This is a genomic window from Paenibacillus pabuli (genome assembly GCF_039831995.1).
Lineage (GTDB): Bacteria > Bacillota > Bacilli > Paenibacillales > Paenibacillaceae > Paenibacillus > Paenibacillus pabuli_C.
Map to the genome: position 1 here is coordinate 1 of NZ_JBDOIO010000005.1, position 115,343 is coordinate 115,343.

Genomic DNA, 115,343 nt, shown 5'->3' on the forward strand with positions numbered 1-115,343 from the left:
TGAAGGGCTCGAACCTTCGACACCCTGATTAAAAGTCAGGTGCTCTACCAACTGAGCTAATGGCTCGTAATAAATGGCTGGGGATATAGGATTTGAACCTATGCATGACGGAGTCAAAGTCCGTTGCCTTACCGCTTGGCTAATCCCCAATAATAAAGATGGTGGAGGCTGAGGGGCTCGAACCCCCGACCCTCTGCTTGTAAGGCAGATGCTCTCCCAGCTGAGCTAAGCCTCCATCCTATGACCCGTAGGGGATTCGAACCCCTGTTACCTCCGTGAAAGGGAGGTGTCTTAACCCCTTGACCAACGGGCCCCATTTCCAAAGCTCTCAACCGGGATCGAACCGGTGACCTCATCCTTACCATGGATGCACTCTACCTACTGAGCTATGAGAGCAAATGGCTCCCCGAACAGGACTCGAACCTGTGACAACTCGATTAACAGTCGAGTGCTCTACCAACTGAGCTATCAGGGAATAATATGCATTTGCAGGGCAAATGCAATTCATCGTACAACGCTAACATGCAGAGCCTGTTTTCTATGTATGATGAAAGAGTTCGCTTGGCAGCGTCCTACTCTCCCAGGACCCTTCGGTCCAAGTACCATCGGCGCTAGAGGGCTTAACGGTCGTGTTCGGGATGGGTACGTGTGGAACCCCTCCGCTATCGCCACCAAACGAGCATTTGTGGAACAAATGCGTTCAGAGTTCATTCTCTGAAAACTAGATCCGAAACGAAACTTGCGACTAGAACCTGCAATTTGGATAAGCCCTCGACCGATTAGTACTGGTCAGCTCCATGCATTACTGCACTTCCACCCCCAGCCTATCTACCTCGTCGTCTTCAAGGGGTCTTACATACTGGGAAATCTCATCTTGAGGGGGGCTTCACGCTTAGATGCTTTCAGCGCTTATCCCGTCCGTACATAGCTACCCAGCGGTGCTCCTGGCGGAACAACTGGTACACCAGCGGTACGTCCATCCCGGTCCTCTCGTACTAAGGACAGCTCCTCTCAAATTTCCTACGCCCACGACAGATAGGGACCGAACTGTCTCACGACGTTCTGAACCCAGCTCGCGTACCGCTTTAATGGGCGAACAGCCCAACCCTTGGGACCTACTTCAGCCCCAGGATGCGATGAGCCGACATCGAGGTGCCAAACCTCCCCGTCGATGTGGACTCTTGGGGGAGATAAGCCTGTTATCCCCAGGGTAGCTTTTATCCGTTGAGCGATGGCCCTTCCATGCGGTACCACCGGATCACTAAGCCCGACTTTCGTCCCTGCTCGACTTGTAGGTCTCGCAGTCAAGCTCCCTTATGCCTTTGCACTCTTCGAATGATTTCCAACCATTCTGAGGGAACCTTTGGGCGCCTCCGTTACTCTTTAGGAGGCGACCGCCCCAGTCAAACTGCCCACCTGACACTGTCCCCGTACCGGTTTACGGTACCAGGTTAGAACCTAGATACGATCAGGGTGGTATCCCAACGGTGCCTCCACACAAGCTGGCGCTCATGCTTCAAAGGCTCCCACCTATCCTGTACAGATCGTACCCAAATTCAATATCAAGCTGCAGTAAAGCTCCATGGGGTCTTTCCGTCTTGTCGCGGGTAACCTGCATCTTCACAGGTATTAAAATTTCACCGGATCTCTCGTTGAGACAGCGCCCAAGTCGTTACGCCATTCGTGCGGGTCAGAATTTACCTGACAAGGAATTTCGCTACCTTAGGACCGTTATAGTTACGGCCGCCGTTTACTGGGGCTTCGGTTCACAGCTTCGGATTGCTCCTAACCGCTCCCCTTAACCTTCCAGCACCGGGCAGGCGTCAGCCCGTATACTTCGCCTTACGGCTTCGCACAGACCTGTGTTTTTGCTAAACAGTCGCTTGGGCCTTTTCACTGCGGCCCCCTCGTGCTATTCACACTACCGGGGCACCCCTTCTCCCGAAGTTACGGGGTCATTTTGCCGAGTTCCTTAACGAGAGTTCTTCCGCGCGCCTTAGAATTCTCTTCTCGCCTACCTGTGTCGGTTTGCGGTACGGGCACCTTCATCTGGCTAGAGGCTTTTCTTGGCAGTGTGAGATCATGACCTTCGCTACTGTAATTTTCACTCCCCATCACAGCTCAGCCTTACGGTTAGCGGATTTGCCTACTAACCAGCCTTACTGCTTGGACAGGCATCCATCAGCCTGCGTCACTACCCTACTGCGTCCCCCCATCGCTCGTAACGATTTACGGTGGTACAGGAATTTCGACCTGTTGTCCTTCGACTACGCCTTTCGGCCTCGCCTTAGGTCCCGACTTACCCTGAGCGGACGAGCCTTCCTCAGGAACCCTTAGGCTTTCGGCGGATCAGATTCTCACTGATCTTTTCGTTACTCATACCGGCATTCTCACTTGTATAATGTCCAGCGCTCCTTACGGTACACCTTCAACCCTTATACAACGCTCCCCTACCCCTGATGCAAAGCATCAAGCCATAGCTTCGGTGGTGTGTTTAGCCCCGTTACATTTTCGGCGCAGAGTCACTCGACCAGTGAGCTATTACGCACTCTTTCAATGGTGGCTGCTTCTAAGCCAACATCCTGGTTGTCTGTGCAACTCCACATCCTTTCCCACTTAACACACACTTGGGGACCTTAGCTGATGGTCTGGGCTGTTTCCCTTTTGACAATGGATCTTAGCACTCACTGTCTGACTCCCGGAAGTAAGTCTATGGCATTCGGAGTTTGACTGAGCTTGGTAACCCTTGCGGGCCCCGCACCCAATCAGTGCTCTACCTCCACGACTCTGTTTTCCGAGGCTAGCCCTAAAGCTATTTCGGGGAGAACCAGCTATCTCCGAGTTCGATTGGAATTTCTCCGCTACCCCCACCTCATCCCCGCACTTTTCAACGTGCGTGGGTTCGGGCCTCCAGTGCGTGTTACCGCACCTTCACCCTGGACAGGGGTAGATCACCCGGTTTCGGGTCTACGTCCACGTACTAACTCGCCCTATTCAGACTCGCTTTCGCTGCGGCTCCGGCTCTTCACCTTAACCTTGCACGGGAACGTAACTCGCCGGTTCATTCTACAAAAGGCACGCCATCACCCCTAAAACGGGCTCTGACTTCTTGTAAGCACACGGTTTCAGGTTCTATTTCACTCCCCTTCCGGGGTGCTTTTCACCTTTCCCTCACGGTACTGCTTCACTATCGGTCGCTAGGAAGTATTTAGCCTTGGCAGATGGTCCTGCCGGATTCATACGGGGTTTCACGTGCCCCGCACTACTCGGGATCCGTCTCGGAGGGAACAGACTTTCAATTACAGGGCTTTTACCTTCTTTGGCGGGCCTTTCCAGACCTCTTCGTTTAACCGGTTCCTTTGTAACTCCATGTGAGACGTCCCACAACCCCAGAGAGCAAGCTCTCTGGTTTGGGCTGTTCCGCGTTCGCTCGCCGCTACTGACGGAATCACTATTGTTTTCTCTTCCTCAAGGTACTTAGATGTTTCAGTTCCCCTGGTATGCCTCTACACAACCTATGTATTCAGTTGTGAGTAACTGGATATTACCCCAGCTGGGTTTCCCCATTCGGACATCCCCGGATCAAAGCTTGCTTACAGCTCCCCGAGGCAGTTTCGTTGTTCGCCACGTCCTTCATCGGCTCCTAGCGCCTAGGCATCCTCCGTGTGCTCTTAGTAGCTTAACCAGTTGCTCCGGTTTCGACTGCTCACTTCCCTTGTTTTGCTTACGCAAAGCCAAAAGTCGCTCCCATTCGATACCATCGCAAAGCAGTTTTCGCTATTATTTGAAACTTGTTTAACACAAGTTCAGCTAAAAGGAATGTTCTAATTCGCATTTTTCGTTTCGATATCTAGTTTTCAAAGAACAAGCTTGAAATCTTGTTGGTGGAGCCAAGCGGGATCGAACCGCTGACCTCCTGCTTGCAAGGCAGGCGCTCTCCCAGCTGAGCTATGGCCCCATATAAAATTTATAAAAATGTAAATGGTGGGCCCTGGTGGACTCGAACCACCGACCTCACCCTTATCAGAGGTGCGCTCTAACCAACTGAGCTAAGGGCCCATATATTAACATTGAAACCCAATAGGGTTTACGCTTGGCGGCGTTCTACTCTCCCAGGACCCTGCGGTCCAAGTACCATCGACGCTGAAGGGCTTAACGGTCGTGTTCGGGATGGGAACGTGTGGAACCCCTTCGCTATCGCCACCAAACGTTTGAGAGTTTGAGCTCTCAAAACTGAGCAACGAGTGAGTAATTTCGCTCTTCATTTCATCCACACCTAAAGTGATGGACCGAAATGAATCGCTGTCGCAGGTTCAATGAACCTGCTTATTTGAATGTTTCCGCTACGGGAAACGATTCTCCATAGAAAGGAGGTGATCCAGCCGCACCTTCCGATACGGCTACCTTGTTACGACTTCACCCCAATCATCTATCCCACCTTCGGCGGCTGGCTCCTTGCGGTTACCCCACCGACTTCGGGTGTTATAAACTCTCGTGGTGTGACGGGCGGTGTGTACAAGACCCGGGAACGTATTCACCGCGGCATGCTGATCCGCGATTACTAGCAATTCCGACTTCATGCAGGCGAGTTGCAGCCTGCAATCCGAACTGAGACCGGCTTTTTAGGATTCGTTCCACCTCGCGGCTTCACTGCCCGTTGTACCGGCCATTGTAGTACGTGTGTAGCCCAGGTCATAAGGGGCATGATGATTTGACGTCATCCCCACCTTCCTCCGGTTTGTCACCGGCAGTCACCTTAGAGTGCCCACCCGAAGTGCTGGCAACTAAGATCAAGGGTTGCGCTCGTTGCGGGACTTAACCCAACATCTCACGACACGAGCTGACGACAACCATGCACCACCTGTCTCCTCTGTCCCGAAGGAAAGGTACATCTCTGTACCGGTCAGAGGGATGTCAAGACCTGGTAAGGTTCTTCGCGTTGCTTCGAATTAAACCACATACTCCACTGCTTGTGCGGGTCCCCGTCAATTCCTTTGAGTTTCAGTCTTGCGACCGTACTCCCCAGGCGGAGTGCTTAATGTGTTAACTTCGGCACCAAGGGTATCGAAACCCCTAACACCTAGCACTCATCGTTTACGGCGTGGACTACCAGGGTATCTAATCCTGTTTGCTCCCCACGCTTTCGCGCCTCAGCGTCAGTTACAGCCCAGAGAGTCGCCTTCGCCACTGGTGTTCCTCCACATCTCTACGCATTTCACCGCTACACGTGGAATTCCACTCTCCTCTTCTGCACTCAAGTCACCCAGTTTCCAGTGCGATCCGGGGTTGAGCCCCGGGATTAAACACCAGACTTAAATGACCGCCTGCGCGCGCTTTACGCCCAATAATTCCGGACAACGCTTGCCCCCTACGTATTACCGCGGCTGCTGGCACGTAGTTAGCCGGGGCTTTCTTCTCAGGTACCGTCACTCCTTGAGCAGTTACTCTCAAGGACGTTCTTCCCTGGCAACAGAGCTTTACGATCCGAAAACCTTCATCACTCACGCGGCATTGCTCCGTCAGGCTTTCGCCCATTGCGGAAGATTCCCTACTGCTGCCTCCCGTAGGAGTCTGGGCCGTGTCTCAGTCCCAGTGTGGCCGATCACCCTCTCAGGTCGGCTACGCATCGTCGCCTTGGTGAGCCGTTACCTCACCAACTAGCTAATGCGCCGCAGGCCCATCCTCAAGTGACAGATTGCTCCGTCTTTCCAGCTTCCTTCAGGCGAAGAAAGCAAGTATTCGGTATTAGCTACCGTTTCCGGTAGTTGTCCCAAGCTTGAGGGCAGGTTGCCTACGTGTTACTCACCCGTCCGCCGCTAACCATCAGAGAAGCAAGCTTCTCTTCAAGTCCGCTCGACTTGCATGTATTAGGCATGCCGCCAGCGTTCGTCCTGAGCCAGGATCAAACTCTCCAATAAAGTATTGAAAAGAGCGATTAGCTCATTTTGAATCTGACGAGATTAAAATCTCATTTTTGCTTTGAAATCATACAGTCAGATGACTTGTACCGTTTCCTCAGCGTCGATCTTGCAAGCAAGATCGTTACTCACTCGTTGTTCAGTTTTCAAAGATCAAACATTCAGTTTGTTGCCGTTTTTCATATTGTCGTCGTTTTCAGCGGCGACTTTTATAATATATCATGTTCGACGTCACTTTGCAAGCACTTTTTTTCAAAATGTTTTTCATTCATTTTTGCTGGAAGTACTTGTTCCAGTGGTTTGTCCTAAAAAGGAACGAAAATTAATTTATCATACCTAATCTAATAGGTCAACCCTTTTCCGACAATTTGTTTCATCCATTACTCTAACCATAGATCGTAGTAGTAAAGAGGTACAGCGCTGGCTGTAAGGGCCGCACCTCGCTCATCAATCAAATTGCATGTATAGGCTCTATATCAGCTATCTTACGGTTTAGATTTTTTGAGTTTGCCGCTTCTTGCGTATTTGGACAACTCCTTAGGTGGAGCGAATCGTGCATACATGCGGAATACTGTTTTGTATCTACTCGCTATGGCGTATTTGATCTCTTGATCGAGGCGGTTGTCACTTAGGTCAAACAACATTTCATCCAGCTCTTTACGTAATACATAATCGAGTTCCTTACATTCCTTCTCGTTAAACAGCATACCCAGCATTAAGAGTTCTCCTTTTTCTGCATATGGATAATGGCGCGCCTTTATAGTTTGTGTATTAAAATCCCCACTCTTTAAAGTCGAGACTATATATGACGCGCCGGTTCCAGCCCCCTTGTGATCTATAAAACTCGCTTACCTAGTGGAGTGCTGAAACCCGTTTTATTGTTATGGTCAACTTTCTGAAAATTTATGAATGTCAATCCATACAAATTTATCCACGCACAATGCTGAAGGTAATCGTACTTTCGATAATGGCTGCAATGAACAGCAAAATGACAACCCAGCACGATGCGGTTAATGTCCTCCGCAAAAAAGTTCCCCACTGTTTTCCTATCATGTGCCGCTTGGCGCTTCCGAGTTCAATCAGACTTCTGGATGCCAGTCCCCCAAACTTGAGACCAAAAGCACAGGCAATGATGATAACGGGAATTTCTATGATTCCGTGCGGTAAAAGTCCCTTTACTACAATATCAAAAAGGCTGGCTCCATTATCCGTAGTGATATGCACTAGAAAACCGATAACCATTCCGTTAATCACTAAAAATATAACAGGCAAAATTCCAAAGAAAATACCTGCATAGATCACGAGCACACTTTTGATGGCATTATTAAAAAAGATAAAGATAAAGAAATTCCATTGCACATTTCCGCTCTGTTCGAGCTGTCTGCTTACCTCTTGAAGTCCGCCGATCTGGTTCAATAGTAACTCTTGCAGCGGTCCCGTACTTACCCATCCAGCCCCTATACCTGCAACAAACAAAATGACAGACCAGATCAATGCATTACGAATGGATCCCAGATCCCTTAAAAATGTACTGAACTTTAACATGATAACCTCCTGTTAAGTGAAGATGATGGACAAACAAATTTCTTATGCGAATAACTGCGCTGTACGAGCATACATTGGAGAGTAAACAAGCATTTCTTATGGGAGAGGGGCGCTTATTGAAATGAACTCGTTCTATGTATTCAGTGGCAAAAAGATTAAACGTTTCCTGATTGTGCTGGCTGCTGCCGTCTTTGCTATCGGGATTATTTATCTGGAAAGTGGCAATGTTTCTGTATTCTCGGAGGATGCACCGTCGGCTGTGTACAACGTACCAACAGAGAAAAAAGTAATTGCACTTACGTTTGATATTAGCTGGGGCGATAAGCGCACGGAACCAATCCTGAAAGTGCTGCAGGATAATAAAGTAGAGAAAGCCACCTTCTTCTTATCCTCCCCCTGGAGCAAGACACACCCCGAGATCGTAACCTCCATCAAGGAAGCAGGATACGAAATTGGCAGCCATGGGCATAAGCACGATAATTACAGCAGCATGACCGAAGAAGAAATTCGCAAGGAAATTTCAACAGCTCATAGCATTTTAACCGATTTAACGGGAAAAGAACCGAATCTGCTTCGTCTGCCTAATGGGGATTTTGACAAACGCGTACTTCAGGTAGCCAGCAGTCTGAACTACCAGGTCGTTCAATGGGATACCGACTCACAGGATTGGAAGAATCCAGGAGTACAGACCATCGTAGATCGGGTAGTCAGCAAAGCGCACCCTGGAGATATCGTACTGCTGCATGCCAGCGATTCCTCCAAACAAACTCATGAAGCACTGCCTGTCATTATCGATAAACTAAGAAACCAAGGATATGAATTTGTGACAGTCTCCGAATTGCTGAATCATTCCAGTGCAAAAGGCACCGAAGTTCGGGATCAAGCCAGTGCCCAATAACACTCACAAGATTTACTGTTAAAATCCAGGCGGTACAACCAACATTAAAGGTTCGGCAGCACAAATGAAAAGAGCTAACCATGTTAGCTCTTTTTTGCGTTTTATTAAAAAATCCTCAATAGCACTTATTACGCTTGCTCTGTTCTCCCGCTCACTGCTTGTTCAGCAGAACCATCCACCAGCTTATGTAATATAAGCATTTGGTATGCATTACATGCCAGCAATGGGACCACAATAAAGGTGGTAGCTGCATTTACATCGATTCGGAGCACGCCAATCGTCTCCACCACGGTCACTGCAATCATAAAAAAGAGCGTTGGCACCATTGCCGAGATATGTGTCTGTTTCACCTTCACGTAAGCGGTAACAATTGCAGCTGCCAAAATAATGATTCCAAGTACGATATCGGACAAACGCTCTCGTCCGCCTCCGACGAATAAACGCAAGAACATGACGTCAAGCAAAGCGAGCACAGTTAAAACAAGCTGTACGATCTGCCATCCGCGTTTCGGAAATACACCTTTGCCCATATAATTCAGTATCAAGTAAGCGAAAAATCCCATCTGAGAGTACACACTAATCATCACACCTGATCCAAATAAAATCAGGAGATACAGCAGAAAATCGGTAATGCCGTTCGTTTTCTCCCCGTTCACCAGCATCATAATGAGGCCTGTTACAAGCGTTCCAGCTGCTCCGATAAGTAAGGCTGTCCAAAATAGGAAAAACCATTTACGTAAATTCAAATGTTTTCCACCCCCGAGAGTTTATTTTACCAACCTTCTCAGCAAAAAACCATCATCATTCAACATATTTAGTGCTTGGCCATCACATACTACATGCAGTATCTAATCAAGGAGGGGTTATGCACATGAAACGGCCTTTGTGGCAGCTAAGCTGCGTTGTATTGGGGCTATCCGTCATGCTCGCCGGCTGCGGTTCAGATCAGAATTCTTCGCCTCCTCAGGGCAGTTATAAAGAGATGAAAACGATGGTCGTCGATATTCTGAAAAGTGATGAAGGCAAAAAAGCTGTAGAAGAAGCTCTTACAGGCCAAAGTTCCTCCGGGGGTGGCGGTGAAAGTGGAGATTCCGAACAAAGTGGCGGCGGATCGGGTGGCGGGTCTGGAACCATTGGTATGAAAATGTTAATGCCTATGCAATCTTCAGAACAAATACGTATTGCTGTTAAAGATACCATCACGGCTCCCGAGTACCAAAAAGAATTCGAAAAAATCATGACAGATCCGCAATTTGCAAGTGAATTCGCCAAAGCCATTAACTCGCAGAGCAAACAGCTGCATATGCAGCTAATCAAAGATCCCACCTATCAAAAATCGGTTGGGGATATCATGAAATCTCCTGAAGTATCCAAAATGTTTATGGACATGACCAAAACACCTGAGTATCGCAAACAGACAATGACCGTAATGCAAGAAGTCATGCAGAACCCGCTATTCCGAATGGAAGTGCTCACGCTGCTCAAAAAAGTAGTGCAGGACGAACTTCAGCCCAAAGTTGAATCGGGCGGGCAGGAACAAGGCGGACAGCAAGAAGGCGGCGGTGGTCAAGAAGGTGAAAGTGGCGGCGGCGACAGCGGAGATGGCGGAAGTGGTGGTGACTCCGGAAGTGGCGCAGGATCATAAAACCTGTTGAAGAATACGGTTACCCTGAATAAAGGAAAGCAAACCCGTTACAAGCTATAAAAGCCCGCATCCGATGGATGCAGGCTTTTTGATTTTTAGGTAATTGATCTTCAATATGCTAAAACTTAGCCTCAATTGACTGGGCTACTTCATCGTATATGGCACCGATGCGTGTTTCAGCCTTATATACAGATGGCGAGAAATCAGGTTCTGATGGATGATTGTCCGGTGAACCGAGGGGAATCTGTGCGAGCAGCTCTGTATGCAGGCTCTCCGCAAGACGCCCACCGCCCCCACGACCAAAGACGTAGTCCTTCTCTCCACATTTGCCACACTCATAATAAGCCATGTTCTCTACCACACCTAGCAGCTCATGCTCAGTCTGAATCGCCATTGCACCCGCCCTAGCGGCTACAAAAGCTGCCGTGGCATGCGGCGTTGTAACGATGATCTCCTTACTGTGGGGCAGCATTTGATGCACATCCAGGGCAACGTCACCTGTCCCTGGAGGCAAATCAAGCAGCATGTAGTCCAGTTCTCCCCAATTCACATCCGTGAAGAACTGACGCAGCATACGGCCCAGCATTGGACCACGCCAGATTACAGGGTTATTTTCTCGTATGAAAAATCCCATCGACATCACTTTCACACCGAAACGCTCTACAGGCTGAATTACACCATCCTCTACAACGGGGTATTCTTCAATCCCCATCATATCAGGCACACTGAAACCGTAGATGTCCGCATCAATTAATCCAACCTTCTTACCTTGCCGGGCGAGGGCAGCAGCCAAATTTACTGTCACTGTAGACTTCCCTACCCCGCCTTTGCCACTCGCTACTGCAATATACCGGACACCCGAATCAGGACTTAATAACTCATGACCATCCAGACCTGCTGCGTGGCCTTTTACAAGTACTTCTTCGTCATTCTGCTCATTCCCGGGTTGTCCTGCATTCAAGCTCTCTCGTTCATGTTCTGATGCTGCACGCAGACGTATATGTACATCATGAATACCATGTTGAGACATTAGGTTACGTGCGGCATCACTAAGAGCAGTTGTATCCTCAGTCTGATTGTCCAGTGTAACAATGGTCAGTGCCACATGGTTTTCTTTTACCATGACATCTCGGATCCATTGAAGCTCAGTCAGACTTACTCCCAATTGTGGTTCCTGTAAAGGTTGCAATAGTTCAAGTATCTGTTCTTTTGATATCATCAGACAGCACCTCAGCTTTATCTATTGGCATGTAATTAGGTATGCTGTGTTAATTATAACATTCTACTTCTCTTTGTAACTAACTTTTGGGACGCTCACCGGAGGAATACCTCAAGATTCCATTATAAATGGAAGCGGCTACTTTACGCTGATATGCTTCATCTGCAAGAAGACGTGCCTCTTCCGGATGGGATAAGAAACCGACCTCTACGAGAGCAGACGGAATTTTCAATGCCTGCAGCAGATAAACGGTGTTTACCGTTTTAGCAATACGGTCTGTATTTTCAAGATTGCGTATCATTTCTTGCTGCAACAAATTGGCCAATCCTTCATTATCAGGGTGATTGGGTGTATAAAAGACCTGTGCTCCACTCCAGCGGTTCGAAGGGACACTGTTCATGTGAATGCTGATAAACAGATCTGCCTGCTTGTCTTCAATGCGTCTTACTCTTTGTTTGAGATCTTCTGTCTTCCGTTTGGAATATCCTCTCGTATCTGACTCCGCTAGATCTGTGTCGATCTCCCGCGTCATGACAACCAGGGCTCCAGCTTGCTGCAGATAGTCCCGCACATACAAGGCGATCGATAAATTGATATCTTTCTCAATGACCCCCTGCTTGCTCACAGCTCCCCCGTCCGGTCCACCATGCCCTGCATCAATTGCGATAACTTTGCCTGCTAGCGGCAGCCCCCAATATCCGGACGTCTTGGATGAAGGAAGCTCATACGTCACCACAGCCACCAGCATCGCCAGTAGACAGAGGCTTAACAGCACACGCTTTACTGTACGCAAACGGATCCAAACCACAAAATGCTTCCCCATATTTTTACGCATAAAAAAAACCACCTCGTCCCTATAAATGACTCTAATCATCTATATGGGACAAGGTGGACAAATATACCGTTAGGAGCGGACTTGCTCCGCCAATCCTTCGATCAGCACTTCAGCTACCTCAGGACGAGTAAACTCTGGTAGAGGACACTCTCCTTCACGAAGCAAACCACGCACTTTTGTACCGGATAACGTCATATGATGCTCTTTACCGTGCGGGCAAGTTTTGCTTGATGCCATGTTGCCACATTTGGTGCAGAAGAAATATTCTCCGTGTCTCTGCAGGGTCAAAATAAAACTGTTCAAATTTGACCGGCTTGGGGCGATTCAAGACTTGAATTGGTCCTCCCACATACGTTGCAGGTCGTCCCAAAAGCTTTTTGACACCTTGATGCTCTGGGTCATCTGTTTTAAATACACGACGCGCTTCTTCCCCCTGATCCACTGTGTACACACTCTGTACCTCCAGCAGGCCGTAGGTTACGCCATCCTCTTCCCCAATAAGTGCAACTTTCTCTCCCACCTTAAGTGAAGCAGCCTGCTGCTCGTCTACAGCAAGTGTGATAGGAATACTCCATATCGTTCCATCCGAAAGACGCATCCGCGAGACCACCGAAAAAAGATAGTCTTCTTCATTCAAGAAACCTGTAAGGGTTGAGAATGCGCCTAATCCAATCAGATCCAAGTCAGAAGTGGTCCAGCTTTTAATACGCAGCGGGGATAACTTCTCACTATCGCGCCATAATTGTTCCCGTTCTTCTCCTTGTACGACACGCTGCACCAGCGTACCTCCAATGAGGCAGAATCGATGTTATTTTGTCAGCTCCCTAATTCTTCATAGTAATGGTTCAATAGAAAAATGTTCAAAGCCGAGTCGAGAAGTCTAATCGTTGTTCCCAGCTATATTGATTTAATTATTTATGGAGTCCGCATTCTGTTTTGTCATTTCCAGACCATCGTCCTGCACGCGGATCTTCACCAGGCATAACTTGACGTGTGCAATACTCACAACCGATACTCGGATAGTTCTGGTCATGCAGAGGGTTATATACAACGTTATTGGCACGTATATATTCCCAGACATCCTCGGAAGTCCAGTGAGCGATCGGGTTAAATTTCATAAGTCCAAACTTCGTATCGTATTCTACCTTTTTCGCATTGGCACGTGTCGGTGCCTGATCTCTGCGAATCCCCGTGATCCAGGCATCATACTGTGAAAGAATACGTGTCAGCGGCTCAACCTTGCGAATATTGCAGCAAGCATTAGGGTCCGATTTCCACAATTCCTCTCCATGTTGAGCCGCCTGTTCTTCAGGGGTAATTTTGGGAGAGACCCGCACAAAATCAAGATTGTATTTCTCCTTCATGGCATCACGAGTCTCATACGTTTCCTTGAAATGAAAATCAGTGTCGAGATAAAAAACATCCGTAGATGGACTGATCTTCTGAAGTATATCTACAAGTACAACATCTTCCGCACCAAAGCTGCATGCAAAAGTGATATTAGGAAACGTTTCTACAGCATAACGGATAATATCCTCAGGGCTTGCGTTTTCCAATTCCTCTGCTTTTGTCCGAGCAAGATCTTCCTTTTCCAACAAGTTCATTTCTGAATTTCCCCCATTCTGCTTTTCCCCATAAATTCAATGCCGACTAATCTAATATGAATTATGTATAGTATAAATCTTTCAGGTGGGATGTCAATGCCTGCCAGATGGTAAAATGATTCATTTGCAGCCCATTTTTAGGTATGGATTACACATAAATGTGAGAAAGCACCTTGGATATTATCATGCGAATTCATTACAACTTTACCAAACAAGCTAAATCGACTTAGAAACTCTTTTCGGCACCCTAACCATGAAATCCTTTGTCCCTACTGGGTTATTGGGATTAAATTATACTAAAATGCGTAATGATTTACGCACTTGTTATTCCCAAATATGATATGTATAAAGACTGATCATATATGAAAACACCCTAAATCCCCTGTGTTCACTTGTAAGTGACTTTTATTGAATACAAAAGAAAAACTGATGACTGTTTCCACGTACGAAATGTCCTGAAGTCTTTTGTTTCAGCATTATTCAAGATGAGAAACACCCCTGTTAGCTAAACTCATATCCCAAGCAGTCGATGGAAAGCTCTTGAACCGACTTGTTCTACAAGTTTAAAAGACAAAAAAAGCCTCTGGCCGAGGCCAAAGGCTTGTAAAACATATTAACGTTTGGAGAACTGAGGAGCGCGACGAGCGGCTTTGAGACCGTATTTTTTACGTTCTTTCATCCGTGGGTCACGAGTCAGGAATCCTGCTTTTTTCAGGGAAGCACGGTATTCCGGATCTGCTTTCAGCAGAGCGCGGGAGATACCATGACGGATAGCTCCAGCTTGACCGGAGATTCCGCCACCATGAGCGATAACCAAAACGTCATAGTTGCTGAGCGTTTCTGTCAAAGTCAGTGGTTGTTTTACGATCAGTTTGAGTGTTTCCAAACCGAAGTATTCATTAATATCACGTTTATTGATGACAATGCGTCCTTCACCCGGTACAAGGCGAACACGAGCTACCGAATGTTTACGACGACCTGTCCCATAGTATTGTACTTGTGCCATGAAACTGTCCTCCTTTTAATTAACCGCGAAGTTCGTAAACTTCTGGTTTTTGTGCTGCATGTGGATGCTCAGTGCCTCTGTACGCTTTAAGTCTCAGCTTCATTTTTTCGCCCATGCGAGTTTTAGGAAGCATACCGCGAACAGCCAATTCCAACATACGTTCCGGTTTGTTTTTAACCATATCTTCTGCAGTAGTTACTTTCAAACCACCTGGGTGCATCGAGTGACGGTAGTATTTTTTATCTTGCATTTTTTTACCAGTCAATACGATTTTCTCCGCATTGATGATAACTACGAAATCGCCAGTGTCCACATGTGGAGTGAATTGTGGCTTATGTTTGCCGCGGATCAAAGCAGCTGCTTCGCTCGCCAAACGTCCGAGCGTTTTGCCTTCGGCATCAATGATGTGCCATTGGCGCTCAACTTCGTTAGGCTTCGCCATGTACGTGGTACGCATGAAAAGTTCCTCCTTAAAATGTTCAAAATCTCATTTTCATTTATCTTCGTTCATTAAGTGATAACTTTAGGTGTTGATGGATAGTTGTTGCGATGTGAACCTCTTAATTGGGGCTGTGGGAAAGCCATTAAGAAAACACAACTTTTATATTACATGATAGGAGCTTAAACCGCAAGTGTTAATTAAGCTTTTCACTCAGCAAATTTAATCTTTTATATATTCAAGATCCCAGAGCATTAAACCGCAACTTACCGCAGTTGGTCCTGCAGCAGAGCGATTACATGCGGCAATCATATTCGGTACATCAGAGGCTTTCCGTTTGCCCTCCCCGATCTCCAGCAGTGTACCTACAATAATGCGAACCATATGCTGCAAAAAGCCGTTGCCGCTCACATAAATATGAATGACTCCCTGATCGCGCGGATGATCTCTGCACATTGAACGGTCAACCTCTATCCATGCGTCGTATACCGAACGTACATGATTCTCTTTCTGAGACTTGCGAGAAGCAAAGGAGGTGAAATCATACGTACCAATAAAATGACGGAGCCCCTCCTGCATTGCAGTTATGTCCAACCTGGCATGATGATGATATTGCTGCCTTCTGTTGAATACATCCGGAAACTGATTCGCATTGATCGTATAGCGGTACGTCTTCGTTTTCGCTGCATAGCGAGAATGAAACTCGAGCGGTACTTCTATCGCGTCAATAACGACAATATCAGAAGGTAATCTAGAATTAAGCGCAATACACCAACGTTCAACCGGGATTTGAGATTCGGTGGAAAAGTTAAAGATCTGCCTGCGAGCATGAACACCCGCGTCGGTTCTACCTGACCCCGTTATCTTTACCGTCTCACCTGTCAATGCACGAATGGCATCTTCGAGATGATCCTGAATGGTATTCCCCCCCGGCTGTACCTGGAAGCCATAATAAGCAGTGCCATCATAAGTTAGCGTCATACACAAGTTGCGCATCATTACCACACCTTTGTTCCATACTATACATACCCTACCCCGAACAGCAAAAGAAGCTCCTTCCGGAGCTTCTATTACAGCACGAATTCCGAAATGAAGTGAAAAAAAGGGTTAATCCAGAATCAACGACTCTGTCCCCTTTCCTCATCTCATCTGTTTTACGCGCGGTCAACCAGTTCCAAGTAAACCATAGGCGCAGCGTCACCACGACGAGGTCCCAGTTTCAGGATACGAGTGTATCCGCCTGGACGCTCAGCGTAACGACCGGACAATTCGCTAAACAGTTTTTGGATTGCATCTTGCTCACCATCGATAGTTTCGCGGCGAACATAAGCTGCCACTTGGCGACGGGCATGAAGATCTCCCTTTTTCGCTTTAGTGATCAGTTTTTCAGCAATAGAGCGAACCTCTTTTGCTTTCGCTTCAGTTGTCTGAATGCGTTCGTATAAGAACAGGTCGGTTACCAGGTCACGGAACAAAGCTTTACGCGCGCTGGAATTACGGCCCAACTTTTGGTATGCCATTGTTTTCCCTCCTTCACTTCAAGCACTCGGCTGTCTATTCTTCTGTACGGAGTCCCAAACCCAATTCTTCAAGCTTCTCTTGAACTTCTTCCAAAGACTTACGTCCGAGGTTACGGACTTTCATCATGTCTTCTTCTGTTTTCGTAGTCAGCTCTTGCACAGTGTTAATACCGGCACGTTTCAGGCAGTTGTAGGAACGAACAGAGAGATCCAGCTCTTCGATCGTCATTTCGAGTACTTTTTCTTTTTTGTCTTCTTCTTTTTCGACCATGATCTCAGCGTCTTTCGCTTCGTCTGTAAGACCCACGAAGAGCATCAAATGCTCGGTCAAAATTTTAGCGCCAAGGCTTACAGCCTCTTCAGGACGAATACTTCCGTCAGTCCAAACTTCCAACGTGAGCTTGTCATAGTTGGTTACTTGGCCAACACGCGTATTTTCCACAGCGTAGTTAACGCGGCTGATCGGGGTGAAGATGGAATCGACTGGGATGACGCCGATCGGCTGGTCATCGCGTTTATTCCGATCTGCCTGGACGTAGCCGCGACCGCGATTGGCAAAAATACGCATGTGAAGTCTCGAACCTGGTCCGAGCGTAGCGATGTGCAGATCCGGGTTAAGGATTTCCACATCGGAATCAGCACGGATATCTCCAGCCGTGATTGCTCCTTCGCCTTCAGCATCAATCTCGAGCACTTTCTCCTCATCAGAATGAATTTTAAGCGACAAAGCTTTCAGGTTAAGAATAATCTCCGTTACATCTTCCATTACGCCAGGAACTGTAGCAAATTCATGCAGAACGCCATCGATTTGAACCGAAGACACTGCCGCACCCGGCAGTGACGAGAGCAAGATTCGGCGAAGCGAGTTTCCAAGCGTCGTTCCATATCCGCGCTCTAGCGGTTCTACTACGAATTTCCCATAGGTGCCATCATCGTTGACGTCTACCGTCTCAATTTTCGGCTTTTCGATTTCAATCACTGCAATACCCCTCCTTCAAAACGTCGGTCCTCTATGAAACATTTACCTTCTCTTGCGAAAACATGTAGTAGTATGCCTAAACAACCATTATTAGCAGATTGTGCTGGATTTATACCACACGCAGGGGCAAATCTCATTAGACACGACGACGTTTTGGAGGACGGCATCCGTTATGTGGGACTGGAGTTACGTCTTTGATCAGGTTAACTTCCAGACCTGCAGCTTGCAAAGAGCGAATCGCTGCTTCACGGCCTGCGCCTGGTCCTTTAACCATAACCTCAACGGCTTTCATCCCATGTTCCATTGCAGCTTTGGCAGCAGTCTCAGCAGCCATTTGTGCAGCAAACGGAGTCGATTTACGGGAACCTCTGAATCCGAGGCCGCCGGAGCTTGCCCACGAAATTGCGTTTCCGTGAGGATCCGTAATGGTAACGATAGTGTTATTGAAAGTGGAACGGATATGTGCCACGCCAGATTCAATATTTTTACGGTCACGACGTTTAGTACGTACGACTTTTTTCGGTTTAGCCATTTTCTCTTATCCCCCCTTATTATTTCTTCTTGTTCGCTACTGTACGACGAGGACCTTTACGAGTACGAGCATTCGTTTTCGTACGTTGTCCACGAACAGGCAGACCACGACGATGACGAACTCCACGGTAACAACCGATCTCCGTCAAACGTTTAATATTCAAAGAGATTTCACGACGCAGGTCACCTTCTACTTTGACCTCTTTGTCGATACTTTCACGCAATTTGCTGACTTCATCTTCCGTCAAATCACGAACACGAGTGTCCGGATTGATGCCTGTAGAGCTCAGAATTTTCTGGGAAGTCGTTTTACCGATTCCGAAAATATAAGTCAAGGCGATCTCAACGCGCTTATCACGTGGCAAATCCACACCAGCTATACGTGCCATTTTACGCTACACCCCCTTCATTAACCTTGTTTTTGTTTGTGTTTCGGATTTTCACAGATAACCATAACATTCCCTTTGCGGCGAATGACTTTGCATTTTTCGCAAATCGGTTTGACCGAAGGTCTTACCTTCATGTGAATTACCTCCTCAAAGTTCTGCTTAGCAAAACCCTCTTCGTAAGCATTGACCTCGTTTTACCATTGTAAAACCGGCTTCGAAGCTTTCGCAAGTTTTGCCGGGCAAAACCCGCTTCAAGCTTCACAGTTCATTGCAACTGTCTACTACTATTTACGGTAAGTTATACGTCCTTTTGTCAAATCATAAGGCGATAACTGAACAACTACTTTGTCACCAGTCAGGATACGGATGAAGTGCATCCGCAGCTTGCCGGAAACGTGAGCGAGAATTTGATGACCGTTCTCAAGCTCAACCTTGAATGTTGCATTCGGCAGCGGTTCAAGAACCGTACCTTCCACTTCAATGACATCTTCCTTGGCCATTAGTCAGTCTCCTTTCTCTTCAGCTTGAATGTTGGTGGATTCCAGAAACGAATGAACCGCATAGCGGAGCTTTCCGTTTGTCACCCGACCACTCTCGTTTAAACTGTTTACAACCTCGCTGCTGATCATCGGCTGGAGCTCCAGATGAAGAATATTCTTCTTCTTGGGTTGATCAAACTTACGTTTGTCTCCATCCGCTATATACACGAACCTACTGTCCGCTATAGCAACAATTACCGCGGCTTGGTCCGCATTGCGGCCTTTACGGATCTTCACAAGTTGACCGAGCTGCGGATTAGACTGACTATTCATGCCTCATCACCTACGCATTCAGTTTTGTGAAAATTTCCATGCCATCTGGTGTAACTGCTACGGTGTGTTCAAAGTGGGCACATAACGATCCGTCAACAGTTACGACAGTCCAGTTATCTTCCAACGTTTTCACATACCGTCTGCCTGCGTTAACCATCGGCTCTATGGCCAGCACCATGCCCGCTTTAAGCCGTGGTCCCCGATCAGGAAGACCATAGTTCGGAATTTGGGGTTCTTCGTGCAGATCCGCTCCTATGCCGTGACCGACATATTCCCGAACCACCGAAAAACCGGCATCCTCAATATATTTCTGAATCGCATGAGATATAGTAAACAAGCGAACGTCCGGTTTAACCAGCGCCAGACCTGCGTATAACGAAGCCTCGGTAACGTCCAGAAGACGACGTGCTTCCTCGGAAATACGGCCGACCGGATAAGTCCAGGCAGAATCTCCATGATACCCCTGGTACTGCGCGCCAATGTCAAACGTAACGATATCGCCCTCGTTCAACTTGCGTTTGCCGGGAAATCCATGCACCAACTCTTCATTTACTGAAGCGCACACACTGGCAGGAAAACCGTTATAACCTTTGAAAGACGGCACAGCTCCTTGACTGCGGATATATTGATCGGCCATATGGTCAAGTTCTCCAGTCGTAATACCGGGAGCGATATGCTCTGCTAAGAGACGATGCGTTTCCGCAACAATTCTCCCTGCTTCCCTCATCAAGCCCAGTTCCGTTTCGGACTTACCAATGATCATTCAATTAACCTCGCAATAAGGACACGATCTCTTGAGAGACTTGATCAATATCCTGTTCTCCGTTCATTTGACGAAGAAGACCTTTGTTCTCATAAAACGTGAGGAGTGGTGCTGTTTTGTTGATATATTCGTCAAGACGGGTTCCTACGCTCTCTTCGTTATCATCCGAACGTTGGTACAACTCGCCGCCGCATTTATCACAAATACCTTCCTGCTTAGGCGGATTGAATACGACATGATAAGTGGCGCCACAGTTTTTGCAAATGCGACGACCCGTCAAACGAGCCAGCAATTTGTCGCGGTCCACTTTCAGGTTAATTACATGATCGAGACCTGAGTTCAGTCGGTCCAGGATGCCACCCAGCGCTTCTGCTTGAGACAGGGTTCTTGGAAAACCGTCCAAGAGGAATCCTTCTCTGCAGTCAGGCTGCTGCAATCGTTCTTCAACGATGCCGATGGTTACATCATCTGGTACAAGCAATCCTTGATCCATATATTCCTTGGCTTTCAGGCCAATGGGAGTTCCCTGCTTAATCGCCAGACGAAATGCATCGCCTGTTGAAATGTGGGGAATACCGAACTCTTTCACGATGACGTCTGCTTGCGTTCCTTTTCCTGCCCCCGGAGGGCCCATGAATAGGATGTTCACGTTATGTCACTCCCTCCAAGACTACCCTACATCAACAAACAGCACAATAGGTGCCGGCAAGTAAATCTTAGCTTGACCGGTACCTATTGCCTATTTATTGATAAAACCTTTGTAGTGGCGTTTGATCAATTGGCTTTCGATTTGCTTCATGGTATCGAGCGCAACACCGATAACGATCAGGAGAGATGTTCCTCCAATTTGCGCCGATTGAGGCAAACCAGAAAGTGCCCCTAAGAATACAGGCAGAACGGAAATGACTGCCAAGAAGATGGCTCCGGCCATTGTCAAACGAGTCATGACACGGGTCAGATATTTCTCGGTTGCTTTACCCGGACGAATGCCTGGGATGTAACCGCCGTTCTTTTTCATATTATCAGCCATCTGCTGTGGATTCATCTGTACGAAAGTATAGAAAAAAGTGAAACCGAAGATCATCACGACATACAATAACATACCCAGAGGTTTGTGAGTAGTCAGATTTTGTCCGATCCACTGTGCCCATAAACGATCAGCCCAGAAGTTGGCGATAATCGTTGGGAACATCAACAGAGATGAAGCAAAGATGACAGGGATAACACCTGCTGCGTTAATCTTCAGCGGGATATGTGTATTCTGTCCACCGTACATTTTGTTACCTACGACGCGTTTTGCGTACTGTACAGGAATTTTCCGAATCGCCTGTTGGATGTAAATGACACCAATGATAATCAACACAATAACAATCGCGACGATTACACCTTTAAGGATGTTCATGAACAACTGATCAGGTTGAATGAAGTCGGATTCGATCGTTTGTTTGATAATGTTAGGCACCGTTGATAGGATACCCGCAAAGATCAAAATCGAAATCCCGTTTCCTATGCCCTTCTCGGTGATCTGCTCACCAAGCCACATCAGGAATGAAGTACCGGCCGTAAGTACAATCGCGATCAAGATATAATCAGCAAACGTGGCGTTAGGCACCATCTCTGTATTGTACAAGCGGTTGAATCCGATCGACGTACCAAACGCTTGAATCAATGCCAGACCGATCGTTAAATAACGAGTCAGCTGAGCTGATTTCTTCTTACCTTGCTCACCTTGCTTAGCCCATTCCGCTAACTTAGGGATAACGTCCATGGAAAGCAACTGTACTATGATAGACGCAGTGATGTAAGGTACGATCCCGAGTGCAAAGATAGAGAACTGGAACAGCGCTCCACCCGAGAACGTATTGAGAAGTCCAAAAACTTCTTTACCCGCAGAATTTGTCGCTTCGAAAACCTCTTTGTTAACTCCAGGTACTGGAACGAAGGATCCGATGCGGTAAATGATCAGTACAAAAAGGGTAAATAATACCCTTTTGCGCAGATCTTCAACCCGCCAGATATTCTTTAGGGTCTTGAACATTAAATCACCTCGGTTGTACCGCCGGCAGCTTCAATTTTCTCCACCGCAGATTGAGAAAACTTGTTAGCTTTAACAGTCAGCTTCACAGTGACTTCACCGTTACCCAGGATCTTGATTCCGGATTTAGCGTTTTTAACTACGCCGTTCGTCATCAAGAATTCTGGAGTTACTTCAGTACCCGCAGCAAAACTGTTCAGGTCTTCAATATTCACAACCGCATATTCCTTGCGAGTTGGGTTTACGAAACCACGTTTTGGCAAGCGACGATACAATGGATTTTGTCCACCTTCGAAGCCCGGACGTACACCACCGCCGGAACGAGCGTTTTGTCCTTTGTGACCGCGACCTGATGTTTTACCCGTACCACTACTTGGACCGCGACCAAGACGTTTACGCTCTTTGCGGGATCCAGGAGCTGGGGAAAGCTCATGTAACTTCATCGTTCGTTGCACCTCCTTAAAGATTTATGGGAATATCCCGTATTAAGCTTCTACTTCTTTGACAGCAACCAAGTGACTTACTTTGTTAATCATACCACGAATGGCTGGATTATCATTTTGAACCACTTTGCTGTTGATTTTGCGCAAGCCCAATGTTTTCACAGTTGTTCTTTGCGTCTCCGGACGTCCGATCAAACTGCGGACGAGGGTAATTTCCAATTTAGCCATGAGATTCCCTCCTTAACCCAGAAGCTCTTCGACGGATTTTCCGCGCAGTTTAGCCACGTCTTCAGCACGCTTCAAACGGGACAAACCTTCCAAAGTCGCATTGACCATGTTCATGGAATTCGAAGAACCCAGAGATTTTGTCAAAATGTCACCTACACCAGCAAGTTCGAGAACCGCACGTACAGGACCACCCGCGATAACACCAGTACCTTCAGATGCTGGTTTCAACAGAACGCGTCCTGCGCCGAACTTACCTGTTACCAAGTGAGGAATCGATGTTCCTACGAGTGGAACGTGTACAAGGTTTTTCTTAGCGTCTTCAATACCTTTGCGAATTGCATCAGGTACTTCGCCCGCTTTACCGATACCAGCTCCAACCCAGCCGTTGCCGTCGCCGACTACAACCAGTGCGCTAAAGCTGAAACGGCGTCCGCCTTTTACTACTTTAGCTACGCGATTAATATTTACAACTCTTTCAGTCAGTTCCAAAGTATTCGGATCTACACGCAAGTCGTTAACCTCCTTTTGAAAAATATCTTAAAACTCAAGTCCTGCTTCACGAGCCGCTTCAGCCAATGCTGCGATACGACCATGGTACAGATATCCGCTACGGTCAAATACGATATTGGAAACGCCTTTGTCTTTCGCACGTTTTGCAACGAGTTCGCCAACTTTACGAGCTGACTCAACAGAAGCGCCGTTTTTGATGTCACTGCTCAGTTCTTTGTCTACAGTAGACGCGGAAGCGATCGTTACACCAGCTACGTCATCGATAATTTGAGCGTACATATGTTTACCAGAACGGAAAACGTTCAAACGAGGACGTGCTGCCGTTCCTTGGATTTTCTTACGAACACGCAGGTGTCTTTTCAGACGAGCCTTGTTTTTATCTTGTTTCGTAATCATCTCAGGGATTCACTCCTTTCAGGTTACCTCGCTGGCTTCAAACCGGAAGCCACGGGGTATATTAGAAACACACGAAGCAAGCAAGCCGAAAGCCGCGCAAAGGCGGTAAGAGAAATCTTATTTCTTCTTACCGGCTTTACCTTCCTTACGGATGATACGCTCGCCTTCATATTTAATACCTTTACCTTTGTACGGCTCAGGTTCACGAACGGAACGGATTTTAGCTGCGTAAGCACCTACGCGCTCTTTGTCGATCCCGCGAACGATGATTTTCGTATTCGAAGGAACTTCGAATTCGATTCCCGCTTCCGGTGTAATTTCAACCGGGTGAGAGTATCCAACGTTCAGAACGATTTTATCTCCGGATTTGCTTGCACGATATCCGACCCCAACCAGCTCCAGAGATTTTGCGAATCCTTCAGTAACGCCGCTCACCATGTTGTTTACAACGCTGCGCGTTGTGCCGTGCAAAGAACGGTGAGTTTTGTTATCGGAAGGACGCACAACTGTAATTTCGTTGTTCTCAACTGTAACCTTCATGTCTTTATGAAGTTCACGAGTCAGAGTTCCTTTTGGTCCTTTTACCGTAATAACGGTGTTGTCCAGTGTGATGTCCACACCACTTGGTACTGTAATTGGTTTGCGACCAATACGAGACATATGTTGCACCTCCTATCTTGTGACGTTATATTACCAAACGTAGCAAACGACTTCTCCGCCGGATTTCGATTGACGAGCTTCTTTGTCCGTCATAACACCTTTGGATGTCGAGATGATCGCGATACCCAGGCCGCCAAGTACACGAGGTACTTCGTTGCTTTTCGTGTAAACACGAAGACCAGGTTTACTGATTCTTTTCAGACCAGTGATAACGCGCTCGTTATTTTGACCGTATTTCAGGAAAACACGGATAATCCCTTGTTTGTTATCATCGATAACTTCAGCGTCACGGATGAAACCTTCACGCTTCAGGATATCGGCGATTTGTTTTTTCATTGTTGAAGCAGGCATTTCTACTGTTTCGTGACGAACAGTGTTCGCGTTACGAATACGAGTAAGCATATCTGCAATTGGATCAGACATAGTCATTGTGAGTTAACCTCCTTCCCGTTCAGGACTTTTTACCAGCTTGCTTTTTTCACGCCAGGAATCTGGCCTTTATAAGCTAATTCACGGAAGCAAATTCTGCAAATTTTGAACTTTTGCAGCACCGAATGTGGACGTCCGCAACGCTCACAGCGTGTATAAGAACGCACTTTAAACTTTGGTGTACGTTGTTGTTTAACTTTCATCGAAGTTTTTGCCACTTTAGCCTGACACCTCCTAAATAATTTCGGAGAAAAGGGAGTCCTTCCAGACACCCGGAAACGTTATGCCAACTTTATTTTACGAAAGGCATTCCCAGTTGCGTGAGCAACTCACGGGACTCTTCGTCTGTTTTCGCCGTTGTTACAATAACAATGTCCATACCGCGGACTTTGTCTACTTTATCGTACTCGATCTCTGGGAAGATCAGTTGTTCTTTCAGACCCAGTGTGTAGTTACCACGTCCGTCGAAAGCTTTGCTCGATACACCGCGGAAGTCGCGGACACGAGGCAATGTAACGTTGAACAATTTATCGAGGAAGTAGTACATACGCTCACCGCGCAATGTAACTTTCACACCGATAGGCATGTTCTCACGCAGTTTGAAACCTGCGATAGATTTTTTAGCACGAGTGATTACAGGTTTTTGACCTGCGATCAGTTGCAAATCGTTTACTGCGGAATCCAACACTTTGGAGTTTTGGACTGCGTCGCCCACACCCATGTTGATAACGATTTTCTCGATTTTCGGCACTTGCATTACCGTTGTATAGTTAAACTTCTGCATCAAACCAGGAGCGATTTCTTGCAGGTAACGTTCTTTCATTCTTGATGCCATGAATCATAGCCCTCCTTTCTCATTCGGTTCAATTAGTCGATAATTTCTCCGGAACGTTTAGCAACGCGCACTTTCTTACCGTTATCCAACACTTTGTAACCTACACGGGTTACTTTTCCGCTCTTTGGATCGATGTGCATCACGTTGGAAACGTGAATCGGAGCTTCCTTCTCGATAATGCCGCCTTGCGGGTTTTGCTGGTTAGGCTTCTGGTGTTTTTTCACCATGTTAACACCTTCCACAAGGACGCGGTTTTCACGAGGATAAGCAGCGATGACACGGCCTTTTTTGCCTTTGTCTTTACCACTGATCACCATAACCGTATCTTCCTTTTTAACGTGAAGTTTGTTGTTATGGGATTCCAGAACTTTTTTCACTCTTGGCATTTCGTACACCTCCTGTTTCTAAACATCACGAGCTTAATCTATTAGATAACCTCTGGGGCCAAGGAAACGATTTTCATGAAGTCTTTCTCGCGAAGTTCACGAGCAACAGGTCCGAAAATACGTGTTCCACGTGGGCTTCTGTCGTCTTTTACAACAACAGCTGCATTTTCATCAAAACCGATGTAGGAACCGTCTTTACGACGTACAGAACGTTTCGTACGAACGACAACCGCTCTAACTACATCACCTTTTTTGACAACGCCGCCTGGTGTTGCTTGTTTTACAGAACAAACGATCAGATCACCGATTTGTGCTGTACGACGTCCCGTACCGCCGAGTACGCGGATACACATCAGTTCCTTCGCACCGGAGTTGTCGGCTACAGCCAAACGTGTAAATGGTTGAATCATTTAGTATTCCTCCTTCCAGCTATGCTGATAATGCATTAGATGATAACCGCTTTTTCTACAACTTCAGTAAGTCTCCAGCGTTTATCTTTCGAAAGCGGACGAGTCTCCATGATTTTCACCGTGTCACCGATTTTCGCAGTGTTTTCTTCGTCATGCGCTTTGAATTTTTTAGTAACCTTGATGCGTTTATGGTACAATTTATGGTTTTTGTAAGTTTCTACAGCAACAACAATCGTTTTATCCATTTTATCGCTAACAACTTTACCAGTTTGCACTTTACGTGCGTTACGTTCTTCGCTCATTGTTGGCCTCCTTCCTGATTACGGACGGAATGTATATCCGACCTCTAATTAACCGATACCCAGTTCTCTTTCACGGATGATGGTTTTAGCACGAGCTATTTCTTTCCGCACATCACGGATTCGAGTCGGGTTATCCAGCTGACCGGTAGCGAGTTGAAAGCGGAGGTTAAAGAGTTCTTCTTTAAATCCGGCAATCTTTTGCTCGATTTCAGCAGAGGTTAGGTTGCGAAATTCACTAGCTTTCATTTGCTTCACCACCCAATTCTTCACGTTTCACGAACTTCGTTTTGATTGGCAGTTTGTGAGCAGCAAGACGCATCGCTTCGCGTGCGATCTCCTCAGGAACACCAGCAAGTTCAAACATGATCTTACCTGGTTTCACAACTGCAACCCATTTTTCTACGTTACCTTTACCGCTACCCATCCGAACCTCGAGAGGCTTTTGAGTGATTGGTTTGTCAGGGAAAATTTTGATCCAGACTTTACCACCACGTTTGATGTAACGAGTCATCGCAATACGAGCCGCTTCGATCTGACGGTTCGTAATCCAAGCCGGTTCCGTAGCTTGCAGACCGTATTCGCCAAAGTTCAGCGTAGTTCCGCCTTTTGCTTGGCCTTTCATATGTCCGCGTTGTTGCTTACGGTGTTTTACACGTTTTGGTACCAACATGATTAGTTGCCTCCTTCCTTAGCAGCTTGTTTCTTAGCCGTAGGAAGAACCTCTCCACGATAGATCCATACTTTTACGCCGATACGGCCGTAAGTTGTATGAGCCTCTGCTGTACCGTAGTCGATGTCGGCACGAAGCGTGTGCAGTGGAACAGTTCCTTCGCTGTAGCCTTCCGAACGTGCGATCTCAGCTCCGCCAAGACGCCCGCCCACTTGAGTTTTAATACCTTTTGCACCAGAGCGCATAGTTCTTTGAATAGCTTGTTTCAGAGCACGACGGAAAGAAACGCGACGTTCCAGTTGTTGTGCAATGCTTTCTGCTACCAGGATTGCGTCCAGGTCTTGGTTCTTAATTTCAGAGATGTTGATGTGTACTTTTTTACCGCCAGCAATTTTCGTAATTTGGTTACGAAGATTCTCAACTTCAGATCCACCTTTACCGATTACCATACCTGGTTTCGCTGTGTGAATCGTTACGTTCACGCGGTTAGCCGCTCTCTCGATTTCAACACGAGACATAGCGGAGTCTTTCAATTTATTTTTCAGGAATTCACGAATTTTCACGTCTTCCATCAAAAGATCACCGAAGTCTTTGCCTGCATACCATTTAGATTCCCAGTCACGGATAACTCCGACACGGAGTCCGACCGGATTTACCTTTTGGCCCACACGTTTTCCCTCCTTCTACTTTTCAGATACCACCAAAGTGATGTGGCTAGTACGTTTGTTAATACGACTTGCACGTCCCATTGCACGAGGGCGGAAACGTTTCATTGTCGGTCCTTGGTTCACGTAAGCTTGCGAAATGACCAAGTTATTAACATCCATAGAATAGTTATGTTCCGCATTCGCAATAGCGGAGTTAAGCAACTTCTCAACGATTGGAGAAGCGGATTTCGGAGTGTGACGGAGAATGGCAACCGCCTCACCAACTTGCTTGCCGCGAATCAAGTCAACAACGAGTTGAACTTTACGAGGAGCAATCCGGATAAACTTAGCATGTGCTTTTGCTTCCATTGTGTAACCTCCTCTCAAACATTAAAGATGTTCATTTATCTTCTTGTTTTCTTGTCATCATCAGTATGGCCTTTGTACGTACGGGTTGGAGCGAACTCACCCAATTTGTGTCCGACCATGTCCTCAGTCACGTATACTGGCACGTGTTTACGTCCGTCATATACGCCGAATGTGTGTCCGATGAATTGTGGGAAAATTGTAGAGCGACGGGACCAGGTTTTGATAACGTTCTTTTTACCGGAAGCGTCCATCTCTTCTACCTTTTTCAGCATGTAGCCATCAATGAATGGCCCTTTTTTCAAACTGCGACCCATGTGGAGATCCTCCCTTCAAACATAGCTTTTATGCATCCGCAGATGCCTCACGAAGTTATGCACAATGTGTATTACTTCGTGCGGCGGCGAATGATGTATTTATCAGAAGCTTTATTTTTCTTACGCGTTTTGTAACCAAGAGTAGGTTTACCCCATGGTGACATTGGCGATTTACGTCCGATTGGAGCACGACCTTCACCACCACCGTGAGGGTGATCGTTAGGGTTCATTACTACACCACGAACTTCAGGACGTTGTCCCAACCAACGGCTACGACCGGCTTTACCGATTTTGATGAGCTCGTGGTCTTGGTTACCAACAGAACCGATTGTTGCGCGGCAAACTTTCAGAATACGACGAACTTCTCCGGAAGAGAGACGAACGGAAACGTATTTTTCTTCTTTACCAAGCAATTGAGCTTCTGTACCAGCAGCACGAACCAATTGTCCGCCTTTACCTGGTTTCAACTCGATGTTGTGGATAACGGTACCCACTGGAATGTTTTCAAGTGGCAGTGCGTTACCAATTTTGATGTCGGATTCAGGACCGGAGAAGATTTGATCTCCAACTTTCAATCCTTTAGGAGCGATGATGTAACGTTTCTCACCATCAGCATAGTGGATCAGGGCGATGTTCGATGTACGGTTCGGGTCATACTCGATCGTAGCAACGCGGCCCGGTATTCCATCTTTAGTACGTTTGAAGTCAATGATACGGTATTTACGTTTGTGTCCACCACCGTGGTGACGAACTGTAATTTTACCTTGGTTGTTGCGGCCTGCTTTTTTGCTCAGTGGGGCCAACAACGATTTCTCCGGCTGATCTGTGGTGATTTCCTCAAATGTAGATACGGACATATTCCGTCTTGCCGGGGATGTCGGTTTATACTTTTTGATTGGCACTGGGTTTCCCTCCTTACTTCAACAATTTCAATTATACAGTTTCAAAGAACTCAAGCGTTTTGCTGTCTTGTGTCAGTGTAACAAACGCTTTTTTCCATTCGCTAGTATATCCGGAATAACGTCCGTACCGTTTAGGCTTAGCTGGAACACGAAGTGTGTTCACGTTTTTCACTTTTACATTGAAAATAGCTTCCACGGCTTTTTTGATCTCGGTTTTGTTTGCACGGATATCGACTTCAAATACATATTTCAAGTCATTCATCATGTCAGCAGTACGTTCCGTAATAATCGGACGTTTAACAATATCACGAGGATCCTTCATTACGCGAGCACCTCCTCTACCTTCTGAACTGCTTCTTTCGTAATGATCAGTTTGTCGTGCGCAAGCACGTCAAGAACATTAATGCCGTCAGCTGCTACGAATTTCACGCCAGGAATATTCCGTGCGGAAAGAGCCACATTATCATCATAGCTAGGAGCTACGATCAAAGCTTTGCGTCCAACTTTCAAGTTGTTCAAGATGGCTGCAAATTCTTTTGTTTTAGGCGTGCTCAGCGAAAGAGCGTCCAAAACGATAATGTCATTGTCGAGCACTTTGGATGAAAGAGCTGATTTGATCGCCAAACGGCGAACTTTCTTAGGCAGTTTGTACGCATAGCTCCGTGGTGTCGGACCAAATACGATACCGCCGCCTTTCCATTGTGGAGAACGAATCGAACCTTGACGAGCGCGACCTGTACCTTTTTGTTTCCAAGGCTTACGTCCACCGCCACGTACTTCAGAACGTCCTTTTACTTTGTGGGTACCTTGACGAAGGGAAGCGCGTTGCATAAGCACTGCATCGTACAGAACGGAAGTGTTCGGCTCTACTCCGAATACTGCATCGTTCAGTTCAACTTCGCCCACTTGGCTACCATCTACATTGTAAACTGATACTTTTGGCATTTTGTGTTCCTCCTTTCTTCAGTGGTTATTTTTTCACCGTTTCTTTAACTTTTACAAGACTGTTTTTCGGTCCAGGAATGGAACCCTTCACGAGCAACACGTTACGCTCAGCGTCTACTTTAACAACTTCAAGACGTTGGATAGTAACAGTCTCATGTCCCATGTGTCCTGGCAAGTGTTTGCCTTTAGGAACGCGGTTAGCTTGGATCGAACCCATCGAACCCGGGCCACGGTGATAACGAGAACCGTGAGACATAGGTCCAGTGCTTTGTCCCCAACGTTTGATTACGCCGGCAAAACCTTTACCTTTAGAAATACCCGTTACGTCAACGAATTCGCCTTCTGCGAAAATGTCAGCTTTCAACTCTTGGCCAACTTCATATTCCGCGATGTTGATGCCGCGAAGTTCACGAACGTAGCGCTTAGGGGCAGTATTCGCTTTTTTAGCGTGTCCTGCTTCTGGCTTATTGGCATTTTTCTCTTTCTTATCGGAATAACCGATTTGAACTGCTTCGTAGCCATCGTTCTCAAGATCTTTCTTTTGTAAAACAACACAAGGTCCTGCTTCGATAACTGTCACTGGAACTACATTACCTTCAGCGGTAAACACTTGAGTCATTCCAAGTTTTTTTCCTAAGATACCTTTCATGTTGACACCTCTTTTCCTTTATACATGGTCTTGTTGATTTATATTACAGTTTGATTTCGATATCTACACCGGACGGCAGATCCAAGCGCATCAAGGCATCCACAGTTTGTGGAGTCGGGTTAACGATGTCGATCAAACGCTTATGTGTGCGTTGCTCGAATTGCTCCCGAGAATCCTTGTACTTGTGTACCGCACGAAGAATAGTAATGATTTGTTTTTCAGTTGGAAGCGGAATCGGACCGGATACACCAGCACCCGAACGTTTTGCTGTTTCAACAATTTTCTCCGCGGATTGATCAAGAATTCTGTGGTCGTAAGCTTTCAAACGAATACGAATTTTTTGCTTTGCCATTTTAGTCCCTCCTTCTATCGCCCAATTTATTATCGGACATACTCCGTGAAAATTTTCCGACATCCCTCCCATGGCAAAGGGGCCGGGTGTGCCAGTAACCTCTCACATCATCGCAACGTCTCAGAACAACATTCATTATTATATAGAAAAAATGGGCGTATTGCAAGCATATTTAAGAAAAACATTTAAACTAATCTTTTCATATAGAAATGACGTTGTTCAATGTGTTGTTTCATCGTTATGCAAGCTGCCTTAACCGATCTTTTTTATACATCTGAATGTTCCTCAGCATTATGACGCAGGTTCCGAATCTCTTATACATAATAAAAGAGTTCTTTATCCGATGTCGGATAAAGAACTCTTCCGAAGCTTCGTTACAGTACAATGTTACTCGTTCCAGTACACTGTTGCATATGCTTACTCAGCGGAAAGCTGAATTATTTTTGGATGGATGCTACCGCACCGGCACCAACTGTACGTCCACCTTCGCGGATCGCGAAGCGTGTACCTTCTTCAATCGCAATTGGATTGATCAGTTGTACAGTTACTGTGATGTTGTCGCCTGGCATTACCATTTCAGTACCTTCTGGCAGGTTGATGATACCTGTTACGTCAGTTGTACGGAAATAGAATTGTGGACGGTATCCTGTGAAGAAAGGTTTGTGACGTCCACCCTCTTCTTTAGTCAGAACGTATACTTGAGCTGTAAATTCTGTGTGTGGTTTAACAGAACCTGGTTTAGCCAGTACTTGTCCACGCTCGATGCTTTCACGGTCAACACCACGCAGCAATGCGCCGATATTGTCACCCGCTTGAGCGGAATCCAGCAATTTACGGAACATTTCAACGCCCGTAACTACGGATTTTTTAGTCTCTTCGTTGATACCAACGATTTCGATCTCTTCACCGACTTTAACAGTACCACGCTCTACACGACCTGTAGCAACTGTACCACGACCAGTGATGGAGAATACGTCCTCAACTGGCATCAAGAAAGGTTTGTCAGTGTCGCGCTCTGGAGTTGGGATGTAAGTATCGATTTCTTTGAACATCTCAACGATTTTTTGAGCCCACTCACCCTCAGGGTTTTGCAGAGCTTCACGAGCGGAACCACGAGTGATTGGAGTATCGTCACCTGGGAACTCATATTCGTTGAGCAAGTCGCGAACTTCCATTTCAACCAATTCCAACAACTCTTCGTCTTCAACCATGTCGCATTTGTTCAAGAATACAACGATGTAAGGTACGCCTACTTGACGGGAGAGCAAGATGTGCTCACGAGTTTGTGGCATTGGGCCGTCAGCTGCGGATACTACCAAGATAGCTCCGTCCATTTGTGCCGCGCCAGTGATCATGTTTTTAACATAGTCGGCGTGACCTGGGCAGTCAACGTGAGCGTAGTGACGAGCGTCAGTTTCGTACTCAACGTGAGCTGTGGAGATTGTGATACCGCGTTCGCGCTCTTCTGGAGCTTTGTCGATTTGATCGAAAGCGATTGCTGCGCCACCGTAAGTTTTGGACAATACAGTAGTGATTGCAGCAGTCAGAGTTGTTTTACCATGGTCGACGTGACCGATAGTACCAATGTTAACGTGTGGTTTATTACGTTCGTATTTAGCCTTTGCCATTTGAACGTGGCCTCCTTAAAATGTTAAATTTTATGTTTTCACTGGACGCTAGCTTCAAGAAGATTAAATCCCTATGCACTAGCGTCCAGTGTGAGAAAACTACTCGGTGCCTTTTGTTTTGGCAACGATCTCTTCAGCGATGCTCTTAGGAACTTCTTCATAGTGAGAAAGCTCCATGGAGAATACGCCGCGTCCTTGAGTACCGGAACGAAGAGTTGTAGAGTATCCGAACATTTCGGACAAAGGTACTTTAGCACGAATGATTTGAGCTCCACTACGGGAATCCATACCTTCGATGCGGCCACGACGGGAGTTAAGCATACCCATAACGTCACCCATGTACTCTTCCGGAACGGTTACTTCTACTTTCATGATTGGCTCAAGCAGAACTGGACTACATTTGTCTTTCGCTGCTTTCAGCGCCATAGATCCGGCAATTTTAAATGCCATCTCGTTGGAATCGACATCATGATAAGATCCGTCTACGATTGTAGCCTTAACGTCAACAAGCGGGAAGCCTGCAATAACGCCGTTTTTCATTTGCTCTTCAATCCCTGACAGTGCAGGTTGAATGTATTCTCTCGGAACAGATCCACCGACAACCTTACTTTCGAACTGGCTGCCTGTACCTGGCTCGAGTGGTTCGAACTCAACCCATACGTGACCGTATTGACCACGACCACCGGATTGACGAACGAATTTACCTTCAACACGCGCTGGTGCACGGAATGTTTCGCGGTAAGCTACTTGTGGTTTACCCACAGTAGTTTCAACCTTGAACTCACGACGCATACGGTCGATAATGATATCAAGGTGAAGCTCACCCATACCCGCCAAGATCGTTTGGCCTGTTTCTTCGTCAGTGTGAGCGCGAAGAGTAGGATCCTCTTCCGTCAACTTACCGAGAGCCACACCCATTTTATCTTGGTCAGCTTTGGTTTTAGGTTCAACGGCGATTTCGATAACCGGATCAGGGAAGTTCATCGATTCCAAGATAACCGGGTTTTTCTCATCACATAGTGTATCACCTGTACCCGTATCTTTCAAACCTACAGCAGCTGCAATGTCACCGGAGTAAACTTCAGTGATCTCTTGACGGCTGTTCGCGTGCATTTGAAGGATACGACCGATACGCTCACGTTTGTTTTTAGTTGCATTCAATACGTAAGAACCGGATTGAAGAACACCGGAGTAAACGCGGAAGAATGTCAATTTACCAACGTAAGGGTCAGTCATGATTTTGAAAGCCAATGCAGAGAATGGCTCTTCATCGGAAGACTTACGAACAGCTTCAGATCCATCTTCAAGAAGACCTTTGATCGCCGGAACGTCAATTGGAGCTGGCAAGTAGTCGATAACAGCGTCCAACATCAGTTGAACACCTTTGTTACGGTAAGAAGATCCACAGATAACCGGGAAGATCTTAACTTCAACAACACCTTTACGGAGAGCGGCTTTGATCTCATCAACTGTGATCTCTTCGCCTTCCAGGTATTTCATCGTCAGTTCTTCGTCGAGCTCTGCAACCCGCTCAATCAATTCATTGCGGAGTTCTTCAACTTGATCTGCAAATTCCGCAGGAATTTCGGTTTCTTCGATATCTTGCCCCAGGTCATCTTTGTACATATGAGCCTTTTGAGCAACGATATCAATGATACCTTTGAAATCATTTTCAGCGCCGATTGGAAGTTGGATCGCAACTGCGTTCGCTTGAAGGCGATCACGCATGTCAGATACAACGTTCAGGAAGTCAGCACCGATGATATCCATTTTATTTACGTAAGCGATACGAGGTACGCCGTACTTGTCAGCCTGTCTCCATACAGTTTCAGACTGAGGCTCAACGCCTTCTTTCGCACTGAATACACCAACTGCTCCGTCCAATACACGAAGGGAACGTTCAACTTCAACAGTGAAGTCAACGTGTCCCGGGGTATCAATAATATTTACGCGGTGGCCTTTCCAAGCAGCGGTAGTCGCAGCGGAAGTAATCGTAATTCCGCGCTCCTGTTCCTGTTCCATCCAGTCCATTGTCGCAGCGCCTTCGTGAACTTCTCCGATTTTGTGCGTACGGCCTGTGTAGAACAAGATCCGCTCAGTTGTCGTGGTTTTACCCGCATCAATATGAGCCATGATCCCGATATTACGTGTATTTTTCAAGGAGAACTCTCTTGCCATGAAATGGGTCTCCCTTCAAAATTGAAGTTTTTATTGTGAACTGAATCCTACCAACGGTAGTGAGCAAACGCTTTGTTCGCTTCAGCCATTTTGTGCGTATCTTCACGTTTCTTAACAGAAGCGCCTGTGTTGTTGGAAGCATCGATGATCTCAGCCGCCAAACGCTCTTCCATTGTTTTCTCACCGCGGTTGCGGGAGTAGTTCACGAGCCAACGTAAACCCAAAGCAGTACGTCTCTCTGGTTTTACCTCGATTGGTACTTGGTAGTTGGCACCGCCGACACGGCGAGCTTTAACTTCCAGGACTGGCATGATATTCTTGATTGCTGTCTCAAACACTTCCATCGGGTCATTACCCGTGCGTTCTTGGATCAACTTGAACGCATTATACAGAATGCTTTGAGCAACACCGCGTTTTCCGTCGAGCATGATGCGGTTGATCAAACGAGTAACCAACTTGCTGTTGTATACCGGATCTGGCAACACGTCTCTTTTCGTAACTGGACCTTTGCGTGGCATGGATATCCCCCTTTCTTTCTTGTTAAGCCTATCCTTGTCCTCTGGGCTTACACCCAGAAGGATATTTAGGATTGCTTCTTATAATGTGTTAGGCTTTTTTAGCTTTTGGACGTTTAGCACCGTATTTAGAACGAGCTTGCATACGGTTGTTCACGCCTGCAGTATCGAGTGCTCCACGAACGATGTGGTAACGAACCCCTGCAAGGTCCTTAACTTTACCTCCGCGAATCAAAACAACACTGTGCTCTTGCAAGTTATGTCCGATACCCGGGATATAAGCAGTTACCTCGAGACGGTTCGTCAAACGAACACGCGCATACTTACGAAGTGCAGAGTTCGGTTTACGTGGAGTCATTGTACCTACACGAGTGCAGACACCACGTTTTTGTGGGGCACTGATGTTAGTAGATTCACGTTTCAAAGCGTTGAACCCTTTTTGCAATGCTGGTGATTTGGACTTTTCAACTTTAGCTTGACGTCCTTTGCGTACCAGTTGGTTAATAGTTGGCATGTGATTGCCACCCCCTTCCTCAATTGTTCATGTTTCTTATAAACCTCTTTTCGCTAAGTCCACAGACCCAGGCGGTTCATAAAAAGACAAATGAAAAGTTTTTGCCTTGGAGAATCCCTAAAAGTTCTCGGACAAAAACGTTCCTTACCCTATCATTTTGCGACAGCAGCCATTGCTGCTCCCACTCCAATCCCGCAAGCTTTGCCGAGATTTTTCATTGTGTCCACTTTCGTGTACTTCACATTGTGTTGTTCACACAAGGCAATGATTTTGGAAGTGAGCTGCGGATCACTATCCTCGGCCACATAGACCTCAGCAGCCATTCCTGACTGGACCATCCGCATGGTCTGTTTTGTACCTATTTTGACATGAGCATCTTGCAGGCCTTTTTCATTAGACATTGTTCATTCCTCCGAATAGGACATATACAATCAGCTGCTCACGCACCTTTGATATATTAGCATCTAGCGCAAGCATTGTCAATGCTAATCCTAAAACATTTATTCAAAGTTTTCGCACATCAGGAAACGTCCGTCTGTATTAAACACACGTCCATCCCCCGACGTACAAAACTTTATTATCCCCCTATTAAAGAGGGAATCTATTTAATCAACGGAAACTGGCTCAAGTTCTTCAACTGAAGATTGACCATCTTCCGGCTCAGCAAACTTGATGCTGCGGTAACGGTTCATACCTGTACCGGCAGGGATCAGTTTACCGATGATTACATTTTCCTTCAGACCGAGCAACTGATCGACTTTACCTTTGATCGCTGCATCTGTCAATACACGTGTAGTCTCTTGGAACGACGCCGCAGAGAGGAAGGAGTCTGTTTCCAGGGATGCTTTTGTAATACCGAGCAGGATTGGTTTCGCAACCGCTGGCTCTTTATCACTAAGAATCGCTGTTTTGTTAGCTCTTTCGTACTCATGCGTATCCACGAACGATCCTGGCAGCAGCGTTGTATCTCCTGCATCGACAATGCGGATTTTACGCAGCATTTGACGGATCATAACTTCAACGTGTTTATCGTTAATTTCTACGCCCTGGTTACGGTATACGCGCTGTACTTCCTGCAAAATGTAGTTCTGTACGCCACGTACGCCTTTGATGCGCAGCATTTCTTTTGGATCGATAGAACCATCTGTCAGCTCGTCGCCTGCTTCGATTTCCATGCCTTCGCTTACGCGTACACGGGAACCGTAGGTAACGGAGTAAACTTTGGATTCTGCCTCACCTTGGATTTCAATTTCGCGACGATCTTTCGCTTCACGAATCTCTTTGACAATACCGTCAATCTCACTGATCGTTGCTTGACCCTTAGGATTACGAGCTTCAAACAACTCCTGGATACGCGGCAAACCTTGCGTAATATCGTCTCCGGCTACACCACCGGTGTGGAACGTACGCATTGTAAGCTGTGTTCCTGGCTCACCAATGGATTGCGCAGCGATGATACCAACTGCTTCACCGATCTCCACATGTTTACCTGTCGCAAGGTTGCGACCGTAACATTTTTTGCAGACACCATGACGAGCACGGCAGCTGAGTACGGAGCGGATTTGCAATTTAGTTACACCCGCTTTGATGATTGCCTCTGCTTTGTCAGAGTCAATCAGTTCATTACGGTGTGCAATAACTTCTTTGGTTTCCGGATGACGAACCGTCTCGAAGCAATATCTTCCTTCGATACGGTCGTAGAGATCTTCAATAACCTCTTTACCATCCTGGATACGGCTAACCGTAAACCCTTTATCTGTACCACAATCATCTTCACGCACGATTACGTCTTGTGCCACGTCTACGAGACGACGAGTCAGGTAACCTGAGTCGGCTGTACGGAGGGCCGTATCGGCCAAACCTTTACGGGCACCGTGAGTCGAGATGAAGTACTCGAGTACCGTCAGACCTTCACGGAAGTTCGATTTGATTGGGAGTTCGATGATACGACCAGACGGGTTGGCCATCAGACCACGCATACCGCCCAATTGGGTGATTTGCGATTTGTTACCCCGCGCTTTGGAGTCAACCATCATCATAATGGAGTTGTAACGATCCATCGACTTCATCAGAATCTCGGTGATATCATCTTTCGATTTAGACCAGATATCAATGATGCGGTCATAGCGCTCTTCGTTCGTGATCAGACCACGACGGTACTGATTCGTAACGATTTGTGCTTTTTCTTCGGATTGTCTAAGAATTTCCGTTTTCTCATCTGGTACCACAACGTCCGAAACCGCAACCGTAATACCGGCACGAGTGGAGTATGTGAAACCAAGCTGTTTGATTTTATCCAAAATAACGGCTGTTTCCGTTGTATGGTAAATTTCAAAACAACGAGCGATGATTGTACCCAGATATTCCTTACCAACACCACCTGCTTGAGGTGCGTTCATGATCGCTTCTCTCAGGTCAGTTCCCTTCTCATACACAAAGAAATGCTCAGCAGTACCTTGATAGAGGTTTGCACGAGTTGCATCATTGATGTAAGGGAAACTTGCTGGGAAGATTTCATTGAAGATGATTTTACCGACAGTTGTCAGCAACATAGCATCTTGTTGTTTTTCAGTAAAGCTTGTTTTACCCAGAGCTTTAACCGGAATCGCTACGCGTGCGTGCAAGCCGGCAGTACCACGTTGATACGCAGATACAGCTTCGTTCACGGTACGCAGAATCATGCCAGTTCCCTTTTCTTCCTTGTTGTCCATGGTCAGGTAATAAGAACCTAGGACCATATCCTGGGAAGGAGTAACAACTGGTTTACCGTCTTTCGGGTTCAAAATGTTACCCGATGCAAGCATCAGGATACGTGCTTCCGCTTGTGCCTCAGCAGACAACGGTACGTGCACGGCCATTTGGTCACCGTCAAAGTCGGCATTGTATGCCGTACATACGAGCGGGTGAAGACGGATCGCTTTACCTTCAACCAGAATCGGTTCAAATGCTTGAATACCGAGACGGTGAAGCGTAGGGGCACGGTTGAGCAGAACCGGATGCTCCTTGATTACTTCTTCAAGAACATCCCATACTTCAGGACTTACGCGCTCTACTTTACGTTTTGCGCTCTTGATATTGTGGGCAAGCCCTTTATTTACAAGTTCTTTCATAACGAAAGGCTTGAACAGTTCAAGTGCCATATCTTTTGGCAGACCACACTGATACATCTTCAGATAAGGTCCGACAACGATAACGGAACGACCGGAATAGTCAACACGTTTACCGAGCAAGTTTTGACGGAAACGTCCTTGTTTACCTTTCAGCATGTGGCTGAGGGATTTCAATGGACGGTTACCAGGACCCGTTACCGGGCGTCCGCGACGGCCGTTGTCGATCAATGCGTCAACAGCTTCCTGCAGCATCCGTTTTTCGTTTTGCACGATAATGTCTGGTGCGCCAAGATCAAGCAAACGTTTCAGACGGTTGTTCCGGTTAATTACACGGCGGTACAGATCATTCAGGTCAGACGTTGCAAAACGTCCACCATCCAATTGTACCATTGGACGAAGTTCCGGCGGGATAACAGGAAGTACATCCATGATCATCCACTCAGGCTTGTTACCCGAGTTACGGAAAGCTTCGATAACTTCCAACCGTTTGATTGCACGGTTACGACGTTGTCCTTGTGCAGTGCGGAGCTCTTCCTTCAGGAATTCAAGCTCTTTGTCCACATCAAGGTCTTGAAGCAGTTTTTTAACCGCTTCTGCACCCATGCCAGCTTGGAATCCATATCCGTATTTCTCACGGTAGCTGCGGTATTCTTTCTCGGACAACAGCTGTTTTTTCTCCAGTGGAGTTTCTCCTGGATCAGTTACTACATAAGATGCAAAATAGATAATCTCCTCAAGTGATCTTGGGGACATATCCAAAGCGAGACCCATGCGGCTCGGAATACCTTTGAAGTACCAGATATGCGATACCGGAGCAGCGAGCTCAATATGGCCCATCCGTTCACGGCGTACTTTGGCACGTGTTACTTCAACACCACAGCGGTCACAGACAACGCCTTTATAACGAACGCGTTTGTATTTACCACAGTGACATTCCCAGTCTTTCGTAGGGCCAAAAATCTTTTCGCAGAACAGCCCTTCTTTTTCCGGTTTCAACGTACGATAGTTGATCGTTTCCGGTTTTTTCACTTCTCCGCGGGACCAAGAACGAATTTTTTCTGGGGAAGCAAGCCCGATCTTCATGTATTCGAAATTGTTGACGTCCAACAAGGAGCAACCCTCCTTAACCAATTCCTGTATTCTAGGTTACGCCTTCTCCGGCCGAAGCCGGAGCAAGACGCGAGCCTGATGAAAAACGCCGGTCATCATGCGCCCGAAGCGGTTACTCCACTCCGACCTCTGAACCCTCAAGGTTGAGGCTGAGCTTATCGCTCGCAGCGTCATCTTCATCGTCCATTTCTTTCATTTCAATCTCTTGTTCATCTTCGCTCAAAATCTTAACGTCCATACCCAAGCTTTGCAGCTCTTTGATCAATACTTTGAATGACTCAGGAACACCCGGTTCCGGAACATTCTCACCTTTGACAATGGACTCATATGTTTTCACCCGACCAACAACATCATCGGATTTAACAGTCAAGATTTCTTGCAGAGTATAAGCAGCGCCGTATGCTTCAAGCGCCCAAACTTCCATCTCTCCGAAACGCTGTCCACCGAATTGGGCTTTACCACCCAGCGGCTGTTGCGTAACGAGTGAGTAAGGACCTGTGGAACGGGCATGGATTTTATCATCAACCATGTGCGCCAGCTTGATCATATGCATGACGCCGACAGTTACTTCACGTTCAAATTCTTCACCCGTACGACCATCGTACAGAACGGTTTTACCATTACGCTGCATACCTGCTTCTTCCATCGTATCGAAGACGTCATACTCTTTCGCTCCGTCGAATACAGGGGTAGCTACGTGAATACCGAGCTGCATCGCAGCCATACCCAAGTGAACTTCGAGCACTTGACCGATGTTCATCCGGGAAGGTACGCCCAACGGGTTAAGAACGATTTGAACCGGTGTTCCGTCCGGCAGGAAAGGCATATCTTCTTCCGGCAGGATACGAGCCACGACCCCTTTGTTACCGTGACGTCCGGCCATTTTATCACCCTCGGAGATTTTCCGTTTTTGAGCGATATAGACACGAACGAGCTGGTTAACACCTGGAGGCAGTTCATCACCGTTTTCACGGGTAAATACTTTCACGTCCACGACGATTCCGTCAGTACCGTGAGGTACACGCAAGGACGTATCACGAACTTCGCGTGCTTTCTCACCGAAGATTGCATGCAGGAGACGTTCTTCCGCAGTCAGTTCAGTTACACCTTTAGGCGTTACTTTACCAACCAGGATATCGCCAGCAGCGATTTCGGCACCAATTCGGATAATACCACGCTCATCGAGGTTACGCAGCGCTTCTTCCCCTACGTTAGGGATGTCACGTGTGATCTCTTCAGGTCCGAGCTTGGTATCACGCGCTTCTGACTCATACTCCTCGATGTGGATGGATGTGTAGACATCTTCCTTCACGAGTTTTTCACTAAGCAGAATCGCATCCTCGTAGTTGTAACCTTCCCAAGTCATGAAGGCAACAACAACGTTGCGTCCCAGAGCCAATTCGCCCATTTCCGTCGAAGGACCATCAGCGAGGATGTCGCCAGCTTTGACAACAGCTCCACGTTTGACAATCGGACGTTGGTTAATGCATGTTCCTTGGTTCGAACGCATAAATTTGTGTAATTTATATTTAACGATATCGCCTTTAACTTCCTGGCCATCTACCTCTTCCACACGACGGAGCCAGATTTCATTCGCAGAAGAACGCTCAATAATCCCGTCATATTTGGAGACAATACATACACCGGAATCTTTTGCAGCTTTGTGTTCCATACCTGTTCCTACGAGTGGAGCTTTAGGAATCAAGAGTGGAACCGCCTGCCGCTGCATGTTCGATCCCATCAGTGCGCGGTTGGAGTCATCGTTCTCAAGGAACGGAATGAGCGCCGTAGCGACGGATACAACTTGCTTAGGAGATACGTCCATGTAGTCAACGCGCTCACTCGGCATCGTAAGGATGTTATCTGATTGCTTGTTGTAACGTACAATGATCGCTTCTTCTGCAAATGTTCCATCTTCATTCAATTTCGCGTTCGCTTGAGCGACAACGTAGTTGTCCTCTTCGTCTGCTGTCAGGTAATCGATTTGCTCGGTTACGACACCAGTCTTCGGATCTACCCAGCGATACGGAGCTTCAATGAAACCATATTCGTTCACACGGGCAAATGTAGACAAGGAGTTGATCAATCCAATATTTGGTCCCTCTGGAGTCTCGATCGGACACATCCGGCCATAGTGGGATGGATGGACGTCACGAACTTCCATGCCTGCACGCTCACGTGTCAAACCGCCCGGTCCGAGTGCGGACAGACGACGTTTATGCGTCAACTCACCCAGTGGGTTCGTTTGATCCATAAACTGTGACAACTGGGAGCTACCGAAGAACTCTTTAATGGACGCGATAACCGGACGTATGTTAATCAGCGCCTGTGGCGTGATCACGTTAGCATCCTGAATGGACATTCTCTCACGAACAACACGTTCCATACGGGACAAACCGATACGGAATTGGTTTTGCAAGAGTTCACCAACCGAACGCAGACGACGGTTACCCAGGTGATCGATATCATCTGTGCTTCCGATGCCGTGCAGAAGGTTAATGAAATAACTGATTGAAGAAATGATATCAGCCGGTGTTACGTTTTTCACTGATTTATCAATGTTTGCATTGGCAATCAGCTTAACGACTTTACCATCTTCAATCGGCGAGAACACATCGATCGTTTGCATTGGAATATCATTCGCATCCAGAACTCCGTTAGCCACGTGATACGTACGGAAGCCAACACTCTTCTCCAGATGTGGCATGATTTCGTCGAGCAAACGACGGTCAACCATTTGACCTGCTTCGGCGATAATTTCACCAGTTTCAGTATCAACGAGAGACTCAGCCAGACGTTGATTGAACAAACGGTTTTTGATGTGAAGCTTTTTGTTGATTTTGTAACGACCTACGTTAGCCAGGTCATAGCGTTTTGGATCAAAGAAACGCGCTACGAGCAAGCTTTTCGCATTATCCAGCGTTGGTGGCTCACCCGGACGAAGACGCTCATAAATCTCAATCAGCGCTTTCTCCGTGGAATCCGTATTGTCTTTGTCCAGCGTGTTGCGAATATATTCGTCATTACCCAGCAGATCCAGAATCTCAGCGTCTGTGCCAAAACCAAGAGCACGCAGGAGAACCGTAACTGGTATTTTACGCGTACGGTCGATCCGGACGTATACAACATCCTTCGCGTCCATCTCCAGTTCGAGCCAAGCGCCGCGGTTAGGAATAACTGTAGCGGTATACGTTTTTTTGGCGTTCTTATCTACTTTGGTACTGAAGTAAACGCTAGGAGAGCGAACCAACTGGCTGACAATAACCCGTTCCGCACCATTAATAATAAATGTGCCGGTTTCGGTCATCAGCGGGAAATCTCCCATGAATACTTCCTGCTCTTTGACTTCTCCGGTTTCCTTATTAATGAGCCGGACTTTGACCCGAAGCGGTGCTGCATAAGTAACGTCACGCTCTTTCGCGTCGTCTACTGTATACTTCGGTTCACCGAGACTGTAATCGATAAATTCCAAAATCAAGTTGCCTGTAAAATCCTGGATCGGCGAGATATCCTGGAACATTTCGCGCAACCCTTCCTCCAAAAACCAATCGTAAGATTTTTGTTGGATCTCAATCAGGTTCGGAACTTCGAGTATCTCGTTAATTCGTGCATAACTGCGCCGAGTGCGTCGACCATATTGAACAAGATGTCCTGCCAACTTAAACTCACCCCTCAATGTCTACTCACTTTAAAAATTTCGTTGCGAACCTCTGTTTGTAACCTTATAATGGTACACATACAGAGCAATGCAATGCATCCACAAATAAAGAAAAGCCCTTACTCGAATGTCGTTCGAAAAAAGAGCAACTTTGATCGGCGGATGTCTTCCAAAATCATACTTATCCCCAGTTTGCCCAAAATGTACATATTATACGCCAAACGTAGGCATAATAAGCCCGTTCGGCGTAAAAAAAGGTTGACATTTTTAGTTAGCTAAAGCCAAGTAGGGCATCTTAATACTGACATTTTACAATAATACCACGACCTGAATTTCAAGTCAATAGTCCTATTGCAAAAAAAATACTCCCCTGCTTACTTTACAAATCGGAAATCAGCCTTCGGACGAATCCTCCGTTTTCACCGCTTTGAAAATCCGGTAGCCTTTATCTTTCGTCACTTCTTCCACTCTGCCAAACAAGGATTCCAGCTTCGCTTTTGCCGAAGGAGCTCCCTGCTTTTTCTGAATGACTATCCACAACGAACCGCCTACCTTCAAATGCCGATGTGCCTGCTCAAAAATAGTATGAACGGTTTCCTTCCCTGCTCGAATCGGCGGGTTGGTTAGTACTGCGTCAAAGTCGCTCTTGTTCACTTCAGAAAGTAGATTACTTTGCATTACCGTTACATTCGTAATACCATTTGCTTTTGCATTTTCTCTGGAAAGCTCAACCGCTCTCTCGTTGATATCGATCATGGTGACATGTCCTTCGGGTACAAGCTTGGCTGCCGTAAGACCAATCGGTCCGTACCCGCAACCCACATCCAGAACATGAGCTCCAGCAGTTAACTCTATTGCATCAATCAGCACTCTGCTGCCGTAATCGATTCCGTTTTTGGAAAATACACCTGCATCGGTAACGAATCGCAATTTCCATCCACGAAGCTCCGCTTCAGTTGCCCGTCTGTCATGTGCGACCTGCGGTTTGTCCGAATAATAATGATTGGACATGTCCTCACTCACTTTCCATATACAATTACAGCAACAAACCCCTTGATATAAGTCAAGGGGTTTGTTGTTTTGTTCATTTAGCTTATATAAGCCAAATTATTTAACTTCGATTGTAGCGCCTGCTTCTTCCAATTTAGCTTTGATGGACTCAGCTTCTTCTTTGCTAACTTTTTCTTTCAATGCTTTTGGAGCATTGTCAACTACTTCTTTAGCTTCTTTCAGGCCAAGACCTGTGATTTCACGAACTGCTTTGATAACGTTGATTTTGGAAGCGCCAGCGCTTGCCAAGATTACGTCGAACTCGGATTGCTCAGCTTCAGCAGCAGCAGCACCGCCACCTGCAACAGCTACTGGAGCTGCAGCAGTTACGCCGAATTCTTCTTCGATTGCTTTAACAAGATCGTTCAGTTCCAGTACAGTCATGCCTTTGATTGCTTCCAAGATTTGCTCTTTACTCATGATTGAACCTCCATATATAATTTTATTTTTTTGTAATTCAACGCCGCCTAAGCAGCTATCAGATCAAGTAGCTTACGCGCCTTGTTCTTCTTTGTCCGCAACAGCTTTAACCGCAAGCGCGAAGTTGCGCACTGGCGCTTGAAGCACGCTGAGGAGCATGGAGAGGAGACCTTCGCGGGATGGCAGTTCTGCCAATGCCTTAACTTCTTCTACTCCGATTACACGACCTTCAACAACTGCACCTTTCAATTCCAGTGCGTCGTTCTTTTTAGCGAAGTCGTTCAGAATTTTGGCTGGAGCCACAGCATCTTCGGCGCTGAATGCAATTGCAGTAGGACCTGTAAGAACGCTATCGAGTTCTGTCAGTTCTGCTGCAGCAGTCGCACGGCGAAGCAATGTGTTTTTCAGCACTTGGAATTCAATTCCGGCTTCACGAAGCTGCTTACGCAGCTCAGTTACTTGGGCAACGTTCAGACCGCGATAGTCAACAACAACTGTCGTAGCGCTCTCGCGCAATTTTGCTGTTACTGCATCAACGGACTCTTGTTTTGCTTGAATCACTTTTGCGTTTGCCAAACTGTACACCTCCTGATCAAATTTATCCCATTAAGAAAAGCCTCCGTAGAATCACGAAGGCTTGATATATACTCATAATCGATTTGCATCGTTCTAAGTTCTATAATCACACCTCGGTAGGAAATTAAGCCTGATGGCACCTACTGTCTACGGCAAGCATATTCAAATGTCAACGGTCAGTCACTCGGACTCACAACTCTTATATCATATCAAAACAGAACAAGTCTGTCAACAGATATTATCTAAAAGCTGCTGCGTTCACGCGTGCGCCAGGGCCCATCGTGGAAGAAAGAGAAACATTCTTCAGATAAACACCTTTTGCTGCCGCCGGTTTAGCACGGTTCAGAGCGTCCATGAGAGCTTTCAAGTTCTCGTTCAGTTGCTCTGCAGAGAAAGATGCTTTACCGATCGGTGCATGAATTTGACCTGCACGATCCAGACGATATTCGATTTTACCGGCTTTAATTTCTTGAACAGCCTTGGATACATCGAAAGTTACCGTTCCGGCTTTAGGGTTAGGCATCAGACCTTTACCGCCGAGCAGTCGGCCCAATTTACCTACTTCACTCATCATATCCGGTGTCGCTACGCAGACGTCGAATTCGAACCAGCCTTGTTGGATTTTGTTGATCATGTCTGCATCACCAACATAGTCCGCGCCAGCCGCTTCCGCTTCTTTCGCTTTGTCACCTTTTGCAAATACCAATACGCGTTGTGTTTTACCTGTGCCGTGTGGCAAGACAACTACACCACGTACAGCCTGGTCTTGCTTACGTGGGTCAACGCCCAAGCGTACTGCTGCTTCGATTGTTTCATCGAATTTTGCAGTGGCTGCCTTTTTCACAAGCTCTACAGCTTCTGAAGGCTCGTAAGTTGCTTCGCTGTCGATCAGCTTAGCAGCTTCCAGGTATTTTTTACCGTGTTTAGCCATGTTATATTCCTCCTTTGTGGTTTTAGCGGATATACCTCCCACATCAACCGGCCGCGAATCGGCCGGCTTTACGAAGCCATGTTTCAGATGAAAAATTAGTCTTCGATGGTGATACCCATGCTACGGGCAGTACCTTCGACCATACGCATTGCGGACTCAACGCTCGCTGCATTCAGGTCAGGCATTTTTTGTTCTGCGATTTGACGTACCGCATCACGTTTAACGGTAGCAACTTTTTTCTTGTTCGGTTCGCCGGATCCTTTTTCCACTTTAGCTGCCACTTTCAACAGAACTGCTGCTGGTGGAGTTTTAGTGATGAATGTAAAGGAACGGTCCTCGAATACTGTGATTTCAACAGGAATAATCAATCCCGCTTGATCGGCTGTACGAGCGTTGAATTCTTTACAGAATGCCATGATGTTGACACCTGCTTGACCCAAAGCTGGACCTACCGGAGGCGCTGGATTCGCTTTACCTGCTGGAATTTGCAGTTTTACCATTTTGATTACCTTTTTTGCCATGATTGACACCTCCTTGCAAAATAGTGGTTAACGAACCTTTCGGTCCTCCCACAAGAAACTTGAAGAGACTATATCTTCTCCACTTGTGTATATTCCAACTCAAGCGGCGTTTCCCGTCCAAACATGTTCACATGCACTTTCAACTTGCTTTTGTCTACCAAGATTTCTTCCACGGAGCCCACAAAATTCGCAAAAGGACCAACTTTAATTCGTACGGATTCCTTAATGTCGAATTCAATTTTCGGCTTCGGCTCAACCATGCCCATATGCTTCAGAATTTGTTCCACTTCTTCAGGCAACAGAGCGGTTGGTTTGGACCCGGAACCTGTCGAACCGACAAATCCCGTAACACCCGGTGTATTGCGAACAACATACCAAGAGTCATCCGTTTGGATCATTTCCACCAAGACATAACCGGGGTAAACTTTACGCATAACGGTCTTTTTCTTACCGTCCTTGTTTACCACTTCTTCTTCCATAGGAACAAGAACGCGGAATATCTTGTCTTCCATGCCCATGGACTCTACGCGTTTTTCCAAATTGGCTTTGACCTTATTCTCATACCCTGAGTAGGTATGAACGACGTACCATCTTTTTTCCATATCAAGCCACCTGGGACCCTTCTTAAATAATCGCTTCGATCACAGCGGAGATGCCGATATCAACGACCCAAAAAAACAGCGTCATAACCACAACAGTACCAAGAACGATCAATGTGTAGTTGGTCAGCTCTTTACGATTAGGCCAGCGAACTTTTTTAAGTTCAGCCCAGCTTTCTGAGAAAAAGGAAATCAGAGATTTGAAACTACGTTTCACGCCGACTACACCTCCCAAAAACTATCTGGTTTCGCGATGAGAAGTCTGCTCGTTACAAAACTTGCAAAATTTCTTCATCTCCATGCGGTCGGGGTGATTACGCTTGTTTTTTGTCGTAGTGTAATTTCTTTGTTTGCAGTTTGTACAAGCCAAAGTAATAATTACCCGCATGATGTACACCTCCCGAAGACTTCCACTTTAAAGGAGAGTCTCTAAATTGATCCTAAAAAAAAGCCGCGAATTTAGGCCTACCTAAAACACTTTATCATAAGGGTATAACCATGTCAATGAAAGAATAGCCTTTCATCACTGGTAAAAGTTCCGTACAAAAAGGGTGCAGTTCGTGCGTCTCTGATTTTTTCTCTTCTCCTGCTTGGACCAAGCGATTACTAGTATTATCAATCTTTTGACTTATAAACTTAAAGCAGCAAAAAAAGACTCAAACTCCGAGCCTTTTCCTTCAACGACAACATTGTTCAATTATCTCGCACTTCCAGGTACTTTTCAAGTTTGCGCTTAACGCGCTGCAGTGCATTATCAATGGACTTCACATGTCGGTCCAAATCTACTGCTATCTCTTGATAAGATCTCCCGTCCAAATACAACATCAATACTTTTCGTTCCAAGTCACTTAGAATCTCCGACATCTTATCTTCCAGGCCCACAAACTCTTCCTGATTAATGATAAGCTCTTCCGGATCACTGACCTGGGTTCCACAAATCACATCGAGTAACGTACGATCGGATTCTTCATCATAAATGGGCTTGTCCAACGATACATAGGAATTAAGCGGAATATGTTTCTGACGTGTTGCCGTCTTGATTGCCGTAATAATCTGTCTGGTGATACACAGCTCGGCAAAAGCTTTGAACGAAGCCAGCTTGTCTCCTTTGAAATCCCGAATGGATTTGTAGAGACCAATCATTCCTTCCTGAATGATATCTTCCCGGTCTGCCCCAATCAGAAAATAAGATCTTGCCTTGGCGCGTACAAAGTTGCGATATTTGTTAATCAAAAACTCCAGCGCTTCGCTCTCACCTTCACGGACCGCTTCGACAATGTCTTCGTCACTTTGGTAATCATACTTAGATAACATGATATCTTTGAGGTCGACACTCACAGACAATCCCTCCGGCTGCAACGCAAGGTACACCGTTACTCTACTCTATGAAATATACGATCAGTATATATGATGGTACCTCACACCGTCAACCACGCTATCCCTAAAAAAGAACATGAATAACATAATTGTCAAGACTTTCAAGATTGAAATATTTGTAAAATAGCTCTCCTATTCACGACGCCAGCGCTCGAATTGCTTCAAAACATCCGGGCTAAGCTTGGCTCCGAGTGTATTGCGTGTGGACTTGGCCTGATCCTCCTCCAGACGTTTCTTCAATTCTTTCTCATTCTGCTCTACTTCGATCAGCAGTTCCCTGGCAGATACACGTAATGCTCCCTGTCCAAAAATGACATGTTGTTCTACCATATCACTTGTAGCTACATAGATTTGGCGTCTCCGCGAGCTTAGTTCCCGTACGAGTCTCTCAATGCATTCGTCAGCCGTCTCTTTTTCCTTGGTAAAATAAATCTGTACTTTGCTCTGTGTGTATGTTTTACCAAGTCCGGGTACGAGATAGGCATCAAAAACAACGATGACCTTGCGACCGGAGAATGCCTGATAGTCGGCCAGGCGGAAGAGAAGACGATTCCGCGCCTCCTCGAGCCCGCTCTCTGCCAATCTGGTCAGTTCTGGCCAGTCGCCAATCATGTTATACCCGTCTACCAGAAGCACATCCCGGGAATCAGCCATACCATCTATCCCTGTGCTTGGCGCGAACGGAGCACTTCGTACATGACAACACCCGCCGCCACGGAAGCATTCAGGGAGTTAATCTGCCCCTGCATCGGCAATTTGACCAGTACATCGCACTTCTCACGAATAAGTCGGCCCATCCCCTTGTTTTCGTTCCCGATAACCAACGCTACCGGCCCTGTGAATACGCCATTGCCAAATACCGCCTCACTTGCGGTCACATCTGTACCCACAACCCACACGCCCTCTTCTTTGAGACGATCAATCGTCTGAGCCAGGTTGCTGACACGAGCAACCGGTACATATTCAGCCGCACCTGCTGAAGTTTTTGACACCGTTACGGTTACTGACGCTGAACGCCGCTTAGGGACAATGACACCGTGGGCACCCGTACAGTCAGCTGTCCGCAGGATGGAGCCCAGGTTATGAGGATCTTCAATTTCATCCAGCAAAATTAAAAACGGATGCTCATTCTTTGATTTTGCCGCTTCCAAAATATCCTCTACCTCAGCATAAGCATACGGAGCTGCCTGCGCGACAACCCCCTGATGCTGAATGCCTGGCACGGTTTGATCCAGTTTGCGCTTGTCCACATGCTGAATCACGATACCGAGTTTTTTGGCTTCCGCGATAATCGGTTGAGTCGAGTGTTTCTGTGCTGTATCCGCGATCCATATTTTGTTGATGGTCCGGCCTGAACGCAGCGCCTCCGTGACGGAGTGCTTGCCAGCAATCCATTCTTCTTCCATATTGATTCGGTCCTCTCTATTACGCCCTGTATATACCTCCTTGTTGGCTTGTACCACAGGAGCGACTAAATTGTTTTTTTATTTTTGGGTTGGTGACGGCGAATGATGTTCTGCATGTTCGATTCCCTGTGTAATCAGATGGATCATACGGTCATGCCGACCACTACTGTACAGGTAACCAACAAGACACTCCAGAGCAGTGGCATGTCTGTATTCCAGCACATCCGCATTCTTGGGAATACTGCCGGACTTGGCATTCCGCCCCTGTCTTACTATGTCTCGCTCTTCTTCCGTCAATTGCTCCTCGATCCCTGTAAGGATTCGACTCTGCGCCTTGGCTGATACAAGACCTGTTGCACTGCGGTGCAAGTGATTCGGACGCATATTGGCCTTGGACAACAGATACTGCCTTACAGCTACCTCATACACTGCATCACCGATATAGGCGAGTGCAATCGGAGGAATCAATCTTGCAGGCCGGGAAGGCGGGTACGGAAACCACCCTCCCTGTGTCACAACCTCTGCCTGCTCTTCAGCCGACCGTTCCTCCTGCTCAGACTGATCGACAGAATCAGACAAATTTTTCAATTGATCCTCGTTCATTTGCGCCGCCATCTCATCCCTTGAGCCGTATCTTCAAGCAGTATGCCCTGCGCTGACAATTCGTCTCTAATTTCATCGGCTCTTGCCCAGTTTTTGGACTTGCGCGCTTCCGTACGCTCTTCGATCAGGCGTTCAATTTCTTCATCCAGCAGTTCTGGTTCTGCTTCCGTATAAATGCGAAGTACCGCATTCAACTCACCAAACAGCTCAAGCAATGCACGTATTTCCGCAGCATTTACGACTTCCTTTTGCAGCAACTGGTTTGCTTCGGCTGCCCATTCAAACAATGCGGTAATTGCATCCGGCGTATTGAAGTCATCTTGCATTTTCTCATGATACTGCTGACGGATCTGCTCCAGTCTGGCAGCAAACTCTGCTGTAATGTCTCGGTCTACCGTTACCGCCTGCAAACGATGCTTCAGATTGCCGACTGCATTTGCGATCCGATCCACACTGTTTTGTGCCTGCTCCATGGTATCTTCGGTAAAGTTAAGCGGATTGCGGTAATGTGTCGACAACATGAAATAACGAATGGCTTCACGTTTGTATTGGGTTCGAAGGTCTTTTACTAGCACTCCGTTACCGAGTGATTTCGACATTTTTTCGTTATCGATGCGGATAAATCCGTTATGCATCCAGTAGTTGGCGAGTGGTTTGCCTGTCAGCACCTCGGATTGTGCACATTCGCACTCATGGTGGGGAAACTGCAAATCCTGTCCGCCTCCATGGATATCGAGCGTATCTCCCAGGTATTCACGCGCCATGGCAGAGCATTCGATATGCCAGCCCGGACGCCCATTGCCCCAAGGACTGGACCAATAGATTTCTCCCGGTTTAGCCGCTTTCCAGAGCACGAAATCTTCCGGATGTTCTTTGCGCTCATCTACACCAATCCGGATACCGAACTGCAATTCCTGCAGGTTCTGCTTCGACAGCTTGCCGTACTCCTCGAATTTGCCTGTGCGGTAATACACGTCGCCACCATTTTCGTAGGCAAAGCCCTTTTCAACCAACTCACGGATAAAATCGATAATGAGCGGCATATTCTCGGTAACTCTCGGATTGCTGCTGGCTTTGGGAATCCCCAATCCCTCAAGATCCTCGTAATAAGCGGCAATAAACTTCTCGGCAACATGAGGGACGTCAGTACCCAGCTGTTCCGCTTTGCGAATCAATTTATCGTCAACGTCCGTGAAGTTCACAACGTAGTTTACTTCATGTCCTGTCTGTTCCAAGTAGCCGCGAACCGTGTCGAAAAAAATAACCGGACGTGCATTCCCGATATGAATGTAATCATATACTGTCGGTCCGCACACATACATTTTTACCTTCCCCGGTTCTTGGGGAACGAAATTTTCTTTGGTACGACTCATCGTATTATAAATTTGAAGCGTCATGGTCACTTTCCTTTCATTCATACATCCTTATTTATTTATTGTATCACGCGAAGTCTCACTCTTATGGTTATCCTGTAGTGTACGCACTTCTTCACGCAACCGTTCGATCTCTTGCTGCATACTGCGCAGAGAGTCAATGACCGGATCGGGCAGCTGCTGATTCAGACGATCCACCCGGCGTCCATCCTGCTTGACGATTCTTCCCGGTATGCCTACAACCGTACTGTTGGATGGGACTTCTTTCAATACGACCGAGTTGGCTCCAATGTTGCATTGATCACCAACGCTGAATGAACCGAGCACTTTGGCTCCGGATGAGATAACCACATTATTGCCAATCGTCGGGTGTCTCTTTCCTTTTTCTTTCCCTGTTCCGCCAAGTGTAACCCCCTGATAAATAACAACATCATCACCAATCTCACAGGTTTCACCAATAACTACACCCATCCCGTGGTCAATAAACAGCCGATTCCCGATGGTCGCTCCAGGGTGAATCTCGATTCCTGTCATAAAACGGCTGATCTGCGAGATGAACCGGGCAACCGAGAACCATTTGCGTTTGTAGAAAAAGTGCGCGATCCGATGAGCCCATATCGCATGCAGCCCCGAATAGGTGAGTACAACCTCGAACCATCCCCGGGCAGCCGGATCGTTCTCAAACACCGCCTGGATATCTGATCTGATCTTCTTGAACATGCTCGTTCCCCTCTTGTTCAGGTCTTCGTCCTCCGGCATACCGGACGGCGCATCCCTCTTGGTAGTGTACTGCTGACTCGCCCCAAACAAAAAACGCCTCTGCAGCATTATGCTGCAGAGGCGTTAATCGCGGTCCCACTCTGCTCGGCTCACACTTACGTAACAGAATTAGACAGTCAGCGAATGCTGCTACCTGTTCCGACCAATAAGCATGAACCCTCAAACGGTTCGGTAACGGAAACCAACCGTCACAACCTATCCTGACGTTTTCCTCCCTACACGTACAAGAGGCGGGGCCGGATTCGGCTATGCAGCTCACGGGCGCATTTCAACCGATGGACAGCGGATGGCTCACAGCCACCGCAGCCAAAGAAATTCATTCTTTGCCACGGGACCATCCTCTCTGAAACTGTCCGGTTCGGTTTACTCCTCCCGGTCTTTGCTGTTCTATGATGAATGCTGAAACATGTCATTTAACCTTTGTGTTGCTATTATAGCGAAAAGGTACTGGACTGACAACAATCTTGCGATATCTTCATCCGGAAGCGATGCCTGCCCTCAGAGCGACGATACCAGGATCTATACCGTTCTTGGATTATGCGCCTTTCACTTGTGCATGCAGACGCTCAATAACCGTATCCCGGCCCAGCAGTACAATCGTCTGATTCAGGTCACGTCCATGCGTCTGTCCAGTCAGTGCTACACGGATAGGCATAAAGAGCTGTTTGCCTTTAAATCCGGTTTCCTTCTGTACTTCCTTGATCAATGCAGCCATTTTACTTGGTGTAAACTCTTCGCTCGCCTGAACTTTGTCAGCAAAGGCCTTCAGAACGGTCGGCACTTGTTCCTCTCCAAGCACGGCTGTTGCTTCTGCATCCAGTTCCAGATGGGAGCGGAAGAATACTTCTGACAGTTCCACAATATCGGAGGCTGCCGTCATTTGCTCCTGGTACAGATGAACAAGTGTATACGCCCATTCTTTCTGTTCAGGTGACAGCTCAGCTGCGATGCGTCCTGCCTTTTGCAGATGCGGAATAGCCATTTCGGCAATACGATCCGGGTCTGCATGTTTGATATAGTGATTGTTCAGGTGCGCCAGCTTGTGAGTATCAAAGACCGCAGGGCTCTTGGATAACCGTTTCGTATCAAAGATGGAGATCAACTGCTCCTGCGAGAAAATCTCTTCTTCCCCTTCCGGCGACCAGCCAAGCAGGGAAATGAAGTTGAACATCGCCTCCGGCAAGTAGCCGAGCTGATCATATTGTTCGATAAACTGAATGACAGATTCATCCCGTTTACTCAGCTTCTTGTGATTTTCATTCACGATCAGTGTCATATGACCGAATTGCGGCGGCTCCCAGCCGAGCGCTTCATAGATCATCAGCTGACGCGGCGTGTTGGAGATGTGATCTTCCCCCCGGAGAACGTGGGAGATTTTCATCAAATGATCATCCACTGCAACGGCATAGTTGTAAGTGGGAATGCCGTCTTTTTTCACAATGACGAAGTCCCCGGACTCCTTGCTGTTAAATGAAATGGTGCCTTTTACCATGTCATCGAACGTATATGTACGCTCTTCCGGTACACGGAAACGAATGCTCGCCACGCGGCCTTCCGCTTCAAAAGCACTGATCTGCTCTGGTGTCAGGTCACGGTGTTTGCCCGAATAACGCGGCGTTTCTCCACGTGCCGTCTGCTCCTCGCGCTCTTGCTCCAACTCTTCTTCCGTACAGAAGCAGCGGTATGCCAGACCTTTGTCCAGCAGCTCCTGGGTGTATTTGCGGTAAATATCCAAACGTTCCGTCTGACGGTAAGGTCCGTATTCTCCGCCTACATCAATGCTCTCATCCCACTCGATTCCGAGCCATTTCAAATATTTAAGCTGGCTTTCTTCACCACCCGCAATATTCCGTTTTACGTCGGTATCCTCAATACGAATGATAAATTTCCCATTATTATGTTTGGCATACAAATAGTTAAAGAGCGCCGTACGGGCATTCCCGATATGCAGGTGACCCGTTGGACTAGGCGCGTAGCGCACACGAACTTCTGTGCTCATAAAATATCCCCTCCGTCTCTAGTTGGTTGATAATATCACACACGAACAAGGCAAACAACCGATTGGGCCGCAATGCCCTCTCCCCGTCCAGGGAATCCGAGCTGCTCTGTGGTCGTTGCTTTGACATTGACCTGGTCCACATCCGCTTCCAGCGCCTTGGCAATAACCTCGGCCATTTGTGGAATGTAAGGTGCCATTTTCGGTTTCTGCGCAATAATGGTGGAATCGATGTTACCCAAACGATATCCGCGATCCTTCACCAGCTGCCATACATGCTCCAGCAGTTTGAGGCTATCCGCATCCTTAAACTCCGGATCAGTGTCCGGAAAATGTTTGCCGATGTCCCCGAGTGCAAGTGCACCAAGAATGGCATCACTGATGGCATGCAGCAGCACATCTGCATCCGAGTGACCAAGCAGTCCTTTCTCATAAGGAATCGTTACCCCGCCAATGATGCACGGACGTCCCTCCACCAACTGGTGTACATCAAATCCCTGTCCTACACGTATCATCGCTTCTTCTCTCCCCCAAGCAAAAACGCGGCGTATTCCAAATCTTCCGGCGTCGTTAATTTGATGTTGGTATAACTGCCTTCCACAACCTGAACGGACATTCCCTGGCGCTCAGCCAGCATGGCGTCATCTGTCCCAAGAAATCGGTCCTTTGCCGCCGACTCATAAGCAAGCAGCAGTGAAGAAAGACGAAAAGCCTGCGGGGTTTGAATACTCCACAGACTGCTGCGGTCAGGGGTCGCCGTAACGATCCCTTCCGCATTCACTTGTTTAATCGTATCTTTAACGGGAACGGCGAGTACAGCAGCTCCCCCCGACATCGCGGCCTCCATGCAACCTGTAATCTGATTACGGTCAACAAAAGGACGTACCCCGTCGTGAACGAGAACCCAATCCGTCTGCAGGGCCTTAAGGCCTTCATGGACAGAATGCTGTCTCTCTTTCCCTCCGGGGATGACACGGACACGCGACTCCAGTCGGTATTCTTTTACCCAATCCAGGCAGCGTTCAACATCTGCGGCTCCGGTTACCAGCACGATCTCGCTGATTTCGTCCAGAGCGGCAAACACTTCAAGCGTATGTATGAAAACGGGCTTGTCCTGCAGCAGCAGAAACTGCTTACTCTCGGTTGTTCCCATTCGGGTTCCCCGACCAGCTGCCACAATGACGACACCCCACCCTTTATCCATGCCGTAATCCCTGCCTTGTCTGTCAGTTTATCGTTCTACGATACTGAATATCTGCAAGTGATATAAATATCGGTGAACGATACACTACCCATCATACCCCTTTATTGGGCTTTTTCCAACAGTTTCGGCTTGGCAAAAATCATTCGTCCCGCGGAAGTCTGCAGCACACTGGTCACCAGCACTTCCATCATCATGCCGATGTACTCGCGTCCGCCTTCCACGACAATCATTGTACCGTCATCCAGGTAAGCTACACCCTGGCCATGCTCCTTGCCATCCTTGATGATTTGCACCATGATCTCTTCACCTGGAAGCACCACTGGCTTCACTGCATTCGCCAAATCGTTGATGTTGAGCACGGATACACCCTGGAGCTCGCAAACCTTGTTCAAGTTAAAGTCATTGGTAACCACCTTGCCCTGAAGCACTTTGGCGAGTTTGACCAGCTTACTGTCCACTTCCGATATCTCTTCGAAATCCCCTTCGTAAATGAGTACCTTCACGTCGAGTTCTTTCTGGATTTTATTCAAAATGTCGAGTCCGCGCCGCCCTCTGTTCCGCTTCAGCAGATCCGAAGAATCCGCAATGTGCTGAAGTTCTTCCAGGACGAATTCCGGAATTACAATGGTACCTTCGATAAAGCCGGTTTTGCATATATCTGCGATGCGACCATCAATAATGACACTGGTATCCAAAATTTTATGTTCTTCCATCCGTCTGTCTTCATCCAGCTCGGGGTGCCCCCACCGCCCAGACATCCAGAATGCCGCAAGGTCGTCTTTCTTCGCCATAGCTAGCAAGTACCCCGAATATCCGCTAACGGCCGTCAGTGCGACCTGAAGCACCTCTCCTGCTGTTCCCAGCCACGTCAGGCATGGATAGAGCAGCAAGGCCATCAGTAACCCTGCAACGGTACCCGCTGCGCCGGCAGCCAGTTCGTTCATCGGAACTTTTGCCAAAACATCAATTCCATTTTGCAGCCTGCTTGCCAGCAATGTTCCACCAATATTACATACAGCCATAAACAATACAGCGCCCAGTGCCGTTGCTACCCCAGCCCCCAGCAGCCCTGCCGACTGAATCCATTCAGCCATCCACGGGACGGATTTTCCTGCCAGATGATATGCCGTGTAGCCAAACCATGCACCGCACAATCCTGTAAAAGTTAAAATGCCTTTTTTCCACATATGTCCCTGCACCTCCTTCAATTGTCGTTCCTCTTCATATCCAGTATGATCCAATTCTTGGATTGCTAATCCCGATTGGAAGAACTTTTTGGAAATGTTGCAATCGTCAGTTGAAAGAAGGTAAATTATTGGCATATAATGAATTCAATTCATATCCCGAGGTGAGTAGCAAAATGAGTACGCTAAGTTTACAGGCTTTTCAGGATCAGGTTTCCGAGCTGTTGCTGCGTCATCGCAGTCTGATTGATGTACTGTCCAAAACAGGACAAGCCGGAGCTTCTGTCAACCGTGCCGTGTCCAAGGCCATTACCGAATGCGGCTGCATTGAGCTGCACGCCACCAAGCAGAAATATGCCCCCGAGAGCGGTATCGCTCAAACCAAGGGCCTGCTGGAAACGCATGTGGAAGGTGAATTGTGTGAGAATTGCAAAGAGGTCATCAGCTCCGAACTGGGGCGGAACCTGTTTTATATGTCAGCTCTCTGCAATCTGCTGGATATTAACATGGAAGAAGTTGTGAATCACGAGTCACAGAAATGTTCGACGTTAGGGATGTTCAATTTGTCGTAAATGATAGGCGATGTTGCCGTACAAGAGTAGGTACCTTATAAATCCGAATCAACAAAAAAAGCACGTACGCTCCTGAAGGAGAATGCGTGCTTTTTCTTATGCATTTCAGGTGCATTGTCCCATTCGAACAGATTATCGATCAGAAGGACGGGATGACTTCTCTTCCTTGCGCTTCTTCGCCCGGCTGCGGGAGGCTGCCGTCCGCATATTATGCTTCATTCCATATAGAGCGTACAGCACCAGTGGAATAAAGATCAGCTTCGACAACTGTTCTGGGAAAATGACAGCAACCGCTACGGCGAATACAACCACCCAAGGTGCGATCCAGATCGCTTTTCGCGGCAGACCGACCTTTTTAAAATTCGGATATTTAAGCGAGCTTACCATCAGATAGGATAATAACAATGTGGCTATCATCATGCTCACGGGACCAATATCCTTGTTAAACAACGTCAGCGTTGCAAGAACACCTCCAGCTGCCGGAATGGGCAGACCGGTAAAATATCCGGGAATTCCGGGTCTTACATTAAAGCGTGCCAGCCGAATGGCTCCGCAAATGGGGAAGCTTGCCGTGGCGATCCAGGCGAGCACCGGCGATGCATCCTGGAAGGATACCATAAACATAATGAGTGCCGGGGCTGCACCGAACGAAACCATGTCAGACAAGGAATCGAGCTCTTTTCCGAATTCACTCTGGGCATTCAGCGCACGCGCGACCCGGCCATCCAACCCATCCAGCAGCATCGCAACAATCACCATAATCGCAGCCAGGCTATAATTCCCTTCAATTGCAAGCAGTATCGCCATCATTCCAAGAAACAGATTACCCAAGGTAAAGAGGTTCGGAATGAATCTGGTTAACATCGTTGTTTCACCTCATCATCTTCAGGGCCGTTATAGGCAAGCCTGTACTGATCGCTCTGGATTACATTTGTCTGTCAATAAACATCTGCTCCTGCAGACGCTTCAGACCTTCCTTAATTGTACGGGCACGTACCTCACCAATACCGTCGACTTCATCCAGCTCTTCAATCGTTGCCATGATCACATGCGGCAATTGTTCAAATTGGTCCACAAGGTTATGAATAATGACATTTGGAAGACGTGGTATCTTATTCAATACCCGATATCCGCGCGGTGCAACCGAATCTTCCGATGTGGCAGCAGAAGAAGGATAACCGAGCAGACGGACGATATGATGGGCATCCAGCAATTCATCATCCGACAGACGTTTGAGTCCCACGATAATTTCACGAATTTTCTCGTCACTATCGTCGCGTGCATAGTCTTTGTACAGCAACCACGCTTCTTCTTCGGTCGTTCCAACCAATTCTTCCATCTGCATGGAGATCAGTCGCCCTTCATTCCCAAGTTCATGGATGTAACGCTTGATTTCCGTCTTGATGCGCATCACCATTTCCGTACGCTGAATGACGTTCACCACTTCAGGGATAGTCACAAGTTCTTCGAACTCCGAGGCACTTAGATTCGTAAGGGATTGGGTCAGTACAGCTTTGTACTTCTCAAGCGTTTGAATGGCCTGGTTGGCCTTTGTTAAAATAACTCCAATTTCCTTGAGCGAATATCTAAGCGTTCCCTGATATAAGGTAATAATATTCCGGCGTTGCGAGATGGATACGACCAGTTTGCCTGTTTGCTTGGCTACACGCTCTGCTGTCCGGTGACGGATCCCTGTCTCAGAGGATGAGATGGAGGAATCCGGAATAAGCTGAGTGTTGGCATACAGAATACGCTTTAAATCCTCGCTAAGAATGATGGCACCGTCCATCTTGGCAAGTTCATACAAGTAGTTGGGGGAGAAATCGCAATTGATCGAGAAGCCCCCGTCTACCACTTCCATTACTTCAGGGCTGTATCCTACAACAAGCAGTGCCCCCGTCTTGGCGCGCAGCACGTTCTCCAGACCTTCGCGGAAAGGTGTACCTGGTGCGATCAGCCTCAACAATTCATTCATATTATCCAGTTGGCTCGAATCTTTCATCTTGTTATGCCCCCTAATCTAAAGCAACCGCTAGTGCATCTGCCACGGTATTCACACCGATCAGTTGTATCCCGCGAGGATGTTTCCAGCCCTTTAAGCTTTTCTCCGGTAAAATGACTCGTTTGAAGCCCAGTTTCTCGGCTTCCTTCACACGTTGTTCAGCCCGTGATACGGCCCGAACCTCACCTGTCAAACCAATTTCGCCAAATATCACGTCATCCGGCTTGGTCGGCACATCTCTCAAACTGGAGGCGATGCTGACGGCAACTGCCAAATCTACCGCCGGTTCATCGAGCCGTACTCCACCGGCCACATTCAGGTATGCATCCTGTGTTTGCAAAAACATGCCCATCCGTTTCTCAAGCACCGCAATAATCAGGTTCAGCCTGTGATGGTCTATCCCTGTTGCCATACGGCGGGGAGACGGGAAATGGGTTGTAGAGATTAGTGCCTGCAGCTCAACCAGCATAGGTCTTGTGCCTTCCATACTTGCTACTACGGTAGAACCCGCTACACCGAGCGGACGTTCGGACAAAAAGAGTTCGGAAGGATTCCCCACTTCACGCAGGCCGTCTTCGCCCATTTCGAAAATACCAATTTCATTGGTTGAACCGAAACGGTTTTTAACCGCACGCAGCAGTCTATACGTATGATGACGTTCCCCTTCAAAATAAAGAACACAATCCACCATATGCTCCAACATACGCGGACCAGCGATAGCCCCTTCTTTCGTAACATGCCCCACAAGCACGGTTGCAATGCCTCGGCCTTTGGCGATCCGCATAAACCGAGAGGTACATTCCCTTACTTGTGCCACACTCCCGGGTGCACTGGTGACTTCTGGCAGATAAACGGTCTGAATGGAGTCGATGACAAGAAAATGCGGCTGGATCTGCTCCACCGCCTCCTCTATGCGTTCCATATTGGTTTCACACAGCACATACAGCTCAGGAGAGAGCGCATCCAGACGGTCAGCCCGCAATTTGGTCTGTTTCACCGATTCCTCACCCGAAACATATAACACGCGCAAACCCGAATGCGTTAGAGCATGGGAGGTTTGCAGCATCAGCGTTGATTTTCCGATTCCCGGATCTCCGCCCACCAGCACGAGAGACCCCGGAACTATGCCGCCGCCCAATACCCGGTTCAGCTCTCCGATTCCAGTCTGCACACGCGGTTCTTGACCGCTATCTATATCTATGATGGGAAGCGGTTTATCTTTACTGTCAAAGAGGGGCGAATTTCTCCCTTGTGTTTTGACAACCGTTTCCGTTTCTTCCACCATGGAATTCCATGACTGACAACCCGGACATTTGCCGTACCATTTGGGGGCTTCATAACCACATTCCGTACATTGAAACTTGGTTTTAACTTTGGCCACTTCAGCACTCCTAGGATTTATTTTATAACAGCATTTTGCATTTTTCGACGAATTTTGCCCTGAATTTCTGACGTACAGGGTTAATAAAAGTTTACCATTGTTTGAGATTTTTCGTAAAGGATTATCGTAAACTTTACAGATGTTCCTTGAATAAGGATAAAATAAAAAATCCTCTCCGGCCGAAGCCGGAAAGGATCAGGATCACATTTTAATCAGGTTATATTTTGCTTACTTTGTTTCGATTTCCTCATTCTTGGGAACGACAGCTTCCTTTTTGGTTACCGACAATGCGCCGTTCTCTTCGTCGATCAACAACGAATCGCCTTTGGTTACCGTACCTGTAAGCAATTCTTCAGACAATTTGTCTTCGATATGCTTCTGGATTGCCCGGCGAAGCGGACGTGCACCATAAGCTGGATCGAAGCCTGCTTTGGCCAAGAAGGCCTTCGCGTTGTCTGTGAGCTCGAAGTCGACCTCGTATTCACGCAGACGTTTCCGAAGCTCCTCGCTCATCAGGGTGACAATCTCTGCAATGTGTTTCTCTTCAAGCGAGTGGAATACGATGATTTCATCAATCCGGTTAAGGAACTCTGGACGGAAGCTTTTCTTCAGCTCATCCATGACTTTACCCTTCATGTTATCGTAATCCGCACCTGCATCCACAACAGCGGTGAAGCCGAGTGTAGAGTTACGTTTAATCGCTTCAGCACCCACGTTGGATGTCAGAATGATCAAGGTGTTGCGGAAGTCCACGACACGACCTTTCGAGTCTGTCAGACGGCCATCCTCAAGCACTTGCAGCAGGATGTTGAATACTTCTGGGTGTGCTTTCTCGATCTCGTCGAGCAGGACTACGGAATACGGTTTGCGACGCACTTTCTCTGTCAGCTGACCGCCTTCTTCATATCCAACATATCCTGGAGGCGCTCCGACGAGTCTTGAAGTGGAGTGCTTCTCACCATACTCGGACATATCAATCCGGATAACTGCATTTTCGTCGCCGAACATGGCTTCGGCAAGCGCTCGAGCCAGCTCGGTTTTACCTACCCCAGTAGGACCGAGGAAGATGAAGGATCCCATTGGACGTTTCGGATCTTTCAATCCAGCACGAGCACGGCGAACCGCACGGCTGACTGATTTCACGGCTTCATCCTGACCGATGACACGTTCATGCAAGATGGACTCCAGATTCATCAGGCGTTGAGTCTCTTCTTCTTTGAGCTTGTTTACCGGAATTCCCGTCCAGTTGGCTACCACTTGTGCGATATCTTCAGGCGTTACTTCGGAATCGGTACGACCTTGTTTTTCTTTCCATTGGTTCTTCGTTACATCCAGCTCTTCACGGATTTTTTGTTCCGTATCACGCAGAGCTGCTGCTTTTTCGAACTCCTGGCTTTGGACCGCTGCGTCTTTTTCCTTACGGATATCTTCAAGACGGCTTTCCAGTTGTTTCAGGTTCGGCGGAATGGTGTATGAGTTCAATCTTACTTTGGAACCCGCTTCATCGATCAGGTCAATTGCTTTGTCTGGCAGGAAACGATCTGTGATGTAACGGTCAGACAATTTAACCGCCTGTACAATGGCTTCGTCCGTAATTTTCACGCGGTGGTGCGCTTCATAACGATCACGCAGGCCGTGCAAGATTTGAATCGCTTCTTCTGGAGAAGGCTGATCTACAGTAATCGGTTGGAAACGACGCTCAAGCGCTGCATCCTTCTCGATATATTTACGGTATTCGTCCAGTGTTGTTGCACCGATACATTGCAGTTCTCCACGAGCCAGAGCCGGTTTCAAAATGTTCGAAGCATCAATTGCACCTTCTGCTCCACCTGCACCGATCAAAGTGTGCAATTCGTCGATGAATAGGACGATGTTGCCTGCCTGACGAATCTCATCCATGATTTTTTTCAAACGATCCTCAAACTCACCACGGTATTTCGTTCCGGCAACAACAGAACCCATATCCAGGGTCATGACACGTTTATCGCGCAATGTCTCCGGAATTTCGTTGGCGATGATTTTCTGTGCAAGACCTTCAGCAATCGCTGTTTTACCTACACCAGGTTCACCAATCAATACAGGGTTGTTCTTGGTACGACGGCTCAGCACCTGAATAACACGCTCAATTTCTTTGCTGCGGCCGATCACCGGATCCAGGTTGTTCTCCTTCGCATAAGCGGTAAGATCACGTGCCAGACTGTCCAGTGTTGGCGTGCTTACGTTAGCAGGCGTTCCATTATGACTGGATACAGCCTCACTGCTGCCAAGCAACTGCAGCACTTGTTGGCGCGCTTTGTTCAAGCTGATGCCGAGGTTATTCAGCACGCGTGCCGCAACACCCTCGCCTTCACGAATCAATCCGAGCAAAATATGCTCTGTACCAACATAGGTGTGACCCAATTTGCGAGCCTCATCCATCGACAGTTCAATTACTTTTTTCGCACGAGGCGTATATGCAATGTTGGTAGGTTGCTCTTGGCCGCGGCCAATCAGCGTCTCTACTTCATCTTGAATTTTTTCCAATCCGAGTCCCAGGCCGATCAGCGCTTTGGCTGCGATACCTTCGCCTTCACGAATGAGGCCGAGCAAAATGTGCTCTGTACCGATGTTATTATGACCGAGACGGACAGCTTCTTCCTGCGCGAGTGCGAGCACCTTTTGGGCCCGTTCCGTAAATCTTCCAAACATCATATCTCCTGCACCTCCATGGTTTTGGATAAAACGGGGGCCTTGATCACGATCCCGCCGTATAATTCATATCATTCTTGTTTACAGCCATGCTGCGAATAAAGTCATTCCGTATTAGGTAAATGCTCATTTTATATAAAGCCGCAGATGCGGCATGAAACCTTATGAATGTTCAATTGATTTGTTACCACTAGGACTGGCTGGCTGAATTGATCGTATCACGAATCAACTGAGCCCGGTAGATGTCACGTTCATCTGTGCGCATATCTTCTCCAAATGTTTTCTGTAAGAAACCCGGTTGTGTCATCACGTTCAACTCATTCATTACCGTGATGGACAATCCGTTCAACAGACCCAGATCCACACCTAAGCGAACATCCGAAAGGCGCTGTGCGGCTTCCTTGGAATCCATAATGGCTGCGTGGGACAAAATCCCGTATGAACGCATCACTCTATCGGTAATCCGCAGTCTGGAGTCGGAAATTAACCGCTCTCTGGCAGTACGTTCATGCCCAATAATCTGCAGCACAACGCTATGCAGGTTATCAATGACCTCTTGCTCCGTTTGTCCAAGCGTAATCTGATTCGAGATCTGAAAGAGGTTGCCCATTGCCTCGCTGCCTTCGCCGTAAATACCACGCACGGTCAGACCCACTTGAGAAACAGCCGTCAGAATACGTCCAATCTGCTGTGTCATCACCAGAGCAGGCAGATGCATCATAACAGATGCTCTTACACCGGTACCTACATTGGTAGGACAGCTGGTCAGGTACCCTCTGCGATCGTCAAAAGCATAATCCACATGCGCTTCAAAAGCATCGTCTATGGCGGAAGCTTTCTCCCAGGCTTCTTTCACCTGGAACCCCGGATAGAGGCATTGGATACGAAGATGGTCTTCTTCGTTAATCATAATACTGACGGATTCATCCTCACTGAGAATAACCGCACCATTCTTTGATTCATTCGCAAGACTGGGGCTAATCAAATGTTTCTCCACCAGCACCCGCTTATCGAGATCATCAATATCCATCAGGTCCAAGGTGTGAAAATCTCCAAAGGCATGAACGTCATCATATTGAAGTACTTCGCTCAGCTTATTCAGCACTTCTTCCGATTGCTCATTGGAAGCAAGCATTGGAAATGGGTAATGCTGAAGATTACGTGCGATCCGGACACGGCTGCTAATGACGATTTCGGAATCAGCCGCATCACTGCGCATCCAGTCGCTGAGCGCCTTCTCTGTAAAGCGCAGATTAGGCATTACGCGTCCCTCCTACTCATGACAAACTCTACTCCTGAGCTATTTCTTTTTCAAGTTCCCTGATCTGGTCACGGATTTGAGCCGCCTCTTCAAACTCTTCCTGGGCGATACTCTCCTGAAGATCGCGTTTCAGGTCGGCAATCTGCCGCTTCACTTTGATGCGACCACCAGCTCGTGCAGGCACTTTGCCCACATGGGTTGTGCTGCCATGGACCCTTTTAAAGAGTGGATCCAGACGACTGTCAAAATATTTATAACAAGAACTGCAGCCGAATCGGCCGATTTTGCTAAACTGTGAGTAAGTCATGCCGCACTCTTCACAACGAAGAGTCTGAGCAGGGGGTGCCCCAGCATTTCCATTCTTGGGTTCGAAATCAAGCAACCCGGACAACAGATTGTGAATGGAAAATCCATTCGATGTTCCCGGAATCATTTCTCCCTTTTCACGGGCACATGACTCACAAATATGGAATTCCGTCTTCTCTCCATTCACGATTTTGGTGAAATGAAGTGTCGCCGGACGTTTGTCGCATTCTTGGCACAGCATTTAGGATGTACCTCCTTGATCCCGATAGTTTTCATTTACCGAGCAAAGATATTAACATCGCCTTTAACATTCTGGCACGAATTTGATCCCGGTAAGGAAGTTTGACCAATAAAATTTCTCTTGATACAGCTGCACGCATCAACCCGGCTTCCCGTTTACTCAGAAAACGTGCTTCTTCCAGTTGATAAATCAAGCCTTCGGCAGCTGTCTGTCCAATCTCATCCCCGATGCTATGGTGCAGATGATTATGCAGAGCAGAGTGAGCCGGCAATTCAATCCGCTGTATGCGGACATAACCGCCACCACCACGTTTACTCTCAACCAAATATCCTTTTTCAAGAGTAAAGCGTGTGCTAATTACATAGTTGATCTGGGATGGTACGCATGAGAATTGATCTGCAAGATCATTACGCTGAATTTCAACCATTCCTTCGGGACTTTCATGCAAAATACTCTTCAGATATTGTTCGATAATATCAGAGATATTACGCATCCACTCATCCTCCACTGTCTGAAACGTTAAGTCAATAAGGACCCACACGCCCCCACAGAGTGCACCTTCTCAACCCATTTAACCAATCAGGGAAACGACGAATCTTGAATTCCGCTGGTTTATTCGGGAGAGCAAGGACGCACGAAGGTCCTCTTGGTACTGCCTCTTTCCGATGATATCCAAACTCCATTTAAATGTTCCTCATCACCGGAATGTAGAAAGAAAGCTACGTAAGTATTTAACCTTCAGTTGACTTTGACTTTCTTTGACTTTATATACATTATAGCATATTTTGTGGTTTTGCCAAGTGGGGTCACTATTCATTTTTTACGATTTTACACGAAATATTCCCCAGACACAAAAAAACCTCTCCAAAAAAGCCGGAGAAGTTCATTTGTCTCACTGTAGCACTGTTTTTCTATTAATATGAAAAGAGAAGGCAGCCAAATGATTTGGCGCTGGATATGCTCATAAACACACTTGGAAAATCAGAAGAAATCCATCAGGTAGGTATGGCGAACAGGTATCGCTTTTTCCAAAGCCTGAATATCCTCTTCCGAGCCTTGAATCCTGTCGATTCGGGCCATCTCAGCGGGTCTGCGATACCCCATCAACACTGCCGTTAGCGATTGGATGTTAAGTCTGATATGCTGAGCAGGCTGATCTTCCGTAGTAAGCTCCCCTTTTTTCCAGATGGAAGCTGTTCCGTTCATAGCCACGTTCAATTCCCAAACCCCTTCATTCCACGGTGCATGTGCGTCTTCTACCTCAAGCTGAATCTGTACCGGAGAGTCTTGGCTTGCAAAAGGATACTGCGAAATGAACTGCTCCACACTAACGATTCTCGCCATAAAGTATGGGGTAACCTCCTGCTGAATCCGTGGATTATCCAGTTGAAAGGCCAGTGTATCGTTCGCAGGCGCTTTTAACGTCACTTCATCAATCATCGAGTCATGGTTGGCGATAAATGTCCACAGCCCTTGTCTTGCCTCTTCATTTAGATGCACCAACTCACCAATGGTAAACTTTCTATCCTTGACCTCGTAAAGTACGTAGCCTTGTGGCAGTCCTGCTTCATCATAGTAAACAGCCCGCTGGCTCCCCTTCTTGGCATAAACTGAATTTTCCCACCAAGCATCATCTCGGCTTAAGGTTCCGTTGTAACGTTCTGCATACGTATCATATACCTCTTTCAGCACCGATAGCTCTGGATTGCCCCGCCGGAGAGTACCGGTAGTTGGCTTCTTCGTAGGTAATTGATCGGTAGACATCTTATAATTTTTAAACTCTACATATGTCTCCCATCCATATTTCCGATAAAAAGCAAACGAGAACGGATGCAGGAAGGAAATACTTTGTTTATTCCGATTCATCTCTTCCAATGCAAATTTAAGCAGCCCTGCTACCCAACCTTTGCGCCGGTATTCCGGCCATGTTGCTACACCCGCAATACCGCCCATCGCAAATGATCGACCTTGAATATAAGTTTGAAAAGGAATGATCTGAAGCTTGGCTCCAACTTGTCCATCCTCATATACTCCCAACACATTGTGTGAGTTGAATTCCTCACGGCGCTTTTCAAGCTGTTCCTCATTTAATTCAAACTGAAAAGCGTACTCCGAAAGCGTCATACACGCTTCGAAATCATCATTGGTTAATTTGCGAATATCCATAACATCCTGCACCCCATTCTTCAGAATTGTAAGCGAATCAAATTGCGTCCTTAAATGTGATGTATGTATCTTCTATGAGTGTGTCAGAGGCGTCGTACAAAGTCAAATAAGAGGTGCATAAGCATCTCCCGCCATAAATCATATGTAGATAGTTAGTAAAAGCACACAGTAAAATAAACAAAATAAAAACCACCACCGAGGTTCTTCGGCAGTGGTTCTTTGCTTGGCAGCGTCCTACTCTCCCAGGACCCTTCGGTCCAAGTACCATCGGCGCTAGAGGGCTTAACGGTCGTGTTCGGGATGGGTACGTGTGGAACCCCTCCGCTATCGCCACCAAACGTGATTTGTCGAAGCATGAGCTTCTTAAAATCAAAAGTGGAACTGAAAATCATACACACATTGGAGTGTTGTACCGATTTTCATTTCAGAGATTATTCCCTGAAAACTAGATCCGAAACGAAATATGCGACTAGAACCTGCAATTTGGATAAGCCCTCGACCGATTAGTACTGGTCAGCTCCATGCATTACTGCACTTCCACCCCCAGCCTATCTACCTCGTCGTCTTCAAGGGGTCTTACATACTGGGAAATCTCATCTTGAGGGGGGCTTCACGCTTAGATGCTTTCAGCGCTTATCCCGTCCGTACATAGCTACCCAGCGGTGCTCCTGGCGGAACAACTGGTACACCAGCGGTACGTCCATCCCGGTCCTCTCGTACTAAGGACAGCTCCTCTCAAATTTCCTACGCCCACGACAGATAGGGACCGAACTGTCTCACGACGTTCTGAACCCAGCTCGCGTACCGCTTTAATGGGCGAACAGCCCAACCCTTGGGACCTACTTCAGCCCCAGGATGCGATGAGCCGACATCGAGGTGCCAAACCTCCCCGTCGATGTGGACTCTTGGGGGAGATAAGCCTGTTATCCCCAGGGTAGCTTTTATCCGTTGAGCGATGGCCCTTCCATGCGGTACCACCGGATCACTAAGCCCGACTTTCGTCCCTGCTCGACTTGTAGGTCTCGCAGTCAAGCTCCCTTATGCCTTTGCACTCTTCGAATGATTTCCAACCATTCTGAGGGAACCTTTGGGCGCCTCCGTTACTCTTTAGGAGGCGACCGCCCCAGTCAAACTGCCCACCTGACACTGTCCCCGTACCCGCTAAGGGCACCAGGTTAGAACCTAGATACGATCAGGGTGGTATCCCAACGGTGCCTCCACACAAGCTGGCGCTCATGCTTCAAAGGCTCCCACCTATCCTGTACAGATCGTACCCAAATTCAATATCAAGCTGCAGTAAAGCTCCATGGGGTCTTTCCGTCTTGTCGCGGGTAACCTGCATCTTCACAGGTATTAAAATTTCACCGGATCTCTCGTTGAGACAGCGCCCAAGTCGTTACGCCATTCGTGCGGGTCAGAATTTACCTGACAAGGAATTTCGCTACCTTAGGACCGTTATAGTTACGGCCGCCGTTTACTGGGGCTTCGGTTCACAGCTTCGGGATTACTCCCTAACCGCTCCCCTTAACCTTCCAGCACCGGGCAGGCGTCAGCCCGTATACTTCGCCTTACGGCTTCGCACAGACCTGTGTTTTTGCTAAACAGTCGCTTGGGCCTTTTCACTGCGGCCCCCTCGTGCTATTCACACTACCGGGGCACCCCTTCTCCCGAAGTTACGGGGTCATTTTGCCGAGTTCCTTAACGAGAGTTCTTCCGCGCGCCTTAGAATTCTCTTCTCGCCTACCTGTGTCGGTTTGCGGTACGGGCACCTTCATCTGGCTAGAGGCTTTTCTTGGCAGTGTGAGATCATGACCTTCGCTACTGTAATTTTCACTCCCCATCACAGCTCAGCCTTACGATGTGCGGATTTGCCTACACATCAGCCTCACTGCTTGGACAGGCATCCATCAGCCTGCGTCACTACCCTACTGCGTCCCCCCATCGCTCGTAACGATTTACGGTGGTACAGGAATTTCGACCTGTTGTCCTTCGACTACGCCTTTCGGCCTCGCCTTAGGTCCCGACTTACCCTGAGCGGACGAGCCTTCCTCAGGAACCCTTAGGCTTTCGGCGGATCAGATTCTCACTGATCTTTTCGTTACTCATACCGGCATTCTCACTTGTATAATGTCCAGCGCTCCTTACGGTACACCTTCAACCCTTATACAACGCTCCCCTACCCCTGATGCAAAGCATCAAGCCATAGCTTCGGTGGTGTGTTTAGCCCCGTTACATTTTCGGCGCAGAGTCACTCGACCAGTGAGCTATTACGCACTCTTTCAATGGTGGCTGCTTCTAAGCCAACATCCTGGTTGTCTGTGCAACTCCACATCCTTTCCCACTTAACACACACTTGGGGACCTTAGCTGATGGTCTGGGCTGTTTCCCTTTTGACAATGGATCTTAGCACTCACTGTCTGACTCCCGGAAGTAAGTCTATGGCATTCGGAGTTTGACTGAGCTTGGTAACCCTTGCGGGCCCCGCACCCAATCAGTGCTCTACCTCCACGACTCTGTTTTCCGAGGCTAGCCCTAAAGCTATTTCGGGGAGAACCAGCTATCTCCGAGTTCGATTGGAATTTCTCCGCTACCCCCACCTCATCCCCGCACTTTTCAACGTGCGTGGGTTCGGGCCTCCAGTGCGTGTTACCGCACCTTCACCCTGGACAGGGGTAGATCACCCGGTTTCGGGTCTACGTCCACGTACTATGTCGCCCTATTCAGACTCGCTTTCGCTGCGGCTCCGGCTCTTCACCTTAACCTTGCACGGGAACGTAACTCGCCGGTTCATTCTACAAAAGGCACGCCATCACCCCTAAAATGGGCTCTGACTTCTTGTAAGCACACGGTTTCAGGTTCTATTTCACTCCCCTTCCGGGGTGCTTTTCACCTTTCCCTCACGGTACTGCTTCACTATCGGTCGCTAGGAAGTATTTAGCCTTGGCAGATGGTCCTGCCGGATTCATACGGGGTTTCACGTGCCCCGCACTACTCGGGATCCGTCTCGGAGGGAACAGACTTTCAATTACAGGGCTTTTACCTTCTTTGGCGGGCCTTTCCAGACCTCTTCGTTTAACCGGTTCCTTTGTAACTCCATGTGAGACGTCCCACAACCCCAGAGAGCAAGCTCTCTGGTTTGGGCTGTTCCGCGTTCGCTCGCCGCTACTGACGGAATCACTATTGTTTTCTCTTCCTCAAGGTACTTAGATGTTTCAGTTCCCCTGGTATGCCTCTACATAACCTATGTATTCAGTTATGAGTAACTGGATATTACCCCAGCTGGGTTTCCCCATTCGGACATCCCCGGATCAAAGCTTGCTTACAGCTCCCCGAGGCAGTTTCGTTGTTCGCCACGTCCTTCATCGGCTCCTAGCGCCTAGGCATCCTCCGTGTGCTCTTAGTAGCTTAACCAATTGCTCCGGTTTCGACTGCTCACTTCCCTTGTTTTGCTTACGCAAAGCCAAAAGTCGCTCCCATTCGATACCATCACAATGCAGTTTTCACTATTTATTGAAACTTGTTTTGACACAAGTTCAGCTAGGATGATTGTTGATCGGTTACTTGAACCGAACATGCATTCATCCCAAAAGGAATGTTCTAATTCGCAATTTTCGTTTCGATATCTAGTTTTCAAAGAACAAGCTAAATAGACGAAATTCTTTGGTGGAGCCAAGCGGGATCGAACCGCTGACCTCCTGCTTGCAAGGCAGGCGCTCTCCCAGCTGAGCTATGGCCCCTCAAATTCCATCAAAACTGAACAAATGGATAAGTAACGATGTTGCTGTCGCAGGTTCAGCGAACCTGCGTATTTGAATGTTTCCGCTACGGGAAACGATTCTCCATAGAAAGGAGGTGATCCAGCCGCACCTTCCGATACGGCTACCTTGTTACGACTTCACCCCAATCATCTATCCCACCTTCGGCGGCTGGCTCCTTGCGGTTACCCCACCGACTTCGGGTGTTATAAACTCTCGTGGTGTGACGGGCGGTGTGTACAAGACCCGGGAACGTATTCACCGCGGCATGCTGATCCGCGATTACTAGCAATTCCGACTTCATGCAGGCGAGTTGCAGCCTGCAATCCGAACTGAGACCGGCTTTTTAGGATTCGTTCCACCTCGCGGCTTCACTGCCCGTTGTACCGGCCATTGTAGTACGTGTGTAGCCCAGGTCATAAGGGGCATGATGATTTGACGTCATCCCCACCTTCCTCCGGTTTGTCACCGGCAGTCACCTTAGAGTGCCCACCCGAAGTGCTGGCAACTAAGATCAAGGGTTGCGCTCGTTGCGGGACTTAACCCAACATCTCACGACACGAGCTGACGACAACCATGCACCACCTGTCTTGAATGTCCCGAAGGAAAGGTACATCTCTGCACCGGTCATTCAGATGTCAAGACCTGGTAAGGTTCTTCGCGTTGCTTCGAATTAAACCACATACTCCACTGCTTGTGCGGGTCCCCGTCAATTCCTTTGAGTTTCAGTCTTGCGACCGTACTCCCCAGGCGGAGTGCTTAATGTGTTAACTTCGGCACCAAGGGTATCGAAACCCCTAACACCTAGCACTCATCGTTTACGGCGTGGACTACCAGGGTATCTAATCCTGTTTGCTCCCCACGCTTTCGCGCCTCAGCGTCAGTTACAGCCCAGAGAGTCGCCTTCGCCACTGGTGTTCCTCCACATCTCTACGCATTTCACCGCTACACGTGGAATTCCACTCTCCTCTTCTGCACTCAAGTCACCCAGTTTCCAGTGCGATCCGGGGTTGAGCCCCGGGATTAAACACCAGACTTAAATGACCGCCTGCGCGCGCTTTACGCCCAATAATTCCGGACAACGCTTGCCCCCTACGTATTACCGCGGCTGCTGGCACGTAGTTAGCCGGGGCTTTCTTCTCAGGTACCGTCACTCCTTGAGCAGTTACTCTCAAGGACGTTCTTCCCTGGCAACAGAGCTTTACGATCCGAAAACCTTCATCACTCACGCGGCATTGCTCCGTCAGGCTTTCGCCCATTGCGGAAGATTCCCTACTGCTGCCTCCCGTAGGAGTCTGGGCCGTGTCTCAGTCCCAGTGTGGCCGATCACCCTCTCAGGTCGGCTACGCATCGTCGCCTTGGTGAGCCGTTACCTCACCAACTAGCTAATGCGCCGCAGGCCCATCCTCAAGTGACAGATTGCTCCGTCTTTCCAGCTTCCTTCAGGCGAAAGAAGCAAGTATTCGGTATTAGCTACCGTTTCCGGTAGTTGTCCCAAGCTTGAGGGCAGGTTGCCTACGTGTTACTCACCCGTCCGCCGCTAAGTATCAAGAAAGCAAGCTTTCTATCAACTCCGCTCGACTTGCATGTATTAGGCATGCCGCCAGCGTTCGTCCTGAGCCAGGATCAAACTCTCCAATAAAGATGAATTTCACCAGCGCGGTTAGACGCTATGAAAATCATCTGGGGTATTGAAAAGAGCGATTAGCTCATTTTGAATCTGACGATTCATTGTAAATCATAAGTTACTATCCATTTGTTCAGTTTTCAAGGAACTTGTTGTCCGTTCTTGTCGACGAGTGTCAACCGGACAGGATGTTTATCTTATCATGTTAACTAACTAACTGTCAACAATATTTTTCGTCGCCATTCAAACCAATTCGACAATCACTCGTTTGAAGCGACAAGAAATAATATATCATGTATGAATTTAGATAGCAAGCATTTTTTAATTTCTTTTTCAAAGAGCACTCTATATATACAGTATTAGCCATAAGCCGTTTTTCTCCATCTTAATTAGATGAACTTTACTTTTATAACGTTCCTAAAATGGAGACGTTTGATGTGAGTGATCCAAAGCTTCTATAATGAGGTATATACAATAAAGAGATAGGAATAAAATATCATCACTCAATACCGTTCTTCGTTTTAGCCGCTTAATACATATGAAGATTTACTGCTTTTAACTTTATTTGGGGTGATTACTCTTGGAACAGTGGCTAAAAAACCTTCGTAAGGGATACGGCAAGAAACTCGTGTCTATCCACTTCTGGAATGCCTGGATCGTAGTGATCCTCGCCGTCACGGGACTTATGTTAGTCGGTGGGTTCTGGCGTGAAATACTCGGTATGGGGCGCGTATGGCTAAAATGGCTTCATATTATTGTTGGGTTGGCTATGCTAGCACCTGTTGTTTATTACTTGATACTGGCGAGCAAACACTGGAAACAGCTCCGGAACAGACCTTGGCAAAAAGTGAATACGATCATCGTGCTTGTTCTGCTGATTGGCTGGCTAATCTCAGGCATTGTATTATGGCAATTTAAACTCGCGGGACCGAAATGGTCAAATGCCGCACTTTTGACTCATGATTTGTTAACTTGGTTGGGTCTGCCCTACATCATCTACCACTCCATTACCCGTACCAAATGGTTAAAAGATTCGACACGCCGTACGGTGAGTGCTGGCAAATCGACGAAAGCAATCAGCGGCACAGCCGATTCATTGGGCATATCTGGAGAAAATGCAACTACAGCAGCTGCAACCTCAGCTCCTAGATCTGATCATGCTTCTGCGACAACTTTACCTGATCAACCTCAGAAACCCCAACCGGTGTATACACGGCGTGCGTTTATTCGGTCAGCTGTAGGTGTGGGGTTAGCCGTAACACTCGGCCCTACCTTTGTCTCTTGGGTTGGACGTAATCTCAGTATAGACAACAGCATCGACAGTATGCTGGAGAACGACCCCAATCGGCTGAGTCCGTTGCCGCAACCCGCGGCTGCCTCTTCCCCTCCCATTGGAGGAGGTGCAGAAGGTCATTTCCGAGTATACACGGTTACTCCCATTCCCTCGTTTTCAAATGAGAATTGGTCATTTCGGATCGATGGGCTTGTCGAACGGGCGCAGAGTTGGAATTGGGAACAATTCGTCAAGCTCACTCGCACCGTACAGGTCAGTGATTTCCATTGTGTAACTGGCTGGTCCGTATATAAGAACACGTGGGAAGGGATCTCTCTTAAACAACTGTTGAGCCAAGCCGGAGTAAAACCCGAAGCACACAGTGTCAAATTTTACTCTGGAGACGGGGTATATACGGATGCCATTACGATGGATCAGGCACAGATGGAAGATATCATGGTAGCCGTCATGCATGATGGCAAACCCATCCCCGCAGATCTCGGTGGTCCGGTACGACTTGTGATTCCCCAGATGTATGCCTATAAGTCGGTAAAATGGTTGAATCGTATTGAGCTCATCGAAAGTGAACATATCGGTTACTGGGAAGAACGAGGATACGACAAGGATGCATGGCTTACAGGCGCAGCTCAGCGCATCCCCAATATCAGTTCCTAACGTTTGACCTCAAACTCGTGTGGAGTCTATGAATTGAAAAACATCATACAAATGAATAGCAGAAACCCCCGATCTCCACCTAGCGTGGTTAATCGGGGGTTTCTTCATTTTCTAGCTATCAGGTTAGTCCTACTGATTCAAAAGACGAACGAGTTCATCCTCATCCTCAATGGTTGGGATGCCTAGATCATGTGCTTTGGCCAGCTTGCTGCCTGCCTTCTCTCCAGCAATGACAAGGTCGGTCTTTTTCGAGACACTTCCTGTCACTTTCGCTCCGAGTGCTTCCAGTCTTTGCGTTGCCTCGTCACGTGTCAGTTGATGCAGTGTTCCGGTCAGCACGACCGTTTTGCCACTAAAGAAGGAATCTTCGACCACCACTGCAGGCGCTTCCGGTGCCTGGGCTTTTACGCCCAAATCCAGCATTTTTTCAATGGCAGCCTGGGTAAACGGATCTGCGAAGAACGTCACAATACTCTCGGCCACAATGCCGCCTACGTCTGGAAGTTCAACAAGTTCCTCCACGGTTGCGTTCATAATCGCATGCAAATCACGATAATGGTCAGCCAGCATGCGCGTCGTTGATTTACCTGTATTCGGAATGCCCAGCGCGTACAGGAACGATGCAAGGTCACGATCCTTACTATGCTCCAGCGCAGCGAGAAGGTTGCTCGCTTTCTTTTCACCAAACCGCTCCAGCTTCACCAGGTCGTCAAATTGCAATGTATACAGATCAGCCGGCTCACGCACACTGAGCTCATCGTACAGCTGAATCGCTGTCTTCTCACTGAATGTCTCAATATCCATTGCATCACGGGAAGCAAAATGAGAAATTCGAGCAACGGTCTGCGGTTTACATGCCAATTTGTTATTACAGAACAGATGAGCTCCGCGCTGCTCAAGCGGGAATCCGCAAGCCGGACACTGCTCTGGATATATGATCTCTTCCCCATCACTCTCTTCAGTCACTTTACCCAGGATTTCAGGAATGACATCATTGGAGCGGCGGATGAAGACACGTGTGCCCAAGGCAAACTTCAGATTTTTACGCTCAATATCGCCCACATTGTTCAATGTACAATTCGAAACCGTTACTCCCGCCAGTTCGACCGGTTCTACACGTGCGAGCGGAGTTACTTTACCGGTACGGCCCACATTCCATACAACGGAATTCAGAACGGTCGTGGTCTCTTCTGCCTCGAATTTATAGGCTACAGCCCAACGTGGGAACTTATCGGTATAACCCAGCACTTCACGTGTGCGCATGTCGGTGATTTTGATAACGGCCCCATCAATCAGGTAGTCCAGCTGTCCCCGATTCTCCTGAATGGCGGCAAGCTGTTCCATCACATCATCAAATTCATGGAAGTACGTAATCGATGGGTTAACTTTGAAACGGTTCTCACGCAGAAAATCCATCATCTGCTGATGATTGGCAAATTGAATGTCGTCCGAGTACCCTACATTGTAAAAATAAGCATTAAGTCGACGCTCCGCCGTTGTCTTCGGATTCAGGTTGCGCAGCGCTCCCGCTGCTGCGTTACGAGCATTTTTAAGCGGCTCTGCCGCGGTTTCGTTGTATCGGTTCAGGACAGAGAGATTCATGATGCCTTCACCCTGTACTTCGATCGTACCGCCGGTATACGGAATTCTGAGCGGGACGGATTTGATCGTTTTCACTTGTGCCAAAATCCCCTCGCCTACGGTTCCGTTCCCGCGTGTAGAGGCCTGTACCAATTCACCATTGGTGTATGTCAGGTTCAGGGTGAGCCCATCAAACTTCAACTCGATGACATAGCCGGGTTCCGGTAAAGGATTACCCGGATTTTTGCTGTTATAGTCGCCCACCAGCTTCAGCACACGAGTATTCCAGCTCCGCAGCTGCTCGATGTTCTGGGCTTTGTCCAGACTCCAGAGTGGGGAAAGATGGCGATGCGGGGTAAACCCCTTCAGCAGTTCGCCACCCACACGCTGGGTTGGAGAATCGGGCAAAACCATCCCGCTCTCCTGTTCAAGCGTAACCAGTTCGTCGTACAGAAGATCATATTCCTTGTCACTGATCTGCGGCTGATCCATCGTGTAGTACTGATAATTATGCTGGTTCAGCTCGGTCACGAGTTGCTCCATCCGGTGCATCGGGTCCATACAGGGCCATCCCTCCGTTAATTTAATCTATGTAGAACGAACACTTATATTGCACTTAAACTCCGCTGGCAGAATAATCTCCGATCGCTGTTGTCACTGGATTTCTTGTCATATTCATTAAGGTTGAAATCCCGTGACAAAGGCGAACGCGTTGCTTCTACAGATTTTCTGCCCTCTTCGTTATTGTGCAATATTAAAGTTTCGTTCATAAACCATTTATTCTACTTTGGTAATTGGGGCAAAGCCGGCGAGCAAGCGTTTCACACCGACCGGAGCCGGGAAGGCAATCTGCAGTTCTGTATCGTTGCCCGTACCTTTCACCGCGACAATGGTACCCGTACCCCATTTGCCATGCTGCACTTTATCTCCTGCCTTGAAGCCTGCTTCACTATTGGAAGCTGCAGGCTTGGAGGCAGATGAAGGCGCAGCATATGTTGGGCGAGAGGTACTTGTAGTCACACGGGAAGTTGGCGCGGATGCGGTAGCAGAGGAACCACTTCTGCTCTGTTGTTCAAAGAGCTTGGCCGCACTACCGCCACCAAAGTTGCTTCCACCACTGGTGCCCAGTCCACGTCCGCCATAGGAACCTCCTGCATTGGCGCCACGACGGTAACGGTCACGGACAATGGAAGTATCCTCTTTTAGCTCATCCGGAATTTCATCCAGGAAGCGGGAAGGCGGATTCGCCGTTGTTCGTCCGAACAGGGTTCTCATCTGCGCACAAGACAAGAAGAGCTGTTCTTCTGCACGAGTGATCCCTACATAAGCAAGTCTGCGTTCTTCCTCCAACTCTTCATTATCCATAAAGGCCCGGCTGTGTGGGAAGACGCCTTCCTCCATACCCACGATGAACACAACAGGGAATTCCAGACCTTTGGCACTGTGCATCGTCATTAGAGTAACCGCGTCGCTCTGATCCTCTTCATCATCGTTCATGCTGTCGATATCTGCAATGAGTGCCAGATCGGTGAGGAACGAGACAAGCGTTTTGTCTTCATTATTTTTCTCAAATTCCATGGTCACGGAAAGGAACTCTTCAATGTTTTCCAGACGTGCACGGGATTCAAGTGTATTTTCGTTCTGCATCTCAAGACGATATTGACTCATCTCCAGAATCTTCTCGGTCAGCTCCGTTACAGATAGATACTCTACCATCTGATGCAGCGCAGCAATCATGTCGTAGAACTCCACCAGCGCGTTCCGCGTGCGGCCCGCAAAGCCGAGATCGTCCACGACCTGAAGTACACGGAATATGGAAATCCCACGTTCTCCTGCTGCAGCTGCCAGCTTCGCCACGGTTGTATCACCAATGCTGCGTTTAGGCACATTAATGATCCGGGTGAGGCTGATATCATCGTCGGGGTTAGATAGCAGGCGAAGGTACGCCAGGATGTCCTTGATCTCTTTACGATCATAGAACTTGATGCCGCCGACAATCTGATACGGAATATCAGACTTGATCAGAATTTCCTCTATAACCCGGGACTGGGCGTTGGTACGGTACAAAATGGCATGGTTTTGATAGGATTTGCCGTTCTTGACGTTTTTACTAATCTCGGAGGTAACAAAATACCCTTCATCATGCTCGGAGTCTGCACGGTATACCTTGATCTTCGAACCACCCTCCTTGTCCGTCCACAGCTTCTTCGGCTTGCGTCCGGAGTTGAGGCCAATGACCTCATTCGCTGCATTCAGGATGGTGGACGTCGAACGGTAATTCTGCTCCAGCATAATGGTCTGTGCCTCTGGATAGTCTTTCTCAAAGTTCAGAATGTTGCTAATATCCGCCCCGCGCCAGCGGTAGATCGATTGGTCACTATCCCCAACCACGCAGATCCGGTGATGGCTGTCAGCCAGCATGCGGCACAGCATGTACTGCGCACGGTTCGTATCCTGATACTCATCGACATGGATGTATTGGAATTTCTTTTGGTAAAAGTCGAGGACTTCCGGCACTTCTTTGAACAGTTGAATGGTTGCCATAATGAGATCGTCGAAGTCGAGTGAATTATTGGCTCTCAGACGTTTCTGGTACATTTTATATACCTTCGCCACAATGCCTTCAAAATAGTCGCCAGCCTGCTTCTCATACTGGTCAGGACCGATCAGTTCATTTTTCGCGGTACTCATCATGGCCTGAACAGCTTTTGGTTCGAATTTCTTGGTGTCGATATTCTGGTCTTTCATACAACTGCGAATAACGGATAACTGGTCGGATGAGTCCAAGATACTGAAGTTCGAAGTAAAACCAATGCGTTCAATGTCCCGGCGCAGGATGCGCACGCACATGGAGTGGAACGTGGATACCCAAATGTCGCGACCCTGTGAGCCACCAACGAGCTGGGATACCCGGTCCTGCATCTCACGAGCAGCTTTGTTCGTAAATGTAATCGCCAAAATGCCCCATGGAGGTGTCTTGCGTGTTGCGATAAGGTAAGCAATCCGGTGTGTCAGCACCCGGGTCTTACCACTGCCCGCTCCGGCCATAATCAATAGTGGTCCATCGGTTGCCTCGACGGCTTGCCGCTGAGGGGTGTTAAGCCGTGCTACGGCATCATGTATATTTACAGGTTGCATGCATGCATGCTCCTTTCGTTGGTTGATCGATATAACAGATCTATCAGTTACACTTGGACTTCGATTTGCAGAACCATCTTCCGATCGTCGTTATCCCCAGATTTTTTGATTCCCTTTATGAAAGGGAAAATCCGGTGATAAATACGAACACTTCGTTTCTTCAGATTGCTTCTGCACTCTCCGTTTCTGTGTAAACATAAACTTGTATACGAATTGCTTAATTAGTAGGGCAAAGTTCTATTTTAACAGATCGTAAGGGGAAATTGGGGGAATGGTAAACTAAACCGATTAAACGGTTCCTTTTACAGCTTGTACCGTCTCGAGTGCCTTCTTCAAATCGCTGTACACAATGTTACCCACAACGACGGTGTCTGCAACTTCGGAAGCTTGTGCTGCTTTCTCAGGATTGTCGATTCCCCCGCCATAAATGAGATGTGCACGATCCAATTGCCTATGGGTCTCGTCGACCAGCTCCATATCGCCAAACGTTCCGCTGTACTCCATATATACAATAGGAAGATTGAGCAGCCGCTCTGCAGCTTGTGCATACGCCACCGCCGCACCCGTCGTCAGTTCCGTATCTGCTCCAGTCAAACGCGCTACGGTGGAGTCGGCATTAAGCACGATATACCCCTCGGCAATCAGCAGATCCCACGGAATAAGGTAGCCAAAACGTTCGATGGCCTGTTGATGGTGCCCAATCATCCATTTGCTATCCGTTGCATTCAGCACCATCGGGATCAGATATCCGTCAAAACCAGGGACAACCGCCTCCAGATCGGATACTTCCAGCACACAGGGCAGCTCGTAGCGACGCACGCGGGACATCAGGTCTACCGTGTTATCATAGGTGATTCCCGAAGACCCCCCAACGATGATAGCGTCGGTCCCTGACATACACACCAGATCGAGTGCTTCATCCGTGATTTCCCGGTCCGGGTCGAGCTTAAATACGTGTCTCCACTGCTTAATCATGTCTATCAACGAACATTCCTCCAGAGGTTCTTCTGCATCCTAAAAAGCTTGTAAACTAAGTCTAAGTCAGCAGGCAGTGAGTGTCAATGTTCGCATAAAAAGGGGAACAAAAAATCACAGACTTTTCCCTGTAAAGTTCGGGAGTCGGTCTGCGATTTTAGGAGGGAAGGATGTCTTCACTATGAGTCAGACAAAGATTGAGTAATATTGAAGGTTACGGCTTCCAGGCAAAACGAGTATTCATCTGATCCAGCTCTTCTTCCGTCAGCACATCTGAATAGACGCCATATACGCCCCACTTTTCATAGTTGGCCACCTGGTCGGTGTCATTGATGGTATGCACGTAAGTAACAGCGCCCGCCTTCTTCAGTTTGGCGACGAAATTCTGATTCACTTTGTATTCCGGCATGGTTACGGCATCGATGTCATTGTTCTCCACAAAATCAACGACCTGTGCTTCCGTATCCTGAGTGGCATAGAGGGTATAGATAATGGAAGGGAACGCATAGATTTCTTTCACAGTGTCCAGCATTGGCTCATTATAAATCTGCACCACGATACGATTGAGTACAGATGGATCTTTCTTTTTGGCAGCATTGACGAGAGAAGATAACACCTGCTGAATGTCCTCATCCTTCTGCTCTTTGGTATCCGTTACGATATACATATCGGGATATTGCGACAGCACATTAACGATGCCTTCTGCATCCATGGGTTGATACATGCCCAAAATTGGGGTGTTCATAAATTCATCATGCGTAAGTGCCCCAGCCTGTTTGTCTTCAGGAAGCTCCTCTTCCTGCCCTAGCAGTTTGCTCATATTGGCAGTCCATTCATGTCTGGCTACAGCTACGCGATCTGAGGTGAGCATGAAGTCGATCTCAAACACTCTTGTGCCTTTTTCATAATTAGCGATCATCGCTTCATAAGCGTTGGTATAAGGCTGATCACGGATACTGCCCATGGCATGGGCAATCAATCTATAGGCTGTAAACCCATTACGCTGTTGCTCACCTTGACTGTCATAGGCAAAAAAGAGTGTACCCACGGTAACGAGCAGTAATGTCATGACGGCGGCAATTCGTTTCATATGATGTTCACATCCTTTAAGAGTGAGATGGGGGTGAGGAAGTGTATAGCTAATAAGATATGACAGCGTATGTGCGGGATTTCCTTTTTGATAGCTAACTACCCGAATTGATGAGGTGTAAAACAAAAAAGCCGCCCGGAGGCAGCTGTTAAATGGTGGTAAGGTTTGGTTTGTTGGATCTAATACGCATTCTTGAGACCATTTCGAATGGTTTCCCATATGATCTTGATATCGAATAATAAAGACCAGTTTTCAATATAAAAGATGTCCTGTTCGATCCGATCCTCGATGGAGGTATCTCCTCTTAATCCTTTACTCTGCGCCAATCCCGTAATTCCTGGGCGGACGTGATGTTTAATCATATACTTTGGAATTTCATCCCGGAATTGATTCACGTAGTATGGACGTTCCGGTCTTGGGCCGACTACACTCATATGACCCAGCAGCACATTGAAGAATTGAGGCAACTCATCCAGGCTGGTGCGTCTTATAAATGTACCGAATGCAGTTCGACGCGGATCATCCTTCGTGGACCAACCGGTATCAACCACGCCTTCAGGAATGACTTTCATGGAGCGAAATTTAAACATCATGAAGTTGCGTCGGTTGAGCCCAACACGCTCCTGTTTGAAAATGACCGGTCCAGGCGATGTCACTCTTACACCTATTGCCACAATGGCCATCACTGGAGAAGTCAGTATTATGGCGACGAGAGAAAACAGAATATCGAATGCACGTTTCATCAATCGGTTTACGGCCATATCCAGCGGGATATCACGCACGTTAATCATCGGCATGCCAGCAAAATTGTCGAAATGCGGCCGGGCCGGAAGGTAATCAAAGAAGTCTGGAATAATCAGTGTCCTTACGCCAGCCTTCTCGCACACTTCAATGATATGTGGATACTTGTCGTGGGCATCCAAAGGAAGTGCAAGAATCACCTCGTCGATCAAATGAGTCGACAGAATTTGTTCCAACTGATCAATGCGTCCTATGATCGGCTTGTAGCGCTGCTGCTCCTCTGGATCCCAGCGACGATAATCATCGAGAAAACCATATACCTCGTACCCGAGATCAGGATAACTACGGAGGTTATCATAGAAACGTTTGCCTAAAGAACCTGCCCCAAGGATCAATACGAATTGACGGTTGAAGCCCTTTTTCCGTAGTCTTCTCAGTTGAAGTTTGACGATGTAACGGTAGATTAGGGTAAAAGCAACGTTACCAATCATGTACATGGCCAGATATGCACGAGAAATGTCGACTTCCTTGAAGAAGAACATTAAGCTCATCAGCATAAAGAAAGCTATGCCATGGACCTGAATCAGTTTTATGAATTCATCTACAAAACGTTTTTTCCGTTTGGGCATATAAAGGGAAGACATCACACCCGCTATAATTGAAAGTCCCCCGTACACTAAGCTCCATGCAAAATACTTTTCGATTGGCAACGAACCATGGTTGATAAGCAGGTCACTTTCAAACTTAATCCACCAAGCCATTAAGAAGGAAAACTGTATCACCATGAAATCAGCCGCAATATATAGTTGAGTCAGAAATTGCTGATTACGACGAATCATGCTTTCACCTCTGAAGATGTCTCACGAACTTCCGCACCACCGGATGACAATTCTTTCTGCGAAGAAGGTCTAATGAGCTTATTGCGGATCAGAGACAATGAGAATTTTAATGAGATACCGAGCCATACGGCTGTGTTGGTCAAAATACCATAACGCTTGGCGTAGTGTTTCCGATGAAAAACCCACATTGCCCTATGAAACTCATAAATAATTTTCATAGGTTTGCGCCGGGCACTTGCACCTTTGTAATGCACAATATATGTACGTGGGTAGTAATAAATGCCCCAACCCGCTTCTTTGATGCGATAACACCAGTCGATATCTTCACCGTACATGAAGAAGGTTTCATCCAAGCCACCCACCTGATTGATGGTTTCACGCCGCACGAGCATGAATGCACCGACAAGACAGTCTACCGGATATTCATCATCCGGGCTGAGATGTCCCAATTGGTACTGGTTAAACTTTGGACGTTCCGGGAACATACGTGAGATACCGAATGCATAATAAAATGATGCCGATGGCGTGGGAAATCCCCTCTTGCACGCTTTATCTAGGGAGCCATCAGGAAGGATCACCTTACAGCCGGATGCACCCATCTCAGGATGGCGGTCCATAAAATAGATCATGGTATGGAGGGTACCCTGCTTTACGATGGTATCGGAATTCAGCAATAAAATGTAGCGACCCTTAGCTGCCTTCATGGCTTGATTGTTCGCTTTAGCAAATCCTGTATTGTCACTGTTAGCAATAAGTTGGACTTGAGGATATGAGCCCCGGATCTCTTGCACAGAATCGTCTCGTGAATCGTTGTCCACGACGATGATTTCGTAGCTGTACGACGTTATGGAGGCATAGACAGATTCCAGACAATCGAGTGTCAGCTGACGAGTATTGTAGTTAACGATGATTATGCTGGCGTCAACCAGTTGAGGTGTCTCTGATGGTTGTAAACCGTCCATCTTTGCGGCTTCTGATACTTGGGTCATTTGTAAAACTCCTGACTTGTAATGCTTCATTCATAATAATAAATCGATTCTTGATGAATAAAATAAAATTATGATGATAAACCTAGCTTAACTATTCCAATCTAATGTGAGTATAGCATATTTTGGGTGGACGGAGCAGAGCGCAATACATACCTTCTAGAGTTTACCTGCTATAATAACGAATTTAAGAACAACATTATCCAGAAAAGATTGTCTGTGGAAAGGCGTCTTTAACGCATACCACGTTCTATGAACAACACTCTTTTCTAAGATATGAAGCAAGTTTCTCATTTCATCAATTTGTGTATGGGTTAAGCGATCTTCATACGTAGCAAGAAACTGCCTTGCCTGTCTACTTAAAATATAATGGTTGTTTCCGTTCATAAATCGATCCAGACGCTTACGCCATTTCTGTATCAAACCATCACGACTTCCACCAAGTACATTACCTTGATGCTGTCGGTACATAATAGCTGGATGCTCATCAAATATTACTTCGCCGAAGGTACAGACATATAGATAAATCCACCAGTCGTGCATAATCAACTCATTAAAATCGGACGGTATACTGCCTCTAATCTGGTTAAACGTAATATCATTCATAACCATCGTACACCCGACGCATGAATTTTCCACTAATGCATTATAAAATGTAAGCTGTTTTTGGGGAACCTTGGGCCACACTCCTATAGGGGTTAAATTCTGGTCTACCATCTGAGTAGAAGAACAATAAAGTAATGGAATGGACGAATTCATGGTCTGAAGTAATGTGATTGCTCGAATGAGCTTATCTTGTTCCCAAACATCATCCTGATCACAAAAAGCGTAATAATCAAACGTGGAGGGTGAAGATCGCATCAATTCAAAGAAACTGCGAATGACCCCCAGATTGTGCTCTGAACGAATATGAATCCGGCCCGGATATACTTCTGCATATAGTCTCAACTTCTCCATTGTACCGTCTGTAGATCCATCGTCTCTTATATAGATTTGAGTCTCAACTTGAACTTGAGCTATCAGGCTATCCATCTGTTCACTGATATAGCGCTCACCGTTGTAGGTGGACATCATAATCAATACCTTGGGTTGTTTCACATCGCACCTCTTTAGTTAAATAACGTTGGATCTTTCTCATATAGAGATTCCTTTCTATTATAAACGAAATCTCCCGCTCATAAGTTACTGGCGGGAGATTAAAGTACTCAATTCTTTTCTATGTGTATTTCTTTCAGAAAATCTCGCAGTCCTTCTCGCCAAGGCCTAAGGTCATTTAAGCCATTGGTCCGGATCGACAAGTGCTCCATTACGGAGTTTCGTGGACGTGGGGCAGGACGTGGAAACTGGTCTGTAGCACAAGGATCAACTTCAGCTTGAATATGGAAACCAGGGAATGACTGAGCTTCTTCAAAGATCGCTTGAGTGAATTCATACCACGTACACGCCCCACTGTTGGAAGCGTGGTAGACACCGTATTTTTCAGTACTCATTAATTCCAGCAAAAAATGGGCCAAATCAACCGTATACGTAGGTGATCCCTTCTGGTCGTGTACAACTTGAAGCTTGGGCTTCTCCTGACCAAGTTTCAACATGGTTTTGACAAAATTATTTCCGTAAAAACCATACACCCACGAAGTGCGGACAATAAACCATCGTGAAGATAACGATTGTACCAGCACCTCTCCGGCGCGCTTGGATTTGCCATAGACACTTTGCGGATTGGTATTATCATATTCCTGGTAAGGTACATCGGTAGTACCGTCGAATACATAATCCGTACTGATATAGATGAGCTTTGCTCCAGTCTGCTCAGCAGCTACCGCAATATTTCGGGTCCCTGTGGCATTGACTTGATATGCTCCGTCTACATCCGTCTCGGCGGCATCCACCGCAGTATAAGCCGCACAATGAATGACCACCTCTGGATGATATGTCGATATAACATTGTTGCATTCAACCTGATCCGTGATGTCCAATTCATCGCGAGCACAAGCCAGAACGGAATGTCCCTCTTTTTCCAAAAGAAGCACCACATCGCGCCCCAGCTGTCCGTTGGCTCCAGTCACAAGCACCTTCATGCCTTGGCGTCTCCCAAACGAGAACCGTATTGCTTCTCATAGTAATCCTGGTAGGCCCCCGATTGGATACGCGTCCACCATTCCTTATTATCCAGATACCACTGGATGGTTTCCTTGATTCCCGTCTCAAAGTTATGCTTGGGCTTCCAGCCGAGTTCGGTCATCGTTTTGGTGGGGTCGATACCATATCTGCGATCATGTCCAGGTCGATCCTGCACATATTTGATTAGCGACTCGGGCTTGCCAAGCTGCTCCAGAATGTTCTTCACAATGTGCACGTTAGTCCGCTCGTTATTGCCACCAATATTGTACACCTCGCCATTGCGTCCCTGGTGAATGACCAGATCAATCGCGCTGCAATGGTCCTCTACATAAAGCCAATCCCGAATGTTCAGCCCGTCTCCGTACACAGGTAGAGCTTCATCATTCAACGCACGCGAGATCATGAGTGGAATGAGTTTCTCGGGGAACTGGAATGGTCCGTAGTTGTTGGAACAGCGCGTAATATTTACAGAAAGACCAAAGGTCTCGTGATAAGCACGTACCAATAGATCTCCTCCTGCCTTGGAGGCAGAGTATGGGCTATTGGGTTGAAGCGGAGTCTCTTCTGTAAACAAACCTGTTGGCCCGAGAGAACCATACACCTCGTCGGTTGAAACTTGGACAAATTTGGTGATATTGTGTTTCTTGGCTGCATCCAGTAACACCTGAGTACCATTGACGTTCGTCTTCACAAAAACATCCGGTTCCAGGATACTGCGATCAACATGAGATTCGGCAGCAAAGTTAACCACCACATCCACGCCTTGACCGATGAGGCGGTCCATCTCTTTAGCATCAGTAATATCTGCTTTGACAAAGGTATGCCGCTTGTTTCCTTCAAGTGATTTTAAGTTTTCCAGATTACCGGCATACGTGAGTGCGTCTACGTTGATAATTTCATAGTCCGGGTACTGCTCAAGCATATATATGACAAAGTTACTTCCAATAAATCCGGCACCGCCGGTAACGAGCAATTTCATGTGATCGAAACCTCCCAATTACTTCACTTCGAAATCGAAGTTAATATCCGCATCTTGAAGCAAAGGATGCTTCTGGTCTTTCTCTGACAAAATCGGATTAGATGTAGGCCAATCAATCCCAAGTGCCGGGTCACTCCATAATATGCCTCGGTCGTTCTCCGGGGAATAGTATTCGTCTACTTTGTACAAGACTTGGGTGTTTGGGACCAACGTACAGAAGCCGTGAGCAAATCCCTTAGGTACCAGCAGCTGACGGTGATTATGCTCGCTAAGGATGAAACCTTCCCATTTACCAAAGGTCGGCGACCCTTTACGTATATCAACGATAACATCGTAGATTGCACCAGCAATAACGCGGATTAACTTGGTCTGTGCCTTCGGATTCAACTGATAATGAAGCCCCCGAAGTACACCAGGCTGGGCAGACAATGACTGATTATCTTGAATGAATGTATGCTTAATTCCTTTATCTAATAAAACAGCTTCATTGAAACTCTCAACGAAAAAACCTCTATGATCACCATGAACCACTGGCTCAATCAAGCTTGCGCCTTGCAGTTTTAAAGGGGTTACTTTCACCTCTATACCCTCCTACAATTTCAACTTGCCGAATTCTTCTCCGAAAACAATATCTTTAGCCAATTCATTAGCACGTGCCAATGAAGGATGCGTACCTGCATCGGTCCACCAGCCTTGGAGAATATCAAAAGACAGTTGTTCTCTTTCAATATATGCATTGTTAACGTCTGTGATTTCTAATTCTCCTCTATCGGATGGCTTTAATGTTTTTACAATCTCGAATACGGTATGATCAAACATGTAAATTCCAGTTACCGCGTAATTACTCTTAGGAGCTTTAGGTTTCTCTTCTATTGATAGAATACGAGAACCATCAATTTCGGGAACACCAAATCGAGTTGGGTCATGAACTTCTTGTATAAGAATTTTTGCTCCAGCAGATTGAGTTTTGAAGTTTTCAACAAAAGGTGAAATATCATCTTCGAACACGTTGTCTCCTAGAATGACCACCATCTGATCATCTCCGACAAAATGCTCAGCAAGATCCAACGCCTGAGCTATGCCACCAGCTTCGTCTTGGACCTTGTATGTAAAACTAACCCCCATGTCACTTCCACTACCGAGTAAGTTAACCACATCACCCATGTGATCTTTACCTGTTACAATGAGGATGTCTTCAATACCCGACTGTTTGAGTTTATAAACCGAATGAAAGATCATTGGATACTTACCTACGGGAAGAAGATGTTTATTGGTGACCTTGGTAAGTGGATACAAACGTGAACCTGTTCCACCAGCGAGTATAATTCCTTTCAATTCAAATATACCTCCAACTATAAATGTAATAGTTTAATCTAACGCAATAAAAAAAACACCAATCATAATGATCATTGCACCAATCCACTTCATAAGAGACACAGGCTCATTAAAAATTATTAATGCCGCTCCTATGCCAAGCACATATGCAACACTTTGAATAGGATATGCTACACTCAATGGCATTCTTGATAATACAACAAACCATATCAATGTGGCTAGAGCGTACAATACCAAACCGGTAAAAATAGGAGGTGTAAAAATAGCTTTCCATGCATTCGATAAATTCACACCACCAAGTTTCTCTAAACCTAACTTAAATAAAATTTGTCCTCCGCATAACATCAGTATATTTAATGTTAAAAGAATATAGCTTATAAGAGTAGGCGCCTTTTGCATAAAGATTCCCTTTCCGTTTTCTATCCTTTTTTCCCTAATCCTTATTACAACTATCATTAATCTGTTTGAGTTCATGTTTCATTATGCCTAGCTCTTGTGATAATTCTTTTATTTTCAGAGTGGCACGTGAAATTTCAACTGTCAAAGAGAACAATATAACTATCATACCAAAAATAGCCAGGAGGAACAGCGCGTTTACAGGCATCTCAATCCCTAAAGCATTTGCAACATGAGTAAACATTTTAGGGAATAAAGACAGAATCATCACAAATATCATTATAAAAATCCAGAGCATTGAATACTTTAACTCTAATCTATACCTTCTTAATAAATTCAACAAAATCAAAAAACTGAGTACAGACCCTACGACGAGAATTATTTGCAATTTTAGTGATATCATAATAGTCCCATACCTATACTATCTGCTTGCGCAAGCTATCTATAAGAATTGCAAGAGATACCTTTGTCATATAATACGCAGATTTTATTAATGTTATTGACGATTTACCTTCAAGCCTAGCTTCCATCACGACAGGGATCTCTTTAATACGTAATCTATTCCTTTTTAGATACATAATAGATTCAGGTTCCGGGTAATCAACCGGATACCTTCTCGCAAATATTTCAATTACCCTCTTATTGCAAGCTCTATATCCCGAAGTGGGATCTGTTATGAGTTGCCCCGTAAGAATATGAAGCAGTCTAGAAAAATAATTAATGCCTACTCTTCTTAAGAATGTTGATTGAAATCCAATTTTAGAAATGTACCTGGACCCAATAATAAGATCTGCTTCATTTTTCACTAAGGGATCTACCAGATCTTTTATATACTCTGGATTATGTTGTCCGTCACCATCAACCTGAATAGCAATATCATAATTGTGCATCTGCGCAAATTTATAGCCTGTTTGCACAGCCCCACCAATTCCAAGATTGCATGGAAGGTTAATAACCTTCACATTGAACTGGTCACAAACTTTTGACGTATTATCAGTAGAGCAATCATTAATAACTAGAACGTCAACGTTTTTATAATCCAAACATAAAACCTGAAGTAACTTTGCTATATTTTTCTCTTCATTATACGCAGGTATGATCAAAATTACCTTCAAAGTTTATGGCCCTCCTACTATCGAATAAATATATAAACCGCTTGACGGATCAAAGTATATCTCATTAAAGTTTTTATAATCGATTAGTTGCTTGGGAGACAGTATATATTGCACACCCGTTTTATCCAAATCGTGTATATTGAGTTCTATGTTGAAAGAATCGGGGCTCATTAATTGAAAAGAAGTAGGCTCATTCGTAAAACTCACTTTTACGTGTGCATATCGATTATATACATCCATATATTCGCCATTAACATCCATTTTTTTCCATTCGTTTAGGTCAGGTAGAAAATGAACGCTATTAAAGGTTTTTGCACCTAATGACAATAGATACTGACCATTCACCAGACTATCTAGAGCGATCCATTTAGCCTGCTCATCCTTCTGGATGATCTCTGTTATCTTACTAGCAATAGGTCTGTCAAAGATATCACCCGTACCAGAGGATATTGGATTAACCACAACACCCGATATAAAAATCAGGCCAGCCATACAAACCACAAAGGTTTTTTTCATCCCTCTTAGTATTATGAAATTCATAAATATAAAAAACAGCAAAGTTGGATAAATAAATTCCCCTAAATAATTAGACATGTCACTTTTCTGTACTGAATAATAATACACAACAAAGACAAGGGAACATATCATGATTATTTTCAACAAATTAAATGGTTTTAAGCGAATTACTTCAGCTATAAACCAAATAGACAGGTAGACAGCAGTTAGCCCTAAAGTAATGCCTGCTAAACGAGTTTCTGGAACGAAAGAAAAAAGACTTGCTTTTGCAATAATCTCAGGATATTTAACGAAGAGCCAGGATATTTGGAAAATAAAATAAACAAAAACAAGAACTACAAGTTTCAAATTATTGAATTTTTGTCTAAATATAAAAATGATAGAAAACATAAATGCAGGCATAAAATTTATAAAAGAACTTGCCTCACTGTTATTAAGATAAGTTGCATCTTTAAATGGAAACAGCCAATTACTCAAATAGAACTGCAGATTTGAAAAAGCCAGGTCCCCACCGAGTGTAACTCTTCTACCGGGATAAACAGTATTTAACATCAAACTAATATCAGTCATGGAGTTGTATACGAATAAAACTACAGCGAAAGCTAATACAACCACACACAACGAAAAAGATAACCAATCATACTTCGTTACAAATACTTTTTGTCTATTATTTATATACACACCCAAGATAAAGACTAGTGTCAAGATTCCCAATGGTACTTGTACAGCCGGATATATCGTGAAGATAAAACCCATGGAACAAAGTGTAATTGCCCCAAGCAATGCTATCCTGCATTTCTGACTTTTTAATTCAAGAAAATATATAACTGAGACCACCATTGCCTGGGAATAGATGATTAATTCTACCACGCCAGCCCCTGTGGTGTACCACCATTGTACAGGGGGAGAAAAGGCAATCCAGACAGCTCCAAGAATTGAAATGACTTTGTTCCTCATTGTCAAATACATACAGATTTCAAAGGAAAACAGTAATAATAAGATTAATTTCAAACAATAAAACCACGACAATCCATAATCAACGCCCAAAAGCAAAAATCCCCAATAGAAAGGTTTGCCTAAAGTTTCAATTGTAAACGTTGGGGCGTTAGCTAAAACCATATTTTGGCCATCTGATCTAACCATAGAACTCTTATATTCAAATAACTTGGCATGTTCTGCTTGTGAAAACATGTAAGGCGTTTGAACTAACCATTCATCGCTCCTTATTGCCCTATCTATACCAAATATTTTTGAATTTGTATCAGCTTGACTGATATTATTGTTCCACATTCCAATGGAAGAACCATGCAACTTCAACGCTACAAACAAGACGAAGATAATAAGCGCAATTAAATACCGGTATTTAATGACCGTATCTAAGTATTTAATTAAAGAGTAAATAAACGTCAGTAAGAAGCTAATCAAGAAAGCTCTCAAAGCCATCTTTTTAAATTCAAAAGAAAAAGACGGTTCTGGGTTTAATATAATGCTTCCAATATTAAATTCCTCATTCAATTGGTTCGTAAAATCAATTCTTAGTGAGTTCACATGTTTATGCAATTGAAAAGAATACTTGTTATCGCCTTGCTTGCTCTGTTCCCTAAAAGAACTAGACTCTGTATACTGAAGATTACTATCATCAGTATAAAAAATTTGAAGTGGGCCCCCCCCTTTACTGTATGTAATGACTAGTTCAATTTCGTTAATATAGGTATTTATATTTGCAAATTCAATCCATGGGTCATCCTCAAGTGATTTATATCCCCCATCGATCTTTTCAAGACCTTTTAATTGACCTCTCTCAATGCTAATAATTTCCTTATTGTTTTTAAAATAGCTCATTAATGTACTATAGTTTTCAAAAACGAACAGACCAATAAATACAACAATGAAAACAGATAGCAAAAGGATTGCTTTACTTTTCATAACTCCACCTTCAAAAACTATTTTAGATAGATTGCCTCATTTTTTTTAATAGCCCCTTAAAAATACCCAACACCAAAAGTTTGGCCCCCCCTATGTTGCGGCAGGAAGTTTTTTACACTCATTGGCCAACGAACCGGGAATCGCAGTTGTAGTGTAGCAATTGGTATACTTGTATCATACGCTCATTATGAAAGAGTACATGATAGATTTTTCCTTCACCATCTTTTTTAACCGCAAAAAAAGATGGTAGACTGCTCCTCTGGATCAGCGCCGACTTTAAAGTATACGTAGCTTAGTTACGGCTGAAGCCGAGATGTTGAAGAAGCTGAACATTCCTCGTTCGGTTAAGGTTGTTCAAAGCTCGAGCTCTACAAAAGAGAATGGCTAGTTTCAACGTCCACCTCAATTCACACGTCAACAGGCAGTTTCGTGGCGATGGGTTATCCGCATGTTATTTATCTTGTCATAGCTGAGCCGATACTGCTTCGCCGTTACCAAGATTATACAGCCAACCTTGTTTTCTGTTCATTTGATGTTGATGTTTCTTTTCTAAACTCTCTCGGATAATACGCCCCTACCAGTGTTGAAAGACGTCGAGGTAACGATCATATATCCGTTTATCAGAGAGTTCGCGCAAAGCCGTCTCTAATTTATATTTTTTATCTATTGTAGTTTAAACCGGGATCACATCCTCATTGGGTAAATCCCCCCCCATCTCGAGCTTTGGATGTATCCTATTTTATAAAAGGTAATACTAATGTTCATCTATATGGTTGTCAGTCAAATAAGGTATCTAATTAGATTTTCACTTGATATGAATCGTCACTTTTCAGAGACAAATTAGGGTTATAATAAGGATCTAAATCAATATATTTTTTCCAATGTTTATGCATATAATCAATTTCAGACTGAAATCTTTTCAACTTTTCTGGTGTGTCCTCAACTCCTCTAGACTTGGACTCATGATGGTAAAGACCTATATTATTCAATACTACATTGTAGTAGCCTTTTTCGAGCAACTTTAGACAAAAATCCACATCGTTAAAGGCAACGGATAACTCTTCTTCAAGTCCACTAACCTCATGATACACTTTCTTTCTCACCATTAAGCAGGCCGCCGTTACGACGGAACTGTTTCGGTTCACAAGCAATGCACCGAAGTATCCGGGGTCATTAGCCGATGCACATCTGAAGGCATGCCCCGCAACACCTCCGAGCCCCATAATTACCCCTGAATGTTGTATAGTATTATCTGGGTATAGTAGCTTGACTCCAACAGCCCCTATATCCCTTTGAATCGCATATCCTACCATTTCTTCTAACCAATTTGTATCTATAACTTCGATATCGTTGTTCAGCAGCAATACTAAGTCACCATTAGCCACTTCAACCGCAGCGTTATTCAACTTTGAGTAATTGAAAGGTATATTTAAAGATAGGATAGTTACCTTACCCGGCTCTAATTTTTTCCATTTATCAAACACTTCAAATGTCTTCTCTTCACTACTGCCGTTATCAACAATTATAATTTCGAAATTCTGATAAGTTGTCTTAGTGAATATAGATGTCAGACATGTATCGAGTATATCACTCATATCTCTAGTTGGAATAACAATAGAGACAAGAGGTTTATTTTGAGTGGTGTAACGAACTCTATACATATTCGGATAATTTTTTAGCTCGACAATAGTCGCGTCCATGTTCCTTCTTATTATGGTATCTTCTAAAGCTCTAATACCTGCATAATGAGTATAATTCTTTACCGAAGCACCTGACGCGGTTGATTCTGGTATAGATCTCCAATGATACAAGATTTTTGGGATATGATAAATCTTTTCAGTCAGTTCGCTAACCCTCAATACAAGATCGTAATCCTGACTTCCTTCATACCCTTTTCTAAAACCACCTACTTGGTCTACCAGACTTTTGCGGTATATACTGAAATGACAGGTATACATTTGGGATAGCAAAAGATCTGGAGACCAATCCGGCTTGAAATACGGAGAGTGGCGGACACCTTCTTCACTGATTTTATCTTCGTCACTATAGACTATGTCAGCTTCGGGGTGTTGATTAAGAAGCTTAACATTTTCATATAAGGCATTAATAGTAAGTTCATCATCATGATCTAGCAGACCTATGTATTCCCCTGTCGCTACATCTAGTGCTGAATTTGATGACTCTGATATATGCCCATTTTCATCACGAAAAACTATCTTGATTCGACTGTCTTTTTGCGCGTATTCATTCAATACCTTTTTAATATGCGGTTTGTCGGAAGCATCATCGGCAATGCAAAGTTCCCAGTTAGGATAAAGTTGGTTTATAACCGAATCAATACATAGACGGAGCCATTTTTCTTCAACATTATAGACAGGAACAATAATCGATATAAGAGGCTTGTATGTCATTCGCACGATTTCATCTTTAATTCTTTTGGTATCAATAGATGTCAGCGCTTGATTTGCAACCCAGCTTTCATAGCTCCCTGTAGATCCAATGGCTTGATGGCCGGTATAGCCTTTAAACTTAGACCAAGTAGCCTTAAGGCCACTTGTCCGCAAAGTTTGAAAACCTTTCTTCAACAGCTGAAGAGTTACTTGATTTGTCAGTCCTTTTCGGTGAATGATTTCCCAGGCAAAACCAAGGACCATTTTAATTCGTGTCGTTTTTTTCAACCGTACATTCGTAAACATGAACTCTGCTTCATCTTCACCCGGATCAATTCTCAAATTTTGAGTTCCCGGAGGAATATAAACCGTAACTTCACGTTTCACAAACCCCTTCGGAATAGAAGAAAAAGTAAGGCTTTCGGACTCAGAAAATCCGTTCCCTTGATCCCAGTACATCTTAAGAGGGATAACGGACTTTGATTCAGATTCCCATTTAATCTTGTTCCAACCCGGAAAATACCTTCCAGTTACCAAAAAAGAGGGATCGTTTCCAGTCGAGATCCATTTCTCGTTTTTCATTTCTAAATGAGAAATAGGCTTTAGCCTTGCTCTTGTTTTAATTCCGAGTAATCCTGCTAAAGCAGGTTCAATCCGACTCTTCCACTTACTTCTGATGCTCAAAACCAGTCCCCCTAAATCATCATTTCCCAATTAATTTTTTAATCAGTTTAGCCGTTTTCCAAAATTTGGAGCTCTCGACATCCTGAAGTTGTTGGTGAGCTTTATTAAATTCTGATTCCAAAGTTTCATATTCACGATTCCGGTCCTCTAATGCCTGCTTTACTTCCATTATCGATTGCTCGTTATGTTGAATTCCCTGCTTGTGAAACTGCTCTATTTTCTGCTTGTCTAGTTCAGATAGATGAAGTTGATTGTTAAGATAGCGAATTTCATCCAACCTATTATTGGACTCTAACGTTATTCGTTTGTTGGTTTCTTGCAGTCGGCTAATTCCAAGAAACACCTTTTCAACTTCCAAAATCAGCCTTCGTTCATCTTTTGTTAACGATGTAACGTCAAAACTAATCGAATCAATTGAAACTGGTTTGGAAAAGTTCAATATGAGAAAAGGGTCGTCGTTAGAAAATCCATATATATCGTCAAAAGAGTATATATAATTCCCATCCTCGAAGTACTCTTCAACCAGCTCTCCTTGTTGATTTCTAATTGTTATATTATCAAATTTAAATATTCCCTTTCGATCAGAAGGGTCAATTCGTATAGACTTAATCGGTTCCACTCTACTATAGTTCCACAAAAACTTATGAATAGGCCTATTTTCGTCTACATCGATTTTAAAGCTTTCTTCCTCATTGAACCCTTTACCGCTATCTGTAAATACTTGAATTTTATCTTGTACACTTTTATCCTGTACTTCTGTCTCAACAATTTTTTTATTAACAAGCATCGTCGCCAAAGAAAAGAATGTTGTCTTAAATCTTTGCAATTCTTCAAGATGTCTTGGCGCCATGTTAATCAGGCTTCTCTTTTCAATAAGCTCCGACATGCCACGATCTTTGCTGCAAATAAAAATTTTCCGGTAAGAATCTTCAGCATAATCTTCAGCAAAAATATTTGCATTGTAAAAGCGATCTAGCTCCATACGATAGTACTGCAACTCTGGAAAACAAGCGGCCACAAAATGAATCTCCATCATACTTTCCCAGATTGGTAGGCTGCCATGAGAAAGAACTCGATAATTCACCCCCAATTTATCCAAAAACATTTCGAGATCCTTTTGTACAGGAAGTCCATTCTCAAAATGTTCAGCCAACCAGCGATAATCTTCTTGAACCAAAGATTTATATACAGCATTCGTTCTGCGTTCTGCTTTACTCACTGATGGAGAAGCAAAAGGAGCCGTAATTATATAAAATTCGCTGCTAACTCGATGGATTTCACTAATAAAGTCATCCCTTTTATCAGGAGGTATATGTTCGAAGACATCCAGCGCTACAACAATATCAAAATAATCATTGGAGAACTCCATTTTTGTTGCGTCTCCAAGGATGTAATCCGGATGTTTTTGCAGATCGGCCGGCAGTTCGATATCCAAATACTTAATTGAATCTCGAGGAAGAAACTTTTCTAAATTACGGTGTTCGTTAGCGCCTACTTCAAGTATTGTAAATTGTTCGTTTGCTTTTCTCATACTCTCTATTGCATCCGCTACATTTTTATATCGCTGAAACTGATCGAACGCTACATTGTTATAATGTTGATCGGATAAAGGACTATTCATTTAACCACGTCCCATTCATGATTGATATAAACCAAACCTTCAGAAAAATACTTATTGGCAATCTTAAATGAGAGTATATTTTCCCGATAATTGAGACAAACGATTCCTTCGTTATTAAAAATCCCTACATCTATGGAATAAGCGCCCCCAAGCAATGGAAGCTTTGGAATAATGTATTTCACTCGATGCTTTCCTCTCTTTGTAGGAATTGAAACCTTCTCAAGGAATGTGTTTGGACCAAAAATATAGTCACGTTTTGGAGTATAAATAGCAACACCTAAGAGTAAATCGGGAATTTCAGGCTCGTATACATCATAGTCAATCACGACTTCCAGCCTTTCATGTGTTCTAAAATTTTCCTTATTTATATGAGCCTCTGTTATATAAGCCAAAATATCTGGATTCTCAGGCAAAACAAGCTCCTCTATTGCCTGATTCTCTTGAATATCTATAGTCACATTTCGCTTTACAATATGGTCTTCTATATAGTTTTTCATGAAGTCTTCATACTGATCGACGACTTCACTTGCATCGCCAATAGCTTCAACTACCCCATCCTTAATCCAAACTGCTTTATTACAAAACCTCTTCACTTGCTCTACGGCATGAGATACAAAAAGAATAGTTGTCCCTTTTGATTTCAGTTCCTTCATCTTGTCAATACACTTTGTTTGGAATCTGATGTCTCCTACCGCCAACGCCTCATCTACAATCAGAATATCTGGATCCACATTAATGGATACGGCAAAAGCAAGTCTCGCGAACATTCCACTTGAATATACCTTGACCGGTTGATCGATAAATGTACCAATATCAGCGAAATCAATAATCGCTGCTATTCTAGGTTCCATTTCCTCCCTCGAATATCCCATCATGAGTCCATTCAGATAAATATTTTCTCTACCTGTATATTCGGGGTTAAAACCAGCACCAAGCTCAAGTATCGCTGCAATTTTCCCATCGACTTGAATATTTCCGCTTGTTGGTGATAGTACACCTGTAATCATCTTCAACAGGGTCGATTTACCTGATCCATTTTTCCCTAAAATACCCAGTGCATCACCTTTTTTAACCGAAAAGCTAACTCCATTCAAGGCAGAGAATTCTCGATGATACTTTTTTTTAGTTATAGACAAAGCTTCTTTCAACCTATCTACCGGCTTATCATAAAGTTTATACGTTTTAACTACTTGCTCAATTTCAATTATAGGCTCCATCATTTCACTCCTAGAGCACATCAGAAAAGTGTGATTTTAATTTTTTGAACGTGAGAACTCCTAGTGTTAACATACTAAAACAGAAGAACCAAAAATAAAGCATTTCATACGGTCTCTCATAGAATATTACATGGTCTATCAATGAATCCCTGAACCCTTGAACAATATAGAACATTGGATTGAGTTTAAAAATAAACGCCCAGAAATCATTCAACATAGTAACAGGCCACCCAATAGGCGTGAACCAAAAACCCATTTGTAAGAGAATACCGATAATTTGATTTAAATCCTTAAAGAATAGAACAAGCGAAGCAGACAGTAATGACATTGAAAAGACTAAAAAAATCATACATATTAAATAGTAAAGTATTTGAACTGTATATACTGTTGGATAATATCCATAAACACAATAGACAATAAAAATAAATAGAATAAAAAATACATGAACAAAAAGTGCAGAACCTATTTTTACGAAAGGTAACAACTCAATACGAAAAACTACCTTTTTAACTAGATAACTGTACTCAATAAATGCATTAGTCGCACCAGAAAAAGCTTCCGAAAAAAAGAACCATGGAATAATTCCAGCTATAAACCAAAGAATAAAAGGCACCTCTGCTACATCACCACTTCTTAAGCCCACTTGAAAAACGAACCAGTAAGTTACGATTGTCAACAATGGAGTAATAAATCCCCATACTACACCAAGATAAGAAGAGGCAAATTTTGTTTTAAAATCATTTTTCGCCAGATTGAGTGCTAAATTTCTACTTTGATATATGGGCTTAAGCAATTCTAAACTCTTTTTCAAGTGTCGAACTATAAAAGCCGTCAACACGGCTACTAATACACTGCCTAATAAATTCACGACTATATGAAGTATACTGAATCCATTAAAAATAGCAGAAGCTATAGGAGTAAAATCAAATGCAATATACGGATCGCCTCCTATAGATTCAATGAGCAAGGTTTGATTTTGCTTTTTCTCAATTTTGACTTCATTAGTATTAATACTCAATTTTTCTACCTGTATATGTTGCGTGGATATGGCTTTAGCTTCCGCATTACGAATAGATATGTCAGCTTTTTGCGTCCCGAGATCAATCCGAACTTTTAAAGTATTATTTGGAAGTTCATAATTCATTTTTTTCCATTGACCAGGTTTATCATAAATTAAATGTTTTGACTGAGCCTCGTTCCATTCACCACCCTCAGCAGATGTTAGAAAGAACACTTGATAGTCGTCTTCGTTGGGAGCATTTACTTCAAAACTAAAAGAGACACTTACCGAATCTTTTTGATAATTATCAATTAAACGAAATGAACCAACAAAAGCGATAACTGCAACAAATAATAGAATTAGTCGTTTAAACAAAGACATTAAAAAGCTCCTTAACATTAGAGTACTCTATCTTTTTTCATAAATTTATAAATCTATAGCTTTTCTACTTTGGCCTATCCCATTATGTTATGCTAAAATATTGTCGTATCTACAAGAAAAGGAGAATCACACCTTGTCGAATCCAGTATACGGGAAATCTAATAAGACGTCGAGTAAAGCAAATAGCAGCTCGACTACGCCACTGCTATGGACACTAACCATAGGACTCATCTTATTTTTACTCTGGTCCTCTTTCCAAGTTGCGTTATTTAATGGGCAATTGCTTCAATACGAGGGTCCCATTTATTGGGCAGTTGCGATTTCAACCCTCCTATTCGTTATTTGGGCAGCTACCTATTTTAAACACATGAACCTAGAAACACAGCAAGATTGGCTTAAGATTGCGGTAATATTACTTCCACTTACCTACGTACTTTCACTTGTAAGTGCAGCATCAAAATATTTGGCAGTCAACATGATTCTTATCCAATGTATCTATGCCATGATCTTTGTAATGACTATGTATCTGCTCAAAAACGACAAAATCAATCATATCATACAATCTTCCTTAATAGGAATTGCATATGTAATTGTAGTTTTTGGATTGTTAAACTGGCTGGGAGCATTCAGTTTAGCGGGCAAGCTAGTCGGATGGTTCTCTTCTGGTGTTATTAACGGTGTATACAACCAAGCGATTTGGAACGATTCTAACGGCCCAAGACTTGCATCGGTATTTCAATATCCTAATACTTACGCAGCTTTCCTGATGGCATTTTTGTTTATTACCATTTTCAGTATGATCCGTTCCAAAAAAGTGTACACGCAGTTACTGCATGGCTTCATGCTTGTGCCAGTTATCCTGTCACTACTGCTGACGCTTTCCCGTACGGGTCTTGTCATGCTTCCAATTGTTTTTGTTATTCTGTTACTAATGTTAAAACCTGCTAAGCAAATTCTGTGGTTTATCTATAGCGGAATAGCTGCAATCGGTACACTAGTTGTGTTGAATCCAATAAATACAGCAGGACTGGAATTGCAACAACAGTTTTCCAACTCTCTCGCAGCTAAAGGTTGGATGTATCTAATTACTGCATCCATAATCGTGGCTCTCGTATGTTGGGTTACCCAACGTTGGATCGCACCACGACTGGAGAACAAACTTCAATCCTGGTCAGCTCGAAAGGGCTCCAGTCTATGGATCCCACTAGGGTCGGTTATTTTGACAGTCATTGTTGCCGTGCTTCTGCTCGGCACGAGTGTGCGCAACATTTTGCCGGACAGTATTAGCACACGACTTGAAAACATCAATTTTCAACAACACAGTGTGCTCGAACGGATTACTTTTTATAAAGATGCCACAAAACTATTTGCGGACTATCCAATCATAGGTGCCGGGGGTGGAGCTTGGACCACCTTGTATGAAAAGTATCAGAACAATCCTTATGTCAGCGCTCAAGCTCACAACTTCTTCATGCAGTACCTCGTTGAGGTTGGAATCGTAGGATTTATTATTTTTATGGCATTTATACTCTTTGTTTTCTATCAATATGTGCGTAGCTATGTCAAAAGGAGTGAGGAAGAACGCGAATCTCATTTTGTGTACTTCATCCTGTCCATGTCTATTCTGGTACTGAGTATCCTTGATTTCAATATGAGTTATGTCTTTATTGGAATTCTTGTTTTCCTTGGTCTCGGTGGAATGGCTGCTGCGATGGATCCTAATCCGATGCGTCGATTGAAGCTTAGTGACTCTACAGCACGTGGAATGTACAGCGCAATTGCCGGGGTAGCTATAATTCTCCTACTCATTATATCTGTTCGCTTCCTGCAAGCTAACCATTATGCTTACGAGGCAAAAGAGGTAGCTCAAACTAGTCAGGACTTCCAGGAGATCAAAGCGCCACTCGATAAAGATCTGTCGATTCGCAGCACACATACAGATTCGTTGCTGATGCTTGCTTCTCTTTATCAACAGGGCTATAAGCAGACACACGATGACCAGTTCTATACGGTCTCTGTAGAGTTACTTCAACGCGGTCTTGAAGCAGAGCCATTTAATAAGGGCATAGTTAAGCAACTCATGAGTATATACGAATTGAAGGGTGAATTTGACCAAGCCTATGCTCTCCAAAAAGAGTACGCTAACAACTACATCTGGGATATGGATTGGTATGAACAGCTGATCAGCCGTTCGTTCAATCTCGGATATCAGGCACTTGGACAAGTCGACACGGCAAAGAAGGAAGCCTACTTCACTTCAGGTCTGGATGCATATCAACATGTTGTAGATGGCGTAGAACATCTGAAGACTCTCCCTGAAGGACAGCTTCAAGGGCAGCCATTCGAGCTCACTCCAACAATGATCCTGAATGCAGGGAAAATGAAATACATGCTAAATGATTTCGCTGGAGCTGCAGCGATTCTTAAGGGTGGAATTGCTGAGGATCTGTCCGATGCGACCAACCGTGAAATTGCTCGTTGGTACCTTGCCGCTCTGACGAAGGACGGCCAACAGGATAAAGCGGTGTATGATAAATTGATTTCTGTTGCACCTAATGAAGCTGACGAGATTAAACAGATTGCTGAACTGAACTTCTAACAAAAAAGTGTCCTAACGATACTATCAATAATATTTCACACTAAAAAAAGGTTTGCCCTAGATGGGCAAACCTTTTTTCTCTAAACCTTTAGAAAGCAAGCTAATTCGATGACACGATCTTCTTCAAGTAATTCAGTAGATCATCCCTAAGATCCGGGCGCTGAAGCGCATAATGAATGGTCGTCTCAATAAAGCCTAGCTTCTCCCCAACGTCATGACGCAGACCATCAAAATGATAGGCAAGGATCTGTCGCTGGTCGTTCAAGCGGGATAAGGCATCCGTTAACTGGATCTCTCCTCCGACACCGGCAGACTGCTGACCAAGAATATCGAAAATGTCTGACGTAAGAATATAACGTCCCATGATGGCTAAATTCGAAGGTGCGTCTTCCGTCTTCGGTTTCTCAATTAAACGACGTGCACGGAATACACGATCATCCGTTGGAGAAACGACCTCTCCGTCCACGATTCCGTAACGGGATACTTCGCTCCAGTCGACCGGTTGTACCCCTACGATCGGAGATTGCAGCTCGTCATAGACTTCCATCATCTGCCCCAAACAAGGTTGCTTCGATTCCACAATGTCATCCCCGAGAAGGACAGCGAACGGTTCGTTCCCAATAAACTTGCGAGCGCACCAGATGGCATGGCCGAGTCCCTTCGGTTCTTTTTGCCGGATATAGTGGATATCTGCCATATCAGAAGGTTTGCGAACTTCGTTCAGCAAGTCCCACTTCTGTTTGCCTGCCAGATTCTGTTCCAGTTCAAACGAATAATCGAAATGGTCCTCGATGGCCCGCTTCCCTTTACCTGTAACGATAATGATATCTTCAATACCTGAAGCTACCGCTTCTTCGATAATGTACTGAATTGTCGGCTTGTCAACGATGGGCAGCATTTCCTTCGGCATGGCCTTGGTTGCAGGCAGAAACCGGGTACCCAGCCCGGCAGCCGGAATAATGGCTTTGCGGATTCGCAGCTGAATCCACTCCTTTGCTAGATAGAGTCATATTTTAATATATTTAATGATGGCAAACTTCAATATGATTGGACTTCATTATACCATCAACAGCTCCCGAATATCCTGCTCAGATAAGGTGGTTGATCCCCCATCTCCCGGTTCGATCACTTCGGCAATTAGATCCTTCTTCCGCTGCTGCAATTCTAGAATCTTCTCTTCAATCGTGCCTTCCGTAATCAGACGGATAACCTGAACGACTTGCTTCTGCCCCATTCGATGGGCGCGTCCAATCGCTTGTTCTTCGACCGCGGGATTCCACCACAGATCATATAATATTACTGTATCTGCACCCGTTAAGTTCAGTCCGGTACCGCCAGCTTTCATTGAGATCAGGAACAGCTCGCCTTCCCCCTCGTTGAATCTGCGGCACATGTCGACGCGACTCTGAGACGGTGTCTGGCCATCCAGATAAAATAGATTCCTGCCCTGTGCAGCTAGCGTCTGCCTGATCAGGTTCAGCATGCTTGCAAACTGGGAGAAAATCAGAATACGTTTGCCTGCAGCGAGACAATCCTGGACTGTTTCCAGTAGCTGCTCCATCTTCCCGGAATCTCCCTGATAGCCCTCAACAAACAGAGCCGGGTGACAGCACAGCTGGCGTAAACGGGTGATGCCTGCGAGTATTTTGATCCGGTTCTTCTGGAAACCGTTCTCTTCCATATCCTTGGATGTCTCATCCTGAAGCTGCGAGAGATAGGCGGCATACAGTTTCTTCTGCTCCACCGTTAGCTCGGAGCGCTGTACCGTCTCAATACGATCCGGCAGTTCTTCCAGCACGTCCTTCTTCAGGCGGCGGAGAATGAATGGACGGACCATCCGGGCGATACGCTCAGGAGGCAGGTCCCGGAATCTGCGATAGCTCGGAAACAGACCGGGGAATATTGCTTCGAAGATGGACCACAGCTCATCCAGCGAGTTCTCCACAGGCGTTCCTGTAAGTGCAAAGCGCCGTGGGGCCTGAATCTGCTTGACGGCCTGAGCCGTCTGGGAGGAAGAATTTTTGATCGCCTGAGCCTCGTCCAGAATAAGCGTATGAAATGTTCTCCCCAGATACGTGTCCAGATCTCGACGCAGCAATGGATAAGACGTCACTATTACATCCGCCTGGTCCATGTCAGCCAGCATACTGGCTCGTTCTTCTTTTTGCCCTGCAGCGATCAAGACGCGCAAATGCGGGGCAAAACGCGCAAATTCATTCGCCCAGTTGTAGGTCAACGAAGCAGGTGCGACGACAAGCACAGGGGGATGGGTCGCTTGGCTTCTAATCGTTAATCCATCCTGCGATGCTCCCGATGCACGAGAATTGCCCCCTAGCCCCACCAGAGAGGCCTCATCCCATGGTAATCCAGTTACAGGATCAATTCCTGAATAAGCTGCCTCTGAAGCCCCGTCTCCCAATATCCCGTTCTTCCCGTAGCTATCTGGTCCTCCAACATCTCCATTTAAAATCGGCTTCTCGTTCAGCTCAGCCGTGATATAGGCGATGCTTTGCAACGTTTTGCCGAGTCCCATATCATCCGCCAGGATCCCGCCAAAACGATAATAAGCGAGTGTGCGCAGCCACTGATATCCACTGGCCTGATAATCCCGCAGCACGGGAGCGAGCGCATTCGGCAGTGCAAAATCCATCCGCTCGGGATCACGAAGGTCATCCAGGAAACGCTTCAAGGAGCCTCCCCATTTCACATGTCCGGAAACCTCATCCCGGCCCGGCAGCTGCAGCGCTCGAACGGCTGGCAGCCGAATGTGGCTGCCTTTGATATCGTCCGCTCCAAGTCCCAGCGAATCTGCCATGTGGGCGAAGCTGTCTGCTCCTTCATTTTCAAGCGAAAGAAAGACACCGCTCCGCAAGCGGAAATACGGTTTCTTTTCCACGATGCTACGCATGATTTCCTGAAGCTCCTGCTCGTTCACGCCTTCCATTTCAAACGAAATCTCAAGCCAGTCCAGTCCTTTCCCCAGATCTGCCCGAACTTTGGGAGGTGTCGGATAGGATGGCATCATGGCCTTCACTGCATTCGGCACATAGATGTCCACCTGATGCTCCAATTCAGGCACCAAATGGTACATTACGTCATAGATCGCATCTTCACGTTCACTTGCCCACACGCTGCCTTCCCGTTCCAAGAAGGAACGATCCAGTCGCTCAATCAAATTCCGCTCGGCATGACGGTCCCGCACCAAAATAACCTTTTTCTCTTCTTCGTCGATCAGATACTCAGCCAGCGGGTTAATCACCATTACACCATAATCAAACTCCAGACGCGCAGTAATCCTTTCCCGGTAAAAATCAATATAGAGCTTCGGTGCAAGCTCCGGTTCAGCAATTCGTTCACGTACCTGAGAGTCGATCGACAGATGTCCAAGCGTACGCAGTTCCGGCACCACATGCTGCACAAACTCATCGACTTGCTGGGATGAAATATCAATGCTTTCCTTAATGCCATACGAGGTGAGCGCTCTGCTCAAGTCCTCCAGACTGCGCATCTGCGTCGGTTCCAACATGTGCAGCTGTCCCTCTACTACGGCAGCATCATAAGCGGGAAGAAGAATCAACTCACGCAAACCCGAGATCTCGAGCTGGTACCCCTCATTGGCTCCTTGAGCAATCCGATAAAATAAAGGCAGGGCACCCTCTCCTAACGTGAGTGGTCCGTTTGCTAACCCCGTGCCTTCCATCCGGCTGTCGGCCTGAAGCAGCAATTCCAGCAGCGGTTTCCACACTAACGGAGCAATTAATATATCCCGTCCATCCGAAGCACCCAAATAACCGGAGATGGATTCACGGTACGCTTCCTCGCTCTGTCTCATTCGAATCAGCATGGACAGAATCGCCTGATCCTGAGGACTGAAATAATGCATCGAAGGGTCATAGTAAAATAATTTGGTAAACGACATCGGCTCGCCCTTCTCGACGCAGTTCAGGAATTGCTTCACCTTTTGCACCACGTATAACCGCTTACCTCCGACCTTAAGCTCCAGAGCGAGCTTGGCTCCCCCTTTGTGTACCTGAACAAGCTTGCATATAAACTGAACCTGAAGCTCTTCCCGCAGCGATGAGCGAGTGACAGGCGCCGTATATTTACGTTCACCCACATGCAAAGGACTGCGTTCCTTGGCAAACATGGACAGAATCTGGTCAGCTGTGCGATACGAAGGCTTCTCTGCCGAACGTCCCCAACCTGGAGCCGAACTTGGGCGACCTGCCTGGGCAAAATGGGCAACCGATTGATCCGCATCAGCACCTGGATTGAATTCAGAAGCCAAGGAACCATTCTTTTGTGCAAAAGAGTGCGAAGGCGTACTCGTATTAGACTCCGTATACGGTTTTGAATTTGATATTTCGTGTCGTTCCGAACTGTCACTCGTGCCAGAAACTAATGTTGAAGAAGAATTCGGTCGCTCCCACTCCTTCTCTTCCACCAGCGTCCCTACTCTGGAGGTGGACCTTACACCGGAGCCAGAAGGATTCCCTGAGGAAGGCTTGGATGATGCCTGAGATCTACCCTCAGCATTAAGCTCCTGCTGCTCACCCCATTCATGAATCGCCAGCAGAACCGCAGCGACATGTTTGCAATAGTCATAATACCGGCCATCTCCTGGACAAGTGCATGCAGCCTCTACTTCCCCTTTTTCGTCCAAATCCACCTTCACCTGATAGCGTTCCGTACCACGCACCGTTGCTTCATAATGACGCTGATCGTCACTGACAACCAGGTTGCTCACCCTGCCGGATCGGTTATAGGCTTCCCCTCGTTTGAATGCCGTGACCCCGCACAGCAATTTGATATCCATCATGGTGAATGGCGCCACGTATTTCGCCTCCTTATGCGTTCTGACGGGTATGAATAACTCTCAAATCCACCTGTCCTTTTTACAGAAAAAACCCCAAGAGCTCCGTAACGCAGAGTTTGGGGTTGCTTCATGCTTGATACCTGTTTTGTGTAACCTACGATTCGTCTATTTCACCAATTGACCACGCGTAACGCCCAGTTGGTTGGTTGCCTTCAATGTTTTCCACACTTGTGTACCGCTGATCTCGCCGCGAAGTGCACGGTTGTACAGATCAATAACTTCCATAACCTGCTCCGGCGTCTCTTCCAGGAACTCCACGCGGTAACGGGATACACCCAGGTCCATGAAGTTGGTCAAATACTCTGCACCTGATTGTTCCACTGCGTTATAAACGGTATTACGGCAGCCTTCATCCACACGTACCGGGTGGGACATGCCAATCCGGTCTTGCAGGGATGCACGCTGTTCTTCACAAGGACGTCCACAGTTCGTATAGTCCGTTCCTTCACTCATAAACGTACAGTACACACAGTGCTCCGTATGGAACATCGGCAGATGCTGATGAATAACCACTTCGGTCTGGCTTGTACGGGAGTTGCCCAGCAGATCAACCATTTGTTGAATGTTCAGGTCATAGGATGGCGTGATCCAGTCACATCCTGCTTCCAGGAACAGTTCTACCGCTTTGTGATTGGCGATGTTCAATGAGAAGTCACCGATCAGTTCCGGGTGCTTCGCATCCGGGTTCTCCATCCGGTGGCGCAGGTAGAAGTACAGAGCACCTGTATTACGTACCAGCACAGCGTCCGGCTTCAGACGCAGGATGTTGTTGTGATATCCGTTCTCGCCAGGCATGTGAATGCGCGGCGTTGCCAAGGCAATCTTGCGGCCAGCGGCATGTACGGCTTCCACGGCTGCCGGGAACTGCTTGATAAACTCGAAGTCGGCGTAGATCATGCCGACACCCGCTTCCAGCGCTGCCTCGACTTGAGGCAGGCTGCGGCAGAGCGCGGTCAGCTCCGCTTGACCGCGAGCTACTGGCGATGCCGGTTTAACCGCATCGCCGTAAACTTCTACCGCCCGTTTCACGTATACGGGCGGTTTAGGGCGCTCGCCCGCGAGCTGTTCCACCGCCTGACGGCGAATGTTATTCAGCTCGCGCATCGGGATGATGACGTCACCGTGCAGGTTGACGTCAAGCTCTTCCAACTGGAACACGGTGCCGCCCAGACGTCCGAATTGCTCCTCGAGCAATTCATAGGTCATAGGACGCTTCTGGGCAATGTCCAGTTCCATCTCGGAGTCGATCCGGACGGTCGTGCCTTTCTGCACGTCTGTCCACCAAGTGCTGAGCGGCTGCCCTGGGCTGCCGATGACTTTTACTTTGACCGGGAATACACGGTACGGTTTCTCGGTTTCGAAGCTCTGACGCAGACGTTTGTCCAGCGCAGGGTCATTCGTTTTCCACACTTTGTCGCCAACCTTCACGCGGCGCAGGTCCACGTCACTGCGGCCTGGCACGATGTCCACGATCCAGCCTTCACCGGCTTCGCCTTCGATTTTTACGCCTTTGCGACGTACATCGTATACGCGTCCGCCTTCTTCCTTCTGCGTTGGGTCTCCGGCGTCGAAGACAATACCATCTCCACGTTTAACGGGTGCATCCAGTTTGAGGACTACGCCATCACGCAGAACTTGATCCACGCGACCAAGGTAGACACCACGGCTTTTTGGGAATGTACCGTCAACCAGCTGTTTGTTGTTCGTACCATCCAGGAAACCGTGCGTGAATCCGCGGGAGAAGCTTTGCTGCAGCTCACGGATTTCTTCCTTGCTTGGCGGCGTATTGTCGCCATCGAAGTAACGGTCAATCGCTTTACGATATTTACTGACCACGTTCGCCACGTATTCCGGGGTTTTGAGACGCCCTTCAATCTTGAAGGAAGTTACGCCTGCCTCGATCAGTTCCGGCATCAGGTCAATGGCCGCCAGATCCTTCGGAGACAGCAGGTATGCGACATCACCCATCGGCTTATGCTCTCCGTCGATCATCAAGTCATATGGCAGACGGCAAGCCTGTGCACATTCACCGCGGTTCGCAGAACGTCCGCCCCACATCTCGGAGGTCAGACATTGTCCCGAATACGACACACACAGCGCACCATGCACGAATACTTCCATCGGAAGCTTCGCCTGTTCGCCAATCTTCTGAATCTGCTTCAGATTGTTTTCCCGTCCAAGAACGACACGCTCCATATCAAACGGCTTCGTAAACTCAACCGCTTCCGGTGATGTAATCGTCATTTGAGTGGAACCGTGAATCGGGAAATCCGGTGAGATCTCGCGAATCAGTTTCACCAAGCCCAAATCCTGTACGATCACGGCATCTACGCCAGCATCGACACATGCGTCGATCAGTTCCTTGGCATCCGTCAATTCATTTTCAAAAATCAATATATTAAAGGTCAAGAACCCTTTTACACCATAACTGTGCAAAAACGCCATAATCTCCGGCAGCTCTTCCATGCGGAAATTGTTCGCGCGTGCCCGTGCATTAAACTTTTCGACTCCGAAGAAAATCGCATCCGCGCCATTGGCCACCGCCGAACGCATACAATCCCAATCACCTGCGGGTGCCAGAAGCTCGACGTCTTCTCTTCGTAATGTTGCTGTTTTCATGTAGATCCTCCCCATAACCGGCCGTAGCCGGATTTCATCCCTGTATCCTCATACGCTGAGCCTGTACCTTCATCCCGTTGCCTGCATTGTCACTGTATCGCTATATCTATACATTATGTCTGTATTGCCTGATTCCCAAGCCTACAGTCATCTTTATTTATCAGATCAGCAGTCATAACTCCTGAACTAAGCTATTGTACCACTTCTGCACTGACTCTTCTACGCTTTCCTGAAAAAACCGTTTACCATTTTCATTTCCATCTCTTGACTTATAATTTCACACTTTACCACTCCGATTGCAGTACCATCTTCCGATCGCTGTTATCCCCGGATTTGTTTGATACCCTTTATAAAGGAGAAAATCCGGTGATAAACGCGGGGCTTATGCTTCCGATGCAGCTTTCTTTCAGAAAGCTTTCAGCTTCGCTTCTTCAGATTGGTTCTGCACTCTTCGTTCCGTGTAATATTGGATTCATTTGATTTGAAATAGAAAAACCGGAAGGTCTCTAACCCTCCGGCATAAATTTCATTATTTTGTAAAAGTAAATGATTTCACCGCTTTTTCCAGCGCTGCGGTCTGAACGTCCGTTTTATTGGCATCATTCAGTCCCGTCGTAAGCGTATACGTCATTCCATTCTGTTCAAAAACAATCTGCTGCCCGGTATACGGTACTCCATTGTCCAATTCATGATACGTGAAGGAGAACGCTGGAACACCAGCAATGGTCGTCTCCCCACTGTTCAGCAGCTTGAAGTTTTTCCGCGTTTTCGTGGCTTCCTCATAAGCTTCTCTCAGTTGACTGACCGTCATTTCAACCGATTGATCCTCGTTCACGCCAATGGAGAACTGTCCGCCTGTGAACGTATAAACAACGGGAGAATACTCAAATCGGTCATTATACGCCGTCCAGTATCGCGGAATGTCGACGCTGTAGTGGTACCGTTTGGACGTCCGTGTTAAAGTCTTCGTTTTGTCGGTCAAATAAGGATCTTCATCCAGTTGTCCAAAATTATCGGATACGGTATCAAAATCAATTACAACACTCTTCATGATCTGCTCAAACCATTCCCGGTCCTGAGTCTGGTCCTCAGGAAAGGTGTATTCGGCATAATAGCGATAACCGTTTTTCTGTAAAAGTACATCGAACTCCGTCTGCCATCCGTCACCGAAGTTATAACGGAACTCGTTAACCTCCGCTGTTTCGCCAGAAACGTCTAGGGTATACGAACGGATCGGTTCATAACTTTCAGGTGTGAACGTTTCTCGCATCCACTTGTCCAGTTGACCGCTCCAGTCTTTTACGGTTGCCCCCACTGGCGCTGAGGTCACGCGCAATTGAAGAAACGCACCATCTTTGGACTCATAAGTCATCTGTGTATTATCCATGGACCAGCCTGCCGGGACATTCAGCTCGATTCCGTAATCGTCATTCCATGCGGAACGCATGCCATTATCCACGGTGGATAGATCCTTGATGGTCCGATCCGATTGTACGTAGGTAGGTTGGAATGAGTTGAGGAACGCGGCACGTTTGTTCAGATCCTTGTAGTTCAGTGCATCGTAATCCGCCAGGTAAACGTCATATTGACGTCCATTATTAATGTATTGGCGCATCTCCCATAACATGCCGTCCATATCTTTAACCACGATCCGGGCATAAGGTGTTTTCCCTTTGGCAACCGATTCCCGGTCCAGTACGGTATCTCCCGACTCTTTCGCCTCCTGCACCAACTGCTGCAGCATGTCATCCGAATCCAGAGCCACATCCTGGTCGCTGACATACACCTCAAGATAATAGCTGCTGTCTGCCGAGCCAAACGTCATCATCCGCTCCTGTTCACCCGTTTGCAAAACCATCAAGTCTGCCGGGTAATTAATGGACCAGCCGTAATAGCTGTTGCCGATTCTCGTTTTGCCTGCGTCGAGATCAATACCGCCCTCATCATCATCCACGGAATCATCCGTTTGCAATAATCGAATGACCACTTCCCCGGAGCTGCTTGGAGCGAGTGTCGCTCCGATGCCGGCAGCTACCGGACGAAGCGGAACCATAAGCACGCCATTCACCATTTTGGGAGCGGCACCCATTTCTTTTTTGACCCCATCCACCCAGGCAATGGAGCTGCCAATCGTCAAAGTGACAGTATGTGGACCTTCCTTCACTTTAACGACATCGTTTTTCTCCAGCCGAATTTCGCTGCCAAACGCCTTCTTGAACACGCCGACAGGCACCATCGTCACGCCCTTCACCTTATACGGTTTGGCGATAGCTTGCTTGCTGCCGTTAATGTAGGCTCTCGTGCTTCCGGCTTGGATCCGCAGTTCGCTCGTCGTATATTCAGCTCCCCATACAGGCATTGCAGCACCCATGGCCAGCATCCCGGTCAACACTCCTGTGCTCAGCACACGTAAAAATGACTTCTTCATTCCGTTCAATCGTCCTCTCTGCTTCCGGGTCGCTCACCGGGCTTTATTGTTCTTCATCTACCGGAAACGGCTCTAATTCCTCTTCTTGGATATCCGCACGATCCGCCAGCACCAAGGTACGTGTGACGATATCACCTTCAGATTGCATCAGCAGTTTCACCTTTTGCCCGGGCACATATTTCTTGAGCAGCTCATTAATATCCACTACGGAAGAAACACGCGTACCCGCTATGCTGTATAACACGTCCCCTTCCTGGATCTTGGCTTTTTTCGCTTCAGTGGACAATACGCCCGTGATCGTCAATGGATCATCCGTAGGCAGACCTACAATCGCAGACCAGCTCTCTTCGAGCTGCAGACCGAGACTTGCACGCTTTACTTTGCCGTATTCAAAAAACTGATTGATGATATATTGAACGGTATCCACAGGAATCGAAAATCCCATATTCTCGACACCCACCGCTGAGAATTTCATTGAATTAATACCAACGACTTCACCCTTCAGGTTGACCAGAGGTCCTCCACTGTTCCCCGGGTTAATGGCTGTATCCGTCTGAATCAAACGATAGGTTGCTTCAACCCCGCGGTTCAATCCACTAATGACACCCACCGTTGCCGAATTTCGCAGGGAAAAAGAAATGGGTGTCCCAATAGCGATAACCGTCTCGCCGACTGAGGTTTGGGAAGCTTTGGCGAACGTCGCCGGTTTGAGCGATTTGGCATTAATTTTGATCAGCGCCAGATCACTCAGTGGGTCACTGTATGTTTTCGTAATTTTATATGTATTGCCATCGGTCGTCACAACTACGGCGTTGCTTAATCCATCCACCACATGTGCGTTGGTCACAATCCAGCCATTGGAGCGTATGATTACACCCGTTCCATGAGCCAGGTTATAACGGTCTGTTGTGACCCCTTCCTGCCCTTCGTCCGCTTTGCCGATGATGCCCACCACAGATGGAGACACCTTCTCGATCACTTTTGGAACGGCTTCATTGCCTTTGTATTGATAGGTACCCGTTTTCGCATCATATTGGCCTTTGCCACCGATGGACTTGACCAAATCGGCTGCACTGACATACACTTGTCCGTCGACGATCTTTGCCTTCATGCCAGCTGCCCGCTCCGCCGCACCCGCCGTAGACGCAACACTCACCCCGAGTACAGCAGCCATACACACCGCCATGCATTTTTTCCCCAACGATCTCATCTTCTCACCTAACCCTCTCCATATATCCTCCGTTATGCAACCATCCTACCATCCAACTCTATGGATTTCTTTTCTCTATCATCTGCTATACCGGTATCCTCCAATTTAACATACATATTCTTCCTGTACAAATGTTTTCAGTCCTACTTTTACTCGTAAAAACATTGCTGCGCACCTGCCCATCAACACAAAAAACACCCTCCGCCATTGCTCTGGAAAGTGTTTTGTCTGTTCCCTTTGCTATTATCGAATATACCTGGGATGGATACCCTTAACTAAACCAGTTCTTAATCATTGCATAGTCTGTCATAAGGA

General features: G+C 46.4%; 103 protein-coding genes, 9 tRNA genes, 7 rRNA genes, 1 pseudogene and 1 other annotated feature (1 of these 121 running past the window's edge). Of the genes and pseudogenes, 5 read left to right on the plus strand and 115 right to left on the minus strand.

Features of this window, described 5'->3' with window-relative positions; genetic code table 11:
• From ABGV42_RS26755 to ABGV42_RS26820, 14 genes are all read right to left on the minus strand, one after another.
• Positions 1–58 (minus strand) — tRNA-Lys (locus ABGV42_RS26755).
• A 16-nt stretch (positions 59–74) separates the two neighbouring features.
• Positions 75–149, minus strand: a tRNA-Gln gene (locus ABGV42_RS26760).
• A 10-nt stretch (positions 150–159) separates the two neighbouring features.
• Positions 160–235, minus strand: a tRNA-Val gene (locus ABGV42_RS26765).
• Between the two features lie 6 nt (positions 236–241).
• A tRNA-Glu gene (locus tag ABGV42_RS26770) sits at positions 242–313 on the minus strand.
• Positions 314–323: 10 nt separating this feature from the next.
• Positions 324–396 (minus strand) — tRNA-Thr (locus ABGV42_RS26775).
• Between the two features lie 3 nt (positions 397–399).
• Positions 400–475, minus strand: a tRNA-Asn gene (locus ABGV42_RS26780).
• An 84-nt stretch (positions 476–559) separates the two neighbouring features.
• Positions 560–676: ribosomal RNA gene (gene rrf, locus ABGV42_RS26785) — 5S ribosomal RNA — on the minus strand.
• A gap of 83 nt (positions 677–759) precedes the next feature.
• A 23S ribosomal RNA gene (locus ABGV42_RS26790) occupies positions 760–3,685 on the minus strand.
• Between the two features lie 197 nt (positions 3,686–3,882).
• Positions 3,883–3,958 (minus strand) — tRNA-Ala (locus tag ABGV42_RS26795).
• 24 nt (positions 3,959–3,982) lie between these two features.
• A tRNA-Ile gene (locus ABGV42_RS26800) sits at positions 3,983–4,059 on the minus strand.
• 32 nt (positions 4,060–4,091) lie between these two features.
• Positions 4,092–4,208 (minus strand): 5S ribosomal RNA (rrf, locus tag ABGV42_RS26805).
• Positions 4,209–4,366: 158 nt separating this feature from the next.
• Positions 4,367–5,918 (minus strand): 16S ribosomal RNA (locus tag ABGV42_RS26810).
• The 16S, 23S and 5S rRNA genes sit together here with 8 tRNA genes alongside, the layout of an rRNA operon.
• 485 nt (positions 5,919–6,403) lie before the next feature.
• Positions 6,404–6,634, minus strand: coding sequence for a hypothetical protein (locus ABGV42_RS26815; protein ID WP_095293396.1), 231 nt, complete (start codon positions 6,632–6,634; stop codon positions 6,404–6,406).
• Between the two features lie 211 nt (positions 6,635–6,845).
• Entirely contained in the window at positions 6,846–7,463 is a 618-nt protein-coding gene (locus ABGV42_RS26820) for a stage II sporulation protein M (RefSeq protein WP_347384499.1), read from the minus strand.
• Positions 7,464–7,584: 121 nt separating this feature from the next.
• Between ABGV42_RS26820 and pdaB the strand changes: the two genes are divergently transcribed.
• Entirely contained in the window at positions 7,585–8,361 is a 777-nt protein-coding gene (gene pdaB, locus ABGV42_RS26825; RefSeq protein WP_110756607.1) for a polysaccharide deacetylase family sporulation protein PdaB, read from the plus strand.
• A 128-nt stretch (positions 8,362–8,489) separates the two neighbouring features.
• Here the strand turns inward: pdaB and ABGV42_RS26830 are convergent, their stop codons facing one another.
• On the minus strand, positions 8,490–9,107 hold the full coding sequence (locus ABGV42_RS26830; protein WP_347384500.1) for a KinB-signaling pathway activation protein: 618 nt from the start codon (positions 9,105–9,107) through the stop codon (positions 8,490–8,492).
• Positions 9,108–9,232: 125 nt separating this feature from the next.
• Here ABGV42_RS26830 and gerD point away from each other — a divergent pair, with 125 nt between their 5' ends.
• A complete protein-coding gene (gene gerD, locus ABGV42_RS26835; RefSeq protein WP_347384501.1) occupies positions 9,233–10,006 on the plus strand; it encodes a spore germination lipoprotein GerD in 774 nt (257 codons plus the stop codon).
• Positions 10,007–10,124: 118 nt separating this feature from the next.
• Here gerD and ABGV42_RS26840 read toward each other — a convergent pair whose 3' ends face one another.
• From ABGV42_RS26840 to ABGV42_RS27150, 63 genes and pseudogenes are all read right to left on the minus strand, one after another.
• Positions 10,125–11,225 carry an Mrp/NBP35 family ATP-binding protein gene (locus ABGV42_RS26840; RefSeq protein ID WP_347384502.1) on the minus strand — a complete coding sequence of 367 codons (1,101 nt, stop codon included), beginning with the start codon at positions 11,223–11,225 and terminating at the stop codon, positions 10,125–10,127.
• A 79-nt stretch (positions 11,226–11,304) separates the two neighbouring features.
• On the minus strand, positions 11,305–12,060 hold the full coding sequence (gene cwlD, locus ABGV42_RS26845; RefSeq protein ID WP_347384503.1) for an N-acetylmuramoyl-L-alanine amidase CwlD: 756 nt from the start codon (positions 12,058–12,060) through the stop codon (positions 11,305–11,307).
• A gap of 69 nt (positions 12,061–12,129) precedes the next feature.
• A pseudogene (locus ABGV42_RS26850) lies at positions 12,130–12,872 on the minus strand (hypothetical protein).
• Between the two features lie 99 nt (positions 12,873–12,971).
• Positions 12,972–13,664: a phosphoadenylyl-sulfate reductase gene (locus ABGV42_RS26855; RefSeq protein WP_347384504.1), complete on the minus strand. Its 693-nt coding sequence runs from the start codon at positions 13,662–13,664 to the stop codon at positions 12,972–12,974.
• Between the two features lie 613 nt (positions 13,665–14,277).
• Positions 14,278–14,670: a 30S ribosomal protein S9 gene (gene rpsI, locus ABGV42_RS26860; RefSeq protein ID WP_056697740.1), complete on the minus strand. Its 393-nt coding sequence runs from the start codon at positions 14,668–14,670 to the stop codon at positions 14,278–14,280.
• A gap of 19 nt (positions 14,671–14,689) precedes the next feature.
• Positions 14,690–15,127: a 50S ribosomal protein L13 gene (gene rplM / locus ABGV42_RS26865; protein WP_095293404.1), complete on the minus strand. Its 438-nt coding sequence runs from the start codon at positions 15,125–15,127 to the stop codon at positions 14,690–14,692.
• Between the two features lie 204 nt (positions 15,128–15,331).
• Complete coding sequence (gene truA / locus ABGV42_RS26870; protein ID WP_347385223.1) at positions 15,332–16,105, minus strand: tRNA pseudouridine(38-40) synthase TruA; 774 nt, start codon at positions 16,103–16,105, stop codon at positions 15,332–15,334.
• Between the two features lie 158 nt (positions 16,106–16,263).
• Positions 16,264–16,629, minus strand: a complete 366-nt coding sequence (rplQ, locus tag ABGV42_RS26875; RefSeq protein WP_017692102.1) for a 50S ribosomal protein L17 — start codon at positions 16,627–16,629, stop codon at positions 16,264–16,266.
• A 34-nt stretch (positions 16,630–16,663) separates the two neighbouring features.
• On the minus strand, positions 16,664–17,608 hold the full coding sequence (locus ABGV42_RS26880; protein WP_024633566.1) for a DNA-directed RNA polymerase subunit alpha: 945 nt from the start codon (positions 17,606–17,608) through the stop codon (positions 16,664–16,666).
• A 136-nt stretch (positions 17,609–17,744) separates the two neighbouring features.
• The gene (gene rpsK / locus ABGV42_RS26885; protein WP_017692100.1) at positions 17,745–18,140 is read right to left on the minus strand and encodes a 30S ribosomal protein S11; all 396 of its coding nucleotides are present in this window, start codon (positions 18,138–18,140) and stop codon (positions 17,745–17,747) included.
• A 19-nt stretch (positions 18,141–18,159) separates the two neighbouring features.
• The gene (gene rpsM, locus ABGV42_RS26890) at positions 18,160–18,528 is read right to left on the minus strand and encodes a 30S ribosomal protein S13 (RefSeq protein ID WP_095293406.1); all 369 of its coding nucleotides are present in this window, start codon (positions 18,526–18,528) and stop codon (positions 18,160–18,162) included.
• 20 nt (positions 18,529–18,548) lie between these two features.
• Positions 18,549–18,662, minus strand: coding sequence for a 50S ribosomal protein L36 (gene rpmJ / locus ABGV42_RS26895; RefSeq protein ID WP_003333770.1), 114 nt, complete (start codon positions 18,660–18,662; stop codon positions 18,549–18,551).
• Positions 18,663–18,812: 150 nt separating this feature from the next.
• Positions 18,813–19,028, minus strand: a complete 216-nt coding sequence (infA, locus tag ABGV42_RS26900) for a translation initiation factor IF-1 (RefSeq protein ID WP_017692098.1) — start codon at positions 19,026–19,028, stop codon at positions 18,813–18,815.
• A gap of 3 nt (positions 19,029–19,031) precedes the next feature.
• On the minus strand, positions 19,032–19,340 hold the full coding sequence (locus ABGV42_RS26905) for a KOW domain-containing RNA-binding protein (RefSeq protein ID WP_347384505.1): 309 nt from the start codon (positions 19,338–19,340) through the stop codon (positions 19,032–19,034).
• Positions 19,341–19,350: 10 nt separating this feature from the next.
• Complete coding sequence (map, locus tag ABGV42_RS26910; protein WP_175394089.1) at positions 19,351–20,103, minus strand: type I methionyl aminopeptidase; 753 nt, start codon at positions 20,101–20,103, stop codon at positions 19,351–19,353.
• A gap of 4 nt (positions 20,104–20,107) precedes the next feature.
• Positions 20,108–20,752, minus strand: a complete 645-nt coding sequence (locus tag ABGV42_RS26915; protein ID WP_347384506.1) for an adenylate kinase — start codon at positions 20,750–20,752, stop codon at positions 20,108–20,110.
• Positions 20,753–20,842: 90 nt separating this feature from the next.
• The gene (gene secY / locus ABGV42_RS26920; protein ID WP_095293410.1) at positions 20,843–22,141 is read right to left on the minus strand and encodes a preprotein translocase subunit SecY; all 1,299 of its coding nucleotides are present in this window, start codon (positions 22,139–22,141) and stop codon (positions 20,843–20,845) included.
• Positions 22,141–22,581: a 50S ribosomal protein L15 gene (gene rplO, locus ABGV42_RS26925; protein WP_095293411.1), complete on the minus strand. Its 441-nt coding sequence runs from the start codon at positions 22,579–22,581 to the stop codon at positions 22,141–22,143. Before rplO ends, secY begins: the two co-directional genes overlap by 1 nt.
• Before the next feature lie 42 nt (positions 22,582–22,623).
• The gene (rpmD, locus tag ABGV42_RS26930; protein WP_017692092.1) at positions 22,624–22,809 is read right to left on the minus strand and encodes a 50S ribosomal protein L30; all 186 of its coding nucleotides are present in this window, start codon (positions 22,807–22,809) and stop codon (positions 22,624–22,626) included.
• Positions 22,810–22,821: 12 nt separating this feature from the next.
• Positions 22,822–23,319, minus strand: a complete 498-nt coding sequence (gene rpsE, locus ABGV42_RS26935; RefSeq protein WP_017692091.1) for a 30S ribosomal protein S5 — start codon at positions 23,317–23,319, stop codon at positions 22,822–22,824.
• Positions 23,320–23,346: 27 nt separating this feature from the next.
• Positions 23,347–23,715 carry a 50S ribosomal protein L18 gene (rplR, locus tag ABGV42_RS26940; protein WP_095293412.1) on the minus strand — a complete coding sequence of 123 codons (369 nt, stop codon included), beginning with the start codon at positions 23,713–23,715 and terminating at the stop codon, positions 23,347–23,349.
• Between the two features lie 117 nt (positions 23,716–23,832).
• Positions 23,833–24,375 (minus strand): 50S ribosomal protein L6, encoded by a 543-nt coding sequence (gene rplF / locus ABGV42_RS26945; RefSeq protein ID WP_017692089.1) that lies wholly within the window; start codon positions 24,373–24,375, stop codon positions 23,833–23,835.
• A gap of 30 nt (positions 24,376–24,405) precedes the next feature.
• Positions 24,406–24,804 carry a 30S ribosomal protein S8 gene (rpsH, locus tag ABGV42_RS26950; protein ID WP_095293413.1) on the minus strand — a complete coding sequence of 133 codons (399 nt, stop codon included), beginning with the start codon at positions 24,802–24,804 and terminating at the stop codon, positions 24,406–24,408.
• 32 nt (positions 24,805–24,836) lie between these two features.
• Positions 24,837–25,022 (minus strand): type Z 30S ribosomal protein S14, encoded by a 186-nt coding sequence (locus tag ABGV42_RS26955; RefSeq protein WP_095362279.1) that lies wholly within the window; start codon positions 25,020–25,022, stop codon positions 24,837–24,839.
• 74 nt (positions 25,023–25,096) lie between these two features.
• Entirely contained in the window at positions 25,097–25,639 is a 543-nt protein-coding gene (gene rplE / locus ABGV42_RS26960; RefSeq protein ID WP_095293414.1) for a 50S ribosomal protein L5, read from the minus strand.
• Between the two features lie 32 nt (positions 25,640–25,671).
• A complete protein-coding gene (gene rplX / locus ABGV42_RS26965; protein WP_017692086.1) occupies positions 25,672–26,025 on the minus strand; it encodes a 50S ribosomal protein L24 in 354 nt (117 codons plus the stop codon).
• Between the two features lie 41 nt (positions 26,026–26,066).
• Positions 26,067–26,435 (minus strand): 50S ribosomal protein L14, encoded by a 369-nt coding sequence (gene rplN, locus ABGV42_RS26970; protein WP_090905289.1) that lies wholly within the window; start codon positions 26,433–26,435, stop codon positions 26,067–26,069.
• Positions 26,436–26,470: 35 nt separating this feature from the next.
• A complete protein-coding gene (rpsQ, locus tag ABGV42_RS26975; RefSeq protein WP_056697701.1) occupies positions 26,471–26,737 on the minus strand; it encodes a 30S ribosomal protein S17 in 267 nt (88 codons plus the stop codon).
• Positions 26,738–26,785: 48 nt separating this feature from the next.
• Complete coding sequence (gene rpmC / locus ABGV42_RS26980; protein WP_017692083.1) at positions 26,786–26,983, minus strand: 50S ribosomal protein L29; 198 nt, start codon at positions 26,981–26,983, stop codon at positions 26,786–26,788.
• Positions 26,973–27,407, minus strand: coding sequence for a 50S ribosomal protein L16 (gene rplP / locus ABGV42_RS26985; protein ID WP_017692082.1), 435 nt, complete (start codon positions 27,405–27,407; stop codon positions 26,973–26,975). Before rplP ends, rpmC begins: the two co-directional genes overlap by 11 nt.
• A 2-nt stretch (positions 27,408–27,409) precedes the next feature.
• Complete coding sequence (rpsC, locus tag ABGV42_RS26990; RefSeq protein ID WP_090924673.1) at positions 27,410–28,075, minus strand: 30S ribosomal protein S3; 666 nt, start codon at positions 28,073–28,075, stop codon at positions 27,410–27,412.
• 15 nt (positions 28,076–28,090) lie between these two features.
• The gene (rplV, locus tag ABGV42_RS26995) at positions 28,091–28,423 is read right to left on the minus strand and encodes a 50S ribosomal protein L22 (protein WP_095293416.1); all 333 of its coding nucleotides are present in this window, start codon (positions 28,421–28,423) and stop codon (positions 28,091–28,093) included.
• A 35-nt stretch (positions 28,424–28,458) separates the two neighbouring features.
• Positions 28,459–28,737 (minus strand): 30S ribosomal protein S19, encoded by a 279-nt coding sequence (rpsS, locus tag ABGV42_RS27000; RefSeq protein WP_095293417.1) that lies wholly within the window; start codon positions 28,735–28,737, stop codon positions 28,459–28,461.
• 71 nt (positions 28,738–28,808) lie between these two features.
• Positions 28,809–29,639, minus strand: coding sequence for a 50S ribosomal protein L2 (rplB, locus tag ABGV42_RS27005; protein ID WP_095293418.1), 831 nt, complete (start codon positions 29,637–29,639; stop codon positions 28,809–28,811).
• A gap of 31 nt (positions 29,640–29,670) precedes the next feature.
• On the minus strand, positions 29,671–29,961 hold the full coding sequence (gene rplW, locus ABGV42_RS27010; protein WP_024633586.1) for a 50S ribosomal protein L23: 291 nt from the start codon (positions 29,959–29,961) through the stop codon (positions 29,671–29,673).
• Positions 29,961–30,584, minus strand: a complete 624-nt coding sequence (gene rplD / locus ABGV42_RS27015) for a 50S ribosomal protein L4 (RefSeq protein WP_095293419.1) — start codon at positions 30,582–30,584, stop codon at positions 29,961–29,963. Before rplD ends, rplW begins: the two co-directional genes overlap by 1 nt.
• A gap of 25 nt (positions 30,585–30,609) precedes the next feature.
• Positions 30,610–31,233: a 50S ribosomal protein L3 gene (rplC, locus tag ABGV42_RS27020; RefSeq protein ID WP_095362280.1), complete on the minus strand. Its 624-nt coding sequence runs from the start codon at positions 31,231–31,233 to the stop codon at positions 30,610–30,612.
• Between the two features lie 43 nt (positions 31,234–31,276).
• The gene (rpsJ, locus tag ABGV42_RS27025) at positions 31,277–31,585 is read right to left on the minus strand and encodes a 30S ribosomal protein S10 (RefSeq protein ID WP_017692074.1); all 309 of its coding nucleotides are present in this window, start codon (positions 31,583–31,585) and stop codon (positions 31,277–31,279) included.
• Positions 31,586–32,022: 437 nt separating this feature from the next.
• A complete protein-coding gene (gene tuf, locus ABGV42_RS27030; RefSeq protein WP_347384507.1) occupies positions 32,023–33,213 on the minus strand; it encodes an elongation factor Tu in 1,191 nt (396 codons plus the stop codon).
• A 99-nt stretch (positions 33,214–33,312) separates the two neighbouring features.
• Positions 33,313–35,391 (minus strand): elongation factor G, encoded by a 2,079-nt coding sequence (gene fusA, locus ABGV42_RS27035; protein ID WP_347384508.1) that lies wholly within the window; start codon positions 35,389–35,391, stop codon positions 33,313–33,315.
• 47 nt (positions 35,392–35,438) lie between these two features.
• Positions 35,439–35,909 carry a 30S ribosomal protein S7 gene (gene rpsG, locus ABGV42_RS27040; RefSeq protein ID WP_056697679.1) on the minus strand — a complete coding sequence of 157 codons (471 nt, stop codon included), beginning with the start codon at positions 35,907–35,909 and terminating at the stop codon, positions 35,439–35,441.
• 88 nt (positions 35,910–35,997) lie between these two features.
• Positions 35,998–36,420 carry a 30S ribosomal protein S12 gene (gene rpsL / locus ABGV42_RS27045; protein WP_017692070.1) on the minus strand — a complete coding sequence of 141 codons (423 nt, stop codon included), beginning with the start codon at positions 36,418–36,420 and terminating at the stop codon, positions 35,998–36,000.
• 152 nt (positions 36,421–36,572) lie between these two features.
• Complete coding sequence (locus ABGV42_RS27050; protein WP_076292165.1) at positions 36,573–36,821, minus strand: ribosomal L7Ae/L30e/S12e/Gadd45 family protein; 249 nt, start codon at positions 36,819–36,821, stop codon at positions 36,573–36,575.
• Positions 36,822–37,025: 204 nt separating this feature from the next.
• A complete protein-coding gene (gene rpoC, locus ABGV42_RS27055; RefSeq protein ID WP_347384509.1) occupies positions 37,026–40,640 on the minus strand; it encodes a DNA-directed RNA polymerase subunit beta' in 3,615 nt (1,204 codons plus the stop codon).
• 112 nt (positions 40,641–40,752) lie between these two features.
• Positions 40,753–44,298: a DNA-directed RNA polymerase subunit beta gene (gene rpoB, locus ABGV42_RS27060; protein WP_239305646.1), complete on the minus strand. Its 3,546-nt coding sequence runs from the start codon at positions 44,296–44,298 to the stop codon at positions 40,753–40,755.
• A gap of 393 nt (positions 44,299–44,691) precedes the next feature.
• On the minus strand, positions 44,692–45,309 hold the full coding sequence (locus tag ABGV42_RS27065) for a class I SAM-dependent methyltransferase (RefSeq protein WP_347384510.1): 618 nt from the start codon (positions 45,307–45,309) through the stop codon (positions 44,692–44,694).
• Between the two features lie 96 nt (positions 45,310–45,405).
• A complete protein-coding gene (gene rplL / locus ABGV42_RS27070; protein WP_095293426.1) occupies positions 45,406–45,768 on the minus strand; it encodes a 50S ribosomal protein L7/L12 in 363 nt (120 codons plus the stop codon).
• A gap of 72 nt (positions 45,769–45,840) precedes the next feature.
• Entirely contained in the window at positions 45,841–46,344 is a 504-nt protein-coding gene (gene rplJ, locus ABGV42_RS27075) for a 50S ribosomal protein L10 (protein ID WP_347384511.1), read from the minus strand.
• A gap of 24 nt (positions 46,345–46,368) precedes the next feature.
• Positions 46,369–46,515, minus strand: a sequence feature (ribosomal protein L10 leader region).
• Between the two features lie 67 nt (positions 46,516–46,582).
• On the minus strand, positions 46,583–47,275 hold the full coding sequence (gene rplA / locus ABGV42_RS27080) for a 50S ribosomal protein L1 (RefSeq protein WP_347384512.1): 693 nt from the start codon (positions 47,273–47,275) through the stop codon (positions 46,583–46,585).
• Between the two features lie 95 nt (positions 47,276–47,370).
• Positions 47,371–47,796 carry a 50S ribosomal protein L11 gene (rplK, locus tag ABGV42_RS27085; RefSeq protein ID WP_175394104.1) on the minus strand — a complete coding sequence of 142 codons (426 nt, stop codon included), beginning with the start codon at positions 47,794–47,796 and terminating at the stop codon, positions 47,371–47,373.
• Positions 47,797–47,864: 68 nt separating this feature from the next.
• A complete protein-coding gene (gene nusG / locus ABGV42_RS27090; protein ID WP_056697652.1) occupies positions 47,865–48,398 on the minus strand; it encodes a transcription termination/antitermination protein NusG in 534 nt (177 codons plus the stop codon).
• A 22-nt stretch (positions 48,399–48,420) separates the two neighbouring features.
• A complete protein-coding gene (gene secE, locus ABGV42_RS27095) occupies positions 48,421–48,612 on the minus strand; it encodes a preprotein translocase subunit SecE (protein ID WP_024633600.1) in 192 nt (63 codons plus the stop codon).
• A gap of 21 nt (positions 48,613–48,633) precedes the next feature.
• Entirely contained in the window at positions 48,634–48,783 is a 150-nt protein-coding gene (gene rpmG / locus ABGV42_RS27100; RefSeq protein ID WP_072735843.1) for a 50S ribosomal protein L33, read from the minus strand.
• Between the two features lie 305 nt (positions 48,784–49,088).
• Entirely contained in the window at positions 49,089–49,733 is a 645-nt protein-coding gene (sigH, locus tag ABGV42_RS27105) for an RNA polymerase sporulation sigma factor SigH (protein WP_024633601.1), read from the minus strand.
• A gap of 171 nt (positions 49,734–49,904) precedes the next feature.
• Complete coding sequence (locus ABGV42_RS27110) at positions 49,905–50,426, minus strand: NYN domain-containing protein (RefSeq protein ID WP_347384513.1); 522 nt, start codon at positions 50,424–50,426, stop codon at positions 49,905–49,907.
• A gap of 5 nt (positions 50,427–50,431) precedes the next feature.
• Positions 50,432–51,178, minus strand: coding sequence for a 23S rRNA (guanosine(2251)-2'-O)-methyltransferase RlmB (gene rlmB, locus ABGV42_RS27115; RefSeq protein ID WP_347384514.1), 747 nt, complete (start codon positions 51,176–51,178; stop codon positions 50,432–50,434).
• Positions 51,179–51,256: 78 nt separating this feature from the next.
• Complete coding sequence (locus ABGV42_RS27120) at positions 51,257–51,781, minus strand: Mini-ribonuclease 3 (protein ID WP_347384515.1); 525 nt, start codon at positions 51,779–51,781, stop codon at positions 51,257–51,259.
• Positions 51,778–53,178, minus strand: coding sequence for a cysteine--tRNA ligase (gene cysS / locus ABGV42_RS27125; RefSeq protein WP_347384516.1), 1,401 nt, complete (start codon positions 53,176–53,178; stop codon positions 51,778–51,780). The genes ABGV42_RS27120 and cysS overlap by 4 nt, the downstream gene beginning before the upstream one ends.
• 27 nt (positions 53,179–53,205) lie before the next feature.
• Positions 53,206–53,874 (minus strand): serine O-acetyltransferase, encoded by a 669-nt coding sequence (gene cysE, locus ABGV42_RS27130; RefSeq protein ID WP_347384517.1) that lies wholly within the window; start codon positions 53,872–53,874, stop codon positions 53,206–53,208.
• 595 nt (positions 53,875–54,469) lie between these two features.
• Positions 54,470–55,933 (minus strand): glutamate--tRNA ligase, encoded by a 1,464-nt coding sequence (gene gltX / locus ABGV42_RS27135; RefSeq protein ID WP_095293432.1) that lies wholly within the window; start codon positions 55,931–55,933, stop codon positions 54,470–54,472.
• Positions 55,934–55,968: 35 nt separating this feature from the next.
• Positions 55,969–56,445 (minus strand): 2-C-methyl-D-erythritol 2,4-cyclodiphosphate synthase, encoded by a 477-nt coding sequence (gene ispF / locus ABGV42_RS27140; protein WP_095293433.1) that lies wholly within the window; start codon positions 56,443–56,445, stop codon positions 55,969–55,971.
• Positions 56,442–57,134, minus strand: coding sequence for a 2-C-methyl-D-erythritol 4-phosphate cytidylyltransferase (gene ispD, locus ABGV42_RS27145; RefSeq protein ID WP_347384518.1), 693 nt, complete (start codon positions 57,132–57,134; stop codon positions 56,442–56,444). Before ispD ends, ispF begins: the two co-directional genes overlap by 4 nt.
• Positions 57,135–57,235: 101 nt before the next feature.
• Positions 57,236–58,321: a PIN/TRAM domain-containing protein gene (locus tag ABGV42_RS27150; RefSeq protein WP_347384519.1), complete on the minus strand. Its 1,086-nt coding sequence runs from the start codon at positions 58,319–58,321 to the stop codon at positions 57,236–57,238.
• A 173-nt stretch (positions 58,322–58,494) separates the two neighbouring features.
• Between ABGV42_RS27150 and ABGV42_RS27155 the strand changes: the two genes are divergently transcribed.
• Positions 58,495–58,890: a DUF1573 domain-containing protein gene (locus ABGV42_RS27155; RefSeq protein WP_095293446.1), complete on the plus strand. Its 396-nt coding sequence runs from the start codon at positions 58,495–58,497 to the stop codon at positions 58,888–58,890.
• A gap of 132 nt (positions 58,891–59,022) precedes the next feature.
• Here ABGV42_RS27155 and pssA read toward each other — a convergent pair whose 3' ends face one another.
• From pssA to ABGV42_RS27215, 12 genes are all read right to left on the minus strand, one after another.
• Positions 59,023–59,754 carry a CDP-diacylglycerol--serine O-phosphatidyltransferase gene (gene pssA, locus ABGV42_RS27160; protein WP_347384520.1) on the minus strand — a complete coding sequence of 244 codons (732 nt, stop codon included), beginning with the start codon at positions 59,752–59,754 and terminating at the stop codon, positions 59,023–59,025.
• A gap of 61 nt (positions 59,755–59,815) precedes the next feature.
• On the minus strand, positions 59,816–60,892 hold the full coding sequence (gene disA, locus ABGV42_RS27165; protein WP_127540919.1) for a DNA integrity scanning diadenylate cyclase DisA: 1,077 nt from the start codon (positions 60,890–60,892) through the stop codon (positions 59,816–59,818).
• A 13-nt stretch (positions 60,893–60,905) separates the two neighbouring features.
• Entirely contained in the window at positions 60,906–62,273 is a 1,368-nt protein-coding gene (gene radA, locus ABGV42_RS27170) for a DNA repair protein RadA (protein WP_347384521.1), read from the minus strand.
• A 228-nt stretch (positions 62,274–62,501) separates the two neighbouring features.
• Entirely contained in the window at positions 62,502–64,964 is a 2,463-nt protein-coding gene (clpC, locus tag ABGV42_RS27175; protein WP_347384522.1) for an ATP-dependent protease ATP-binding subunit ClpC, read from the minus strand.
• 187 nt (positions 64,965–65,151) lie between these two features.
• Positions 65,152–66,222 carry a protein arginine kinase gene (locus tag ABGV42_RS27180; RefSeq protein WP_347384523.1) on the minus strand — a complete coding sequence of 357 codons (1,071 nt, stop codon included), beginning with the start codon at positions 66,220–66,222 and terminating at the stop codon, positions 65,152–65,154.
• Between the two features lie 28 nt (positions 66,223–66,250).
• Positions 66,251–66,769, minus strand: a complete 519-nt coding sequence (locus ABGV42_RS27185; protein ID WP_095362295.1) for a UvrB/UvrC motif-containing protein — start codon at positions 66,767–66,769, stop codon at positions 66,251–66,253.
• Between the two features lie 31 nt (positions 66,770–66,800).
• Positions 66,801–67,262, minus strand: a complete 462-nt coding sequence (locus ABGV42_RS27190) for a CtsR family transcriptional regulator (protein ID WP_095293442.1) — start codon at positions 67,260–67,262, stop codon at positions 66,801–66,803.
• A gap of 488 nt (positions 67,263–67,750) precedes the next feature.
• Positions 67,751–68,935, minus strand: a complete 1,185-nt coding sequence (locus ABGV42_RS27195; protein ID WP_347384524.1) for a GNAT family N-acetyltransferase — start codon at positions 68,933–68,935, stop codon at positions 67,751–67,753.
• 221 nt (positions 68,936–69,156) lie between these two features.
• Positions 69,157–69,273 (minus strand): 5S ribosomal RNA (gene rrf, locus ABGV42_RS27200).
• Positions 69,274–69,418: 145 nt separating this feature from the next.
• Positions 69,419–72,346, minus strand: a 23S ribosomal RNA gene (locus ABGV42_RS27205).
• A gap of 250 nt (positions 72,347–72,596) precedes the next feature.
• Positions 72,597–72,672 (minus strand) — tRNA-Ala (locus ABGV42_RS27210).
• Between the two features lie 108 nt (positions 72,673–72,780).
• Positions 72,781–74,332: ribosomal RNA gene (locus ABGV42_RS27215) — 16S ribosomal RNA — on the minus strand.
• 565 nt (positions 74,333–74,897) lie between these two features.
• Here ABGV42_RS27215 and ABGV42_RS27220 point away from each other — a divergent pair.
• A complete protein-coding gene (locus ABGV42_RS27220) occupies positions 74,898–76,265 on the plus strand; it encodes a molybdopterin-dependent oxidoreductase (RefSeq protein WP_347384525.1) in 1,368 nt (455 codons plus the stop codon).
• A gap of 129 nt (positions 76,266–76,394) precedes the next feature.
• Here ABGV42_RS27220 and ligA read toward each other — a convergent pair whose 3' ends face one another.
• From ligA to ABGV42_RS27315, 19 genes are all read right to left on the minus strand, one after another.
• Positions 76,395–78,407, minus strand: a complete 2,013-nt coding sequence (gene ligA / locus ABGV42_RS27225) for an NAD-dependent DNA ligase LigA (protein ID WP_347384526.1) — start codon at positions 78,405–78,407, stop codon at positions 76,395–76,397.
• Positions 78,408–78,623: 216 nt separating this feature from the next.
• A complete protein-coding gene (gene pcrA, locus ABGV42_RS27230) occupies positions 78,624–80,984 on the minus strand; it encodes a DNA helicase PcrA (RefSeq protein WP_347384527.1) in 2,361 nt (786 codons plus the stop codon).
• A gap of 288 nt (positions 80,985–81,272) precedes the next feature.
• A complete protein-coding gene (locus ABGV42_RS27235) occupies positions 81,273–81,968 on the minus strand; it encodes a heptaprenylglyceryl phosphate synthase (RefSeq protein ID WP_347384528.1) in 696 nt (231 codons plus the stop codon).
• Between the two features lie 205 nt (positions 81,969–82,173).
• Complete coding sequence (locus ABGV42_RS27240; protein WP_347384529.1) at positions 82,174–83,049, minus strand: phosphatidylinositol-specific phospholipase C/glycerophosphodiester phosphodiesterase family protein; 876 nt, start codon at positions 83,047–83,049, stop codon at positions 82,174–82,176.
• A 179-nt stretch (positions 83,050–83,228) separates the two neighbouring features.
• Positions 83,229–84,629: an undecaprenyl-phosphate glucose phosphotransferase gene (locus tag ABGV42_RS27245; protein WP_347384530.1), complete on the minus strand. Its 1,401-nt coding sequence runs from the start codon at positions 84,627–84,629 to the stop codon at positions 83,229–83,231.
• A complete protein-coding gene (locus ABGV42_RS27250) occupies positions 84,626–85,591 on the minus strand; it encodes a glycosyltransferase family 2 protein (RefSeq protein ID WP_347385224.1) in 966 nt (321 codons plus the stop codon). Before ABGV42_RS27250 ends, ABGV42_RS27245 begins: the two co-directional genes overlap by 4 nt.
• 183 nt (positions 85,592–85,774) lie before the next feature.
• Complete coding sequence (locus ABGV42_RS27255; protein WP_347384531.1) at positions 85,775–86,713, minus strand: glycosyltransferase family 2 protein; 939 nt, start codon at positions 86,711–86,713, stop codon at positions 85,775–85,777.
• 107 nt (positions 86,714–86,820) lie between these two features.
• Complete coding sequence (gene rfbD / locus ABGV42_RS27260) at positions 86,821–87,693, minus strand: dTDP-4-dehydrorhamnose reductase (RefSeq protein WP_347384532.1); 873 nt, start codon at positions 87,691–87,693, stop codon at positions 86,821–86,823.
• Positions 87,690–88,715: a dTDP-glucose 4,6-dehydratase gene (gene rfbB, locus ABGV42_RS27265; RefSeq protein WP_347384533.1), complete on the minus strand. Its 1,026-nt coding sequence runs from the start codon at positions 88,713–88,715 to the stop codon at positions 87,690–87,692. Before rfbB ends, rfbD begins: the two co-directional genes overlap by 4 nt.
• An 18-nt stretch (positions 88,716–88,733) precedes the next feature.
• The gene (rfbC, locus tag ABGV42_RS27270) at positions 88,734–89,294 is read right to left on the minus strand and encodes a dTDP-4-dehydrorhamnose 3,5-epimerase (RefSeq protein WP_347384534.1); all 561 of its coding nucleotides are present in this window, start codon (positions 89,292–89,294) and stop codon (positions 88,734–88,736) included.
• Positions 89,295–89,306: 12 nt separating this feature from the next.
• Positions 89,307–90,050 (minus strand): sugar phosphate nucleotidyltransferase, encoded by a 744-nt coding sequence (locus ABGV42_RS27275; protein ID WP_163759240.1) that lies wholly within the window; start codon positions 90,048–90,050, stop codon positions 89,307–89,309.
• A 33-nt stretch (positions 90,051–90,083) separates the two neighbouring features.
• Positions 90,084–90,524 (minus strand): EamA family transporter, encoded by a 441-nt coding sequence (locus ABGV42_RS27280; protein ID WP_347384535.1) that lies wholly within the window; start codon positions 90,522–90,524, stop codon positions 90,084–90,086.
• A complete protein-coding gene (locus tag ABGV42_RS27285) occupies positions 90,484–90,849 on the minus strand; it encodes a DUF2304 domain-containing protein (RefSeq protein ID WP_347384536.1) in 366 nt (121 codons plus the stop codon). The genes ABGV42_RS27280 and ABGV42_RS27285 overlap by 41 nt, the downstream gene beginning before the upstream one ends.
• Positions 90,850–90,862: 13 nt before the next feature.
• Entirely contained in the window at positions 90,863–91,561 is a 699-nt protein-coding gene (locus ABGV42_RS27290) for a glycosyltransferase family 2 protein (protein ID WP_347384537.1), read from the minus strand.
• Between the two features lie 3 nt (positions 91,562–91,564).
• Entirely contained in the window at positions 91,565–94,003 is a 2,439-nt protein-coding gene (locus tag ABGV42_RS27295) for a DUF7657 domain-containing protein (protein WP_347384538.1), read from the minus strand.
• Positions 94,004–94,800: 797 nt separating this feature from the next.
• The gene (locus tag ABGV42_RS27300) at positions 94,801–97,077 is read right to left on the minus strand and encodes a glycosyltransferase family 2 protein (protein WP_347384539.1); all 2,277 of its coding nucleotides are present in this window, start codon (positions 97,075–97,077) and stop codon (positions 94,801–94,803) included.
• A 19-nt stretch (positions 97,078–97,096) separates the two neighbouring features.
• Positions 97,097–98,698 carry a class I SAM-dependent methyltransferase gene (locus ABGV42_RS27305; protein WP_347384540.1) on the minus strand — a complete coding sequence of 534 codons (1,602 nt, stop codon included), beginning with the start codon at positions 98,696–98,698 and terminating at the stop codon, positions 97,097–97,099.
• Positions 98,695–99,915 (minus strand): ABC transporter ATP-binding protein, encoded by a 1,221-nt coding sequence (locus ABGV42_RS27310; RefSeq protein ID WP_347385225.1) that lies wholly within the window; start codon positions 99,913–99,915, stop codon positions 98,695–98,697. Before ABGV42_RS27310 ends, ABGV42_RS27305 begins: the two co-directional genes overlap by 4 nt.
• A gap of 10 nt (positions 99,916–99,925) precedes the next feature.
• Positions 99,926–101,296: an ABC transporter permease gene (locus ABGV42_RS27315; protein WP_347384541.1), complete on the minus strand. Its 1,371-nt coding sequence runs from the start codon at positions 101,294–101,296 to the stop codon at positions 99,926–99,928.
• A 133-nt stretch (positions 101,297–101,429) separates the two neighbouring features.
• On the opposite strand from ABGV42_RS27315, the gene ABGV42_RS27320 reads away from it, so the two are divergent.
• Positions 101,430–103,895 carry an O-antigen ligase family protein gene (locus tag ABGV42_RS27320; RefSeq protein ID WP_347384542.1) on the plus strand — a complete coding sequence of 822 codons (2,466 nt, stop codon included), beginning with the start codon at positions 101,430–101,432 and terminating at the stop codon, positions 103,893–103,895.
• Positions 103,896–103,995: 100 nt separating this feature from the next.
• Here ABGV42_RS27320 and galU read toward each other — a convergent pair whose 3' ends face one another.
• The 6 genes from galU to ABGV42_RS27350 form a co-directional block, all read right to left on the minus strand.
• Positions 103,996–104,874, minus strand: coding sequence for a UTP--glucose-1-phosphate uridylyltransferase GalU (galU, locus tag ABGV42_RS27325; protein WP_347385226.1), 879 nt, complete (start codon positions 104,872–104,874; stop codon positions 103,996–103,998).
• A gap of 78 nt (positions 104,875–104,952) precedes the next feature.
• On the minus strand, positions 104,953–108,729 hold the full coding sequence (locus ABGV42_RS27330) for a DEAD/DEAH box helicase (protein WP_347384543.1): 3,777 nt from the start codon (positions 108,727–108,729) through the stop codon (positions 104,953–104,955).
• A gap of 147 nt (positions 108,730–108,876) precedes the next feature.
• A complete protein-coding gene (locus ABGV42_RS27335) occupies positions 108,877–111,390 on the minus strand; it encodes a U32 family peptidase (protein ID WP_341176251.1) in 2,514 nt (837 codons plus the stop codon).
• Between the two features lie 529 nt (positions 111,391–111,919).
• Positions 111,920–113,818 (minus strand): stalk domain-containing protein, encoded by a 1,899-nt coding sequence (locus tag ABGV42_RS27340; protein WP_347384544.1) that lies wholly within the window; start codon positions 113,816–113,818, stop codon positions 111,920–111,922.
• Between the two features lie 43 nt (positions 113,819–113,861).
• Positions 113,862–115,028 (minus strand): S1C family serine protease, encoded by a 1,167-nt coding sequence (locus ABGV42_RS27345; protein WP_347384545.1) that lies wholly within the window; start codon positions 115,026–115,028, stop codon positions 113,862–113,864.
• Between the two features lie 271 nt (positions 115,029–115,299).
• Positions 115,300–115,343, minus strand: partial view of a DUF2759 family protein gene (locus ABGV42_RS27350; protein ID WP_175394729.1) — the end only. Its footprint extends 166 nt past the window's final position; 44 of the gene's 210 nt are visible here — the last part of the coding sequence; the start codon falls outside the window, past its right edge; the stop codon is at positions 115,300–115,302.

Bases quoted from the DNA above. Each gene is read 5' to 3' on its own strand.
- secY (WP_095293410.1), bottom strand. From the start codon at position 22,141: ATGTTCAAGACCCTAAAGAATATCTGGCGGGTTGAAGATCTGCGCAAA.
- cysE (WP_347384517.1), bottom strand. From the start codon at position 53,874: ATGTTCAAGAAGATCAGATCAGATATCCAGGCGGTGTTTGAGAACGAT.
- rpmD (WP_017692092.1), bottom strand. From the start codon at position 22,809: ATGGCTAAATTGGAAATTACCCTCGTCCGCAGTTTGATCGGACGTCCG.
- ABGV42_RS27340 (WP_347384544.1), bottom strand. From the start codon at position 113,818: ATGAAGAAGTCATTTTTACGTGTGCTGAGCACAGGAGTGTTGACCGGG.
- rplC (WP_095362280.1), bottom strand. From the start codon at position 31,233: ATGAAAGGTATCTTAGGAAAAAAACTTGGAATGACTCAAGTGTTTACC.
- gerD (WP_347384501.1), top strand. From the start codon at position 9,233: ATGAAACGGCCTTTGTGGCAGCTAAGCTGCGTTGTATTGGGGCTATCC.
- rplQ (WP_017692102.1), bottom strand. From the start codon at position 16,629: ATGGCATACCAAAAGTTGGGCCGTAATTCCAGCGCGCGTAAAGCTTTG.
- ABGV42_RS27180 (WP_347384523.1), bottom strand. From the start codon at position 66,222: ATGCCTAATCTGCGCTTTACAGAGAAGGCGCTCAGCGACTGGATGCGC.
- rpsM (WP_095293406.1), bottom strand. From the start codon at position 18,528: ATGGCACGTATAGCTGGTGTGGATTTGCCACGTGATAAGCGCGTTGAG.
- rpsL (WP_017692070.1), bottom strand. From the start codon at position 36,420: ATGCCAACTATTAACCAACTGGTACGCAAAGGACGTCAAGCTAAAGTT.
- rpsS (WP_095293417.1), bottom strand. From the start codon at position 28,737: ATGGGTCGCAGTTTGAAAAAAGGGCCATTCATTGATGGCTACATGCTG.
- rplR (WP_095293412.1), bottom strand. From the start codon at position 23,715: ATGATTACGAAACAAGATAAAAACAAGGCTCGTCTGAAAAGACACCTG.
- map (WP_175394089.1), bottom strand. From the start codon at position 20,103: ATGATCATTGGTAAGTCCGAAACGGAACTGGGCTTGATGAGGGAAGCA.
- rpmG (WP_072735843.1), bottom strand. From the start codon at position 48,783: ATGCGGGTAATTATTACTTTGGCTTGTACAAACTGCAAACAAAGAAAT.
- ABGV42_RS27050 (WP_076292165.1), bottom strand. From the start codon at position 36,821: ATGTCTAATGAAAAAGGCCTGCAAGATGCTCATGTCAAAATAGGTACA.
- ABGV42_RS27305 (WP_347384540.1), bottom strand. From the start codon at position 98,698: ATGAATAGTCCTTTATCCGATCAACATTATAACAATGTAGCGTTCGAT.
- rfbB (WP_347384533.1), bottom strand. From the start codon at position 88,715: ATGAAATTGCTCGTTACCGGCGGTGCCGGATTTATTGGAAGTAACTTT.
- rpsK (WP_017692100.1), bottom strand. From the start codon at position 18,140: ATGGCTAAACCGAAAAAAGTCGTACGTACTAAACGTCGTGACCGTAAA.
- ABGV42_RS27240 (WP_347384529.1), bottom strand. From the start codon at position 83,049: ATGAAACGAATTGCCGCCGTCATGACATTACTGCTCGTTACCGTGGGT.
- rpsI (WP_056697740.1), bottom strand. From the start codon at position 14,670: ATGGCACAAGTACAATACTATGGGACAGGTCGTCGTAAACATTCGGTA.
- rpsJ (WP_017692074.1), bottom strand. From the start codon at position 31,585: ATGGCAAAGCAAAAAATTCGTATTCGTTTGAAAGCTTACGACCACAGA.
- clpC (WP_347384522.1), bottom strand. From the start codon at position 64,964: ATGATGTTTGGAAGATTTACGGAACGGGCCCAAAAGGTGCTCGCACTC.
- rplW (WP_024633586.1), bottom strand. From the start codon at position 29,961: ATGAAGGATCCTCGTGATATTGTTAAACGTCCGATTATTACGGAACGT.
- ABGV42_RS27280 (WP_347384535.1), bottom strand. From the start codon at position 90,524: ATGAACTCAAACAGATTAATGATAGTTGTAATAAGGATTAGGGAAAAA.
- ABGV42_RS27285 (WP_347384536.1), bottom strand. From the start codon at position 90,849: ATGATATCACTAAAATTGCAAATAATTCTCGTCGTAGGGTCTGTACTC.
- rplF (WP_017692089.1), bottom strand. From the start codon at position 24,375: ATGTCTCGTATTGGTCGCAAACCAATTACAGTACCAAGTGGTGTGGAC.
- fusA (WP_347384508.1), bottom strand. From the start codon at position 35,391: ATGGCAAGAGAGTTCTCCTTGAAAAATACACGTAATATCGGGATCATG.
- ABGV42_RS27120 (WP_347384515.1), bottom strand. From the start codon at position 51,781: ATGAACGAGGATCAATTGAAAAATTTGTCTGATTCTGTCGATCAGTCT.
- ABGV42_RS27245 (WP_347384530.1), bottom strand. From the start codon at position 84,629: ATGATTCGTCGTAATCAGCAATTTCTGACTCAACTATATATTGCGGCT.
- ABGV42_RS27310 (WP_347385225.1), bottom strand. From the start codon at position 99,915: ATGGAGCCTATAATTGAAATTGAGCAAGTAGTTAAAACGTATAAACTT.
- ABGV42_RS26815 (WP_095293396.1), bottom strand. From the start codon at position 6,634: ATGCTGGGTATGCTGTTTAACGAGAAGGAATGTAAGGAACTCGATTAT.
- rpmC (WP_017692083.1), bottom strand. From the start codon at position 26,983: ATGAAAGCTAGTGAATTTCGCAACCTAACCTCTGCTGAAATCGAGCAA.
- ABGV42_RS26905 (WP_347384505.1), bottom strand. From the start codon at position 19,340: ATGAATAGTCAGTCTAATCCGCAGCTCGGTCAACTTGTGAAGATCCGT.
- truA (WP_347385223.1), bottom strand. From the start codon at position 16,105: ATGCGCAACTTGTGTATGACGCTAACTTATGATGGCACTGCTTATTAT.
- pdaB (WP_110756607.1), top strand. From the start codon at position 7,585: ATGAACTCGTTCTATGTATTCAGTGGCAAAAAGATTAAACGTTTCCTG.
- rplL (WP_095293426.1), bottom strand. From the start codon at position 45,768: ATGAGTAAAGAGCAAATCTTGGAAGCAATCAAAGGCATGACTGTACTG.
- rplP (WP_017692082.1), bottom strand. From the start codon at position 27,407: ATGTTGGTACCAAAACGTGTAAAACACCGTAAGCAACAACGCGGACAT.
- cysS (WP_347384516.1), bottom strand. From the start codon at position 53,178: ATGACGCTTCAAATTTATAATACGATGAGTCGTACCAAAGAAAATTTC.
- infA (WP_017692098.1), bottom strand. From the start codon at position 19,028: ATGGCCAAGGAAGATGTCATTGAAGTGGAAGGTACGGTTCTTGAACCG.
- rpmJ (WP_003333770.1), bottom strand. From the start codon at position 18,662: ATGAAGGTAAGACCTTCGGTCAAACCGATTTGCGAAAAATGCAAAGTC.
- pcrA (WP_347384527.1), bottom strand. From the start codon at position 80,984: ATGCAACCTGTAAATATACATGATGCCGTAGCACGGCTTAACACCCCT.
- rfbD (WP_347384532.1), bottom strand. From the start codon at position 87,693: ATGAAGGTGCTTGTGACTGGAGCCAACGGACAGCTGGGGCGCGATGTG.
- ABGV42_RS26855 (WP_347384504.1), bottom strand. From the start codon at position 13,664: ATGAACTTGTTGGAAAAGGAAGATCTTGCTCGGACAAAAGCAGAGGAA.
- rplV (WP_095293416.1), bottom strand. From the start codon at position 28,423: ATGGAAGCAAAAGCACATGCTAAGTTTATCCGGATTGCTCCTCGTAAA.
- ABGV42_RS27295 (WP_347384538.1), bottom strand. From the start codon at position 94,003: ATGAAAAGTAAAGCAATCCTTTTGCTATCTGTTTTCATTGTTGTATTT.
- rlmB (WP_347384514.1), bottom strand. From the start codon at position 51,178: ATGGAAGAAGAATGGATTGCTGGCAAGCACTCCGTCACGGAGGCGCTG.
- ABGV42_RS27345 (WP_347384545.1), bottom strand. From the start codon at position 115,028: ATGAGATCGTTGGGGAAAAAATGCATGGCGGTGTGTATGGCTGCTGTA.
- ispD (WP_347384518.1), bottom strand. From the start codon at position 57,134: ATGGATAAAGGGTGGGGTGTCGTCATTGTGGCAGCTGGTCGGGGAACC.
- rpsH (WP_095293413.1), bottom strand. From the start codon at position 24,804: ATGACTATGTCTGATCCAATTGCAGATATGCTTACTCGTATTCGTAAC.
- ABGV42_RS27190 (WP_095293442.1), bottom strand. From the start codon at position 67,262: ATGCGTAATATCTCTGATATTATCGAACAATATCTGAAGAGTATTTTG.
- ABGV42_RS27335 (WP_341176251.1), bottom strand. From the start codon at position 111,390: ATGAAAACAGCAACATTACGAAGAGAAGACGTCGAGCTTCTGGCACCC.
- ispF (WP_095293433.1), bottom strand. From the start codon at position 56,445: ATGATACGTGTAGGACAGGGATTTGATGTACACCAGTTGGTGGAGGGA.
- ABGV42_RS27155 (WP_095293446.1), top strand. From the start codon at position 58,495: ATGAGTACGCTAAGTTTACAGGCTTTTCAGGATCAGGTTTCCGAGCTG.
- ABGV42_RS26820 (WP_347384499.1), bottom strand. From the start codon at position 7,463: ATGTTAAAGTTCAGTACATTTTTAAGGGATCTGGGATCCATTCGTAAT.
- ABGV42_RS27110 (WP_347384513.1), bottom strand. From the start codon at position 50,426: ATGGCTGATTCCCGGGATGTGCTTCTGGTAGACGGGTATAACATGATT.
- gltX (WP_095293432.1), bottom strand. From the start codon at position 55,933: ATGAGCACAGAAGTTCGTGTGCGCTACGCGCCTAGTCCAACGGGTCAC.
- rplM (WP_095293404.1), bottom strand. From the start codon at position 15,127: ATGCGTACCACGTACATGGCGAAGCCTAACGAAGTTGAGCGCCAATGG.
- rplE (WP_095293414.1), bottom strand. From the start codon at position 25,639: ATGGCATCAAGAATGAAAGAACGTTACCTGCAAGAAATCGCTCCTGGT.
- ABGV42_RS27250 (WP_347385224.1), bottom strand. From the start codon at position 85,591: ATGGACGGTTTACAACCATCAGAGACACCTCAACTGGTTGACGCCAGC.
- ABGV42_RS27150 (WP_347384519.1), bottom strand. From the start codon at position 58,321: ATGTGGAAAAAAGGCATTTTAACTTTTACAGGATTGTGCGGTGCATGG.
- rplK (WP_175394104.1), bottom strand. From the start codon at position 47,796: ATGGCAAAAAAGGTAATCAAAATGGTAAAACTGCAAATTCCAGCAGGT.
- cwlD (WP_347384503.1), bottom strand. From the start codon at position 12,060: ATGCGTAAAAATATGGGGAAGCATTTTGTGGTTTGGATCCGTTTGCGT.
- ABGV42_RS27065 (WP_347384510.1), bottom strand. From the start codon at position 45,309: ATGTCCAATCATTATTATTCGGACAAACCGCAGGTCGCACATGACAGA.
- rplD (WP_095293419.1), bottom strand. From the start codon at position 30,584: ATGCCAAAAGTATCAGTTTACAATGTAGATGGTAGCCAAGTGGGCGAA.
- rpsG (WP_056697679.1), bottom strand. From the start codon at position 35,909: ATGCCACGCAAAGGTCCAGTTACGAAAAGAGACGTGTTGCCAGATCCG.
- rplN (WP_090905289.1), bottom strand. From the start codon at position 26,435: ATGATTCAACCATTTACACGTTTGGCTGTAGCCGACAACTCCGGTGCG.
- tuf (WP_347384507.1), bottom strand. From the start codon at position 33,213: ATGGCAAAGGCTAAATACGAACGTAATAAACCACACGTTAACATTGGT.
- ABGV42_RS27195 (WP_347384524.1), bottom strand. From the start codon at position 68,935: ATGGATATTCGCAAATTAACCAATGATGATTTCGAAGCGTGTATGACG.
- rplA (WP_347384512.1), bottom strand. From the start codon at position 47,275: ATGGCTAAACACGGTAAAAAATACCTGGAAGCTGCTAAGCTGATCGAC.
- ABGV42_RS27185 (WP_095362295.1), bottom strand. From the start codon at position 66,769: ATGCTGTGCCAAGAATGCGACAAACGTCCGGCGACACTTCATTTCACC.
- disA (WP_127540919.1), bottom strand. From the start codon at position 60,892: ATGAAAGATTCGAGCCAACTGGATAATATGAATGAATTGTTGAGGCTG.
- ABGV42_RS26840 (WP_347384502.1), bottom strand. From the start codon at position 11,225: ATGATATCAAAAGAACAGATACTTGAACTATTGCAACCTTTACAGGAA.
- pssA (WP_347384520.1), bottom strand. From the start codon at position 59,754: ATGTTAACCAGATTCATTCCGAACCTCTTTACCTTGGGTAATCTGTTT.
- rpsQ (WP_056697701.1), bottom strand. From the start codon at position 26,737: ATGAGCGAAGAACGTAACGCACGTAAAGTGCAAACTGGTAAAGTTGTT.
- ligA (WP_347384526.1), bottom strand. From the start codon at position 78,407: ATGGACCCGATGCACCGGATGGAGCAACTCGTGACCGAGCTGAACCAG.
- ABGV42_RS27315 (WP_347384541.1), bottom strand. From the start codon at position 101,296: ATGTCTTTGTTTAAACGACTAATTCTATTATTTGTTGCAGTTATCGCT.
- nusG (WP_056697652.1), bottom strand. From the start codon at position 48,398: ATGGAAAAAAGATGGTACGTCGTTCATACCTACTCAGGGTATGAGAAT.
- rplO (WP_095293411.1), bottom strand. From the start codon at position 22,581: ATGAAGTTACATGAGCTTTCCCCAGCTCCTGGATCCCGCAAAGAGCGT.
- rplX (WP_017692086.1), bottom strand. From the start codon at position 26,025: ATGCCAAGAGTGAAAAAAGTTCTGGAATCCCATAACAACAAACTTCAC.